Below are 111,579 nucleotides of genomic sequence, written 5' to 3'. Positions count from 1 at the left end.
GCGCGCAGGCGTTGGTTACCGGTCGCTCCTCTCGCGGCACTCGCACCGAGGATACGTTCAGCCTTCTTGGCTTTACTGCGGCCGTGACCGATGCCGAAAGCCGCTGTGGCGGTTGACCCGGCGGGGCATCTGCCCCCGTTTGTGATTTTGTTCGGGCGTCCCTATATGGGGACGCCCGAACCTTTTGGACATCGGCCTCGCCCGTTTCCCCGCTCAGGAGAGCTGCCATGAAAGCGCCCGTTACGCAGGACGTTCATACGATCCCGCGCAAGCTGCCTGAAGGCGGGAAAATCAACCTGATCGGGTTGACCCGAGATGCGCTGCGCGAGGCCCTGATCGCTATCGGCACGCCCGAGAAACAGGCCAAGATGCGGACCAATCAGCTGTGGCAATGGCTGTATCACTGGGGCGTTCGCGACTTTGCGTTGATGACCAACCTGGCCAAGGACTTCCGCGTGACCCTGGCGGAGCACTTCGTGATCGAACTGCCGGAGGTGGTGACACGACAGGTTTCCGAAGATGGGACCCGCAAATATCTCGTCCGCATCGCTGGCGGTCATGAGGTCGAGGTCGTCTATATCCCCGAAGACGGCCGCGGCACGCTGTGTGTATCCAGCCAGGTCGGCTGCACGTTGACCTGTTCTTTCTGTCACACCGGTACGCAGAAACTGGTCCGCAACCTGACCGCCGGAGAAATAATCGGTCAGGTCATGCTGGCCCGCGACGATCTGGGCGAGTGGCCCGAAAAAGGGGCGGCCAACGACCCGACGGGGCGCCTTCTGTCGAACATCGTGCTGATGGGCATGGGTGAGCCGCTCTACAATTTCGAGAACGTCCGGGATGCGATGAAGATCGCCATGGACGGCGAGGGGATTGCCCTTGGTCGCCGCCGGATCACTCTTTCCACCTCGGGTGTCGTTCCCGAAATCGCGCGCACCGCGCAAGAGATCGGCTGCCTGCTTGCCGTGTCGTTCCATGCGACCACCGACGCCGTGCGCGACGTTCTGGTCCCGATCAACAAGCGCTGGAATATAGCGACCCTGATGGACGCGCTGCGCGAGTACCCTAAGGTCTCGAACTCTGAACGGATCACGTTCGAATACGTGATGCTGCACGGCGTAAACGACAGCGACGAAGATGCGCACCGTCTTGTGGCCCTGTTGCAGGGTGTCCCGGCCAAGGTGAACCTGATCCCGTTCAACGAATGGCCCGGCGCGCCGTATACGCGCTCGTCGAACAATCGTATTCGGGCCTTCGCAACGATCCTGATGGAGGCAGGATATGCCTCACCGATCCGTACGCCACGCGGAGAGGATATCATGGCCGCCTGCGGTCAGCTCAAGTCCGCGACGGAGCGGTCCCGCAAATCGCGTGCGCAGATCGCCGCCGAGGCAGGCCTTTAGCGGTTTGCCTGCGCGACATGACAAGCGCGTCCCATGATTGCGCCGGATCACCGCGCCGTGACGTTCAGATCAAGTCCCAGATCAACCGCAAGGCCATCCCGGTTGATACGACCACCAGAAACGGCTTGATCAGTCGCGCGCCCCGGCCCACCGCCAGCCGCGCGCCCAGTTGCGCACCGACAACCTGCGACGCACCCATCGCCAGCCCCACGATCCACCATGGCTCGGCGATGACTGCGAAGGTCAGCAGCCCACCCAGGTTGGATGCCGCGTTTAACAATTTTGAATGCGCTGTCGCCTTGAGCACACCCTGACCGGCCAGCAGTATGAAGCCCAGCATATAGAAGCTGCCCGCGCCCGGTCCCAGCAAGCCATCGTAGAAGCCTACGAAGGGCACCAGCGTCGCCCCGAAAAGCAACGGAGCCATCCGCCGCGCCCGGTCGAGGTCGTCCAGCCCCGGCTTGAATGCGAAGAACAGCGCGATCCCGATTAGCAAGACAGGAAGGCCCAGCCGCAGCGTATCCACCGGCAGAAGCGTGACGCAGAGCGCCCCGCCGATCGACGCCAAGAACGACGCCATCGCCATGGGCCACTGCGTCCGCAGATCCACAAGGCCTTGCCGTGCGTAGGCCGCCGCGGCGGAGATGGGGGCAAAGATGCCCTGAACCTTGTTGGTGGCCAGAGCGGTAACCGGGTCCGCCCCAGCCAGGACGAGCGATGGCACGGTGATCAATCCGCCGCCGCCCGCGATGCTGTCGATGAACCCGGCGAGCAGCGCCGCGATCATCAGCAAGGCGAACAGGTCCCCTGCGATTTCAGGCATTGGCGAAGTCGTCGCGATGATACCCTTGCAGGTAGAGCAGCGCGGTCAGATCCCCGTGGTTCACTCGCAGCCCCGCCTCGGCCTGTACGGCAGGCTTCGCGTGCAGGGCCACGCCCATGCCCGCACGCGTCAACATGCCCAAGTCATTGGCCCCGTCGCCCACCGCGATCACGTCGGAGTCGGAAATGCCCATCACGGCGGCGAAATCCACCAGCGCGTCGACCTTTGCCTGCTTGCCCAGGATCGGAATTCCCGGCTCGCCCGTCAGCTTGCCATCCGCCACCAGCAGGGTGTTCGCCCGGTTCCAGTGGAAGCCCAACCGCCCGGCGATGGCGGCGGTGAAGGCCGTGAAACCGCCCGACACCAGCGCGGCCTTGGCTCCGTGACGCTTCATCGTCGTAAGCAGGACCGGCCCGCCGGGCATCAAGGTTATCCGCTCGGCCAGGACCTGCTCGATCACATCGGCATCCAGACCGGCCAGCAATCCGACCCGCTCGCGTAGCGCCCCCTCGAAGTCGATTTCCCCGTTCATCGCGCGCGCCGTAATGTCCGCGACCCGTTCACCGACGCCCGCTTCGGCGGCCAATTCGTCAATGCATTCCTGCTGGATCATGGTGCTGTCCATGTCGGCCAGCAGCAGGCGCTTGCGCCGACCCGACTGCGGCACAACATTCAGGTCCACGCCCATCGCATCCATTTCCGCGCGGGTCCGGTCCAACGTGTCCGGCAGGCGATCCATGTCGAACTCGGCGGCGACGTTGCGGTGCAGCCAGCGCGCTTCGCCGCCGCCCCAACCGTTGCGCAAGGCCTCGACCAGCGGTAGATCAACCAGAGGTGTCGCGGCGGCGCTGGACAGGACGACTGTGAACATTGCGTTTCCGATCGTGAACTTGGGCTGACGGTGCGCAGCCTTTTCCCGCGCATTAGCCCGATAATCCGTCTTGCGCGACCCCCGCGAGAGGAATAGCTGCGACGGCGGGACACCCTTCCCCAACGAAGGGCATTTATCTGCAAGGATAGTCATGACTGACTCGACTACACCGGCCGCGCGGCCGGAAAATCCGCGTTTTTCGTCCGGCCCCTGCGCCAAGCATCCGGGCTTCTCCCTCGACAAACTGGCCGACGCGCCGCTGGGTCGCTCGCATCGCGCGGCACCGGGCAAGGCCAAGCTGAAAGCGGCAATCGATCGCACGCGCGCCGTTCTAGGCGTGCCCGACGATTACCGTATCGGTATCGTGCCCGCCTCCGACACCGGTGCCTATGAATTGGCGATGTGGACGATGCTGGGGGCCCGCCCGGTGACCATGCTCGCCTGGGAGAGTTTTGGCGCGGGTTGGGTCACCGATGTGGTCAAGCAGCTGAAGCTCGATGCCGATGTGCGCACCGCCGAATATGGCACGCTGCCCGACCTGACCATCGCATCCGATCGCGACATTTGCTTCACTTGGAACGGGACGACCTCGGGCGTGCGTGTTCCGAATGCCGATTGGATTTTCGATGAGCGTACCGGCCTGACGCTGTGCGACGCGACCAGCGCCGCCTTCGCGATGGACCTGCCTTGGGACAAGCTCGATGTGACGACGTTCTCGTGGCAGAAAGTCCTTGGTGGCGAGGGTGCGCATGGCGTTATCATCCTCTCGCCCCGCGCGGTAGAGCGGCTGGAAACCTATACCCCGGCATGGCCCCTGCCCAAGATCTTCCGGCTGACCAAGGGCGGCAAGCTGATTGAAGGCATCTTCAAGGGCGAGACGATCAACACCCCGTCGATGATGGCGGTGGAGGACTACCTCGTCGCGCTCGACTGGGCAGAGGGTCTGGGCCTTGCCGGCTTGGTCGCCCGTGCCGATGCAAGCGCGCGGCATGTCTGGGATTTCTGCGCCACCCGCGATTGGATCGCGAACCTGGCCGAGGAGGAGCCGACGCGTTCGACCACCTCGGTCTGCCTGAAGTTCACCGAAGCGGGGTTGCCGGACGATTTCGCCAAGCGGGTCGCCAAGCGGCTGGATGCCGAGGGCGTGGCGTTCGACATCGCCAGCTATCGTGACGCGCCCGCGGGTCTGCGCATCTGGTGCGGCTCCACCGTCGAGCCTTCGGACGTGGCTGCCCTGATGCCCTGGATCGAATGGGCTTATGAGGCCGAGAAATCCGCCTGACCTTTTCCCTTCCTGATGCCTGAGACCGGGCACCCGACCCTGACAATTCAGCGGATATCCTCCGCCCCACGTGAAAGGACCATTTCAATGGCTCCCAAAGTTCTCATCTCCGACAGCCTGTCTGACGCCGCCGTCCAGATCTTCCGTGACCGCGGCATCGACGTCACTTTCGAACCCACGCTGGGCAAGGACAAGGATGCCCTGCTGGCCCGCATCGGCGAATTCGACGGTTTGGCGATCCGCTCGGCCACCAAGGTCACCGAAAAGCTGCTTGAAGGCGCAACAAATCTAAAGGTCGTGGGGCGCGCCGGTATCGGCACGGACAATGTCGACAAGGATGCGGCATCCAAGAAGGGTGTGATCGTAATGAACACGCCCTACGGCAACATGATCACGACGGCTGAACACGCAATCGCGATGATGTTCGCCGTCGCACGCCAGATCCCCGAGGCGAATGCTTCGACCCACTCGGGAAAATGGGAAAAATCCCGTTTCATGGGCGTGGAGCTTTCGGGCAAGACCCTTGGCGTCATCGGCGCGGGCAATATCGGCGGAATCGTTTGCGACCGTGCGCGCGGCTTGAAGATGAAAGTCGTCGCCTATGACCCTTTCCTGTCGGAGGAGCGGGCGACCAAGATGGGTATCGAAAAAGTCGAGCTGGACGAACTGCTCGCCCGCGCCGATTTCATCACGCTGCACGTCCCGTTGACGGACCAGACGCGCAACATCCTGTCTGCGGAAAACATTACCAAGCTCAAGTCGGGGGTGCGTATCGTCAATTGCGCCCGCGGCGGTTTGGTGGATGAAGCGGCCTTGGCCGAAGCGCTCAAATCCGGCCATGTCGCCGGTGCCGCCTTCGACGTGTTCGCGGTGGAGCCCGCGACCGATAGCCCCCTGTTCAACCTACCCAACGTCGTCGTGACGCCGCACTTGGGTGCTGCCACGACCGAGGCTCAGGAGAATGTCGCCCTTCAGATTGCCGAACAGATGTCGGATTACCTGCTGACGGGTGCCGTCACCAATGCGCTTAACATGCCGTCGGTGACCGCCGAGGAGGCCAAGGTGATGGGGCCCTGGGTCAAGGTTGCTGAGCATCTGGGAGCTTTTGTCGGCCAGATGACGGACGAGCCGATCAAGGCGATCGAGATCATCTACAACGGCTCCGTTGCCGCGATGAATCTCGACGCGCTCAACTGTTCGGCGATTGCGGGCGTGATGAAGGCCACGAACCCCGACGTCAACATGGTCTCGGCCCCCGTGGTCGCACGTGAACGCGGCGTGGAAATCTCCACCACGCGCCAGGACAAGACGGGGGCTTTCGACGGCTACATCAAGCTGGTCGTCAAGACTGAGCGGCGCGAACGCTCCATCGCGGGCACGGCCTTCTCCGATGGCAAGCCGCGTTTCATCCAGATCAAGGGCGTGAACATCGACGCGGAGGTTGGCGCACACATGCTGTATACCACGAACAAGGACGTGCCGGGCATCATCGGCACCTTGGGTCAGACGATGGGAGAGAACGGCGTGAACATCGCCAATTTCACCTTGGGCCGGTCTGATCGCGGACATGACGCCATCGCGTTGCTCTATCTTGACGATCAGCCGCCGCAGTCGGTTCTCGACAAGCTGAAGGCGACGGGCAAGTTCCAGAACGTCTCGCCGTTGCAGTTCAACGTCTGATATCGTGGGGATGCGCGCCGCAACGTCGGGCTTCCCCCTTTCCGTCTACATCTCGTATTAGTGCCGGAGGGGGCCGGGGGCTGACCCCCGGTCCTATCCAGCCCTCGCAAATGGGGGGCACTTATGTCCGACATCGTCATTCTTTCCGGCACACGCACCGCCATCGGTACCTTCGGTGGCAGCTTGGCGGCAACCTCGCCGATCGATCTTGCCGCGACCGTGGTAACGGCGGCGCTCGAACGCGCTGGCGTTGACTCAGCGCAGATTGGTCACACGGTCTTTGGGCATGTGATCAACACCGAGCCGCGCGACATGTACCTGTCGCGCGTCGCTGCGATGCAGGCGGGAGTCTCGGAAACGACGCCGGCCATGAACGTAAACCGGCTCTGCGGTTCCGGCGTGCAGGCCATCGTGTCGGGTGCGCAGGCCCTGATGCTGGGTGACGCGGATTTCGCACTGGTCGGTGGGGCTGAGAACATGTCCCGCGCGCCCTATATTCTGCCGGACGCGCGCTGGGGCGCGAAGATGGGCGACGTGCGGGGTCTAGATATGATGCTGGGCGCGCTCAACTGCCCTTTCGGGACCGGCCATATGGGCGTCACCGCCGAGAATGTCGCCGCCGAACATGGGATCAGCCGCGCGGATCAGGACGCTTTCGCCCTGACCTCGCAGGAACGGGCCGCCGCCGCCATTAAGGCCGGGCATTTCGCGAATGAGATCACCCCCGTCATGGTCAAGCAAAAGCGCGAGATGGTTGTTTTCGAAGTCGACGAGCACCCCAAGGTCACCACCTCCGAGGCGTTGTCCGGGCTGCGCACGGTCTTCCAGAAAGACGGGACCGTGACCGCCGGAAACGCGTCGGGCATCAATGACGGGGCGGCGGCACTCGTCCTGGCGCGCGCCGATGCGGCCGACGCGGCGGGGCTGAGACCCCGCGCACGCATCATCGGATATGCCCATGCAGGCGTGCGTCCCGAGGTGATGGGCATCGGGCCGGTTCCGGCCGTGCGCACCCTGTTGGCAAGGACGGGTCTGACCGTTGCCGACTTCGACGTTGTCGAGTCAAACGAGGCCTTTGCGTCTCAAGCGCTTGCCGTCACGCAGGAGCTGGGCCTCGACCCAGCCCGCGTAAACCCGAACGGCGGGGCCATCGCGCTGGGTCACCCGGTCGGGGCGACGGGCGCGATCATCACCGTGAAAGCCTTGCACGAACTAGAACGGACCGGCGGCATGCGCGCGCTGATCACGATGTGCATCGGCGGCGGACAGGGCATCGCCTTGGCGATTGAGCGGCTTTAGGGCAGGGGCGACCCCGCCCGACGCTCAATACCCCAGGGCGCAACCGTCCTTCCGCGCGTCAGACGCACCTTCCAGGTATCCGCTCTCGTCGATCCGTATCGCTTGCGCCCCGCCGATGGGGCCGTCGGGCACCACGACCGCGTGCCCCATCGCGTAAAGTTCGGCCCGCACGGTGTCGGAATATCCGCGTTCCACTTTCATCACGCCGTTGTCGGAGAACGCGCGGGGCGCGTCGATGGATGTCTGCGCGTCCATCCCGAAATCGACCATGTTCGACAGGAAACGCGCGTGGCCGTTGGGCTGGTAGGCACCGCCCATCACGCCGAAAGGCATCGTGACCCGGCCGTTTTCGCGCAGCATGCCGGGGATGATCGTGTGCATAGGACGCTTACCCGGCCCCATCTCGTTCGGGTGCCAGCGATCAAGTGTGAAGCCCGCGCCGCGGTTCTGCATCAAAATGCCGAACTTGTCCGACGCGATGCCCGAGCCGAAATTATTGAAGATCGAATAGATGAGCGATACGGCCATCCGGTCACGGTCGACGACGGTGATATAGATCGTATCCTTGTGGACCGATTCGGTGAGCGACGCGGCGGCACCCATCGCGCGTTTCGGGTTGATCAGGGCCGCCAGTTTCTCGGCGGTGCCCATGTCGAGCATATGGGCCAGTCGCGCCGTATGGTCCGGGTCGGCCAGCAGACGATTCCGGGCGTCATAGGCAAGCTTCGCGGCCTCGGCCTCGATATGCGCGCGTTTCGCACCGAAGGGATCCAACGCGGCGATGTCGAAATGCGACAGGATATTTGTCATCAGGATCGCAGTCGCGCCCTGACCGTTGGGCGGATGCTCGACCAGTTCGGTCCCTTTGTAGGTCCCGCTGATCGGGTCGGTCCAATCGCAGGCGGTCGCGGCGAAATCCGCCTCGGTGTGGACGCCGCCCGCAGCTTGCAACGTGGCGACCATGTCCGCCGCCACCTCGCCTTCGTAAAATCCAGCGCGTCCTTTGTCGGCGATACGGCGCAGCACCTCCGCCTGTCCGGGTAGCGCGAATTGGTGCCCTATGCCGGGGGGATTCCCGCCGACCAAGTAGGTATCGCGCGCGGAGCCCTGGAGCATGTCGGTTGATTCGGACCAGTCGAAAGCCACGCGAGGGGCAACGGGAACGCCGGTCTCGAAATAACGAATTACGGGCCCGAGCGTGTCGGCCAGTCCCAACTTCCCGTGGGTGTCCGAAAGGGCGCAGAATGCATCGACCGCACCCGGCACGGTAACCGAATGCGGCGACGTAGGTGGAACTGCCTTCAGACCCTGCGCCCTCAGTTTCTGCGCAGATGCCGCCGCCGGAGCCCGACCGGAACCGTTTAGTGCGAGTATGTCATCCGAGCCGGCGGGCTTCATAAGGACGAAGGCATCGCCACCCAGGCCGGTCATCTGTGGTTCGCACAGGCCGAGCAAGACCGCCCCGGCGATCGCGGCATCCACCGCGTTTCCGCCGCGTGCCAGAGTGTCGAGCGCGACTTTCACGCCCAAGGGATGTGATGTGGCGCACATGCCCTCGGTGGCCAGAACCGGTGACCGTCCGGGAAGTTGAAAATCGCGCATTCGGATACCTCGGCAGTTTCTCGCGCGGACCGTAATGTGCTGTTTGCGCGGTGCCAACGGCGATCGACGCGAAAGAGGTTGCTTGCAGGAAACTCAAGGGTCGGAGCGTAAAGGCTTGGTGGCTGTCGATCGGCCCCGAGGACGACCGGGCATCGCAAGGTTAGGAAATTGGCTCTTTCCCGTACCGGGTCGTGAAGACACGCGGCGGAGGCAGTGCAATATCTTGCGACCGCGATGACAGCCCTGGTGTACAATGCCGCTTCGTGACGGACTTATGCCATTGGCCCGCCTCTAGTGGGATCGGCCATTGGTTTCCGTCCTTGCGCCGAAGCGCCGCTTCAACCTGACTTCAGGCCGCCACGAAGGAGAAGCTCAGACGGTTCCTGCCATCGTGACGCTCGTAGACCATATCGTCGACCAGCGCGTGGATGATGAACCATCCGAATCCACTTTCCGGCAGGTCTTCAACCGTGCTGCCCATGTCCGGAAGGCTGACCGCGCCGAGTAGCTTGGACGGCAAGGCCAGACCGGCATCTTCGGTCTGAACGTGCACCCGTCCGGCGACCTGCGTCACTTCCAGCAGGATCGGGCTGTCGTGATTGGAAAGCGCATGTTCTACGATATTGTTGAGTACTTCTCCTAGAACCAGCGTGACCCTGTCGCCGAGCGTGTCGTTGAGCCCCCGCTCTCCAAATGTCCCACGAAGGGCAGTCAATTGCTTGCTGATTTCGGCAGGCTTGGCCGGGAAGGACGTTCGGACGATGCCGCTTGTCTGGGCTTCAATTGCGGTAGGGGCCATCATGCCGCGTCCTGCCCATCAGCGTGAGCGATGGAAAAATCGGCGTTGTCGGTCTGCAGATCGTTCAATGACGCATGCAGGACGAAAACGCTGTCCATGCGTGTGAGTGTCAGGACCTTGCGAACGGCATCGCCGCAACTGGCGAGTTCAAGGCGACGACCGCCATCGAGCATTTTCATGATCGCGACGAGCGTTCCGAGACCGCTGCTATCCAGAAACTCGACTTTTCGCAGGTCCAGAACGACCCGGCCAGTCTCGTTTTGGATAACCTGGCGAGCCTGTTCCTTGAACGCCATCGAGATCGCGGCGTCGATGCGCGGAACCTGAACGTTGAGAACGACAATGCTGCCGTTCGGGCGATGGGTGGTTAACATGAAGCCTCCGGGCCGAAGAATACGAGGGATGTGATTGTCCGTATCGTGCGCCTGTCGTGTTGCATGGTGCGGCTGGTGTCCCGCGTCCTTGGCTGGCAGGTTACCTTCCGACACCTTACCAAAACGTGAATCTGTCCAAGCGGGAGTGGGAACATGCAAAACGTAGTCATCGCCGGGGCGAAGCGGACACCGATGGGAGGGTTCCAGGGCGCTTTGTCGTCGGCCACCGCGTCGGAGCTTGGCGGGGCGGCCATTGCGGCGGCGCTCTTGGAGGCCGGGATTGCACCGGAGCGGGTCGAGGAAGTACTGATGGGCTGCGTCTTGCCGGCAGGACAGGGACAGGCCCCTGCGCGTCAGGCGGGGTTCGCAGCCGGCCTGCCGAAGGAGGTGCCAGCCACGACGCTTAACAAGATGTGCGGCTCGGGAATGAAAGCGGCGATGATGGCGCATGACCAGATCGTGCTGGGTCAGACCGGCGTAATGGTTGCGGGGGGCATGGAGTCGATGACGAACGCGCCCTACCTGATGCCCGCGATGCGCGGCGGAGCGCGTCTGGGGCACAGTCAGGCCTTGGATCATATGTTCCTCGATGGTCTGGAGGATGCCTATGACAAGGGGCGTCTGATGGGCACCTTCGCCGAGGATTGTGCCGAAGCCTACCAGTTTACCCGAGAGGCTCAGGATGAATACGCGCTGCGGTCGCTGAGCCGCGCGCAGGAGGCAATTTCGTCGGGCGGGTTTGACCGAGAGGTAGCTGCCTATCAGGTCGTTACGCGCAAGGGGGAGTCAACCGTCGCCCACGACGAACAGCCGGGCACGGCGCGGCCTGACAAGATCCCGACGCTTAGGCCTGCCTTCCGCAAGGATGGTACGGTGACAGCGGCCAATTCCTCGTCGATATCGGATGGGGCGGCTGCACTTGTGCTGGCGTCGCAGGCGGTTGCCGACGCCGAGGGGATGCCGGTCCGCGCGCGCATCGCGGGTCATGCGTCCCACGCGCAGGAGCCGGGCCTGTTCACGACCGCTCCCGTACCGGCGGCGCGCAAACTGTTGGAACGACTGGGCTGGTCCATCGCGGACGTGGACCTTTGGGAGGTGAACGAAGCCTTCGCTGTCGTGCCCATGGCCTTCATGCACGAGATGGGCTTAAGCCCTGATATTGTTAATGTAAACGGCGGTGCCTGCGCGCTGGGGCATCCCATCGGGGCGTCGGGCGCGCGGATCATGGTGACATTGCTGCACGCGATGGAAGCGCGCGACGTGAAGCGCGGGATCGCCGCCATCTGCATTGGTGGGGGCGAGGGCACGGCCATCGCGATCGAGCGTGACCGAGGGCGTGTGAATGATGGGTGATGAACGGGTGATCCACGTCGGATATGGATCGGACGCGAAATCGGCGAGGAAAACAGGATGATCGACTATCCCGGCCTGCACAAGACAATCGCCAGCCTGACCGAGGGCGAGGACGACGTGATCGCCCTTATGGCTACGGTCACCTGCGAGGTGCATCACGCCGACGACCGCTTTGACTGGACCGGGTTCTATCGCGTGACTGGACCCGAGATGCTTAAGATCGGGCCCTATCAGGGTGGGCACGGGTGCCTGGTGATCCCCTTCCCGCGAGGTGTCTGCGGGGCTTGTGCCACGACCGGTGAGGTGCAGTTGGTGCCGGACGTCGATGCCTTTCCGGGGCATATCGCCTGCGCGTCGTCGACACGTTCGGAATTGGTGCTGCCGGTCTTCGGTCGGGACGGCGCGCTGATCGCCGTCTTCGATATCGACAGCAATCAACCCGGTGCTTTCACGTCAGAGGACGCGGAGGAGCTTTCGGCGATGCTCACCTCCGTATTCTCGCATTGAGCTATCTGCGGGAGTTGATAGCGACGCATGCCCGACCCGGCCGCGTGGGCTGGATCGGGGTACGGGGCGTGCGGCGGGCGCAGATGCAGCCACTGGAGCGTGTCGGCGTATCAGAGGCCGGTCTGGCGGGCGACCATGCGCCCCCCGGCAAGCGCGCTGTCACGCTGATCCAAGCGGAGCATCTGCCGGTAATTGCCGCGCTGTGTGAGGGGGAGGTGACGGCGGGGGCGCTGCGCCGAAACATCCACGTCTCGGGTATCAACCTGGCCGCGCTGCGTGGGCAGGACGTGGCGGTCGGTACTGCGACGCTTCGGATCACCGGGCCCTGTGCCCCGTGCAGCCGTATGGAGGAGACTTTGGGTCGAGGCGGGTATTCCGCCGTGCGCCACCATGGCGGTTGGTGCGCCAGCGTATTGAGCGAAGGAGAGATCGCCTTGGGGGATACCGTGACTTTGACCGGCGGCGCGGCATGATTCGCCTCGCGACCGCCGCCGACCGCGAGGCCATCTGCGCGCTGCATCTTGCGTCTTGGCAGGACAGTTATGGAGGCGAATTGCCCCCGGCGTACCTGCGCGACGTGTTGCCCGATGCTATGGCGAAGAAATGGGCGACGCGGAGCTTTGCCGCACCCGAAATGACCTTCGTCGCGGAGGAAGAGGGCCGCCTTGTCGGCTTCGTCTGCGCATTGACAGACCGTGACCCCCCGCTGATCGACAACCTGCACGTTCGACCGGATCAGCGGGGGCAGGGGACGGGGGGCGCTCTCATGTCCGCGGTGAAGGATGCCTTGGCGGCGGACGGCTTTGATCATGCCTATTTGACCGTGCTGGAGTCGAACTCGCGCGCGCTGGCGTTCTACTTGGCGCGGGGCGGACGGGACGAGGGGACGGTGGACGATTTCCTGGTGGATCAACCGGTGAAAGCACGTCGGATCGGCTTCGATCTTCAAACCCGCGCCGGGATGGGATAGTCGGGCGCAAACACCGATAGGCCCTGACCATGAAATTCACCCTCTCCTGGCTGAAACGCCACCTGGATACCTCGGCCACCGTGGCTGAAATCGCCGAGACGCTGACCGACCTGGGTCTGGAAGTCGAAGGTATCGAAGACCGCGCGGCGCGGTTGCACGAGTTCACGCTGGGCTTCGTGAAATCGGCCGAGAAGCACCCCGACGCCGACCGTCTGCGCGTCTGTCAGGTTGAGACGGACGAAGGTTTGCAGCAGATCATCTGCGGCGCGCCGAACGCGCGCGCGGGCATCACCGTCGTCGTGGCCAAGCCGGGCGTTTATGTCCCCGGCATCGACACGACAATCGGCGTGGGCAAGATCCGCGGGATCGAGAGTTTTGGGATGATGGCCTCGGAGCGGGAACTGGAACTCAGCGAGGAGCATGACGGGATCATCGAACTGCCCTCGGGCGAGGTGGGTCAGCGATTCACCGATTGGCTGGCCGAGCATGACCCGGCTAAGGTCGATCCGGTGATCGAGATCGCCATCACGCCGAACCGTCCCGATGCTCTTGGCGTTCGGGGGATCGCGCGCGATCTGGCGGCGCGGGGGCTGGGTTTTCTGAAGGACCTGCCGGACCCGAAGGTCGAGGGGGCATTCGACAGCCCCGTTTCCGTGACCATCGACGCCGACACTCTGGATGGCTGCCCCGTCTTCGCGATGCGGATGATCCGGGGCGTGAAGAACGGACCGTCGCCCGCGTGGTTGCAGGATCAGCTGCGCGCGATCGGCTTGCGACCCATCAGTTTCCTTGTGGATGTGACCAACTGGTTCACCTACGACCTGAACCGTCCGCTGCATGTGTTCGACGCCGATCTGGTGAAGGGCGACCTGCGGATTCACCGCGCCAAGGGCGGCGAGGAGATCGCGGCGCTGAACGACAAGACCTATGTCTTGCCCGAGGGCGCGATGGTGGTTTCGGATGACACGGGCGTCGAGAGCATTGGCGGCATCATGGGCGGCGTGCAGACCGGTGTGACGGAAGACACCGTCAATGTGCTGATCGAGAGCGCGTTCTGGGATCATGTGCAGATCGCGCTGGCCGGTCGGGCGATGAAGATCAACTCCGACGCGCGGTACCGTTTCGAGCGGGGCGCGGACCCGGCGTTCACGCCCCATGGGCCGGATTATGCCTGCCGGATGATCTTGGATCACGCAGGCGGGGAAGTGTCGAATATGGTGATCGCGGGGGCCGTGCCAGATGTGTCCCGTGCCTACAAGTTGGACACGGCGCGGGTCGAGAGCCTGGTCGGCATGTCGATCCCGGCGGAGGTGCAGCGGGCGACGCTGACGGCGTTGGGCTTCACGCTGGAAGGCGAGATGGCGCATGTCCCGTCGTGGCGGCCCGACGTTCAGGGCGAAGCGGACCTGGTGGAGGAGGTGGCGCGGATCGCATCGCTGACCAAGCTGGAAGGCCGGCCGATGGTGCGTGCACCCGGCATCCTGCGCCCCGTTCTGACGCGAGCGCAGCAGCGCGAACGGATGGCCCGGCGAACGGCGGCATCCCTCGGGTACAACGAATGCGTCACCTATACCTTCATCGATCAGACCTCGGCGGCGCTGTTCGGGGGCGGCACCGATGCCACCCGTTTGGAAAACCCGATCAGCACCGACATGAGCCACATGCGCCCGGCGTTGCTGCCTGGCCTGTTGCAGGCGGCGGCGCGCAATCAGGCCCGGGGACAGGCCGACATGGCCCTGTTCGAACTGGGCGCTGCGTTCCAAGGCGGAGAGCCGGGTGAGCAGCACCAGCAGATATCGGGACTGCTGATCGGGTACACCGGCCCCAAAGGTGTGCACGGCGATCGGCGCGCGGTCGATGTGTTCGACGCCAAGGCCGATGCGGAGGCCGTGCTGGCCGCCCTGGGGGCCCCCGCCAAGGCGCAGATCCTGCGCGGGGTTGCCGATTGGTGGCATCCGGGCCGGTCGGGGAAAATGTGCCTCGGACCGAAAAAGGTGCTGGCCGTCTTCGGGGAAATCCATCCCAAGGTTCTCAAGGCGATGGACGTGAAGGGGCCTGCGGTCGGCTTCACGATTTGGCCTGCTGAAATTCCGGTGCCCAAGGCGCAGGGGACGTCGCGCGGCGCGCTGATCCTGGCGGACCTTCAAGCGGTGGAGCGGGACTTCGCCTTCGTGGTCGATGCTGATACGGAGGTGCAGAATCTGGTTAACGCGGCGCAGGGGGCGGACAAGGCCCTGATCACCGAGGTGCGCGTCTTTGACGAATTCATCGGGGGCAGCCTGGGCGAGGGGCGTAAATCACTGGCCCTGACCGTGCGGATGCAACCGACGGACAAGACCCTGACTGACAAGGATATCGAAGCCGTGTCGGCCAAGATCGTCGAAAAAGTGACCAAGGCGACGGGTGGCGAATTGCGCGGCTGACTGGGCGTCCAAGCCGGGCGAGCGGTGGCAGAATTTCGTGCTTCCGCTCCCCCAGGTTGGCCCGCGCCTGCCGATGCCGCGGAAAACCGGCGTGCGGGTGCCGGATTACATGCTGACTGGACCGTTCTTGACCATCCGCGAGCCTGCCAAGGATCATCACGGCCCGGAAGTGCGTCCGCGCCCTTGGTCACCCGGGGTCAGATCCGAAGATGCCGGGTTGCCCGCTCAGTCGTAGACACGCTGGTCGTCGATCACCTTGCCATCGTTGGGCAGCGCATCGACGCGTTCGACCGCGCCCTTGAGCTTGAGTACTTGCGCGACCGATGCGGCCCATTCGGCTTCGTTCCCGCCGTCAGCCTCGATCTGCACCGCCATGGCATCCATCTCACCCTGCCGCGTCACGGTCACGCGGGCGGCGCGGATTTCGGGGTGGCGGGCGACAAGGTCGGCCACCTGTTCGGGGCGCACGAACATGCCCTTGATCTTGGCGGTCTGGTCAGCGCGGCCCATCCAGCCCTTGATGCGCATGTTGGTCCGCCCGCAGGGCGATGTGCCCTGCATCATCGCCGACAGGTCGCCCGTGGCGAAGCGGATCAGCGGATAGTCGGGGTTGAGCGTGGTGACCACGACCTCTCCGACCTCGCCGGGGGGAACCGGGTCACCCGTGCCGGGGCGAACGATTTCCAGGATTACGCCCTCGTCAACGATCATGCCCTCCATCGCCGCGCTTTCGTAGGCGATGTTGCCCAGGTCGGCGGTGGCGTAGCATTGCAGGCAGGCGATGCCGCGATCGGCGTATTCCTGGCGCAGGCTGGGGAAAAGCGCACCGCCCCCCACGGCCGCGCGGGTGAAGGCGAGCTGTTCGCCCATCTGCTCGGCGCGGTCCAGGATCACCTTGAGGTAATCGGGCGTGCCCGCATAGGCAGTGCAGCCTATGTCCTTGGCGGCGCGCACCTGAAGGTCGGTCTGGCCGGTGCCTGCGGGCAGGACGCGGGCCCCGACGGCGCGGGCCCCACTCTCGAAGATCATGCCGGCGGGGGTGAGGTGATAGCCGAAGCAGTTCTGCACCGTGTCGTCCGCGCCGATGCCGCAGGCATGCAGGAATCGCCCCATGCGCCACCAATCGTGGGTGACGCCACCGGGTTCATAGATTGGTCCGGGCGACTGGAACACATGCGCCACGTTGGCGACGTGCATGCCGCCGAAAGGTGGCGTTTTCGCCTGCCATTCCGACAACTGCGATTTGCGCAGGATCGGCAGGGTCGCGAGGTCGGCCAGATCGGAAAGGTCCGTGGCGGGCAGGCAGTCTCCATCGGTCGCCGCGACGCGGGCCAATTGCGCGCGCAGGGTCGTCAATTGGGCGCTGGCGCGTTCGTCGGCGGACCGGGTTTCAAGGGCATCGTAGTGGCTCATCACGGGGTTCCTTGTCGGCGTCAGGCGGCGCGCAGGGGATAGGTGGACAGCGGTTCATACAGCGGGCCGTCTGGTGTCAGGACAGATGACCAGAGCGTGGCCCCCGTCGCCTGCACCGGGGGCAGGTCGGGGCGGCCCAAACGGGCCAGAAGACCCGGCAGCCGGTCAGTATCGCAGGGCGCGCTGCGCGAATAGCGGGTGAGGGTCATATGCGGGCGGAACCGGTCGCGGGCCAAGGTGATGCCCGCCGTCCGCGCCGCCGACCGTACCCGGTCGCGCAGGGATGTCAGCCCGTCGTCAGCAGCCACGTCCAGCACCACGGCACGCGGCTGCCCTGCCCCGAGCGCCTCGTAGGATACCGCCCGGAGGGTTGCGGCAGGCAGCGGTCGCGCGTCGAGCGTTTCGTCCAAGGTCGCCAGTCGATCTTCGGGTTGGTCGTCCAGAAACGCCAACGTCAGATGTAGATCATCGGCCTCCACGCGCCGCCCTGCGGGCAAGCGGCCCTGCGCGCGCACCAGCGGCCCGATCCAGCCCTCGGGGCAGGGAAGGCCGACAAATGCCCTCATGACAGCCAGCGTTTCCGGCGGCGATAGGACCGCACATCGCGGAAGGATTTGCGGCCTTCGTCGGACATGCCGAGGTAGAATTCCTTCACGTCCGGATTTTCGCGCAGTTCCTTGGCCGGGCCGTCCATCACGATGCGGCCCGACTCCAGGATATATCCGTAGTGTGCAAAGCGCAGCGCGACATTGGTGTTCTGTTCGGCCAAAAGGAACGTCACGCCCTGTTCTTCGTTCAGGCGTTTGACGATACCGAAGATCTGTTCGACCAGTTGCGGGGCCAGGCCCATCGAAGGTTCATCCAGCAGGATCATCTCGGGGCGGGCCATCATGGCGCGACCGATTGCGCACATCTGCTGCTCACCGCCCGAAGTGTAACCGGCTTGCGATTTGCGCCGTTCGCGCAGGCGGGGGAAATACTCGTATACCATTTCCAGGTCGTCAGCGGTGGCCTTGGCACCATCCCGGCGGGTATAGGCACCGGTCAGCAGGTTTTCCTCGATCGTGAGGTGCTCGAAGCAGTGGCGGCCTTCCATCACCTGGATGACGCCGCGCCCGACCAGGTCGGCGGGCGACAGATCCTGGATGCGGTCGCCACGATATATGATGGAGCCCTTGGTCACGTCGCCGCGTTCGGAACGCAGCAGGTTGGAAATGGCCTTGAGCGTCGTCGTCTTGCCCGCGCCGTTGCCCCCTAGAAGGGCGGTGATGCCGCCCTTGGGCACGGACAGGCTGACGCCTTTCAGGACGAGGATCACGTGATTGTAGATCACCTCGATGTTGTTGACCACCAGCAGGTTTTCCTGCGTGTTGGCCTCGCTCGTGTTATCCGGTTTGGCGTCCAGCATGGCACGTCTCCCTCGCGTTGGCATTGCGGTCCGATCGGGCCGCAGGGCAAAGGCGATGGTATCCCGGCCCGCGCGGTGCGCGGACCGGGAAAGGTTGGATCACTCGGCGCAGGCCGGGGTGATGTTGTTTTCGGCGGCGTAGGCCAGGCTGTCTTCCTGGACCAGTGGCTCGATGATCGACGCGTCAGGTGCAATGAAGCCGGTCAGCGGCTCGAACACGCCGGCGGATGCGTTCCAGCGCTGAACCAGGCCTTCGCCCGAGCCACCGTGGTTCTGACACGACACCGAGAAGACTGGCCCGATGTTCGGGTAACCCAGCTCTTCCATGCGGGCTTCGGTCATCTCCAGGGCTTCCATCCCGTCGCGCATCATCGCGGGGGTGATGGCGGTGACACCGTGGATTTCCTGCGCCTTGGCGATCGCCTCGGCGGCCAGCATCGCGGCATACATGCCACGGGTGTAGAGCACTTTGCCGACGTTCGACCCGTCACCCGCGCCCATGCCCGCATCGATCACGGCCGACTGGATCTCGGTAAAGACAGGCGCGTCCGGGTTGATGGTGTTCATGTTCAGCGACAGGTAGCCGTCGGCTGCGTCGCCGGCGGGAGTCACGTCATGCTCGGCACCGGCCCACCAGTTGCCGATGAACTGATCCATCGGGTAGCGGACGTTGGCGGCCTCCTGAACGGCTACCTGGTTCATCACGCCCCAGCCCCACATCACCACATAGTCCGGACGCTCGCGCCGGATTTGAAGCCACTGGGACTTCTGCTCCTGACCGGGGTGATCGACGGCGATCTCGGTCAGGGAAAAGCCGTGCTTTTCACCAAGCGCCTGAAGCGTGCGGATCGGCTCCTTGCCGTAGGCGGAGTTGTGATAGATCAGCGCGATGGTCTTGCCATCGAGCGAGCCGCCGTTCTGATCCAGCAGGTAGTTCACCGCGACCGAGGCCGCGTCCCAGTAGTTGGCCGGGTAGTTGAAGACGTTGTTGAAGACTTCGCCGTTCACTGCAGACGTCCGGCCGTAGCCCATCGTGTGCAACGGAATGCCATCGGCGGCCGTCTTGGGGATCAGCTGATAGGTGATGCCAGTCGACAGGGGCTGATAGACCAGCGCGCCTTCGCCCTTGGTCGACTCGTAGCATTCGACGCCTTTTTCGGTGTTGTAACCCGTCTCGCATTCGATCAGGCGGATCGGTTCACCGCCGATGCCGCCGTCCCGTTCGTTCAGGAGTGTGAAATAGTCCTGATACCCGTCCGAAAAGGGGATGCCGCCGGCGGCATAGGGGCCGGTGCGATAGCTGAGGTCCGGAATGACCAGTTCGGCCATCGCGGGGGCGGCAGCCATGACGGCGGCAACCGTGAGGGTTCCTAGTTTCTTCATGCGTGTATCCTCCCTTGATACGTTGTGCCGGTTGTCCGGCTGTTGTCGTCGCGCCTGCCTCCTCCGGCGGGTGCGTTTCGTAGGGAGGGCATTACGCTGCCCTCCGCAGGCCTGACCCTAGTGGGGGAAAGGCCAAAGTCGCAATTTCTCCTTCGTCAGGCGCCAAAGCTGCGCCAGGCCGTGCGGCTCCACGATGAGGAAGAAAACAATCAGGCCGCCGACGATCACCAGGTTCAGGTGCGCCACGATATCCGTGGGCCAGCCCAGCAGATCCACGCCGACGAGTTTCAGGACCACCGGCAACAAGACAAGGAACGCAGCCCCTGCAAAGCTGCCGAAGATCGATCCCAAGCCCCCGATGATGACCATGAAAAGGACAAGGAACGATTTCTGGATGCCAAATGCCTCGCCCACTTCGACCGCGCCCAGGTAGACCGTAAAAAACAGCCCGCCCGAAATTCCGATGAAGAAGCTGGAGATGGCGAAGGCCGACAGCTTGGCCCGCAGGGGGTTCACGCCGATGATCTCGGCGGCGATGTCCATGTCGCGGATGGCCATCCACTTGCGCCCCACCGTGCCCCGCGTCAGGTTTCGTGCCACCCATGCCAGCGCGACGACGAAGATCAGGCAGAATAGGTACTGCGCCCAGGCCTGCGTGTTGGGGCCGGTGACGATGATGCCGAAGATCGACCGCTCCGGCGCGCTGATCTGGCCGGAGGCGGAGTAGTTGTAGAACCACGACACCTTGTTGAACATCCAGACGAGGAAGAACTGCGCCGCCAGCGTCGCCACGGCCAGGTAGAACCCCTTGATCCGAAGCGATGGCAGGCCAAAGGCCGCGCCCACGGCCGCGGTGATGAAACCGGACAGGATGGTCACGGTGAACATGTCCATCCATGGAAACGATGTCATCAGCTTGTAGGAGGCATAGGCCCCCACCGCCATGAACCCGCCGGTTCCCAGCGACACCTGTCCGCAGTAGCCCACGAGGATGTTCAGGCCCAGGGCCGCGATGGCGTAGATCAGGAACGGCACCAGAAGCGACGAAGCCCAGTAGTCGTTCACCGCGAACGGCACGATCAGAAAGGCCACGGCCAGCACGACCCAGTACCCCCAACGGTCGAACTTGATGGGGAAAGTCTGGTTGTCGGCGGTGTAGGAGGTTTTGAAGTCTCCGGCTTCACGGTAGAGCATCAGATGGCCTCCATCGAGATTTTGGTATTCGCCCCAAGACGCGGGGCATGCGACCGGAACGCGTCGAACGCGTGCGCCGCCAAGGCATCGCATCCACGTGTCCCCCGCCGCGATTTCGCCATGCGGCTGGCATTTTTGTCATCGACCTTGGCGCGCGAACCAGCGAAAGGCCGATCCATGTCCACACAGGCGACTGAACTGAAAAAACTGCTCGAACTGCGCGATGCGGGCGAGGTCAACGATGCGGAGTTCGCCAAGATGCGTGAGCGCATCCTGTCGCCCGAGCGCCAAGCGGTCCTGAACGTGACGCGTGAAAGACGGGGCAGCCTTGTGCCCGGCGTACCAAACTGGATCGTAGCAACCGGCGCGTTGATCGGGGGCACCGCGCTTCTGGCGATGACCGAGGTCGGCACCTTGGCGCTGGGCGCGATCATCGTTGTTGGACTTGCCCTCATCGTGGTGTACGCGCTGAACGACCTATAGGGCCCGCGGTGCGCTTCAAACCCGTTCAATGATCTTCTCCCCAAACAATCCCTGCGGGCGGAACACCAGGAAGATCAGCGCCAGCACATAGGCGAACCAGTTCTCCGTCGCACCGCCCAGGAACGGGGCACCGATGGCGAACTCAAACAGCTTCTCGCCAACGCCGATGATAAGGCCACCCACGATTGCACCGGGGATCGACGTGAAGCCGCCCAGCATCAGGACCGGCAGCGCCTTGAGCGCAATCAGCGACAGCGAGAACTGCACGCCGGACTTGGCCCCCCACATGATGCCCGCGACCAGCGCCACGAAACCTGCGATGGACCACACCAGCACCCAGATGAAGTTGAGCGAAATGCCCACCGACAGGGCGGCCTGATGGTCGTCGGCCACGGCGCGCAGGGCACGACCCTGCTTGGTGTACTGCGAAAACAGGATCAGCCCGATCACCAGAAGCGCCGCAATGATCGTCGCCACGATGTCCAGATTGTCGATGAAGAACCCGTAGCCCAGCGCGTTGAACGTGGTCTGATCGATCCAGTCGTTGATGCCCTGCGGCAGACCCACGTCCAGGGTCTTGATCTCGGACCCCCACATCAGGTCGGCCACACCCTCAAGGAAATATGCCAGCCCGATGGTCGCCATGAACAGGATGATCGGCTCCTGATTGACCAAGTGGCTGAAGACGAACTTGTTTACCAGCCAGGCAAACACCGCCATCACGACCACCGTCAGCAGGATCGCCGCCAGCGCCGGCACGGTCCACCCGAAGTTGTGAATGTCGGTGCCGAAGGTCGCGTTGATCAGATGGCTGAAGGGCACCTGCCCGTTCTGGATGCCCACCAAGGTCATCGCCGCAAACAGCGCCATGACCCCTTGGGCATAATTGAAGATGCCGGAAGCCTTGAAGATCAGCACGAAGCCGAGGGCCACCAGCGAATACATCACGCCGGCCATCAGGCCGTTCAGGGCGACTTCCATTCCGAAGAGGACTTGATCGGGCATGGTCTCAGGACTCCAAATCGGTTTCGCGGGCGACGAAGCGGGGGTGGCCTTCGACCTCCAGAACGGAGACGGCCACCTCCATGCGAGGTTCGCGCCAGAGGGTTGATCGCAGGGTGATCGGGGAATGGGAAACAGTTCCGGTGACGTCTTCCCAACTGTCGGACCGCAACGCCTCGGATGTCCAGGCTTTCGCCTTGTCGCCTGACGTCTGTCGGTCCGGTATGATTCTATCCCACGAGACGGCACAGGATAAAGCCGCGTCTTCCCCAGGTGCCGTCGTGGTGACGGTCATGCCGGAGGGAGCGGTCCAGATATCCAATCCCGGGACGGATCCCAGCAGGGTCATCCCGTTCAGATCTGGCGGGGCCACTTCGGCCATCCGGTCGAGGCATCGGGCTTCGAACACCGACCACGCATCCGCCAACGCCGAGATTGGCATGAGCAGAAACACCGCTGCCAATGCCGTCTTCCTCTTGCCCCAAGTATCCCGGCGGGGAGGCCGAAGGCCGATGGGGGCTGGGCCCCGGCTGCCCAACCACTCAGTCATGCGCGACCCCGAGGTAGGCGTCGATTACGTCCTGGTTGTTGCGCACCTCGTCCGGTGAGCCGTCGCCGATCTTGCGACCGTAGTCCATGACGACCACGCGGTCCGACAGGTCCATCACGACGCCCATGTCATGCTCGATCAGGGCGATGGTGGTGCCGAATTCGTCGTTCACGTCGAGGATGAAGCGGGACATGTCCTCCTTCTCCTCGACGTTCATGCCGGCCATCGGCTCGTCAAGCAGCAGGAGCGAGGGTTGTGCGGCCAATGCGCGGGCCAGCTCGACGCGTTTCTTCAGGCCGTAGGGCAGGCGGCCCACGGGCGTCTTGCGGATGGCCTGGATCTCAAGAAAGTCGATGACGCGTTCGACGGCGGCGCGGTTCTCGGTCTCTTCGCGGGCGGCCTTGCCCCACCAAAGGGCCTGGGAAAGGAGGTTGGTATTCATATGCCCCAGCCGACCGCACATGACGTTGTCCAGAACTGACATGCCTTCGAACAGGGCGATGTTCTGGAACGTGCGGGCGATGCCTTGCTGGGCGACCTCGTAGGGTTTCATCGGCGGGCGCGGTTTGCCGCGGAACCAGACCTCCCCCTCCTGCGGGACATAGAAGCCGGAGATGACGTTCAGCATCGACGACTTGCCCGCGCCGTTCGGTCCGATTATCGCACGGATCTCACCCTCGCGGATGTCGAAGGAGATGTCCTTGATCGCCTCCACCCCGCCGAAGCGCAGCGTGATGTTGCGCAGGTCCATGACGGTGCTGCCGATGGTGCGCCCGTCGGGGGTGGTGAAGGTGTCGGTGTCTAGCATGAGATTACCCGTAGAGCGGGGCTGATCCCGCCTATTTCATTCAACGGTGTGAACCACGCGACATGTTCGCTTGAACTCTCGTGCATGGCTTGAGCGGCGTTTGCGGTATCAATGGGAAGCTTCATGTTTAATGGAGTGTTCCAACTATGCCGACTGCCTATCAAACTGACCTCTTTATCGAGGGTATGTTCGTGGCCCTTCTTCGCGAAGGCGAAAATATTAACAACGCGTTTCGCATAGCGATGGAAAACCCGGCTGCGCCGGATCTCAGTGAGGCAATCCGGCAGGCACGTCTGCAAAGGCATTTGCATTAGGGCCCCAATCACTCCGCCGCCTCCAGCGTCTTGACCTTCACCGGCACGACCTCGGCGTCGCACATCTTCACTGTGGCTTTGATCTTGCCCTTGCGGCCGTCTTCATAGGTCACGTCGGTCTCGGTATAGACGGTGTCCACCTCGCCATAGAGGCCCTCGATCAGGTCGGCGTATTTCTCCTCGATCAGGCGGCGTTTCACCTTTTGGGTGCGCGTCATCTCTTCGTCGTCGGCGTCCAGCTGCTTGTGGAGGACGAGGAAGCGGTGGATCTGGCACCCGGCGAGCATGTCATCCTCGGCAACCAGCTTGTTCACCTTGTTCACGTGATCGGTGATCGTGGCGATCACGCGCGGGTGCTGCGCCAGCTCCTGATACGATGCGTAGGCAATGTTGTTGCGTTCGGCCCAGTTGCCGACAGCGGTCAGGTCTATGTTGATGAAGGCCACGCAGCGGTCGCGCCCGTTGCCGAAGACCACGGCCTCGTAGATGTCAGGGAAAAACTTGAGCTTGTTTTCGACGAACTTGGGCGCGAACAGCGCGCCGGAGGCCATCTTGCCCACGTCCTTGGCCCGGTCGATGATCCGCAGATGCCCGGTCCCCTCCTCGATGAAGCCCGCGTCGCCGGTGGCGACCCAGCCCTCCGCGTCTTTGGTGGAGGCGGTGGATTCCGGGTTGTTGTAATATTCCACGAAGCTGCCGGGGGAGCGGTAGAAGACCTCTCCGTTTTCAGCGATGCGCAACTCCACGCCCGGCGTTGGCGTTCCGACGGTGTCGGAGCGGACCTCGTGGTCCTTCTGCTGGGTGATGAAGACCGAAGCCTCGGTCTGCCCGTACAGTTGTTTGAGGTTGATCCCGATGGAGCGATAGAAATCGAACAATTCCGGCCCGATCGCCTCTCCGGCGGTGTAGCCGACGCGCACACGGCTCAGCCCCAGGGTATTCTTGAGCGGGCCGAATACCAGCAATTCGCCAAGCTTGTACTTTAACCGGTCGAACAGCCCGACCTCTTCGCCGTCTAGCAGGCGCGGGCCGACGGTTTTCGCATGTGCCATGAAGTAATCGAACATCGCCTTCTTCAGGCGGCTCGCATCCTCCATTCGGATCATCACGTTGGTCAGCTGTGTCTCGAAGACGCGGGGCGGGGCGAAGTAATAGGTCGGCCCGATTTCCCGCAGGTCGGACATGATTGTGTCCGCGCTTTCGGGGCAGTTGACGGTGAAGCCCGTGACCATCGCCTGCCCGATGGAGAAGATGAAATCCCCGACCCAGGCCATGGGCAAATAGGCCAGCACCTCGTCGGTCTGGCGCAGATGATCGAACCCGCTGGAGGCCTTGGAGGTCGAGACGATGTTGTCGTGGCTGAGTACAACGCCCTTGGGTTTTCCGGTCGTGCCAGAGGTGTAGAGCATCACGCAGGTGGTCGCGCCCGTCTGCTGCGCACGACGGCGGTCCATCTCGGCGCGGTCGGTGTTGCGGCCCGTCTCGCGCAGAGTCTCCATCGAGGACATGACGCTGTGGTCGTATTTCCGCAGCCCCCCACCATCAAGGTAGACGATGTGGCGCAGACCCTCGATCCGGTCTTTCACTTCCACGACCTTGTCGACCTGTTCCTGGTCGCCCGCGATAACGAACTTGGCCGAGCAATTTCCCAGCACATAGGCGATCTCCTCGCCCACCGCATCCTGGTAAAGCGGCACCGGAATGCCGCCCGCGCATTGCACCGCGACCATGGACATGTAAAGTTGCGGGCGGTTGCGCCCGATAACGGCGACATGCTCCCCGATCTCCAGCCCGAGGGCGATCAGGCCGCGGGCCATCTCCTCAACCTCGGTCCGGGCCTCGGCCCAAGTCCATTGCTGCCATATCCCGAATTCCTTTTCGCGATAGGCTGCGGCGTCTCCGAATTCGGTGGCGTTACGGTTCAGGAAAGCCGGAATCGTGGATAGATCGGTCATGCGTAAGTTCTCCCCCGCATCCCTCCCAGAATGCGGCCCTTGGTGATCATAGCGTTACGATTCCTTCACCCGTGTTTCCCAATTCTAACGAATTGTAACAGCTTGCTGCGCGCCCACCTCATGATACCGTCGGGCTATGACAAGCACGCGCGGCACCCCCGCCAGCCTGACGCAGGCTGGGCTGAACCTGATCGGACAGGCCCTGTCGATCTATGATGCGGACCTGCGACTTACGGTCAGCAACCGGCGATTTGCCACGATGTTCGACCTGCCGGACGCCTTGTCGCGCCCCGGCGCGTCTTTCGCCGACACGATTCGATTTCTGCTTGAGCGGGGCGAATACGGGGCGGTAGACGATATCGATGCGATGCTGACCGAACGCGTGGCGCAGGCCCGCGCGTTCGAGCCGCATTACCTTGAACGTACGCGGCCGTCCGGGCAGATCATCTCGGTCGAAGGCTCGCCGCTGCCGCAAGGGGGGTGGGTGACCGTCTATACCGACATCACCGTGGCGCGTGCGCAGGAGCGTCTGCTGCGGGCCCGCTCTGAGGTGTTGTCCGAGCAACTGCTGGAACGCCACGAGGCACTGGAGCTGGCCAACCGCCAGTTGGCCGCCACCAACGCCGCCCTGCGGCAGGCGCAGAGCGAAGCGACCGAGATGGCGGCGCGGATCCAGATGACGACCGAGATGCTGCCCGCTCACATCGCGCGACTGGACCGGGACCGGCGCTATACATTTTCGAACCGTCGTCTGGGCGCGGTCATGCCGGGTGCCAAGTCTGACATCCTCGGCATGACCATGGCAGAGGCGCTGGGCACGCGGACTTATGCCGATATCAAACCGCGCCTGACGGCGGCGCTGGAGGGCACCCCCTCGGTTTTCGAGATCACCCATGACGCCTCGGCCCGCCGTATCCGTGTGAGCTTCACCCCCGACCGGGACGAGGACGGCGTGACCGGCGTCTATGCCCTGTCGGTCGATATCACCGAGGAGGCGCAGGCCCGTGCCGCGCTGGCGCAATCCGCAGGCCGTCAGGTTGCGGCCCAGCTCACGAGCGGGATGGCGCATGACTTCGCCAATCTTCTCACGATCATCCTCGGGCAAAAGGACCGCCTGACCGGCCTCGACCTACCGCCCGGGGCGGCCAAGGCGATCGAGGCGATAGGTTTGGCGGCGACGCGGGGCGGTGCGTTGATCGACCGGATCGCCGGGCTGTCGGGCCCACGCGACCTGTCGCCCCGTGCGACCAACCTGGCGGCGTTCCTGGCCGAAGTCGTCCTGCTGGCAGAAGCGTCGCTTCCAGGCGGGATCACCCTGAACTGGTTAGTCGACGGGCTGAATGAGCCGGTATTGCTCGACCCCGAGGCGCTGCGCGATGCCGCGCTGAACTTGATCCTGAATGCCCGCGACGCCATCGGAGAGGATAAAGGCGCGATCACCGTGGCGGCCCGAAACGTACGCGACACTTGGGTCGACCTTATCGTGGCCGACAGCGGGCCGGGATTCAGCACCCAAGCGCTGCAAAAGGGGGTGGAGCCGTTCTTCACCGAAAAGGGCGAGGATGGTACGGGCTTGGGCCTGTCGATGGTCTATGACGTGGTGAAACTGGCCGGCGGGCGCACTAGGCTGGAGAATGCGCCTGGCGGTGGTGCACAGGTTACCTTGCGTCTGCCGCTGCGCACGCCGCCGCCGGGTCCGCCGCCAATGCTGATCCTGCTGGTCGAGGATGCGCCCCATATCCGCGAGGCCGTGCGCGACCGCCTGGTGACGGCGGGGCATTCGGTTCTGGAAGCTTCCTCCGTCACGGAAGCGCGGGACCTCATGGACATTGAGGGCATTGCCATGGTCCTGTCGGACATCATGCTGAAATCTTGTGAAACTGGCCTCGACCTGGTGCGGACGGCCGCTGCCCGAAACCTGCGCGTCGCGCTGATGACCTCGCTGCCGCATGACGCACCGCTCTACCGCGAGGCGGTGGCGGAATGGCCGGTTATCCGCAAGCCGTTCACGCTCGAGAAACTTGCGGCGGCCCTGGCATGATGCCCCGCGTTGCCATTCTGGACGATGATCCTCAGATCCGCGACTTGCTGGCCGACGCGTTGCTGGCCTCTGGGATGCAGGTCAGCACCTACGCCCGTGCTGCCGCGTTCGAGTCTGCCCTGCGCCAATCCACCCCCGACGTTTGCCTGGTTGATCTGGGCCTTCCGGACCGGGATGGTCTGGCCGTCGTGTCGCAACTGGCGCTGGAGGGCGGCGCGGCGATCATCATCATCTCCGGGCGCGGGCAGGTGCAGGACCGGATCACCGGACTTGAGCTGGGCGCGGACGACTACGTGGTCAAACCCTTCGAACCCGCCGAGATCGTGGCCCGTGTGCGTGCGCGCCTGCGCAAGACCCCCACGGCCCCCGCGCGCACTATCGCGCGGTTCGGGCCGTTCACGGCAGATTTCGACCGCTTCACTCTCACGGGGCCGCCGGGTCAGGTAAAGGACGGCGAAGTCGGCTTCAGCCAGGCCGAGGCCGAAATCCTGCGCCTGTTCCTTGGCCGCCCCCGCCGCCTATTGTCGCGTGCCGAGATGCAGGAGGCCTTGGGCGGCAGCGCCAGTGAAAGTTTCGACCGCGCCATCGATGTGCGGGTTTCGCGTCTGCGCGCGAAAATGGGGGAAGATCCGAAAAACCCCGCGCTGATCAAGACGATCTATGGCGCAGGATATATCTTTCTGGGCGAAGTCGCCTGGTCATAGGGTTCGCCGAAACCGCTGGCGGGCAGTTCCGCCCTGGCCGCGCAACCTGACGGGGCGAGTCGGTTCAGTGGCGGTTGATGATCTTGGTGTGCAGCGCCTTAATCTTTTCGCTGGCTGTCGTCTCGAACAGCGGCGGGATCAGCGCATGGATCAGGGCTGCACCTCCGGCGGCGAAGAGCGCACCGGCAAAGCCGAGAGCAAAGCGCATGTGCCCAAAATAGCTTTCGTCCACCGAAGCGGGATGGTCCTGAAATCCGCGAATGAACTGAGCGATTTGGGTCATGGTAGCCTCCGGTTTCTGAACTGTGGCCAGTTTGTCAGGTATATGGAGTCAAAATATCCCAAAGACGCTGGATGGCTTTCAATTTGTGGGATATCTTCCTGATCATGACGACTATTATAGACGAAACTGACCGCCGAATCCTACGGCAGCTGCAAATCGACACAACAGCCAGTCTCGACACATTGGCCGAGCGTGTCAGTCTTTCGCGCAACGCCTGTTGGCGGCGGATCAAGCGGCTGGAGGAGGCGGGCGTGATCCGTGAACGCGTTGCCCACTTGGATGCCGCACTGCTGGGCCTCGGGCTGTCTGTCCTGGTGATGATCCGCGTCGGCACGCACGATCAGACCTGGTTGAACAAGTTTCAGGCCGCCGTCGCCTCGATGCCGGAAATCCAGGGCGCGCACCGGATGACGGGTGACCTCGACTATGTGCTGCGGGTTCGGGTGGCTGACGTGGCCGACTATGACCGGTTCTACAAGGCCCTGATCGCACGGGTGCAGATGGCTGACATCTCGGCCAGCTTCGTCATGGAAAACATCAAGGACACGACCGCACTGCCCATCTGAATGTTTTGACGCGCCGCCGGTTTCGAAGGGGTTCCGGTCGGCCTACGTTCAGGCGGCGAATGCGGGTGCCGAACATAGGAACTGCAATCCCGCGACCGGCTCACCCCGGTTTACGCAGGCAAGGCGTCTCTGCTTTCCAAATACTCGATCAGACGTCTTCCACCATCGCGACGCCGGGCAGGGAGCGCAGGGCCCCTTTCACCTTCGGGTTCACCGGGTAGAGATCGGGCAGGCGCAGCTCAACCTCGCCGGGCAGATCATCGCCCAGCAGGCACAGGTGCAGCGGGCCGCGCCCGCGCGCCCCCGACTCACCCGACAGGCGGGCAAGTAGTCCTTGCAATGGTCCGATGGCGTCCGGTTCATCCAGGAAGACGCGCAGGCCGACCTGCGGGGCCTGGTCCACTGCATCATCCATCGGGGTGACGGCGCGGGCCAGCAACTTGAGCTGGTCCGACTCCTGCGTCGCTTCGACTTGCAGGATTACGCGACACCCGGCTTCCAGATGTTCCCGGCTGGCATCCAGCGTGTCGGAGAAGACCATCGCCTCGTAGGCCCCGGTCGGATCACTGGCCTGAAGGAACGCGAAGCGGTTGCCGCGCGCGGACTTGCGTTCCTGCCGGGAGGAGACGATACCGGCGATCTTGGCCACCATCGGCCCATTACGGGTCTGCGCCTGCACGTCGGCCAGCGTTAGAACCTTCTGTCGTTTAAGCGCGATCATGTAGTCATCGAGCGGATGGCCGGACAGATAGAAGCCGATGGCCTTGAACTCCTCACCCAGGCGTTCGGCCGGAAGCCAGTCATCGCGGAAGGGCAGGCGCGGCTCCGGCAGATCGTCGCCCGCTTCGCCGAACAGGCTGACCTGGTTGGAGGCGCGTTGTTCATGGATGGCGGCGGAATAGCCGACCAGCCCGTCCAACGCCTCCAGCAAGCGGGCGCGATTGTCGTCGATCTGATCGAACGCCCCGGCGCGGGCCAGCATCTCCAGCGGGCGCTTGCCCACGCGCTTGAGGTCCACCCGGCGGGCGAAATCGTAGAGCGTCGAGAAGGGCTTCTCGCCGCGGCCGTCGACCACCAGCCCCATGGCCTCCACACCCACGTTCTTGAGCGCGCCCAGCCCATACACCAGCTTGCCGTCTGCCACGGTAAACCGCGCGGCGGAGCGGTTGACGCAGGGTGGTACGATTTCCAGCCCGAGGCCACCGCGATCCGTCGCCTTGCGGACCTCCTCGGCATAGACCGACAGCTTGTCGGTCAGGTGAATGTCGGAATTCATGATTCCGGCCATGAACTCGACCGGGTGGTTCGCCTTGAGCCAGGCCGTCTGGTAGCTGACGACGGCATAGGCGGCTGCGTGGGATTTGTTGAAACCGTAGTTGGCGAACTTGTCGAGGAGCGCCCAGACCTCGTCTGCCTTCTTGGCATCGACACCGTTCTTGGCGGAGCCTTCCAGGAAGATCGGTTTCTGCGCGTCCATCTCCGCCTGGATCTTCTTGCCCATCGCGCGGCGCAGCAGGTCGGCCCCGCCCAGCGAATACCCGGCCATTTCCTGCGCGATCTGCATCACCTGTTCCTGGTAGACGATGATGCCCTGCGTCTCGTCCAGGATATGGTCGATGGAGGGGTGCAGGGTGTCGCGCGTGCTCAGCCCGTTCTTCACCTCGCAATACTTCGGAATGTTCTCCATCGGTCCGGGACGGTACAGCGCGACCAGGGCCACGATGTCCTCAATGCAGGTCGGCTTCATGCGCCGCAACGCATCCATCATACCCGTGGATTCAACCTGGAACACGGCGACTGTGCGCGCGGCGGAGTAAAGCTCGTAACTGGCCGTGTCGTCCAGCGGGATGGCGTTGATGTCGTTCTCGGTGCCCGGTGCCGGCGCGTAGAGTTGCCGCCCATCGGCGGCCATATGGATGTCGCGTCCCTGCGCCCGGATCAATTCGACCGCGTTCTGCACCTGCGTCAGCGTCTTGAGGCCAAGGAAGTCGAATTTGACCAAGCCGGCCTTCTCAACCCATTTCATGTTGAACTGCGTCGCCGGCATGTCCGACCGGGGGTCCTTGTAGAGCGGCACAAGCCGGTCCAGCGGCCGATCCCCGATCACGACGCCGGCGGCGTGGGTCGAGGCGTTGCGCAGCAAGCCCTCCAGCTTCTCGGCATAGTCCAGCAGGCGTTTGACCGGGTTCGATCGCCCCTCCCGCCGATCCTGTTCGCTCTCTCGGGCGGCTTCGCGCAGGCGCGGCTCGTCCGCCAGGGCCTTGGTGATCGAGACGGGTTTGACGCCTTCCACGGGGATCATCTTCGAAAGCTGGTCGCACTGGAAATACGACATGCCCAGCACGCGCCCCACGTCCCGCACGGCGGCCTTGGACAGCAGCGCGCCGAAGGTGATGATCTGCCCCACCTTGTCTCGACCGTACTTGTCCTGAACGTAGTGGATCACCTCTTCCCGGCGATCCATGCAGAAGTCGATGTCGAAGTCCGGCATCGATACACGTTCGGGGTTCAGGAACCGCTCGAACAGGAGCGCATAGCGCAGCGGATCAAGGTCGGTGATCGTCAGCGCATAGGCCACCAGCGATCCCGCGCCAGACCCGCGACCGGGACCCACTGGGATGTCGTGATCCTTGGCCCATTTAATAAAGTCGGCCACGATCAGGAAATAGCCCGGAAAGCCCATCCCCTCGATAATGCCCAACTCGTACTCGAGGCGTTTTTCGTATTCCTCCACCGGGGCGGCATGGGGGATGACGGCCAGGCGCGCGCGCAATCCCTCCTCGGACTGGCGGCGCAATTCCTGCACCTCGTCGTCGGCGAATTTCGGCAGGATCGGATCGCGCCCATAGGTTTTAAAGGCGCAGCGGCGCGCGATCTCGATCGTGTTTTCCAGCGCCTCGGGCAGGTCGGCGAACAGAGCGGCCATCTCGGACTGCGAGGCGAAGTGGTGGCGCGGCGTGACCTGCCGGCGCGGTGCCTGCTGATCAACATAGGAACCTTCGCCAATGCACAGGAACGCGTCATGCGCCTCGTGCATCTGTGGATCGGGGAAATAGACGTCGTTTGTCGCCACCAGCGGGATACCGCGCGCATAGGCCTGCTCGACATGGAACCGCTCGGTCGGTTCTGGTGCGCGCTGGCGTTGCAACTCGATATAGAGCCGGTCGTCAAAGATGCCGTGAAGCCGCTCCAGCAGGGCTTCGGCCTTGGCCTCCTGCCCGTCGGCCACCAGCCGCCCGACGGTGCCGTTGGGTCCGCCAGTCAGGCAGATCAATCCGTCGGAGAACTCGGCCAGCTCCTCCACCGTGACCTGCGGCAGCATGTCGGGCCGCTCCAGGTACAGGCAGGAATTGATCCGCATCAGGTTCTCGTATCCCGCCTCCGTCTGCGCCAGCAGGACAACCGGTGCCGGTTTGCGTGGTTTTTCCCCCGGCGCGGCCGGGTCGTGCATGATATCGATCTGGCAGCCCATGATCGGCTGGATGCCGCGCGCCGAAAGACCGGTCGCCGCCTCCAGCGCGGCAAACATATTGTTCGTGTCGGTCACCGCGACGGCCGGCATCTGGTTCTTCACCACCAGGTCAGGCAGCTTTTTCAGCCGCACCGCCCCTTCGAGCAGAGAGTATTCGGTGTGCACGCGCAGGTGGATGAATCGGGGATCAGGCATGGGTGCATCTAGCCATGCGACGCGGCCCACCGAAAGCCCGATCTGCTGCTGGCGTTGCCGGGCGGACTTGCAAATCATCCATTTGGCGGGTTTCATCGGTACGTTCCTTCTACGCCGCATCGAAGGGACGGGTCCTGGCATCTGGTATCGCGGCGAAAGACGACATGGACATTCCCTTCCGCCTGAACGGTGAGGACACGACAGTCACGTGCTCCGACCCGACGATGACCCTTTTGGACTGGCTGCGCGAAAGTCGCGGTCTGATGGGCACCAAGGAGGGCTGCAACGAAGGGGACTGCGGGGCCTGTTCGGTGATCGTGACCGGGGCCGACGGGCAGGCGAAGGCGCTCAACGCCTGTATCCTGTTCCTGCCGCAGCTGGCGGGCAAGTCCGTGCGCACGGTCGAGGGGGTCGTCGCCCCCGACGGCACCCTGCACCCTGTTCAGCAGGCAATGATCGACCACCACGGCTCCCAATGTGGCTTTTGCACGCCGGGTTTCGTCACCACGATGGCCGCGGCCCATGCGAACGGCGCGACCGATCACGAGGACCAGATCGCTGGCAACCTTTGCCGCTGCACCGGCTACGCGCCCATCCTGAGGGCGGCAAAGACCGCGCAACAGGCACCCGTCCCTGCTCATATGGCGGAACTCCCGGTCTCCGCTTCCCAAATACTCGAATCCGAACATCACCACCCGCGCGGTGCAGATGAACTGGCGGCCTGGTACCTGGAAAACCCGGACGCCACGCTTGTTGCCGGGGCCACCGATGTGGGGCTTTGGGTGACGAAGCAATTCCGTCCGCTTGGCAAACTGGCCTTCCTTGCGGGCTGTGACGATCTGAAAGGCGTCAAGATCACCGAGGACGAGATTTCCCTCGGCGCAATGTGCGATATGGAAACCCTGCGCCACGCCATGGCCCCTCATTTCGCCAGCTTCTCCGAACTGCTGCGCCGGTACGGCAGCGTGCAGGTCCGCAACGCGGCGACCCTTGGTGGCAACATCGCCAACGGCTCCCCCATCGGCGACAGCCCGCCCGCGCTGATTGCCCTTGGCGCGACGTTGCACCTGCGGCGCGGGGAAACGCGCCGGTCGATGCCGTTGGAGGCCTACTTTCTGGAGTACGGAAAACAGGACCGTCAGCCCGGCGAATTCGTGGAGCGCGTGACGATCCCGCGTCAGGCCGACACCCTCGTCTGCCACAAACTGTCCAAGCGTTTCGATCAGGACATCTCCGCCGTCTGCGGCGCGTTCAACCTGACGGTGGAGGATGGCACAATCACCGCCGCCCGCGTGGCCTTTGGTGGCATGGCGGGCACGCCCAAACGCGCCGCCGCGACCGAGGCCGCGCTGACTGGAAAGCCGTTCGGTGCGGCGACGCTGGCCGAGGCGGCAAAATCCTTGGCCCGTGATTTTTCGCCGCTCAGCGATATGCGTGCCTCTGCCAACTATCGCCTGCACGCGGCCGAAGGAATGCTGCGCCGTCTGGCCGACCCGGCCCCGTCGATCCTGAAGGTAAGGGCATGAGCGTCGCCAAACCCCTGCCGCATGAAAGCGCGCGCCTGCACGTGACGGGGGCCGCACGCTACACCGACGATGTCCCCGCGCCCGCCGGATGCCTGCACCTTGCGTTTGGGGTGTCGGACATCGCGCGCGGTACGCTTGAAGCGCTTGACTTGGATGCGGTCCGCGCGGCCCCCGGCGTCGTCGCTGTGCTGAGCGCCGCCGATCTTGATCCGATGCCGGATTGCTCGCCCTCCCTGCATGACGAGCCGTTGCTTTGCACCGGGGAAATTCACTACGCGGGGCAACCGCTCTACGTTGTCGTCGCCGACAGTCACCTGCACGCCCGCCGCGCGGCGCGGTTGCACAAGGCAACGGTGACCGAAGGTGACGCGATCCTGACCGTGGAGGACGCATTGGACGCTGAATCCTGGTTCGACGGCGGTCCCCGCGTCTGGACCGATGGCGATGTGGAGGCGGCGCTGGCCGCGGCACCCCACGTCCTGACCAGCCAGATCGAGATGGGCGGGCAGGAGCATTTCTACCTTGAAGGGCAGGCCGCGCTTGCCGTGCCGTCAGAGGCCGGGGAGATGCATGTCTTCACCTCCACCCAGCATCCGACCGAGATTCAGCACAAGGTCGCCGATGCGTTGGGCGTGCCGATGCATGCCGTGCGCTCGGAGGTGCGGCGCATGGGCGGCGGGTTCGGCGGCAAGGAAAGCCAGGGTAACGCGCTGGCCATCGCCTCTGCACTGGCCGCGCGGCTGACGGGGCGTGCCTGTCGAATGCGTTATGACCGCGATGACGATTTCATCGTGACCGGAAAGCGGCACGATTTCCGCATCGCCTACGAAGTCGGTCACGACGACCGGGGCCGTGTGCTGGCGGTGAAATTCAAACATTGGACGCGCTGCGGCTGGGCGCAGGATCTGTCGTTGCCGGTGGCCGACCGCGCCATGCTGCACGCCGACAACGCGTACGACATCCCCGCGATGTCCATCGAGAGCTGGCGGCTGCGCACGAACACGCAATCGGCCACTGCCTTTCGGGGATTCGGTGGGCCGCAGGGGATGCTGGGGATCGAGCGGGTGATGGACCACGTGGCGCATGTGACGGGTCTGGACCCGTTGCAGGTGAGGTTGCGGAATTTCTACGCCGATACGATCGGTGAGATCGGAGCCTCCGGCGGGGATATTTCTGAAACGAAGAAGACGGGTCGCACCCATTACGGTCAGCAGGTCACCGACTTCTGTCTGGGTGCGTTGACGTCGCGATTGGCCGAGACGTGCAATTATGCCGAACGCAAGGCGCGCGTGGCTGACTGGAACGCTGCCAATGCGGTGCTGAAACGGGGCATTGCACTGACCCCGGTGAAGTTCGGGATTTCCTTCACGCTCACGCATTTGAACCAGGCGGGCGCGCTGGTGCACGTGTATGCGGACGGGTCGATCCACCTGAACCACGGTGGCACCGAGATGGGGCAGGGCCTGCATTCCAAGGTCGTACAAGTGGCCGCCGACCGGTTCGGGTGTGATGTCGCGCGCGTAAAAGTGGCGGCGACGGACACGTCCAAGGTGCCCAATACCTCGGCCACGGCGGCGTCATCGGGGGCGGATCTGAACGGGATGGCGGTCAAGGCCGCCTGCGACACCATCCGGGACCGGATCGCCGACTTCCTGGCCCAGGCGCATCAAGCGGACGCGGCAAAGGTGGTCTTCGCCGATGATTGCGTGACGGTCGGCGGTGAGGTCTACCCTTTCGAGAAAGCAGCCGCGATGGCCTATGCAGGGCGCGTCTCGCTATCGTCCACCGGCTTCTACGCCACGCCCGAGATTAGCTGGGATCGGGAAGCGGGTTGGGGTCGGCCGTTTTACTACTTCGCTTACGGCGCGGCCTGTTCCGAGGTAGTGATTGACACACTGACCGGGGAAAACCGCATCCTGCGGACGGATATCCTGCACGACGCCGGGGCTTCGCTGAACCCGGCGCTGGACTTGGGTCAGATCGAGGGCGGCTTCGTGCAGGGGGCGGGCTGGCTTACGACAGAAGAACTGGTTTGGGATGACAAGGGCCGCCTGCGCACGCACGCGCCATCGACCTACAAGATCCCCTGTGCGTCGGATCTGCCGCCCGTGTTCAACGTGGATCTTTGGCAGGCCGCCAACCGGGAGGAGACGATCTATCGCTCCAAAGCGGTGGGCGAGCCACCGTTCATGCATGGGATAAGCGTTCTGATGGCCCTTTCGAATGCGATCGCGGCCTGTGGCCCTGCCTATCCGGACTTGGACGCGCCCGCCACGGCGGAGCGGGTGCTGGGCGCGGTACGGGCAGTTTCGTGACGTTGGACGCCGCGCGTCTGGGCACCTTGATTGCGGTTCATGGGCCGGTTGCCCGCGTGCTTGTGGTAGGGGTCCGTGGATCCGTGCCGCGCGGGCGGGGAACGTCGATGGTGGTTTGGGCCGATGGCAACGATGGCACCATTGGTGGCGGGGCACTTGAATGGCAGGCCATGCGCGCCGCGCTGGACGTTTTGCGCGACGGGAGGAGCAGGGTGATGCGCCTTCCACTCGGCCCTGCGCTCGGCCAATGCTGTGGGGGTGCGGTCACGCTGGTCATCGAGCGTCTGGACGACACGCCACCCGATCCCTGGATTCGCCGGGTCGAAGGTGCGTTGGCCTGCCCGGATATGACCGGTTTCACGTTTCGGGACGGCTGGCTGCGCGAGGAGACCTTTGTCCCGGCGCGCGTGGTCTGGGTCTGGGGCGCGGGGCACGTGGGTGCGGCCTTGGTCAACATTCTGGCACCCTTGCCGGATTTCGCGGTCCGCTGGGTGGATGACACGCCCGGCCGCTTTCCCGCTGTACCGGAGGGTGTCAGCAGGCTGGTGGCGGCAGACATGCCCCGTGCGATGGCCCACGCGCCGAAGGATGCCGAACATATCATCCTGAGTTACAGCCACGATATCGACCTGGCACTTTGCCATGCGGCACTTTTGCGAGGGTTCGCGTTCTGCGGGCTGATCGGGTCGGCGACGAAATGGGCAAGGTTCAGAAGCAGGCTCGTCGCATTGGGGCACAGCGAAGAGGCAATCGCGCGCATCACCTGCCCGATCGGTGACCTTGCGCTGGGGAAACATCCGCAAGCCATTGCCGTCGGCGTCGCGGCCAGTTTACTCTCTCGGCAGTTGTCCGCCGAGACGACAGGGGAGACGACCGCGTGACCATTCTTCTGGAGCTTGACGGCCTGACCAAGGCCTACCCCGGCGTGGTCGCCAACTCCGATGTATCCTTCAAGATCCGCGCGGGCGGTGTGCATGCCCTGTTGGGCGAGAACGGTGCGGGCAAGTCGACGCTCGTCAAGACGATCTACGGCCTGGTCAAGCCCGACCGCGGTACGATGACCCTGAAGGGCGCGCGCTATGCCCCGGTCGAGCCGCGCGCGGCGCGGGCGTCGGGCGTGGCGATGGTGTTCCAGCATTTCAGCCTTTTTGAAGCGCTTTCCGTGGCCGAAAACGTGGCTCTCGGCATGGAGAACCCACCGAAATTGCGCGATCTGGCGGCCCGTATTCGCGATGTGTCAGAAGAATACGGTCTTCCGCTGGATCCGGATCGCCGTGTCGGCGACCTGTCCGCCGGGGAGCGTCAACGCGTTGAGATCATTCGCTGCTTGTTGCAGGATCCCAGCCTTCTGATCATGGACGAACCGACCTCCGTTCTGACCCCGCAGGAGGTTGAAATCCTGTTCGCGACATTGCGTAAGCTTTCGAGCGAGGGGACATCAATCCTTTATATTTCGCACAAGCTGGAGGAGATCCGCGCCCTGTGCGATGCGGCCACGATCCTGCGCGGCGGCAAGGTCGTCGGAGAGACTGACCCACGTCAGGCGACGGCTGCTGAACTGGCCGAGCAGATGGTCGGAACCAAGCTGACCGCGCCCAAGGCGGCGGGTGGGAAGGCGGGGGAAACCGTGCTGCAAGTCAACGCCTTGTCCATGCCACCCGCGTCCCAGTTCGGCACGCCCTTGCGGGACGTCAACCTAACGGTTCGCGCGGGCGAAGTTCTGGGCATCGGTGGGGTCGCGGGCAATGGTCAGGACGAGCTTCTGGCCGCGCTCTCGGGCGAGCGGCTGACGGCTAGGGGTGCGGTCACGCTGAATGGGGCGGACATGTCGCGACTGGCCCCGACCGCGCGGCGGGCGGCGGGGTTGCTGACCGGGCCGGAGGAGCGTCTGGGCCATGCCGCCGTGCCCGACATGACGCTGATCGAGAACGCTGCGCTGACCGGGGCCGCGCGCAAGGGGATGCTGTCGAACGGGTTCCTGAACTGGAGCAAGGCGCGGATATTTGCCGATGAAATAATTGAGAAATTCGACGTCCGTACTCCATCCGCGCAGGTCGCGGCGCGGTCGCTTTCCGGGGGCAACTTGCAGAAGTTCGTCATCGGGCGCGAGGTGTTGCAGGACCCGCGTGTTCTTGTCGTCAATCAGCCGACCTGGGGCGTGGATGCGTTGGCCGCGTCGGCCATTCGACAGGCCCTTCTGGACCTGGCGGGGCAAGGTGCGGCGATCGTGGTGATCAGCCAGGACCTTGATGAACTGCTGGAGATATCCGACCGGTTCGCGGCCCTGAACGGCGGTCGTCTGGGGGAAATCGTGCCCACCAACACCCTGACGATGGAGAAAATCGGCCTGATGCTGGGCGGGGCGCATGACATGGAGGTGGCGCATGTCTGAGAGCCGGGAAAATCACGTATTCCAAGCGGGTGACGGACGGGTGATCCGCGTCGGACGTTCGGCGGTTCGGGAATGATCCGGCTGGAACGCAGACCGACGCCGTCACGGGGCTGGGGTGCCGCCTCGCCGGTGCTGGCGGTCGCGCTGACGATGGTGGCCGGCGCGCTGATGTTCTCCGCGTTGGGCAAGAACCCGGCAGAGGCGCTGCGGACGATCTTCTGGGATCCGGTTTTCGGGGAGTTCGCGTGGTACTTCCGCGGGCAACTTCTGGTGAAGGCGGGTCCGCTAATCCTGATCGCGGTGGGTCTGTCGATGGGATTTCGCGCGGGCGTCTGGAATATCGGGGCCGAGGGGCAGTACATCGTCGGCGCAATCTGCGGGGCGGCGGCGGGACTGGCGTTCTATCCGTCCGAAAGCTGGCTCATCTTTCCGTTCATGGTGATCTGCGGGGCACTGGGCGGGATCGCCTGGGCCATGATCCCCGCACTGCTCAAGGTGAAGTTTGGAACTAACGAGATCCTGGTGTCGCTGATGCTGGTCTACGTGGCCGAGAACCTGCTGGCGTCGGCCGCCGTCAATTGGCTGCGCAACCCGGATGCCGTCGGGTTTCCCGGCTCGCGCAACCTTTCGCGGTGGGAGGCGTCGGCCAACCCGGAACTTATCACGGGCACGGGAATGCACTGGGGCGTAGTTGCCGCGCTGATCGCGGTGATCTTCGCCTATGTCATGCTGGCGCGGCACCTGATGGGGTTCCAGATCCGGCTGGCGGGGGCTGCGCCACGGGCCGCGCGGTTCGGGGGCGTGAACACGGCGCGGCTGGTCGTGTTTTGCCTCGGGTTGTCGGGGATGCTGGCCGGGCTTGCGGGCCTATTCGAGGTGACGGGTCCGGCGGGACAGATCAGCATCGACTTCGCATCCGGCTATGGCTTCACGGCGATCATCGTGGCGTTCCTCGGCCGGTTGAACCCACTGGGCATCGTAGCCGCGGGGCTGTTGATGGCGCTGACGTATGTGGGCGGAGAATCGGCCTCGGCCAACCTTGGCCTGCCTTCGGCGGCGATCTCGGCGTTTCAGGGGATGTTGCTGTTCTTTCTGCTGGCCGTGGATGTGTTGACGAATTTCCGCATGCGGTTTGGGCGCGGGGTGGCGGTATGACCAAGATGGACCGACCGGACGGGCTGGGCCTGCTTTGGATCGCGGCGGGGGCGGGGCTGGCGCTGCTGTTCGTGGTGGTAACGGTCGTGGCGATCGCCGGGAAATCGGCCTTGCTGGCCATGGCGGTCGGGGCGGGCCAGCCGGGAGGCGGGGCACCCGTGATCGCCGGACTGCTGACGGTCGCCTTATTGATCGCCGGGATCGTCCGCTGGCGAGGGGTGCACACGGTTCGGATGTGGATGCTGACGGTGCTGGCGGGGATGACCTGCGGGGCGTGGATCGTAGTGCTTCTTGCGGGAGGGGGCGGCGGTGTCTGAGAGGCGGTCATACCCGATAATTGCAGGTGGGGCTGTCGCAGGTTTCGTCGCCGCGTCGATACCCGTGGTCGCTGCATTCATGCCTGCGTCTGACCTTTCGGAGGCGCGGTTGCTTCGTTCCTGGATGCTGATCAATGGCAGCATCTTTCTGTGCGGATTGCCTGCGACATTTCTGTGCCTGCGTTGGTTCTTGCGTGGTTGCAACTGCGGAAGGCCGACCGAAGAAAAATCGCAAGATCGTGGTGGACGTCGCGCTTTTTTCTGGCAATCCGCCGTAGTTGCAGCGCGGTATCCGTCGGCAGGTCGTATCCGGCGGGCGATCTTCGGAGATGGATTGGGTTGGATATGATCAGGATGTTGGCACCATGGACCTGAGCGCAATCTCCCCCACCCTTCTGATCGCGTCCTTGATGGTTGCCGCGACTCCCATCCTGCTGGCCGCCTTGGGCGAGATGGTGGTTGAGAAATCGGGCGTCCTGAACCTCGGCGTTGAGGGAATGATGATAATGGGGGCCGTTTGCGGGTTCATTGCATCGGTCGAGACGGGGTCGCCGTGGCTGGGGTTCCTTATGGCCGCTGCCGGTGGCGCGGTGATGGCGCTTCTGTTCGGGTTTCTAACGCAGGTCTTGCTGTCCAACCAGGTGGCGACGGGGTTGGCCTTGACGTTGTTCGGGTTGGGCCTGAGCAGTTTGCTGGGGCAGGGGTACGTGGGGATTAAGGCCAATTCGTTGGGTCGGATCGACCTTGGACCGCTGTCGGACCTGCCATTCTTTGGCCGGGTGTTCTTCGGGCACGATCCAATCGTGTATCTGTCTTTGGTATTGGTCATCGCGGTCTGGGCCTTTCTGAAGTTTACGCGGGCGGGCCTGATCCTGCGCGCAGTGGGCGAGAGCCATGACGCGGCCCACGCGCTGGGGTACGGCGTACGGCGGGTGCGTTTGATGGCGATTGCGTTCGGAGGGGCCTGTGCGGGTCTGGGCGGCGCGTACCTGAGCCTTGTGCGTGTCCCGCAGTGGACCGAGGGCATGACGGCGGGGGCCGGGTGGATCGCGCTGGCCATCGTGGTCTTTGCATCCTGGCGGGCCGGGCGCGTTCTGGCGGGTGCCTATCTTTTTGGCGGGATCACCGTGTTGCAGCTTAACTTGCAAACGGCGGGGGCAAAGGTGCCGGTGGAGTTGCTGTCGGCGGCCCCCTACCTTGTAACCATACTCGTTCTTGTGCTTATTTCGCTTCGCGCCGGACGGGCGGGGACTGCCCCGGCCGACCTCGGCAGACCATTCCACGCCTCGACCTGAACGCGGGGCGGGTTCCAACGGGAGACTGTAATGACACTCAAGACACTTCTGGCCGGCGCGATGGCGTTTGGCCTTGCCGTACCGGCGCTGGCCGACGGGCACGAGCCGGTAAAGGCCGGTTTCATCTATGTCGGTCCGATCGGCGACGGCGGATGGACCTATCAGCATGACCAGGGCCGCCTGGCCGTCGAGGAGCATTTCGGCGACAAGGTCGAGACGGTCTACCAGGAAACCGTGCCCGAGGGGGCCGATGCCGAGCGTGCGATCACGCAGATGGCGCTGGGCGGGGCGGACATCATCTTCACCACGTCCTTCGGCTACATGGATGCCACGAACGCGGTTGCCGCCAAGTTCCCGGACGTGAAGTTCGAGCATGCGACCGGCTTCAAGCGCGAGCATCCGAACGTGTCCACGTATGATGCGCGCTTCTACGAGGGGCGTGCGGTGACGGGCACCATCGCGGGCTACATGACCGAGACCAACAAGATCGGCTATATTGGGTCTTTCCCCATCCCCGAGGTGATTCAGGGCATCAACGCCAGCTTCCTGCACGCCAAGAAGGTGAACCCGGACGTGGAGATGGTCGTGACCTGGGCCTATACGTGGTTCGACCCAGCGAAAGAGGCTGACGCCGCGCGGGCCATGATCGACCAGGGCGTCGACGTGATCCTGCAACATACCGACTCGACCGCCCCGCAGGCCGCCGCCCAGGAGGCCAACGAGAACGGTGGCCGTGTGTTTACCTTCGGTCAGGCCTCCGACATGGCGCAGTTCAAGCCGAACCCACGCATCGCGTCGATCATCGACGAGTGGTCGCCCTACTATATCGAGCGCGTGGGGGCCGTGATCGACGGCACCTGGGAGCAGCAGGCATCCTGGGCCGGCATGCCCGAAGGTGAAGTCGTAATCGGCGAGATCACCGACGCCGTTCCCGCCGAGGCCAAAGCCGCCGCGGAAGAGATGATCGCCGCGATCACCGCGGGCGAGTACCACCCGTTCACCGGCCCGATCAACAAGCAGGACGGTTCGGTGTGGTTGGCTGATGGCGAAGTCGCCGACGACGGTACGCTGGCCGGTATGAACTTCTACGTCGAAGGCATTTCGGGCGATATTCCGAACTGAGGTCCGAACACTGACGAATTTGCGCCCGGCGGAGTGATCCACCGGGCGCTTTTTTGTGCTGACAGAAGGCCATTGCAAGGGGCGGGTCGCTGCGTGTGGCCCCTGGATCAATGCGAGCGTTTCCGCCCCTCCATCGCTAACAGTTCCGTGTCGAAGCGGGCGGCATCCCATCCTTCGGCAAGGGCCTGCCGCATCAGGTCCTGCTGACTTGGCGGGGCCATGCCCGAAAGGGGGCTGTCGATGTCGAGGTTGGCTGGGAAGGGATAGCCCTCGGCGGTGGCGGCGACGACGGTTTCTACCTGGGTCGGCGTCAGGTCCAGATCGGCCAGCACCGGATAGACGGCGCGGGACAGGCGGGCGCGGTCCACGATCTCGATTGAGCGGCCATAGGCGGAGCCGATCTGCATCAGGTTGGCGAAGCGTTGAACATCGCGCGTGTCGTTCTGGCCCGCCGCGTGGAAGGTCGCGGGGTTGAAGAACAAAAGGTCGCCCTTTTCCAACGGGATCTGGATGCAGGTTTCTTCGAAATAAGCGCGAAACTCCGGTCGCAGAACCGCCAGGTATCCGGGCAGCCAGCTTTGGGAATAGGGCAGCAGTTTCGTCGGGCCCGAGGCCAGCGGCATGTCGCTGTGCGCAACGGCCCCCTGAAGCGTAAGCCGGGCCGAAAGCGCGTGCTGCGAGGCGGGGTAGCGGCGCAGATCCTCGGCGGTCTGGAAGCCCATGTGGTAATCGCGGTGCGCCGTTTGCGCCGGCCCGCCGGGGCGGACGACATTGACCTGCGTGGTGATCTGGTACGCGGGGCCAAGCCAGCTTTCGGCGGCCCAGCGGATCAACGGGTTGGCGTTGTAGCGCGCGAACAGGGCCGGGTTTGCAACGCCCAGTTTCTCGTGTGCGTTCCAGACGCGGCTGTTGGCACCTGCGGCGGCGAAGTGGTCGCCGGCACCGGCCCCCGACGCCTCCTCGGTCATGATGATGGTGGAAAGGGCTTCCGTCACGGCGTCGATCAGGTCGAGCTCGGCATAGCCCCCCCGGATCGCGATAATTCCCGGCCCGTCGGAAAAGGCGTGGTTCCATTCGGCCATCACGGCGCGGGGGGCCGACCCGACCGGCAGCGTGGCCCCGTCGTAGATCGGCACGTTCGACACGATCTCGGCGGCGTGAGGATAGAATGCGGGGTCGGTCGTTCGTTCGACATGCGTGCGAAACGCCGCCAGATCGCAATCTGTATCGCCCAGCCAGACGGGCGCGCCCGGGGATGTTTTGTTCAGCATCGTGCTTCCTCCGCGAAAATGCTCCTCCGGGGCAATTCTGCCGCTAGGGTGGGGTCGTCGTCCCGCGAGAAACCATCAAAAAGACATCAAGAATGCCGCATCGTTTTCTGATCAAGGACATCGCACTTCAGGCGGGGCTTGGACCTGCGACGGTGGATCGCGTGTTGAACGGACGGGGCGGCGTGCGCCGGCAGACGGCAGACCGCGTGCGCCGGGCCATTGCCGAGCTGGAGGCACAGGCGGCGCAACTGGCCCTTTCGGGCCGCAAGATGATGATCGATTTGGTGGTGGAGGCCCCGCAGAGTTTTCTGGATGCGCTGGACGGGGCGCTTGCATTGGAGTTGCCCCTGTTGGGGCCGCCGGTTGTGCGCGCGCGCGCCGACCTGCGCGCGCGGTTTAATGTGGAGGGGATCGCGGCGCAGCTGGACCGTATCGGGCGGCGGGGCAGTCACGGGGTCATCCTGATGGCCCCCGATGCGGAGCCGGTCGCGGCGGCGGTGGCGCGGCTGACGGGGCGGGGCATCCCGGTGGTAACGCTGGCATCGGATATGCCGGACAGCGGGCGCATCGCCTACGTCGGGCTGGACAACGCGCGCGCGGGCCGAACGGCGGCATGGTTCATGGGGCGATGGCTGCGTGGGGGGGCGGCGCGCGTCCTCGTGACCCTGCGCAACCCACGGTTCCGCGGCGAGGGGGAGCGTTTGGAGGCCTTCCGCGCCGCTTTGCCCGCATACCTGCCTAGAGCCACCGTGGACGTCCTGCGCGAGGATGGCGACGGGCCCGCCTTCGACGCGGCCGTCGCCCGAGCAGCCGCGCGGCCCATCGACGCGCTGTACTCCATCGGGGGTGGCAATCGGCGGCTGCTGGCCCAAGTGGAGGCGCGGCAGGCGCGGCCCCTGCTGATCGCGCACGACCTGGACCCCGAGAACCACGCACTGACGGCGGAGGGGCGGATCGATTTGCTGATCTATCACGACTTTCGCGCGGATCTGCGTGCGGCCTGTCAGTTGTTTGTCGCGGTGATGGAAAAACGCCCGCTGCCACCGCTGGCCGGGGCGGCACTTCATCTGCTGGCACCGCCCCTTGCGTGACGGCTTCCCCCCGTGGCTACCTTCGGTCTAGGCTTTGGGCATGACTCATATCACCAGCCTGAACGGCACCGCCCTTTCATCCCTGTGCTTTGGCACCATGCAATTCGGTGGGCGCGCTGACGCAGCCGAAAGCCGCGCGATGTTCGACGCCTGCCGCGCACGGGGCGTCACCTTTTTCGACACGGCCTACGTCTATACGGACGGGGCATCCGAGACCCTGCTGGGGGAGTTCGCCGCCGCCGAGCGCGAGGACCTGATCATTGCGACCAAGGCCGCCTATGGCGGTGGGGCTGGGCGCAAGAACATCCTCGACAGCCTTGAGGTCAGCCGCAAGCGGTTGCAGATGGACGTGATCGACATCCTCTACCTGCATCGCTGGGACGGGGATACGCCACTTGAGGAAAGCTTCCAGACGCTGGCCGAATTGAAAGAGGCCGGGACGATCCGGCACGTCGCAGTCAGCAACTTCGCTGCCTGGCAGGTGATGAAGGCACAGGCGGTCGCCGCGACATTCGGCATTCGCATCGACATGGTCCAGCCCATGTATTCGTTGGTCAAGCGACAGGTAGAGGTGGAAATCCTGCCGATGGCCATCGATCAGGACATCGCGGTGGTGCCCTATTCACCACTGGGTGGGGGGCTTTTGTCGGGGAAATACGCCGCCGGGGAATCGGGGCGCCTGACCGAAGATGACCGCTATGCCGCGCGCTATGGGCAAGAGTGGATGCATGTAACGGCGCGGGAGTTGTCCAGACTGGCCGCCGAGGTCGGGCATCATCCGGCGACGCTGGCCGTGGCCTGGACCATGGCGAACCCTGCGGTGACCGCCCCGATCATCAGCGCCCGCAGCGTCGCGCAACTGAAGCCGTCGCTGGCGGCGGCTGACCTGACGCTGGACGCGGACCTGATGGCACGGCTGACCGCGCTGTCGCAAAGCCCCGCGCCCGCCACGGATCGCCTTGAGGAGGTCTGACATGAGAGTGTTGCACGGGTATCCCAGTTCGCGTGCCCAGGCGAGGAAGAGTGTGAAGAGGTAAGGTCTTGGATTGCGATTTTCTGATTATCGGGGGCGGTATCGCCGGGGCTTCGGCGGGCGCGGCGCTGGCACCTGAAGGTCGCGTCGTTTTGTGGGAAGCGGAGGACGCCTTCGGCTACCACGCGTCGGGCCGGTCCGCAGCCCTGTTCGAGGAGAGCTATGGCCTGGCCCCGGTGATCGCGCTCAACAAGGCATCGAAAGCAGCCCATGCCGCGCAGGGATGGGTCAGCCCGCGGGGCCTTATGGTGGTTGGACTGGAGGGCGAAGAGGCGGGCTTCGACGCTGATCTCAGCCATATGGCGATAGACGTGATCCCGGTGCGCGAGGCGCGCGAGCGTGTACCGATCCTGTCGTCGGCAGTGACGCGCACCGCCTATGATTCAGAGGCGTTCGACCTGGATACCGATGCGATGTTACAGCACGGTCTGCGTGCCATTGCGGCGGCGCAGACGGGGCAGCGGGTCACGTCGGTCATGCCCATTCCGGGTGGATGGCAGGTAAGGGCGAGCGACGCGGAGATCACGGCCCGACAGATCGTGAACGCAGCGGGGCCTTGGGCGGATCAGGTGGCCGTTCTTGCGGGGGTGATGCCGCTGGGCCTGATGCCGCTGCGTCGGTCGATGGCACGGCTGCGCGCGCCGGGCGGCCGGGATGTGAAGGCATGGCCTATGATGCTGGGGGTGGGCGAAAGCTGGTATGCCAAGCCGGATGCAGGTGCCTTGATCGTGTCGCCGGCAGAGGAGGCCCCTTGTGACCCGATGGACGCCTATGCAGATGATATGACGCTGGCCGAGGGGCTGGCCCGCTATCAGGACGCGGTGACCGAGACCGTCACGCGACCGCTGTCGACCTGGGCGGGGCTGCGGACGTTCACTCCCGACCGATGTCTGGCGCTGGGCGCGTCCGAGGTTTCCGGTTTTTGGTGGTGCGCGGGGCAGGGCGGCTATGGTGTCCAGACGGCCCCGGCGGCATCGCGGATGCTGGCCGACCTTATTGCGGGGCGTGCGCCCGAGTTGGACGCGCAGACGGTCGCCGCGCTCGACCCCGGTCGATTCCGATGATCCGGCGTGTTCAGACGTCGAGCGTTGCCCCCGTCGCGGATGTGGACGGGCGGATGACCGCCCCCGCGGCCGAGCGGAACCGCGACGCGATCCTGAAGGTGTTGTTGCCCAAGCTGCCGCGGGTCGGTGGCGTTCTGGAGGTCGCATCGGGTACCGGGCAGCATATCGCGGCGCTGGCTGCGCATCGCCCCGACCTGGTGTTCCATCCCAGCGATCCGGACCCGGAGCGCCGCGCCTCGATCGACGCGCACTGCAGGGGCCTGCCGAACGTGGCCGAGGCGGGTGACATCCATGCGGGTCAGCCCGGTTGGGCCATTCAGGACGCAGCCGACATGGTGCTGGTGGTGAACCTGTTGCACCTCATTTCAGACGCGGAGATGGCAGTCTTTCTGGACGAGGCAGCGAAGGCGCTGGCCCCCGGTGGCCTGCTGGCGATCTATGGTCCGTTCCTGCGTGACGATCGAGCGACGAGCGAGGGGGACCGCGCCTTCGACACATCGCTGCGGGCGCAGGATCCGGCCATCGGATACAAGGATATCGCGGTTTTGCGCCAGGTTCTGGGCGTGCTCGACCTGTCAGTCGAGGTCGTCGAGATGCCCGCCAACAATCTAATGGTGCTGGCGCGCCTCAAGCCGCAGGCGGGTCTTTAGGCGGCCTGCTCCAGACGGGCGCGCAGATTGTTCAGCGTCGCCTGCTGCGCGTCGTTCATGGCAGCGTTGCGGGACCTGAAGAGCGTGGCCTGACTGTCGTGGATCATCCCGTCCGACAGTACCTTGAGGTGATTGGCGCGCAGTGTCTCACCGGTGGAGGTGATGTCGGCGATCATCTCGGCGGTGTGGTTCAGGACGGTGCCTTCGGTGGCACCCTGACTATCAACCAGTTGATAGTCAGCGACGCCATTGGCCTGCAGGAACTCGCGCACCAGCCGGTGATATTTCGTCGCGATGCGCAGGCGGTGCCCGTGGTGGGCGCGGAACTGGGCGGCGGCGGCGTCCAGGTCATCCAGCGTATCGACGTCAATCCACACTTTCGGAACCGCCAGGATCAGGTCCGCGTGACCGAAGCCCATCCGGGATATCACTTCGACCCTGTCGGCCCAACGCGTCAGCTTTTCACGCACCAGATCGCTGCCGGTGACGCCGAGGTGAATGCGCCCGGTGGCCAGTTCGCGCGGGACCTCCCCTGCCGACAGCAGGACCAATGCGATGTCCGCGCCGTCGACCTTGCCAGCGTATTCTCGGTCGTTGCCGGTGCGCGAAAGGGTCAGGCCGCGTTCGCCGAACCATTGGAACGTCTTTTCCATAAGCCGCCCCTTGGACGGCACCCCGAGGCGGATCATGTCAGATCTCCCAGCAGGCCGGGCCGGATCACGCCACCGACAGCCGGAATGGAGCGCCCCTGGCCCAGCACGGCCGTCAGCGCGTCATAGCGCCCGCCGGTCGCCAGCGGGGGCAGGTCGGGATGGGCCGGCGCGCTGAAGGTGAAGGTGAAGCCGTCGTAGTATTCCATCGCGGAGCGCCCCCGCGCGGGCGCGAAGGACAGATGCGCGGGATCGTGTCCGCGCTTGGCCAGTGCTTCGGCCCGGGCTTCGAGGCGATCGACGGCATCCGACAGACCGGGCAGATCCGCCGCCATGTCGCGCAAAGGCGAAAGGGCTGCGGCCATCGGCCTGTCCATTTCCAATAGCATGGAGATGACTTCCGCCTCGCTCGGGGCGATGGGCGGTGTGGCGGCGTCTTCGACCAAGGCGCGGGCGCGCTCCGCGATCTCGTCCGCGCCGCGCAGACCCACGGCGGTGCCCGCCGCGTCGATCAGAACTTCGGGCGCGGTCGTCTTCAGTTGCGAGAGTAACGCGCTGCGCGCCTGCGTCGGTGAGACGGTGCCGGTGAAGCGTTCCATCAGGCGGCGAAAACGTACCGGCCGCCAAAGATGGCGGCGCAGGGCCGCGCGGCGCCGGTCGGACGTGGTCAGGCTTTCGATTGCCGCGATCAGAAGCCCCAGGTCGCCCGTCGCGGGCAGGGCATTCCACGGGGCGAGGGCGCGCGCGATCAGGTCGAACACTTCCGCATCGGCACCTGCCGGGTCGGTGCCGTCGAACACCTCGTACCCGACTTGCAGGTATTCGCGGGGGCGGCCTTCGTCGACTTCCTGACGGCGGAAGACTTCGCCCGCGTAGGCATAGCGCGCCGGGTCCGCGCCGTTCGCCATATGCGCCTGCACCACGGGCACGGTGAAGTCCGGGCGCAGCATCGTCTCACCAGTCAGGGGGTCGTAGGTGGTGAAGGCGCGGCCCCGGATGTCCTCGCCGTACAGGTCCAGCAGGGTGCCGGCCGGCTGCAGGATCTCCGTCTCGACCGGGATGGCCCCGGCGTCGGTGAAGCCTTGCAGCAGGGCGGCGGCGCGGGTGCGGTCGTCGGCGGAGATCATGCCAGCAGCTTTTGCAGGAAGGGGACGAGATCGGCCAGCGGCACTTCGGTCTGGGAAGGGTTTTCCTTCCATTCCTCAAGGCTCGCCTCCTGCGCCAGCTTGGCCCCCAGGATCAGGTCCTTGACCTGCACGACACCGCGCGCGGCTTCGTCGGTGCCCTGAATGATCGCCGCCGGAGAGCCGCGCTTGTCGGCATATTTCAACTGGTTGCCGAAGTTCTTGGGGTTGCCGAGATAGACTTCGGCCCGGATGCCCGCCTGTCGCAAAGTCGCGCAGATGGTCTGGTAATCGGCCATCCGGTCGCGGTCCATGACGGTGACGACGACGGGGCCTGCCGGCGTCTTGTCGATGCGGCCTTTGGCGATTAGCGCGGCCAGCAGGCGGTCGACGCCTATGGAAACGCCGGTCGCGGGTACGGGCTGACCCGTGAAGCGCGTCACCAGATCGTCATAGCGTCCACCACCCGCGACGGAGCCGAACTGAACGGTCTGACCTTTTTCGTTCTGAACATCGAAGGTGAGTTCGGCCTCGTAGACCGGGCCGGTGTAGTAGCCGAGGCCACGCACGACCGACGGGTCGATGACGATGCGACCGTCAGCGTATCCAGAACTTTTGTTCAACGCTGCAATTGAGCGTAGTTCATTAACGCCCTCCAGACCGACGGCGGAGTGCCCAGTGATCTCCTGCAGGACATTCAATACGCGATCCGTCCAGATCGAATGTGCTTCGATATCACCAAGGTACAGGTCGCGAGTCTCATCCATGACGCAGTTTCGTGCACGATCAAGTTGTTTGCCGCGGTCTTCGTTGCCTTCATCAAATGCTGCGGTCGCTTCGAGCGCCAACCGTTGTTGTGCTTTGTCGAACGCTTGGACAAACGACATGATAATAGAAATTTCTGCGTCGTTCAGTCCCGCACCCTCGGTGACATCGCCGCTCTTATCCTCACGCCCTTCTCCCAACAGCGCCCGCACGCCCCCAATGCCCAACCGGTCCAACTTGTCGATCGCGCGCAGCACGATCCCGCGCTCACGCGCTTTATCGTCGCCAGCCAGCCCTGCAACTTCCAGCACCCCGTTCAGCACCTTCCGGTTGTTCACCCGGATGATGTAGTCGCCGCGCTCAATGCCGACAGCTTCCAGCGTATCCGCTAGCATCGCGCAGATCTCCGCGTCCGCCGCGACGCTCGCCGTGCCCACGGTATCCGCATCGCATTGGTAGAACTGGCGGAAGCGGCCCGGGCCCGGTTTCTCGTTGCGCCAGACGGGGCCCATCGCGTAGCGGCGGTAGGGCGTGGGCAATTCGTTGCGGTGCTGGGCGTAGACGCGGGCGAGCGGCGCGGTCAGGTCGTAGCGCAGCGCCAGCCAGTCTGCGTCCTCGTCCTCCTGCCAGGCAAAGACGCCCTCGTTCGGGCGGTCCACGTCGGGGAGGAATTTGCCCAGCGATTCCACCGTTTCCACAGCCGAGGATTCCAGCGCCTCGAAGCCATAGAGGTGGTAGACTTCGGCGATGGCATCCAGCATGGCCTTGCGCTGCGTGACCTCAGCGCCGAAATAGTCGCGGAAGCCCTTGGGCGTCTCGGCCTTGGGGCGGCGTATCTTGTCTTTCTTGGCCATGTCGGCCCCCGATCTGAAACGGCTTTGTCGCCGGTGTCATTACGTCCCGCGCCGCCCGCGCGCAACCGAAGGAGCGCCCCATGCAGGACCTTGAAGAACGCATCGCCCACCTGACCCGCGCGGTCGAAGACCTGTCGGACGTGGTCGCGCGGCAGGATGGGCAGATTGCGGTGCTGGAACGCCGTGTTCTGCGCCTGATGGAACGCGCCGCCGAGCAGGAGAGCCAAGGCGGCAACACCGTCCCGCTGGCGGATCAGCGACCGCCCCATTGGTAGGCTGACCCGGCGCTGTTGACCGGGGCCGGGGCGGACCCCATCGTCGGGGCATGATCCTGACCGACCTGCCCGCGGGTTTCCACGATGATCCGTTTCCGCATTACGCGGCCCTGCGCGATGCGGGGGCCGTGTGGCAGCCGGACGGGTCGGTGGTGCTGGGGCGGCACAGTGATCTGACGGCAATCTACAAGGATGCGGTGACCTTCCGCAGTGACAAGACCAAGGTGTTTGGCCCCAAGTTCGGGGAAAGCCCGCTCTATGATCACCATACGACGTCGCTCGTGTTCAACGATCCGCCTTTGCACACTCGGGTAAGACGTGTGTTGACGGGAGCGTTGACGCCTCGGGCGCTGGAGCGGTTGCAGCCCGAGTTGGTGGCGCTGGTGGATCGGCTGATGGAGGAGTTGGGGGATGCGCCGGACCTGATCGAAGGGTTCGCGGCGACCATCCCGGTGGAGGTGATCGGCAACCTGCTGGCCGTGCCGGTGTCCGAACGCGGCCCGCTGCGCGATTGGTCGCTGGCCATTCTGGGGGCGTTGGAGCCCGCGCTGACAGCGGCGCAGATGGACCACGGCAACGCGGCCGTGACCGATTTCCTTGCCTACCTGCGCGACCTGGTGGCCCGGCGGCGGGCCCGGCCGGGCGATCCGGAGACGGATGTTCTGACGCGTCTGGTCGAAGGCGGCGATCTGTCCGAGGCGGAACTCTTGCACAATTGTATCTTCATCCTGAACGCCGGACACGAAACGACGACCAACCTGATCGGCAATGCGCTGTGGCTGCTGGACCGTCAGCGGGCGTGTCGGGCCGGGAACGTCGCGCAGATCGTGGAGGAAACGCTGCGGCTGGAGTCGCCCAACCAGTTCGGCAATCGGCAGACGACGCGGCCCGTCACCCTGCACGGGTTGGATATTCCGGCGGGCACCGATCTGCATCTGTGCATCGGCGCGGCCAACCGCGACCCCGCGGTGTTTGATTCGCCCGACACGATGCGGCTGGATCGCGGCGCGTCGCGCCACCTGGCCTTTGCTGCGGGGGCTCATGTCTGCATTGGTCTGACGTTGGCGCGAATGGAGGGGCATATCGCGCTGGAGGGGGTGCTGCGGCGCTTTCCGGACTACCGCGTCACCGGATGGCGGCGGGGCAATCGCGTGCGGTTCCGGGGGTTCGAGCGATTGGATGCCGCGCTGGCGTGATCATGCAATCCGGCCGGTCAGTCCGCGCCGCGTTCCTTGATCGTTATATGCCCGCCCAGCTCGTCCTCGATGTGCGCGCGGATGATCGTATCCATGTCCGGTTCGGCCTTGAACCCCAAGGCGCGGGCGCGCGCCGGGTCGAAGGCCTCGGGCCAGCCTGCGACGATTCCGGCGATGGTCTCGTCTGGTTCACGGCGGATCAGGGCGGTGGCCGCCGGCCCGGCTATCCGTTCCAACGCGGCGATCTCGTCGGCGACTGTCGCGTTCACGCCGGGCAGGGACAGCGCGCGGTCCTGGCCCAGCTGTGCAAGGTCGAGTTCGGCAGCATGCAGCAGGAAACCGACGGCGGCGCGCGGGGAGGCGAACCAGTGGCGGGTCGTGTCGGGGACGGGAAGCACGGCCTCCTGCCCCGCCAGCGGCTCACGCAGGATCGACGAATAGAAACCGGATGCGGCTGCGTTGGGCTTGCCCGGTCGAATGCAGATCGTCGGCAGCCGCAGGGAGATGCCGTCCATGAAACCCCGGCGCGACAGGTCGGAGATCATCAGCTCCCCCATGGCCTTCTGCGTGCCATAGCTGGTGAGGGGCAGAGTCGGCTGATCGTCTGGGATGACCTCGGGGAGGGGCGCGCCGAAGACCGCGATCGAGGAGGTGAAGACCAAGCGGGGACAGTAGTCTTCTTCCCGCGTGATGGCATCGCACAGGGAAATCGTGCCGTGCAGATTGACGGCATAGCCCTTGTGCAGGTCGGCCTCCGCCTCGCCCGAGACGATGGCGGCCAAGTGGAAGATGACATCCGGGCGCGCCTCGATCAGGGCGTTGGCGGCGGCGGGGTCCGAGAGGTCGGCGGCGATGGCGGCACCGGGCACGCCGTCCGGAAGGACGGGTGCCACGATGTCCACCAGCGTCAAGCCGGTGATCGGCTGACCCTGCAACGTGCCACGCGCCACAAGCGCGTCAGTCAGCTTGCGACCGATCATGCCGGCAGCGCCGGTGATGAGGATGTGCATGGCGTCTCTCCCTTTGCGCCCGAGGGTGGCCGCGTCGGGCGCGAAGGGCAAGAGGGTGCGGGTCAAATCAGGCCGTCATCCTCGAACAAGGCGGCGATATTCCGGGTCGGGCGGGGGCCCATGTGGCCGATGACTTCGCGCGCGCAGATGACGCCCATGCGGGCCGCCGTTTCCAGATCGCGTCCGGAGGAAAGGCCATAGAGAAACCCGGCGGCGAATTGGTCGCCCGCCCCGGTCGCATCGACCACTGGCATCGGGGTGACAGGCGACGTGACGCTCTGCCCGCCGGAGCGGACCCAGACATCCTGACCCGACCGGGTGCAGACGACGATTTCGCAGACCTCCGACGCCATCCCGACCGCGCGCTCCAGGTCATCAGTCTGATAGAGCGTCGTCCATTCGGCGGCGTTGCCGATGGCGATATCCATGTCCTTGGCGATCAGGCGCTGGAAGTCGGCGCGGTGCCGGTCGGCGCAGAACGGGTCCGAAATGGTGATGCAGGACTTGCCGCCCGCGGCCTTCATCTTGGCCGCAGCTTCGCCAAAAGCGGTCTTCCCCTCGTCTTTGTCGAACAGATAGCCTTCAAGGAACAGCATCCCGCCGCCCGCGAAGACGTCCGGTACGTCAACGGACGCGATGTCGGCCCCCGCGCCCAGGTAGGTGTTCATCGACCGCTCCCCGTCGGGCGACACGAATATCATGGAGCGCGAGGTCGGAAGATCGACCGCCTTGGGCGGATTCGGGAAGGCGGTGCCCGACGCCTCCATCGTTTGGGCGTAGAAGCGGCCGAGGGCATCGTTCTTTACCTTGCCGATAAAGGCCGTGGAGAGGCCGAGCGCGCCGATGCCCGCTAGTGTGTTCGCGACCGAGCCGCCCGGAGCTTCGACCCGTTCGGACATCGACGCATAAAGCAGTTCGGCGCGGTCCCGCTCGATCAGTTGCATGATGCCCTTCTCGATGCCCATCTGGTCGAGAAAGGTGTCGGTGGAGGGCGTGATGACGTCGACGATGGCGTTGCCGATGCCGATCACGTCGTAGGTCTGGGTCATTTGGTTGTCCTTGGGCTTGCGACAGGACCGGGGGCGCTGCCCCCGGACCCCCGGGATATTTATGGAAAGGGGAAGCGGATGCGGGTGGCCGTGTCAGGCCGGTTCGGTCTTGTCCTCGAACTGGCAGAGATCGCGGATCAGGCAAGCCCCGCACTTGGGCTTGCGGGCCACGCAGATGTAGCGGCCGTGCAGGATCAGCCAGTGGTGGGCGTGTTGCTGAAATTCGACGGGGACGTTGTCTTCGATGGCGCGCTCCACGGCATCGACGTCCTTGCCCGGCGCTATGCCGGCGCGGTTGCCGATGCGGAAGATATGGGTGTCGACGGCCTGTGCGGGGTAGTGGAACCACATGTTGAGGACGACATTGGCCGTCTTGCGCCCGACGCCGGGCAGACGCATTAGCGCGGCGCGGCTGCTGGGCACTTCGCCGCCATAATCGTCGACGATCATCTGGCTCAGCTTGATGACGTTCTTGGCCTTCTGCCGGAACAGGCCGATCGTCTTTATGTGTTCGGTCACGCCCTCAAGCCCGAGGTCGAGCATCTTTTGCGGCGTGTCGGCCACCGCGAAGAGACCGCGCGTGGCCTTGTTGACGCCCGCGTCGGTCGCCTGCGCAGATAGGGCCACGGCCACCACGAGCGTGAAAGCGTTCACATGCTCCAGTTCGCCCTTGGGCTCGGGCTCGGCCTGCTGAAATCGGGTGAAGATCTCGCGCATGACGGGAAAGGGGAGTTGCTTGGCCATGGGGGCGTTTTGGACGGGACGCGCCGCGCAGTCCAGCCCGCGTTCCACGGCAGGCGACGGGTTTCAATAACGGCGGGGTAAATCATCGGCCTCGGATACCTGATCTTCGCGAGTGCGGCCCCGGGCGGGCTGCTCTGTCTTTTGGCTCCGGGTCGGGTGTTTCCCGCAAGAAGCGGGTCGCCGGGGGCAGACCCGAGGTCTAGGATCGGGACGACAGACAAGGTGATATGATGCCCGCAACCGACCTCCATCCCGCGAACGACGGGGCAGACCAGACCTATCACTACGCCCTGATGCGGCGCGCCATCGACCTGATCGATGCGCGCGCCGACGCGCCCCCGTCGCTTGAGGAGCTGGCCGGGGAGATGCGCATGAGCCCTGCGCATTTCCAACGTGTATTCAGCGCCTGGGCCGGGGTCAGTCCCAAGCGGTTCCAGCAATACCTGACGCTGGGCCATGCCAAGGTGCTTTTGTCGGAACGGTTCACCCTTCTCGATACGGCCCACGAGGCGGGCCTGTCAGGCACCGGACGGCTGCACGACCTGTTCCTGCGATGGGAGGCGATGTCGCCTGGCGACTATGCGCGCGGCGGGGCGGGGCTGACGATTCGGCACGGCTGGCTTGATGGGCCGTTCGGCGAGATGCTGGTGATGGTGACCGATCGGGGAATCTGCGGATTGGCTTTCGTCTCCGAGACGGGGCGCGACGCGGCGCTGGCGGACATGGTCGCGCGCTGGCCCAGGGCGACGTTCGTCGAAGACGCGGCGGCGGTGGCCCCCCATGCAGCGGCGTTGGGGGCGCTCAAGGGTGAAGCGCGGCTACACCTGATCGGGGCACCCTTCCAGATCAAGGTCTGGGAGGCGTTGATGCGCATCCCGTCGGGCCATGTGACCACCTATGGCGAGATCGCGGGGGCCATCGGCAATCCCAAGGCCGTGCGTGCGGTGGGCACTGCGGTCGGTCGAAACCCCGTCAGCTGGTTGATCCCGTGTCACCGGGCGTTGCGCAAGTCCGGGGGCTTGGGCGGCTATCACTGGGGTCTGCCGGTCAAGCGCGCGATGCTGGCATGGGAAGGCGCGCGGGCCGATGCGCGTCGGCCTGAAGACGCCTGATTGACGCATGTTATTGCCTATCGGGCGGCGTCGGAGCATTTGCACCGGCGAAGCCCCGCCCATCTCGCCGTGTGCTACGCGATTCGGTGGAACGGGCGTCGCACCCATGCGTTGTGAACTGATACGACTGAAAACGAACGGAATGAACACATGACCTTCTTCAAAGCTCCCCTTGCTCTGGCCCTTGGCGGCACGATGATCGTGGCCGGCTGCGTCGACGCCACCACCGGGGAGCCGAACCGGACCCGCAATGGTGCCCTGATCGGGGCTGGTATCGGTGCCGCCGCCGGCGCGATCGCGGGTGACGGAAGCCGCGCCGACGAAATCGCTGCCGGTGCCGTCGTCGGCGGTCTGATCGGCGGGGCCATCGGTTCCCGGCTTGATCGCCAGGCTGCGGATCTGCGGGCGCAACTGGGCGACGACCGTATCCTGATCCGTAACACGGGCGAGCAGCTGATCGTGACACTGCCGCAGGATATCCTGTTCGACACCGACAGCGCCTCGCTGCGCGCCGATCTGCAATCGGACATCCGGGCGTTGGGACGCAACCTGCAGCAGTATCCGAACACGACCGTTCAGGTCATCGGCCACACGGACAGCGAAGGCTCCGCTGCGTACAACCAGGATCTGTCGGAGCGCCGGGCCCGCTCGGTCGCCGGTGTTCTGCTGGAACAGGGCGTCTCGGGCAGCCGCATCGTGCCGATCGGTCGGGGCGAGGCACAGCCGATCGCGTCGAACAACTCGGCCGAAGGGCGTCGTCAGAACCGCCGCGTGGAAATCATCATAACGCCGATCAACTGATCGACGTCCGTCCGAAGATTGGCCCCCGGTTTTGTGATCGGGGGCCTTTTTTGTTGCATCCCACCCCGGTGGTCATATCTTCTGACCAATCCGAGGGGGAGCCCATGCCGTTCCAGAAAATCACGTCCGAAAAGTTGGCGACGGCGGTCACGCGTCAGATCGAGCATCTTATCCTGCGGGGCATCTTGCGTCCCGGTGACCGGCTTCCGGCCGAGCGTGAACTGTCGGAGCGTCTGGGCGTGTCGCGCCCGTCACTACGCGAGGCGGTGGGTGCATTGCAGGACCGGGGGTTGCTGACGACCAAGGCCGGGGCCGGGGTCTATGTCGCCGACGTTCTTGGGAACGCGTTTTCGCCTGCCTTGACCCGGTTGTTCGCCAGTCACGAGGACGCGCTGTTCGATTACATCGCCTTTCGCCGTGACATGGAGGGGCTGGCCGCCGCCCGCGCCGCGACCCATGGGTCGGACACCGATCTTGCGTTGGTCGACACGATCTTTCGCAAGATGGAAACCTCCCATTCCAAGCGCGACCCCTCGGAGGAAGCGGAGCTGGATGCGGATTTCCACATGGCGATCGTCGAAGCCTCGCATAACGTCATCATGCTGCACATGATGCGTTCGATGATGGATCTGTTGCGTGAAGGTGTGTTCTACAACCGCTCCATGATGTTCAAGCAGCGCACGACGCGCGACGTTCTGCTGGACCAGCACCGGGCGATCAACGACGGTCTGCAGGCGCGTGATCCGGAGGCGGCAAAGGCGGCGGTTGAGGCGCATCTGAACTACGTTCGCGGCTGCCTGAGCGACCAGAGAGAGGCGGATCGGCACGAGGATGTCGCCCGCCTTCGTTTGCAGCAGGAAGTCGGCAGGTGACGGTCAGAGCCCCTCGACGCTGACCAGCCGCGCGCTGCTGCATCCATCGCGCACCTCCCGGAGGTTGCGATAGGTGTCCCCGTTGTAAAATTCGTTCCAGGCGTCCATCGTCGGAAACTCGAGCAAGACGATCCGGCGCGGCATCCATGCCCCTTCGTGGACCGTATGCGCCCCGCCCCGCACGAGGTAGCGCGCGCCTGCCGCTTCCAATTCTGGTTTCACCGCATCCATGAAGATTTGGTAGCGGTCCTTGTCGCGGATATCGACGTCGAAAATAACGAAGGCTGGCATCGGCGGTCCTCCCGTCCCTGCACCCTGCCCGTTCCGGAGGCGTTCGGCAATCGCGGCCTCCACCTATCGCCGCCTCAGATACTCCATGACCGCGGGTCGGACCGATTGCTCTCCGGCGTCACGGGCTTCGTCGATGACGCTACGGACCTGGCCCAGATCGGCTTTCAGCAGGATGTTCTTCACCGGCCCGATTGACGCCGGGCGCATCGAAAGGCTGCGCAGGCCCATCGCGGCAAAACACAGCGCCTCGACCGGACGGCCTGCGTCCTCGCCGCAGAAGCTGACGGGCGTATCCGTTTCGGTGCATCGGGCCACGATCTTCTCGATCAGGGACAGAAAGCTGACGTTGAGTGTGTCATAGCGCCGGCGGACGCGTTCGTTCTCGCGGTCGGCTGCGAAGAAGAACTGCTTGAGGTCGTTGCCCCCGATCGAGATGAAATCCGCCTCCTGAAAGAAACGGCGGGGCGCGAAGGCCAGTGACGGTGTCTCCAGCATCGCACCGACTTTCAGCGTCTCGGGCAGGGCATGGCCCAGCGACGTTTCGCGGTGAAGTTCCCGCGTAAGATGGGCGCGGGCCTCGAGGAACTCCTCCATCTGGGCGATGAACGGGAACATCAGGTTCATCGAGCGCCCGTTCGCCGCGCGCAGGAGGGCCTGCAACTGCATCCGCATCACGCCCGGCTTGTCGAGACCCACACGGATTGCCCGCCACCCAAGCGCCGGGTTCGGCTCGTCCTGGGCCTTCATGTATGGCAGGACCTTGTCGGACCCGATATCCAGTGTGCGGAATGTGACCGGCAGGCCCTGCGCCGCGTCCAGCACGCGGGCGTAGAGCCCCGCCAACTCACCCCGACGGGGCACGCTGTTGCGGGTCAGGAACTGAAGCTCGGTGCGGAACAGGCCTACGCCCTCCGCGCCCGAGGTGGGCAGGGATGGCAGGTCGGCCATCAGCCCCGCGTTCATCATCAGCTCAATCCGCTGGCCGTCTTCGGTCACACATTTCGTGTCGCGGATGGAGGCGTAGCGCTGCTGCGCCTGCTCGGCCATTGCCAGCTTCTCGCCGAAGGCGCTGCGCACGATGTCGTCGGGGCGCAGGTGGGCAATCCCCTGATCGCCGTCGACCAGGATCGTGTCGCCGGACAAGGCCTCGGTCGTGATGCCGGTGGCCTGCAGGACGAGTGGCATGGCCCAGGCCCGCGCGACGATGGCGGCGTGGCTGCCGACCGATCCCTCCTCCAGAACGACCGCCTTCAGCGTGCGCCCGTATTCCAGAAGCTCGCCCGGCCCGATGTTGCGCGCGACCAGCACGGCATTCTCGGGTAGCGTGCCCCGGTCGTTGCCCTGACCGGTCAGCATCCGAAGCAGCCGGTTCGACAGATCGTCGAGGTCGGCCAGGCGTTCGCGCAGGTACGGATCGGCATCACGCATCCGGGCGCGGGCGGCGGTCTGTTCCTTCTCTACAGCGGCCTCGGCGGTCAGGCCAGCGTTGATGTCTTCCTCCATCCGCCGCACCCAGCTACGGGAATAGGCGAACATGCGGAAGGCTTCGATCACCTCTTTCTGCTCGCGGTCGCCGGAGGCTTGCGACAGCATCTTGTCAACCGACAGGCGCATTTTGTCGACGGCCTCCATCAGGCGTGCGCACTCCTTTTCAGGATCGTCGCTGACCGGGTTCGTGATGACCACGCGCGGATCGTGAAGGTAGACTACGCCCTCGGCCGCGCCTTCCTGACCCATCACGCCCTTGAACAGAACCTGTTGCGCGTGGCGCGGCTTGAGGGCCTCGCCTTCGCCAGTAAAGGCCCCCAGTTCGGTCATTTCCGCCAAGACCATGGCCACAACTTCCAGCGCGTAGACTTCGTCTTCGCTGAACTCCCGAGCGGCCTTGGACTGCACCACCAGCACGCCCAGGCGCTCCCCCAGACGCTGTACCGGTACGCCGAGGAAGCTGGAAAAGACTTCCTCCCCGGTCTCGGGCATGTAGCGGAATCCCTTGGTGCTGGGCGCATCCGCGGTGTTGATCGGCGCGCGATTGCGGGCAACGCGCCCCACCAGGCCTTCGCCCACGCGCATCCGGGTGACGTGGACGGAAGCGGCCTTCAGGCCGCGCGTCGCGCAAAGCTCCAGCGTCTGCTCATCGCGGTGCAGGTAGATCGAGCAGACTTCGGTTTCCATCGAAGTGGCAACCAGTTCCACGATTCGATCAAGCCGCTCCTGCCCTGCCGCGGCCTCCGCCATAACGGCCTGAAGTCGCCGCAAGAGCTTGCGACTGTCGCTGTCTTTTGGCGCTGACATATCGTGCCCCGGCTCCCTAATCGGTAGGACCTTATCGGAGCAGATCGGGGAAGTGGAGGGGTGTCTGTACGACCGGGCTCGCCAGTTCGTACCTTTCCGACTCGCAGACGGCACGATGCCCGGTCTGGCGGCAGTGCTGCCTTAGTTGTGCGCGATCATGGGCGTCGGATCGGTGCCAAGGGCAGGCAGAAGCAGGGCGATACCGGCGAAGGCCAGTATCCAGAAGGCGGGGGAGCGGATGAAATATGTCATGGCCCGCATCCTGCCGGACACCGGGTAAACAAGGCCATAACGGACAAATGTTATCGAATACGGCCCCGGATCGGACGGGGGCGCAGATGTCGGATCAGGCTTTTTCCAGCTCGAACACGTCGTGCAGGGCCTGAACGGCGAGCTCCATGTACTTGCGGTCGATCAGGACGGAGATCTTGATCTCGGAGGTGGTGATGACCTTGATGTTGATGCCCTCCGCCGAAAGCGCGGCGAACATCCTGGCGGCGACGCCAGCATGGGACCGCATTCCGATGCCGACGACCGACACCTTGGAGACATCCCGGTCGGCAATCAGGTCGTGAAAGTTGATTTCCTCGCGGGCCATGGCGTCGCGAACGGCGCTCTCGGCGCGCTCCACCTGATCGACCGGGAGGGAAAAAGTCATGTCCGTGCGCCCATCTTCCGCGATGTTCTGCACGATCATGTCGACGTTCACGCCCGCTTCCGCCAGCGGTCCGAAGATGGCGGCGGACACGCCGGGTCGGTCCGCGACTGAGATCAGCGTCATCTTCGCCTCGTCGCGCACGAAGGCGACACCTGCGACCACATTGCTTTCCATGATGTCCTCCTCGTCGCAGACCAGCGTGCCCGCATTGTCCGACTGTTCCTCGAAACTGCTGAGCACTCTCAGCTTCACCTTGTAGCGCATCGCCAGCTCGACCGAGCGCGTTTGCAGCACCTTCGCGCCCAGCGATGCCAGTTCCAGCATCTCCTCGAAGGCGATGCGGTCCAGCTTGCGTGCCTTGGAGCTCACGCGCGGGTCGGTCGTATAGACCCCGTCGACGTCCGTATAGATGTCGCAACGCTCGGCCTCGAAGGCGGCGGCAAAGGCCACGGCCGTCGTATCGGACCCGCCGCGCCCCAGCGTGGTGATCCGCCCCTCGGGCGAGATGCCCTGGAAGCCCGCGACGACGGCCACCTTCATGCCGCCCGCGAACTTGGTGTCGAAGTTGGCGGTCGGGATATCTTCGATACGGGCGCTGGAATGGGCAGAGGTCGTCATCACGGGCACCTGCCACCCCTGCCAGCTGCGCGCATCGATTCCATTGGATTGAAGCACGAGCGAAAGAAGCCCGGCCGTCACGTTCTCGCCGGAGGATACGACGGCGTCGTATTCGCGCGCATCGTGCAGTGCGCCGCCCGCTTCGCCGACCCAGCCCACCAATTCATTCGTCTTGCCCGACATGGCCGACACAACGACGATCACGTCGTACCCCTTGGCCACCTCGACGCCCACGCGTTTGGCGACACGACGGATGCGGTCGAGGTTTGCGACGGAGGTGCCGCCGAATTTCATCACCAGTCTTTTGTTCGCCGGGGCCATGCGCCAGTCCCTCCGCTCGGGGTCCGCGCCTGTTAGGGCAGGGGGCAGCCGGGGGCAAGGTCGGGTCATCCGACTGCCACACCATGATGCAGGTCAAGGACGGCGGTGCCCGTCCCGCGCAGGGTTGCGCGGTGCCAGCAAAGCAAGAGAACCTCCGATGCCCCCTACGATCGCCGCAACCGACCTGCCCGCTCCGCGACGGCTGGCCCTTTCCGACTTGCGCGCGGCACTTGCCGCCGGGTGGAACGACTTTCGCGCGGCCCCGCTCTTTGGGTTGTTCTTTGCGGCTGTCTATGTGGCCGCGGGCATGGCGCTGATCCAGCTCGGCGCGGGTCTGTTCACCTGGACACTGACGCTGTCGTTGGGCTTTCCGCTGCTGGCTCCGTTCCTGGCGGTCGGGCTTTATGAAGTGAGCCGACGGTTGCAGGCAGGCACGCCGCTCGACTTTGGCGCGGTGCTGGGTGTGGTTTGGCATGAACGCACGCGACAGATCCCCTGGGCGGGTGCGGTCATGCTGATCTATTTCCTGTTCTGGAGCTTCGTCGCCCACATGCTTTTTGCGCTGATCATGGGGCCGCAGGCCCTGCTTGGCCCACCCGAGACGCTGGCCAGTTATTTGAATGGGCCGGGCGTGGCCCTGGTCGTGATTGAAGTGGTGTTCGGGGCGGCCTGTGCGTTCCTGCTTTTCGCGCTGACGGCGCTCAGCCTGCCGATGCTGCTGGAGCGGGAAGTGGATTTCGTCACCGCGATGCGGTTCAGCCTGTCGACGACGCTGGCCAATTTGCCGGTCATGGTGGTGTGGGCGGCCCTGATCGCGGTCCTGACCCTGATGGCGATGGTGCCTTGGTTCCTTGGCCTGTTCGTGGTGCTGCCGGTGCTGGGCCACGCCAGTTGGCATCTTTATGCGCGGGCCGTGGCCTGACGGGTCAGCCCGCGCGGAAGGCCGCGACGCGGTCGGGGTCGTGCTTGGACAGGTCGCGCAGCCATGCGTCGATCGCCTGACGGATCACCGGGCGCTTGTCGTCCCGCATGGTTTCGGCCCAGCCCAGCACACGCTCCCGCACGGCCATCTGGGCGTCCGAGGGGTGAACCAGCTTTGCGAACCCCGCCGTCGCGGCGAAGACGCTGCGCCTTGTCCAGACGTTGGAGGCCCCGGCCCATTCGTCCAGAACTTCGCTCCGCTCCGGATCGGCCATCAAACGGCGTTGCAGCGCGCCAGCCCCGGCATCGGCGATCGCGCGGCAGTCGAAATGGAACACCCACGCCGACAATAGCGTCCAGGCCCCGCCGTCCGGGCGGATGCGCGCCTGCGTCAGCAGTTTGCAAGCCAGCAGCCGCCCGTCAAATACGCCGTCCCGCCAGATCGCATCGGCGATCAGCACACGCTGATCCACCGACAATGCTCCGCGCAGGTCCTTGGCCAGTTCGTTCAGCGCCTCCCCCGGAACGCCCCAGGTTTCCCTGTCTGTCCGGTTCGCGGCGCGGTCCTTCGCGGCGCGGTCGGTCTCTCCGAGATTGCGCAGTGCCTCGACGATTTCGGCCTTTTTCGCTTGCAAGGCATGCCGGGCGGCCGGACCTTCGACGGCGTCCTCGCCGCTCATTCGACGGTTACCGACTTGGCCAGATTGCGTGGCTGGTCCACGTCGGTCCCTTTGTGCACCGCTGTATGATACGCTAGAAGCTGCGCGGGTACGGCATAGACGAGCGGTGCGAAGACCGGATCGACCGTCGGCATCACCAGAACCTCCCACACGCCATCAGAGGCTTGCGCGGCCCCGTCGCTGTCGGTCACCAGCAGGACCCGGCCTTCGCGGGCCATGACTTCCTGCATGTTGCTGACGGTCTTGTTGAAGAGTGGGTCCATCGGCGCGAAGACCACGACCGGCAAGGTACGGTCTACCAGGGCGATGGGGCCGTGCTTCAGCTCGCCGGAGGCGTAGGCTTCGGCATGGATATAACTGATCTCCTTGAGCTTCAGCGCGCCTTCGTGGGCCATCGGGTACATCGGGCCACGGCCCAGGAACAGGATGTCCGTCGCCTCGGCCAGCTTGGAGGCCAAGGCTTCGCAGCGGTCCTCGATGGTCAGGGCCTGAGCCATGATGCCGGGCAGCAGTTTCAGGCCCGCAACCAGTTCCGCTTCGCGCGCGGCGTCGATCTTGCCGCGCTGCACGCCCGCCGCCACGGCCAGAGCCAACAGCATCGCAAGCTGGTTCACGAAAGCCTTGGTCGAGGCGACACCCACTTCCACGCCGGCGTGGATTGGGAACGCGATGTCCGACTCCCGCGCGATGCTGCTTTCGGGCACGTTGACGACCGACAGGATCGCCCGCGCCTGCCCCTTGGCATAGCGCAGCGCGGCCAGCGTATCGGCGGTTTCGCCTGACTGGCTGACGAACAGCGCGGTCGTGTCGGGCCCCACCGGGCCTTCGCGGTAGCGGTATTCGGACGCGATATCGACGTCCACGGGCAATCGGGCCAGCGCCTCGAACCAGTATTTCGCGACCGTGCAGGCGATATGCGCGGTGCCGCAGGCAACCATCTGGATACGGTCTGTCGCCGCGAAGTCGTAGTCGGTCGGCAGCTTAACCCGCGCGCCGTCGATGTACGTGTTCAGTACGTCCGAAAGCGTCTGCGGCTGCTCGTGGATTTCCTTGGCCATGAAGTGCCGGTGCCCGGCTTTCTCGATCCGGGTGGCTTCCATACGGACCCGGCGCATCTCACGGTGGGTCTGATGCACCTTGGCATCGAAGATCTGAACGCCTGCCCGTGTCACGACGGCGCGGTCGCCCTCCTCGAGGTACGTCAGCCTGTCGGTCAGCGGCCCAAGTGCGATCGCGTCGGAACCGACGAACATCTCACCGTCCCCGTGCCCGATGGCCAGCGGCGGTCCGGCGCGGGCGGCGATCAACAGGTCCGGCTCGCCTTCGAACAGGAAGCACAGGGCATAGGCCCCCTTCAGTTTGTCGATGGTGGCGAAGGCGGCCTCGCGGGGGGACATCCCGCGGGTCATGAAACCCTCGCATGTGCGCGCAATGGCTTCGCTGTCGGTTTCGCTCTCGCCCGTACCGGTCAGTTCGGCACGCAACTCGCGAAAATTCTCGATGATGCCGTTGTGTACGACGGCGACGCGGCCGGCGCGGTGTGGGTGCGCGTTGGCGATCGAGGGCACGCCATGCGTCGCCCATCGCGTGTGCCCGATGCCCGCAAAGCCGGCCAGCGGGTCGGTGACCAGAAGGTCGGCCAGGTTCACAAGTTTGCCCATCGCGCGCCGCCGGTCCAACACGCCGTCCGCGACGGTGGCGATGCCCGCGCTGTCATAGCCGCGGTATTCGAGACGTTTGAGCGCATCGACCATGATGGGTGCGGCCTGGTGATCGCCGAGAATGCCGATAATTCCACACATCAGTTTGTTTTCCTTGCCTTGGTCGCGCGCAACTTGGCCATCAGCCGGTGCGCGAACCCATCCTTGTTGACCTGTTTCGACCGCCCGAGCGCCAGTGCGCCGTCGGGCACGTCCTGGGTGATAACGCTGCCCGAGCCAGTCATCGCGCCGTTGCCCACGGTGACCGGGGCCACCAATGCGGTGTTCGACCCGATGAAGGCCTCTTCGCCGATGATGGTCTGGTGTTTGAATACGCCGTCGTAATTGCAGGTGATGGTGCCCGCGCCGACGTTGGCTCGCGCGCCGACCTCCGCGTCGCCGACATAGCTGAGGTGGTTGAGCTTGGCACCTTCATGGATCGTCGCGGCCTTCACCTCGACGAAGTTCCCCACGCGCACGTTGCGGTCCAATTCGGCCCCGGGTCGCAGGCGTGCATAAGGCCCGATGATGCAACCGTCGGAAACGTGGCACCCCTCCAGATGGCTGAACGCGCGCAGGGTGGCCCCGCTTTCGACGGTGACGCCGGGGCCGAAGATCACGTGCGGTTCGATGACAACATCGCGCCCGATATGAGTGTCGTGCGCGAAGTACACGGTTTCCGGTGCCGTCAATGTCGCGCCGTTCTCCATCGCCTCCAACCGCTTGCGCGTCTGGAAGGCGGCCTCGGCGGCGGCGAGGTCCATACGGGTGTTCACTCCCATGGTTTCGGCTTCGTCGCAGACGACGACGCGCGCCGACATGCGGGCCGCGCGGGCCAATCCAACAATGTCGGTCAGGTAGTATTCGCCCGAGGCATTGTCGTTGCCCACTTGGTCGATTAACCCGAACAGGGTTTGCACGTCAGCGGCCACGACGCCTGAATTGCATAGCGTGATGGAGAGCTCATCGGCCGAGGCGTCCTTGGCTTCCACGATCCGCTCCAACCGGTCGCCATCGGCGACAAGCCGACCGTAGCGGCCCGGATCGGCGGCCTCGAACCCCAGGACGACGACGTCGGCACCGTCACGACGGGCGGTCTGCATCGCGGCCAGTGTATCGGGCTGAATGAAGGGCGTGTCGCCATAAAGCACGATTGCGTCACCCTTGAACCCGGCCAGCGCTTCGCGTGCCTGCGCCACGGCATGGGCCGTGCCCAACTGTTCGGTCTGGCGAACCACGGCGACGTCCGAATCGTGATCCCGCGCCGCCGCCGCGACCGCCTCGCCACCATGGCCCGCGACGATCACGGTGCGTTCAGGATCGACGCTGTCCCCCGACTTCCACGCGTGCACGAGCAGCGGCGCATGAGCCACTTGATGAAGGACTTTCGGCAAGCCGGACTGCATGCGGCTACCCTGTCCGGCGGCCAGAATGATCAACGCGGTCGGCATCAAATGTCTTTCCCTTGGTTGTTCGCCGTTCTACCGCAGGGGGAGCGCGCCGCAACCCGGGCGCAGGAAACGACGGCGGAAAGGTGCCTTGGATGAAACGTTGCGTGATCTTCGACCTGGACGGCACGCTTGCGGACACGTCCGGCGACCTTTTGGCGGCGGCCAATGCGGCTTTTGTCGATCTGGGTGTGGCGGCCCGGCTCGATCCTTCAGTTCCCCACGATCAGGCGACGGCGCTGAAGGGGGGGCGCGCGATGCTGCGGCTGGGCCTGTCGCGGCTTGGCCCGGTCGACGAGGATGTTGTGGATGCGGGTTATCAGCCGTTGCTGACGGCCTATGGCCGGAACATCGCGCGGCACACCACCTTCTATCCGGGCGCTTTGGATGCCGTGCGCCGGTTGCGCGCCCGTGGCGACGCAGTTGGCATTTGCACCAACAAGCCCGAGGGGTTGGCGGCACAGCTTCTGTCAGCCTTGGGTGCGACGGACCTGTTCGATGCGCTGGTCGGCGCGGACACATTGCCGGTACGCAAGCCCGACCCGGAGCACTTCTGGGAAACCCTGCGCCGCTGCGACGGGCACCGCGACCGGACCGTGCTGATCGGGGACACCGTGACCGACCGCAAGACGGCGGCGGCGGCGGGCATTCCTTGTGTTTTGGTAACTTTCGCGCCTGCTGGTGCGTCGGTCGCCGATCTTTCCCCCGAGGCCTTGTTGCACGACTATGCCGATCTCGAAAGCGTACTGGAGGCCCTGATCCCATGACGGAAAATTTCACCAAACCGTTTACGCGGCAGGAGCCGATCCCCGAACCCGCGATCGAAGCCGCCGTCCGCGTCATGCGCTCGGGCGCGCTGCATCGCTACGGGGCCGACCCGTCGGAAGTCGCGGCGCTGGAAAACGAATTTGCCGCGCAGACTGGCGCGAAACATGCGCTGGCCGTGGCTTCGGGCGGCTATGCCATGGGGTGTGCGATGCGGGCTTTGGGTGTGGGGCCGGGCGATCCGGTGCTGACCAACGGTTGGACACTGGCCCCGGTACCGGGTGCCATTGCCGCCGTGGGGGCAAAGCCCGTGCTGGTCGAAGTCGGTGAAGACCTATGCATCGACCTTGACGACCTGGAGGCCAAGGCCGGTCAGGCGCGCGTTCTGATGCTGAGTCACATGCGCGGCCATATCGCGGATATGCGCCGGCTGATGGCGATCTGCGATGCCGCCGGTGTCGCCGTGATCGAGGATTGCGCGCATACCATGGGGGCGGCGTGGGACGGGGTGCCGTCGGGGCGCTGGGGCGCGGTCGGGTGCTATTCCTGCCAGACATACAAGCACGTCAATTCGGGCGAGGGCGGGTTGATCGTGACGGATGATCCGGACCTTGCCGCGAAGATGATCCTGCTGTCGGGCAGCTACATGCTTTACGCCCGTAATGGCACCGCCCCAGATGAAGAGGTGTTTGCCCGCCACAAGGGCGAGATGCCGAATGTCTCGGGCCGGATGGACGAATTGCGCGCCGCGATCCTCCGTCCGCAGGTGGCGGACCTTCCCGAACAGGCACGCCGCTGGAACGCGCGGTACGACGCGCTGGAGTCGGGGCTGCGCAACTTGCCGGGCCTGCGCGTGATCGAGCGGGCAAAGGATGAAAGCTACGTCGGTTCCTCCATCCAGGTTCTGGCGGACGATCCGGCGCGCGTCCCCGACTTCATCGCCGGTTGCGTTGCGCGGGGCGTAGAGTGGAAGTGGTTTGGTCATGCGACGGCGCAGGGCTTCACCTCGGCCCACCACCACTGGGCCTATGTCGAGGCACAGTCCCTGCCACAGACCGACGCGATCCTGGCCCGGTTGCTGGACATGCGCGTACCGCTGACCTTCGATTTGGACGATTGTGCGACGATCACCGGCATCGTTGCGGACGAGGCGAAGAAGCACCTTTGACAAGAATTGTGCCGCTGAGTTTACCAGCCGCAGACGGATGAACGACATTCCCGACGGCTCAGGGATGGCCCGCCGACCCGATGCAGTGACGTTTGAAGTGCCGCCCCGCTGAACTCCTCGCCGTTTAAATGCGGGCGGATCGCGTCCTTTTTGCATCGGTGCGTGTCGAGTCTGGTAGACAGGGGGCGGGACCCGCGCTATTAACTGAACAAGCGTTCAATTCCTTGGGAGGACTCGATGTTCAACGCCACCATGCAGTTCGATCTGGGCGAAGACGTCAACGCCCTCCGCGAGATGGTCCACCGTTGGGCGCAGGACCGTGTTGCGCCGCTTGCTGGCGAAATCGACGCCTCCAATGAATTCCCGGCCAACCTCTGGACCGAAATGGGGGAGTTGGGGCTGTTGGGCATCACCGTGCCCGAGGCCGATGGCGGGGCCGGTATGGGCTACCTTGCCCATGTCATCGCGGTCGAGGAAATCGCGCGTGCCTCCGCCTCGGTCAGCCTGTCCTATGGCGCGCATTCAAATCTTTGCGTGAATCAGATCGCGCTGAACGGTACGGCGGAGCAGAAGGCAAAATATCTGCCGGGACTGATTTCCGGCGAACATGTCGGCGCGCTTGCCATGTCCGAGGCGGGCAGCGGGTCGGACGTGGTGTCCATGAAACTGCGGGCCGAGAAGCGCAACGACCGCTTCATTCTCAACGGTACGAAGTACTGGATCACGAACGGCCCCGACGCCTCCACGCTGGTGGTCTATGCCAAGACCGACCCGGAAGCCGGGTCCAAGGGCATCACCGCCTTTCTGATCGAAAAGTCGATGACGGGGTTCAGCACCTCCAAGCATTTCGACAAGATGGGGATGCGCGGCTCGAATACGGCCGAGCTGGTGTTCGAGGACGTCGAAGTCCCCTTCGACAACATTCTTGGCGAGGAGGGGCGCGGCGTGAACGTACTGATGTCAGGTCTGGATTACGAGCGTGTCGTGCTGGCGGGCATCGGCACCGGCATCATGGCCGCCTGTCTGGACGCGATCATGCCCTACATGGTCGAGCGCAAGCAGTTTGGAAAACCGATTGGAAGCTTTCAGCTGATGCAGGGCAAGATCGCGGACATGTACACCGCAATGAACTCGGCCCGCGCCTATGTCTACGAAGTGGCCAAGGCCTGCGACCGGGGGCAGGTGACGCGGCAGGATGCGGCGGCCTGCGTGCTCTACGCCTCCGAAGAGGCGATGAAGCAGGCGCATCAGGCCGTGCAGGCCATGGGCGGAGCGGGCTTCATGGCCGACAGCCCCGTTGCGCGCCTGTTCCGCGATGCCAAGTTGATGGAAATCGGGGCGGGCACATCCGAGATCCGCCGGATGCTGGTGGGTCGGGAACTGATGGGAGCAATGGGGTGAATGGATCTTTCCACATTGTTTCTGCCCTGACTTGCCTTGGGCATCCCGCGATGTTCCAGTTCGCCGATTTCCGTTTGGGTGACGCTGCGCAGGTGGCGCTGTGAACAGGCTGGGGACCGTCCGTTGCGATGTTCGGCGCGAAGGCGTCAACCTCAAACCCTGTGGCGACGTGGCTCAGAGGTCGACATGACCCGTTGGCTTGTTCTCGCCCTCCTTGTCGCCGTACCCGCTGCTGCGCAGGATGTGCCCTTCGATCAGACGCAGGTGCAGGCCTGCCTTGACAGTGCGTCCCCCTCCACCTGCGTTGGTGATGAAGCGGCGGCCTGCTCCGCTCAGACCGGGAGCAACGTTGGATACGGGTTTTGTCTGCGCGCTGAACTGACGTTCTGGGACGCCGAGTTGAACCGTGTGTATGGCGTGCTGATTGATCTGACTGAAGCGCAAGACGCGGAACTGAAGAGCTATGGGTCCGCCGCACCGGCCATGACGCCCGCGCTCCGCGCGGCGCAGCGGGCCTGGATTGCATGGCGCGATGCACAGTGCGACTTCATCCGCACGACCTTCGGTGGCGGTACAGGCGGCAACCCTGCGGCAACCGATTGCCTGATGCGCCTGACGGCGGAGCAGGCGCTGCGTCTGGATGCCGAACTGGCGGGGCAGGGCAGATGATCCGCGCTGCGACCTTGCTGCTGCTGGCGACGCCTGGCTGGGCGCAGTCTGCCGATCCGGAACCCTATCGGATGGCGTTCGACGCCTGCCTCGGCCGCCCCGACGCGGAACCGGGGGAATTGCGTGACTGCATCGGCAAGATCGCGACGGCCTGCATGAAGGCCGACGAGGGAGGGCAGACAACCCTCGGAATGTCGGGCTGCACGATGATGGAAAACGGCCTTTGGGACGAGGTGCTGAACTCTGACTGGCCCCGCCACCGTGCGGCGGCCAAGGCACTGGACGAGGCCGAGCGCCCGTATTTCGACGGGGTGTTCAGCCACGCTGACGAGACACTCGTGGCGGCGCAGCGCGCTTGGGTTGCTTTCCGCGACGCCGACTGCACCGCCGCGGCGGCAAGCTGGGGCTCCGGGTCCATGCGCCATATCGAATACGCGTCCTGCATGCTGGACCACACCGCGACGCGGGTACTGGACCTGCGCAGCCGCTGGGAGCAGTTTTGATGCGCCTGATGATGGTTCTAACCCTGCTGACGGGCACAGCGTTTGCGCGCCAGGCCGCGATGATCCACCGCGGGTTCCAAATTACAGACATCGCAGGTCGCCTGCGAAAGCTTTCCCATCTTGAAGGGATGACCCCATGAAACTCACTTCATCGCTCATCGCCAGTTCCGATCAAGCGAAGACGAACCGGGCCGCCCACCTCGATGCGCTGGCCGAGGTCCGCACCGCCGCAGAGGCTGCGGCGGCGGGCGGAGGGCAAAAATCCCGCGACCGGCACCTGTCGCGCGGCAAGATGCTGCCGCGCGACCGGGTTGCGGGCCTGCTCGACCCCGGATCACCCTTCCTCGAAGTCGGTGCTTTCGCCGGGTACGACATGTACGATAACGTCGCGCCGGGCGGCGGGGCGATCGCGGGGATCGGCCGGGTGCACGGCCGCGATGTCATGGTGGTGTGCAACGACGCCACGGTAAAAGGCGGCACCTATTACCCGATCACCGTCAAAAAGCACCTGCGCGCGCAGGAGATCGCCGAGGAATGCCGCCTTCCCTGTGTCTATCTGGTGGACAGCGGCGGGGCGAACCTGCCCAATCAGGACGAAGTTTTCCCCGACCGCGATCACTTCGGGCGCATCTTCTACAATCAGGCGCGGATGAGCGCGAAGGGCATCGCACAGATCGCCGTCGTCATGGGGTCGTGCACGGCGGGCGGTGCCTATGTGCCCGCAATGTCGGACGTCAGCATCATCGTGCGCGAACAGGGAACGATCTTTCTTGCGGGTCCCCCGCTGGTGAAGGCCGCGACCGGGGAGGTCGTCACGGTCGAGGAACTGGGCGGTGGCGACGTGCACACGCGCCTGTCCGGCGTGGCCGATTACCTGGCCGAGAACGACGCCCATGCGCTGGCCCTTGCGCGGCAGGCCGTCGGGAACCTGAACCGCGACCCGCTGAGCAACGTAGCCGAGGTCACCTTCGACGATCCGGCGTACGATCCGGAGGAATTGCTGGACGTGGTGCCCGGCGATCTGCGCACGCCCTACGACATCCGCGAGGTCATCATGCGCCTCGTCGATGGGTCGCGCTTTGATGAGTTCAAGGCACGGTTCGGCGAGACCCTGGTGACCGGGTTCGCCCATGTCGAGGGGATGCCAGTCGGCCTGGTTGCCAACAATGGCGTGCTGTTTTCCGAGGCCGCCGCGAAGGGTGCGCATTTCGTTGAACTGTGTTCGCAGCGGAATATCCCGCTGGTTTTCTTGCAAAACATCACCGGTTTCATGGTTGGCAAGAAGTACGAAAACGAGGGCATCGCGCGCCATGGTGCCAAGATGGTCACCGCCGTGGCCACGACGAATGTGCCCAAGATCACCATGCTGGTGGGCGGGTCCTTCGGGGCCGGGAACTATGGCATGAGCGGGCGGGCCTATCAGCCGCGGTTCCTGTGGACCTGGCCCAATTCGCGAATCTCCGTCATGGGCGGGCCGCAGGCCGCGGGGGTGCTGGCCACGGTCAAGCGCGATGCCATGGAGCGGGCCGGGCAGGAGTGGTCAGCCGAGGATGAGGCCGCATTCAAACGCCCGACCGAGGAGATGTTCGCACGCCAGTCGCACCCGCTCTATGCCTCCGCGCGGCTCTGGGACGACGGGATCATCGACCCGCGCCAGTCGCGGAAGGTGTTGGCGCTGTCCCTGCGGGCGGCGTTGAATGCCCCCCTTCAGGAAACCCGTTTCGGCGTGTTCCGCATGTGATTGGCGGCGGTGACCGCCTCCGGCGGGAGTATTTGGAAAGCGAAGAATGACCAGAAGTCTGCAACAGATCATCGACGCGAACCCCGAGGCGGAGACGTTCCGTTTCGGGGACTCGGAAGCGTTATCCGCCGAGATTCTTGCGCTGGTGCGCGCAGGCCGGAAGACCGCGACCTGCGAAGCGGCGCACCACTACGGCGACAAGGGCGACGCCTGGCCCGAAGTGGGGCGGCGTGATGTGGCGCTCGAGTGGGACGGCCGGCCCGCTGTCATGGTCGAGACGGTTGAGGTCGAGACACGGCGCTGGTCGGAGATGGACGAGGATTTCGTCGCGGCGCAGGGCGAGTTCCGGGACCTTGCGCACTGGCGGGAAGCCTACCGGGCGTATTTTGAGCGGACGGGCGGCTGGTCGGCGGACATGAAGATCATGTGCGAGCGGTTTCGGATCGTCGAGGATTTTGCAGGGGGCGGAGAGTGACCGGTCCGCCCCCGGTGCGTGCCGACCGTCGCACCTGCGGTCGATTCCCGCAGCCCGATGTCCGAGGTGCCGTCCTTGCCGCAGACGATCACGGCGCGCGTAACGAATTGGAGGAGACGTGATGTTCACGAAAATCCTGATTGCGAACCGGGGTGAGATCGCCTGTCGGGTCATAGACACCTGCCGTCGCCTGGGCGTGCAGACGGTGGCCGTGCACTCCGACGTGGACGCCCGCGCAAGGCACGTCGAGATGGCGGATGCGGCGGTGTCACTGGGCGGGGCGGCCCCGGCGGACAGCTATCTGCGGGGCGATGCGATCATCGAGGCGGCGCGGGCGACGGGCGCGCAGGCGATCCATCCGGGGTACGGCTTTCTGTCGGAAAACCCCGAGTTCGTGGAGGCGGTGGAGGCGGCGGGGCTTGTCTTCATCGGGCCGTCGGCCAAGGCGATCCGGGCGATGGGGCTGAAGGACGCGGCCAAAGTGCTTATGGAGGAGGCGGGCGTACCCGTCGTGCCGGGATATCAGGGTGCGGGACAGGATCCGGGTGACCTTGCCCGCGAGGCTGAGAAGATCGGCTATCCGGTGCTGATCAAGGCGGTCGCGGGCGGTGGCGGCAAGGGGATGCGGAAGGTCGAGGCACCCGATGGGTTCACCGATGCGCTGGAGGCCGCGCAGTCGGAGGCCAAGAAGGCCTTCGGCAACGCCCATGTGCTGATCGAGAAATGGGTGACCACGCCGCGCCACATCGAGGTGCAGGTGTTCGGCGACGGCAAGGACGCCGTGCACCTGTTCGAGCGGGATTGCTCGCTGCAGCGCCGCCACCAGAAGGTGATCGAGGAAGCCCCCGCCCCAGGCATGACCGCCGAGATGCGCGACGCCATGGGGCAGGCCGCCGTCCGCGCCGCCGAGGCCATCGGCTATGCCGGTGCGGGGACGGTGGAGTTCATCGTGGATGCGAGTGAGGGGCTTCGCGCAGACCGGTTCTATTTCATGGAGATGAACACGCGCCTGCAAGTGGAGCATCCGGTGACGGAGGCGATCACCGGCGTCGACCTGGTGGAATGGCAACTGAGGGTTGCGGCGGGCGAAGGCCTGCCCGCCCGGCAGGAAGATTTGTCGATCACGGGCCACTCCTTCGAGGCGCGGCTTTATGCAGAGGACGCCAGCAACGGGTTCCTGCCGCAGACCGGCACGCTGACGCATCTGCGGTTCCCTGAGGGCACCCGGGCGGAAACGGGGGTGCGCCCGGGGGACGTGATCTCGCCGTGGTACGATCCGATGATCGCCAAGGTGGTTGTGTCGGGGCCAACGCGGGCGACGGCGTTGCTTTCATTGGAGCGCGCACTGGCGACAACGCAGGTTGCGGGGACCGTGACGAACCTGTCGTTCCTGCGCAGGCTGGCACAACACGAAGGCTTTCGCGCAGGGCAGGTCGATACCGGGTTGATCGACCGGGATGTCGAAGCCCTGTCGGCGCGGCCCGTGCCGTGCAGCCGCGCGCGGTCGATCGCGGCGCTGGCGGCGCTAGGCCTGGACCGGGGGCAGGGGGCCGAGGGCCTGCACCTCTGGGTGCCGATGGCCTGGACGGCCAATATGCTTTGGCAGAACGAGGAGATCAGTGCGCGCGTCGAGGGGCTGGGCGGGGACCGTTATCGCGTCACGGTCGGGGAGGCCGCACACGAGGTGACCCGCGACGGCGGCTGGCGTGTGGACGGCACCCCGGTATCCGCCGAGATCGGGCATGCACCCGGCCTGGTCCACGTGTTCTGGGGCAACGTCTATTCCTTCTCCGTGCCCGATCCGCTGGACGTGGCCGCGGCGGGCGGCGCGGCTTCGGGCGTGGTGGAGGCACCGATGCCCGGACTGGTGAAGGCCGTTTTCGTGAAGGCTGGGGCCGAGGTCGCGGCGGGCGCGCGGCTGGCCATTCTGGAGGCGATGAAGATGGAACACACGCTGGTGGCCCCGCATGACGGGGTCGTGGGCGAGTTGCTGGTTGCCGCCGGAGATCAGGTAGAAGCGGGCTCCGCGCTGGTGCGGATGGAAGAGACATGAGCCGTATCGTCCTGCACCACGTGCCGCAAAGCCGGTCGCAGCGGGTGCTGTGGCTGCTGTACGAGTTGGGTATCGACTTTGACGTGCGGGTCTGGCCCTTCGACAAGACGCTTCGTTCGGACGACTTTCTTGCGCTGAACCCCGCTGGCCGTGTGCCGGCGCTTGAGATGGACGGCCGGTCGTATTGGGAAGCGGGGGCCATCATCGAAATCCTGTGCGAGCGGTTTGGGCGGCTGGGCCGCACGCCGGGCGACGCGGAGCGGGCGGATTGGCTGATCTGGCTCCATTTTGCCGAAACGATTTCCCAACACTCCGCCGCCTTGACCCAGAGCCACATCATGCTGCGCGACCCGTCGATGCGTTCCCCCGTGGTGATGAAACTGGAGGCGGCGCGAGTCGGCAAATGCTTTGACGCGATCGACGCGCGGTTGACGGGTGACTGGCTATTGTCAGAATTTTCTGCGGCGGATGTGGCCGTCGGGCAGGCGGTGATGATGGCGCGACGGTTCCACCGGATCGGTGACCGGCCCCGGATGGCGGCTTGGTTCGCGCGGATCGAGGCGCGCGATGCATGGCAAAGGGCCAACGATGAAACCGGCCTCTATTCGCAGGAGTTTTACGAGGTGCCCGATGTCTGACTTCGTTGAAATCTTCGAAGTCGGCCCGCGCGACGGATTGCAGAACGAAAAGCGGATGATTCCGGTGGCCGAGAAGATCGCGCTGATCGATTGTCTCTCGAAAGGTGGGTTCCGGAGGATCGAGGTGGCGAGCTTCGTCAGCCCGAAATGGGTGCCGCAGATGGCTGACGGGGCGCAGGTTCTGGCGGGTATCGACCGGGCCGAGGGCGTGTCCTATGCGGCGCTGACGCCGAACCTGCGGGGCTACGAGGGCGCGCGAGCGGCGCGGGTGGACGAAGTTGCAATCTTCGCCAGCGCATCGGAAGGGTTCTCCAAGGCAAATCTGAACGCCACGATCGCCGAAAGTCTGGAGCGGTTCACTCCGGTGGTCGAAGCCGCGCGGCGGGACGGGATGCCTGTGCGGGGCTATGTCTCCTGCGTAACGGATTGCCCATTTGACGGCCCCGTTGCCCCCGGAAGTGTGGCGACCGTGGTGGCCGCGATGCAGGCGCTCGGCTGTTATGAGGTCAGCTTGGGCGACACCATCGGGCGGGGAACGCCCGAGGGGGTGGACGCGATGCTCGCGACCGTGCTGGAGGAGATGGAGGCTGCCAAACTGGCTGGTCATTTCCACGATACTGCGGGGCGCGCGCTCGACAATGTGGATGTGGCGCTTGGACGGGGCCTGCGGGTATTCGACGCGGCCGTGGGTGGGCTGGGCGGTTGCCCCTATGCGCCGGGTGCTGCGGGCAACGTGGCAACGGAGGCCGTCATGGGCCATCTGGAGGCTGCGGGGTTCGTCACTGGACTGGATGCGGCGGTGATTGCCAAGGCGGCACAAATGGCGCGGGAGATGCGTGGATGACCTATCAAACACTTGATGTGACGCGCGACGATCGCGGCGTGGTGACGGTGCGGCTGAACCTGCCGGACACGCACAACGCGCTCTCGGCGGCGATGATGGACGAGCTGACCGAGCTGGCGCGGACGCTGGGCGCGGATGACAGCCGGGTCATGGTGCTGACGGGGACGGGGCGGTCGTTCTGCGCGGGCGGCGATCTGCGCTGGATGCGGGCGCAATTCGATGCGGAGCCTGCGGCACGGGCGGTCGAGGGCAAGCGGCTGGCCGGGATGTTGCAGGCGCTGAACACGATGCCAAAACCGCTGATCGCGCGGGTTCAGGGGGCGGCCTTCGGCGGGGGCGTGGGCCTTTGCTGCGTCTCGGACGTGGCAATCGGGGCCGAAGGAGCCCTGTTCGGCCTGACCGAGACACGGCTGGGGCTGATTCCTGCGACCATCGGGCCTTACGTGGTCGCGCGGATGGGCGAGGGGCCCGCGCGGCGGGTCTTTATGAACTCCCGCCGGTTCGACGCAGCCGAGGCGGTGGAGTTGGGCGTCCTGTCGAAGGTTGTCGCGGCTGAAGACCTGGATGCGGCGGTCGAGGCGGAGGTCACCCCGTACCTGTCCTGCGCCCCGGGTGCGGTGGCGGATGCCAAGCGGTTGGCGCGATCTTTGGGGCCTGTGATCGACGAGGACGCGATTGCCGCGACCGTCGATGCGCTGGCCGCCCGATGGGACGGGGATGAGGCGTCGGAGGGCGTGGGAGCGTTCTTCGACAAGCGAAAGCCGCGCTGGTCCGCGTGATGCGCGGACCTGTGCCGGTGGTGATCTGACTCTTTGCCAGCGACTCGCTGTCGGGTAGGATGCGGCAAACCCTCGTTAGAAGGATATGCAGGCATGTTCACCCGTCGTACGTTCACCCTGATGCTGGCCGCCGCGCCCCTGTCGGCCTGCGCGGATGCGCCCCCAACCTCATCGCGGCCCAGCCTTCGCGCAGCCGACCCAGATCTTGTGCCGCGCGCGACTGCGGGCTGGTCGGCCTGGGTCGATGGGTTCAAGGGACGCGCGCGGGCGCAGGGGCTTTCGGCAAATGTAATAGAGGCCGCGTTTCGGGGGCAAGGATTTGTGCCGGGCGTCGTCGCGCGCGACCGCAACCAGACAGAGTTCAAACGCAGCTTTGAGGATTACATCGCAATTGTCGCCCCCGAGTCGAAAGTGCAGGAGGGCCGTGCCGCCTTTGCCCGGCACCGTAACACCTTACAGTCGATCGAGGGCCGGTACGGCGTCCCCGCCGAAATCGTCTGCGCGATCTGGGGCGTGGAGAGCAATTTCGGCCAACGGCGCGGCGACATTCCCACGATCAGCGCGGTGTCGACGCTGGCCTATGACGGGCGGCGTGGCGCTTTCTTTGAAAAGCAGCTGGTCGCGGCATTGCAGATCCTTCAGGCGGGCGACGTTTCTACGCGGAACATGCTCGGAAGCTGGGCGGGTGCAATGGGGCACACGCAGTTCATCCCCACGTCCTACCTGCAATCCGCTGTAGACTTCACCGGTGACGGGCGCCGCGATATCTGGAGCGAGGACCCTTCTGATGCCTTGGCCTCGGCGGCGTCCTACCTGCGCGGCGCGGGCTGGACCTCCGGGCAGAACTGGGCGGTGGAGAATGCAAACGGTGACCTGACTCCCGATGCGGGCGGCCCATCGTTCCGGACCGGTCCGAACTTCCGCGTGATCAAGCGGTACAACAACTCGGACTCCTATGCGCTCGGCGTGGGGCACCTGGCCGACCGGATCGCCGGAGGCGGTCCCCTGCGACAGCCTTTCGGGCCTGATCGCTTCGGCCTAACCATAGACCAGCGGCAAGAATTGCAACGCCGCCTGACCGCCGCTGGTTTCGACACGCAGGGGGACGACGGCGTGATCGGCCCCAACAGCCGCGCGGCGATTTCTGCGTTTCAGCGGTCACGCGGTCTGCCTGCGACGGGCGACCCATCCGTATCGCTTTTGAACATGCTTTGACGTTTCGCGGCTGCGGCAGGGCTTTCCGAAGAAGATGCAGTGCTGTTTTCGGGACCTGCCGACTTAATTTGAGGGGACCGGCACCTTGCGACGCGTCAGCCGCGCTATCGCCTATCGCTGCGGAAGATGTCACGGAAAGAGCTACGCGCAGGGCGGTTGATCCCGGCGTAACCTGCCGCACCCTGAGGATCGCGATGAAACGGATGACCTTCCTTCTCTTTCTACTGTGCGCCGCCGTGGCCGGTGGCGCGCAGGCCGATCCGTTGCGCAACACGAGCCGTTTCGGTGTTGATATGCGAGCTGGTCCGGGACTTCAGTTTCCAATGATCCATGTGCTTGATCCGGGTGAGGTCGCCGACCGGGGGCGGTGCGATCTTGGTGGCGTCTGGTGCCTGTTAACGGCAGGCGGCAAGGTGGGCTGGGTCGACACCAGGGGTTTGGTGCCGCCGCGATCAGGCCTGGCCAACTCGGACCCGATTGCCCCGTTGCGGACCGCTCCGATCGAAAGCTCCCGGTTGGACGATGATGGCGTGCGTCCCCTGCCCGACTCCATTCGGGAAGCCGTGAACAGCGCCAGCGACTCCGCAGAGACGCGCCGGGATGATCCGCTTGTCGCCACGGCTCCGCCGGGCGCACGGGTGCCCGTGATCTTCGCCACCGACGCACCTTTCTATAACGTGGCCGAAGGCGTGGTGAACCTGCGGGCGGGGCCGGGCACGGACACGGACATCGTGGGTGAGCTACGTCCTTGGCAAGGTGGTACGATCGACATTTGTGACGCTGCCCAAAGCTGGTGCCGCATGACGGTCGACGGCGGTCCGGTCGCCTGGGTCAAGATGACGTTCATGGGCCTGAGGCGGATAGAAGTGCCACCCTTGGCCCCCGACGACACGGCCGCGCGTTGACCTCGGCCCGACTGCGGCCTAAAGCGGAGATGTTCTTCAGTCGGAGGCCTCCATGGACGACATGCTGCGCGAATACCTGCCCATCCTGATCTTTCTCGGCGTGGCCGTGGGACTTGGACTGGTGCTGATCCTTGCTGCCGCCGTGATCGCCGTGCGCGCACCTGACCCCGAGAAGGTCTCGGCCTACGAGTGCGGCTTCAACGCGTTCGACGACGCGCGAATGAAGTTCGACGTTCGATTCTACCTCGTGGCGATCCTGTTCATCATCTTCGACTTGGAAATCGCCTTCCTGTTCCCCTGGGCCGTGAGCTTCGCAGGCCTGTCAGAGGCGGCGTTCTGGTCCATGATGGTCTTCCTGACCGTGCTGACTGTCGGGTTTGCTTACGAATGGAAGAAGGGCGCGCTCGACTGGGAGTGATGTGCGGGCCCATCGAAGGGCCTCCACCGCATCACGTTTCCTCAGGCAATAGCTTGCCAGATCATGCCAGCCGTGAATGCGCCTGCCAGAGACAGCAAAATATAAAGTGCGAAGACGCGCGGCCGGACGAGTGCCCAGACGGCGATGGCCGCAGGCAGGGACGTGACGCCGCCCGCGATCAGGAAGGCAAGACCTGCACCTGGTTGCATGCCCTGTTCGATCAAACCGCCCACGAGCGGGAGCGCCGCATAGCCGTTCAGATAGGCGGGGACCCCGACGACTGTCGCAAGTGCGATGGGGCCTGCTCCGGTCCCGCCCAGCAGGGTGGTGATGGTTTCCGCCGGGACAAAGGCCAGCATCAGGCTTTCCAGCAGGAAGGCGAGGGTCAGCCATTGCAACAGGAACAGCGTCGTCTTGCGCGCCTCAGCCGCGAAGTTGCCTTTGCGGATAGGATCGGACCAAAACCGCCAGACGATCGGTTTGATCGTTCGCGCCGCAGACCCGCCGCATCCGCCGTTGCCGACTTCGGGGCGCAACGGGTTTTCGAATGCGCCCGCCGCCCGCAACGCATGGGTCAGATAACCGCCGGCAAGGCCCAGCCCGATCGCCGTCGCCGTCTTGGCCAGCGCGAATGGCAGGCCCAGGACGCCGACGGTCAGGACAAACATCGACGGGTCCATGATGGGCGAAGCCAGCCAGAACGCCATCACCGCTGATAACGGGACGCCCATCGTCAAAAGGGCTGCAATCAGCGGGATCACCCCACAGGAGCAGAACGGTGACAAGGCCCCTGCCAGTGCCGCCAAGGCAATGGCCAGCACCGGGGCCCCGTAGAATGCCCGCGCGATCTGTCCATCGGCCCCGGTCGCCTTGGCCCAGGCTGCGATCAGGATCGACAGGGCCAGGAACGGGGCTGTTCCGGCCAGCGCCGTCAGCGTGAAAACGGCCGACACGCGCGCCTGACCGGGGTCAATCGCCGCAATCAATAGCAGCAGGACAACGACAGCAGCCCACACCTTCTGACCTCGGATCATGACGATCGCGGAAGGGGGCCGCGGCAGGTTCAGATCTGTCATAATTATATCCTTAGGTTTATAGTTATATTGGGCCCGAAAATGTCAGGCAACATCTTGTGTTGTGCCGATCCCCGTGCAGCATTCTTCGGTCAGATAGCTCAGAAGGGCGTTCATCTGTGCGAACGCCACGCGGCTGATAATCTCGCGTCCCTGCCGTTCCTGCGTCACCAGACCGGCGGACACCAGGCTGCGCAGGTGATGCGCCAGGGTCGACGCTGCCAGGTTTGTCTCTGCAGCGATCTGCCCGACCGTTGCCCCGGCTTCGCCCGCCCGGACGAGAAAGCGAAAGATATCCAACCGCGCCTCGTGTCCGAGGGCAGAAAGGGCGCGGGCAGCATGAGAAATCTCGATCATGCCACAGTTATAACTATAAAACTAGTTTTGTAAATAAAAAGTTCAGAGTGTAGTAAATGCCCTCGCGGCTACATTCCGTCGCGGGGCGGGACCTGTCATCCGGTCCGCAAGGACCCTAATTATCGTGCAGGTCGCGTTGACCCTTTTGGGGTCGCGGGCTACACCGCAGGTCAATCGTGGGCATTGCCCCCGACAGGATTCCCGAAGGAGCAGCTGATATGGGCGTGCAGACCGGACTGAACACCGCGGGCGGCGACAAGGAACACGCCACCCAGCTTCTCAATCGCGAGCTTCAGGACAAGGGTTTCCTGCTGACTTCGACCGAGGATATTATAAACTGGGCACGCACCGGCTCGCTCCACTGGATGACATTCGGCCTTGCCTGCTGCGCGGTCGAGATGATGCACACCGCCATGCCGCGTTATGACATGGAACGCTTCGGCACCGCGCCCCGCGCGTCGCCGCGCCAGTCGGACCTGATGATCGTGGCGGGCACGCTGACTAACAAGATGGCCCCCGCGCTGCGCAAGGTTTACGACCAGATGCCCGAGCCGCGCTACGTTCTGTCGATGGGCAGTTGCGCCAACGGCGGCGGATATTACCATTACAGCTATAGCGTCGTGCGCGGCTGCGACCGGATTGTGCCGGTGGACCTGTATGTGCCCGGATGTCCGCCCACGGCCGAAGCGCTGCTCTACGGCCTGCTGCAGCTCCAGCGGAAGATTCGCCGGACCGGAACATTGGTGCGCTGAGGGGATGGGTATGACCGAACAACTTCAGGAATTGGCCGCCCATATCGAGATGCGCAACGGCGAGTTGGTCTCCTCTCACACGATCGTGCGGGACGAATTGACGCTGGAGGCCACGTCGTCCGATATCACCGCGCTGGTGGAATTTCTTAAGCAAGACGAGCAGTGCCGCTTTGCATCGCTGGTCGACATCACGGCCATCGACTATCCGGGCGACGACCGGCGCTTCTGCGTCGTCTACCACTTCCTGTCGATGTATCGGAATCAGCGCATTCGCGTGAAAGCTCATGTGCGCGAGGATGATATTGTTCCCTCGATCGTCGAGATTCACCCATCGGCCAACTGGTTCGAGCGGGAAGTCTTCGACATGTTTGGTATCCTCTTCTCCGGTCACCCGGACCTGCGCCGGATCCTGACGGACTACGGCTTTCGCGGCTACCCGCTGCGCAAGGACTTCCCGACGACGGGCTATACCGAAGTTCGTTATGATGAAGTGCAGAAGCGCGTTGTCTATGAGCCCGTGTCACTGACGCAAGAGTATCGCCAGTTTGACTTCATGTCGCCTTGGGAAGGGGCTGAATATGTCCTGCCCGGTGACGAGAAGGGGGAGGCGAAATGATGGATGCTGCCGTATCCTCCGAAGACGCGATCCGCGCGCTGGCCGAAGCCTATTGCGAAGGCGTGTACTTCGCCCGTCCCGAAGTGTTCGAAACCATTTGCCATGATCGGTTCTTCATGACCGAAATTACGGAAGATGGTGGCGCGAACCATTGGAGCAAGGCATCTTATCTTGAACGGGTCCATGGCCGCAGCGCATTTCCCGGCGACGTATCCCGCGAGATACTGAGCGTCGACGTGGCAGGCGACGAGATGGCGCGCGTGCACCTTTGGGTCGATGTACCGCCCCGACGCTACGAGGACCACCTGGGCTTTGTCCGGGTAGGCGGCGAATGGAAACTGCTGACCAAGGTGTTCCGCACGATGGGCCCTTCGGCGCTGACAGGTTGAGGGAGCGACGGGATGATGAATAATGTTGGCCTGCCTGGTCTCCTCCTGATCATCGTCTGGGTCGTGAACGTCGTTGCGTTCTGGAAGTTGCTCCCGCGTGCAGGGATGAGTTCTTACTGGGCGATTACGACGATCTTCCCGTTGTTTGCAGCCATCCTTTTCTGGGTTATCGCTTTCAAGCGCTGGCCGAATGACCCTGTTTGAAAGGCAATTCGATGGATGGTGACCTGAACCCGCGTGGATACGAAGACGCCCTGACCGGCGAGCAGAAGATCCGCAATTTCAACATCAACTTCGGCCCGCAGCACCCGGCGGCGCACGGGGTGCTGCGCCTTGTGCTGGAGTTGGATGGCGAGATTGTTGACCGCTGCGATCCACATATCGGCCTGCTACACCGGGGCACCGAAAAACTGATGGAGAGCCGGACCTACCTCCAGAACCTGCCCTATCTGGACCGTCTGGATTACGTGGCCCCGATGAACCAGGAGCACGCCTGGTGCCTTGCGATCGAGCGTCTGTGCGACATCGAAGTGCCGCGCCGTGCCTCGCTTATCCGGGTGCTCTTTTGCGAGATCGGGCGCATTCTGTCGCACATCCTCAACGTCACGACGCAGGCCATGGACGTTGGCGCGCTGACACCGCCGCTCTGGGGTTTCGAGGAACGTGAGAAGTTGATGGTCTTCTACGAGCGGGCCTGCGGCGCGCGCCTGCACGCTGCGTACTTCCGCCCCGGCGGTGTGCATCAGGATCTGACGCCGGACCTGATCGACGACATCGATACATGGTGCGACGAATTCCCGAGTGTGCTGGCCGACATCGACGGGCTGCTGACCGAGAACCGCATCTTCAAACAGCGCAACGTCGATATTGCGGTGGTGTCGGAGCAGGAGGTCATGGACTGGGGCTTCTCGGGCGTGATGGCACGCGGGTCGGGCCTCGCGTGGGACCTGCGCCGGGCGCAGCCCTATGAGTGCTATGACGAGTTCGACTTCCTGATTCCGACAGGCAACAACGGTGATTGCTACGACCGTTACCTGTGCCGCATGGAAGAGATGCGTCAGAGCCTGCGCATCATGAAGCAGGCCATTGCCAAGCTGCGCGAACCCGAAGGACAGGGCGATATCCTGGCCCGCGGCAAGGTCACGCCGCCCAAGCGGTCGGACATGAAGACCTCGATGGAAGCGCTGATCCACCACTTCAAGCTCTATACCGAAGGGTTCCACGTTCCCGCCGGCGAGGTCTATGCCGCCGTCGAAGCCCCCAAGGGTGAATTCGGCGTCTACATGGTGTCGGATGGGTCAAACAAACCGTACCGCGCGAAATTGCGGGCACCGGGCTTCCTGCACTTGCAGGCGATGGACCACATCGCGCGCGGGCACCAGCTGGCTGACGTTGCCGCGATCATTGGAACGCTGGACGTGGTGTTCGGTGAGATCGACCGCTAAGGCCGCAAGAAAGACAGACGCAACGGTCCGGGTCCTTCGGGAGCCGGTCACCGACCGAAGGACGAGACGATATGCTCCGCCGACTGCACAAAGACCAACCTGAGACTTTCGCGTTCACCGAGGCCAATCAGGCCTGGGCCGAAGCGCAGATCACGAAGTATCCCGAAGGGCGTCAGGCCAGCGCGATCATTCCGCTGCTGTGGCGCGCGCAGGAGCAGGAGGGGTGGCTGACCCGCCCCGCCATCGAGCATGTCGCGGAAATGCTGGGCCTCGCCTACATCCGCGCGCTGGAGGTGGCGACGTTCTACTTCATGTTCCAGCTGCAGCCCGTGGGCAAGACCGCGCATATCCAGATCTGCGGCACCACGTCCTGCATGATCTGCGGGGCCGAGGATCTGGTTGCCGTCTGCCGCGACAAGATCGCCAAGCGTCCGCATGAGATTTCCGAGGACGGCCAGCTATCCTGGGAAGAAGTCGAGTGTCTGGGGGCCTGCTCCAACGCACCGATGGCGCAGATTGGCAAGGATTATTACGAAGACCTGACGGTTGAGCGGTTCAGCGAAATGCTGGACGAATTCCGCGCGGGCAAGGTGCCGACGCCAGGGCCGCAGAATGGTCGCTTCACGTCCGAGCCGCTGGGCGGCGCAACTGCGCTGACCGACGCTGCGGCGAACAAGAACCACAAGCAGAACGCATCCGTGACGCTCGCCACTGATATCGGCGATACGATCAAGCGGATCGATGGAACCGAGGTTCCGCTTGTCGCTCCTTGGGGCAAGGCCAATCAGTCGGACGAAGACCCGGAGGTAGCTGGGCGCGACCCGCTGATGCCGCCCGAAGGCCCGGATGGTAAACAGGGCGGCAAGGTGGCCGGGCAGGCCCCCGCGAACCGCACACGCGGCGACGCGAGCGATGGCAAGGCAAATGTGCGCGGCTCTGATGCGGTGGCTGTCGCTACGCCCGAAGAAGGGACAATCGCGCCGAAATCCAAGCCCAAGCCCGCGACCGAATCGGCCCTGGGCCCATCGGACGACGCAAAACCCGCCGGTCTGGACGCACCGAGGGGTGGTTCGGCCGATGATCTGAAGCGCATCAAGGGTGTAGGCCCGAAGTTGGAAAAGCTCTGTAACTCCATGGGGTTCTGGCACTTTGACCAGATTGCGAACTGGTCTGCCGATGAAATTTCCTGGGTCGATCAGAACCTGGAAGGCTTCAAAGGTCGCGTGACACGTGACGAATGGGTCAAACAGGCTAAACTATTGGCTGATGGGGGCGAAACCGAGTTTTCGTCTCGCGTGAAAAAGGGGGATGTCTACTGAGATCGACCCCCAGACAGGGAGTTGATTGATGGACAACCGCAATTCGAACATGACATTCGGAAATACCCTGATCAGCTGGGGCATTGCCGGGCTTGCAGGCCTGATCGCATTTCTGCTGCTGCGGATCATGGGAGACTGGAGCCTGTCTGCGGCAGGCTTCGGGGGCGGAGCGATCGCTCTCGTCCTCATCATCGTATTCACGGTCATTTTCGGCCGCGACCTGCCGCCGCTGGGCACGGTGACGGCCCCGACCGTCAAGAGCGGAAGTGCGGTGCCGACGTCTTCCCCAACCGCGGGCACATCTTCCGCTCCGTCCCAGGCCGCATCGGCAGCCGTCGCTGCTGGAAGCGCGAGCGCAGGGGGCGGTGGTGCCGCCGCGACGTCCCCGGCGGCGACTGGCACACCCAGCGGTCAGGGGGCCGCCAAACCGTCCGAACGCTCCGAGGCCTCATTGGCAGAGGCGGCAGCCACCCCTGCCGGGGCTACATCGGCGTCTGGCGGGAAGCCGGAAATGCTGGACAGCCCACGGGGGGGGGCAGCGGATGACCTTAAGCGGATCAAGGGTATCGGCCCCAAGCTGGAAAAGTTGTGCAACAGCATGGGCGTCTATCACTTCGAGCAGATCGCCGGCTGGTCCGCCGGGGAGGTCGCCTGGATGGATGACAACATTGAAGGATTCAGGGGCCGGGTAACCCGTGACGATTGGGTTGCGCAGGCCAAGGCGCTGGCCGCTGGCGAAGAGACGGAGTTTTCCAAGAAAGTCGACAAGGGCGGCGTATACTGATGCGCGACGTTCGGACCGCTTGACGGCACCCCCCCGGACCTATTGAAGAGGGGCCGAAATGACTGGCCCCTCTGACCATGACGTGGCGATCGCCAAACGCTCCGCCCGCGTTGCACTGGTGATCATCGGTATCTTTGTTTGTTGGGGCATCCTGCAGGCCTTGGGGGCGGAATACGATCTTTCCCGCCGGATTATGGGCTTGGGGGATTCCGTCGCATTGGTGGCGATGGGCTGGGCGATATATGAGACCGTGATGATCTGGCGGCTGCGCCGCGAGAAGGAGTGACGATATGCTGCAAGACCAGGACCGGATTTTCACGAACATCTACGGGATGGCCGATCGTTCCCTTAGGGGGGCGCAGTCGCGCGGTCAGTGGGATGGGACCAAGGACCTGATCGGTCTCGGTCGTGACAAGATCGTGGAGATCATGAAGGCATCCGGCCTGCGTGGTCGTGGGGGGGCAGGCTTCCCGACGGGTCTCAAGTGGTCGTTCATGCCCAAGGAAAGTGACGGTCGCCCGGCCTACCTTGTGATCAACGCCGACGAATCCGAGCCGGGGACCTGCAAGGACCGGGAGATCATGCGCCACGATCCCCACACGTTGATCGAAGGTGCATTGATCGCCTCTTTCGCGATGGGTGCACATGCCTGCTACATCTACATTCGCGGCGAATACATCCGCGAGAAGGAAGCCCTGCAAAACGCCATGGACGAGGCTTATGATGCGGGCCTGATCGGCAAGAACGCCTGCGGGTCTGGCTGGGACTTCGATCTCTATCTGCACCACGGGGCCGGTGCCTATATCTGCGGCGAAGAAACGGCCCTGATCGAGTCGCTGGAAGGCAAGAAGGGCATGCCGCGCATGAAGCCGCCTTTCCCCGCGGGTGCTGGCCTCTACGGCTGCCCCACGACCGTGAACAACGTCGAAAGCATCGCGGTCGTGCCGACCATCCTGCGGCGCGGGGCCGAATGGTTTGCGGGCTTCGGACGGGCGAACAACGCGGGGACCAAGTTGTTTGCGATCTCGGGTCACGTAAACCGTCCCTGCGTGGTCGAAGAGGCCATGTCGATCAGCTTCGAGGAATTGATTGAGACGCATTGCGGCGGCATTCGCGGCGGCTGGGACAATTTGAAGGCCGTGATCCCCGGCGGGTCGTCGGTGCCGATGATCCCGGGCAAGGAAATGCGCGGGGCGATCATGGATTTCGATTACCTGCGGGAGCAGAAATCGGGCCTTGGCACGGCGGCGGTGATCGTGATGGACAACTCCACCGACGTCATCAAGGCGATTTGGCGTCTGTCCAAGTTCTACAAGCACGAGAGCTGTGGTCAGTGCACGCCCTGCCGCGAAGGCACCGGCTGGATGATGCGCGTGATGGACCGACTGGTGAAGGGCGAGGCCGAGGTCGAGGAGATCGATATGCTGCTCGACGTTACCAAGCAGGTCGAAGGCCATACCATCTGCGCGCTCGGCGACGCGGCGGCTTGGCCGATCCAAGGTCTGATCCGGCATTTCCGCGACGAGATCGAGGACCGGATCAAGCATAAGCGCGTGAGTCCCGCCGCGGCGGTTCCGGCAGAGTGATCGGAATCGCAACTATGACGCGCAAGGCGATCGTGGTTCAGTTTGCCCTGCTGCTGAGCTTGGCCGCCTGCCAGACCACGCCTGCGCCCGAGGCGAACACCGACGTTGCGGCACTGCAAGCCAACACCGGGGCGTTCGCGCTGAACACGGCGATAGCCGCATTCTATGAGCAGCGTTGCCGGGCCAAGGGGATCGCGCTTGCCGGGGGCAGCACCAACGCCGCGTCCGAAGCGTTTTTTGATCGAATGATTGCGGCTGGATATACGCGCGCTCAGATCGAGTCTGCAACGGCGCTGGTCGATCCGGCTTCTGCCGGACAGGCGGCAATCGAATATCTGGAAGGGCGTGGGCTGGAGCCCGGCTCGGGTGCGGACAGGCTGTGCAGGTCTGCTCGCGAAGAGATAGCGCAGGGCACGGCTGTCGGCCGGTTGCTGGCATCCTGATGGACGCGTTTTTCGCCCCCTACGCGCACACGCTGGCATCGCTTGGCGGTTGGGCGATCCTGATGCTGGTCCTGCTCTTTCTGTCGGCCAAGGGCAAACCCCGCCGTCGAACCGAGAGCGGTCATCCGGTTCGCGACTATTCCGATCCATACTACCGCCGAAGCCGGGCGTTCCTGAATGCAATCGAGATCACCGGTCCGTTCGTCGCCGCTTCGGTGGCGGCCGTTCTGGTTGGGGCAGCCCCGTTCTTGGTGAACTTGTTCGCTTCAGTATTTGTAATTTCGCGCGTGGCGACGGCCACGGCACATATCGCAACCGAGAATCAGCCGCTTCGCTCCATCTTCTGGGTGATCGGCTTGATCTGCTGCCTTGCCCTTTCGGGATTGGCCATCGCTGGGGCTTTCGCGCTGTGATCCGCGTGCTCGCCCTGATGTTGGCAGCGACGCCAGCGCACGCGCAGGAGAAAGTCCCGGCCCCGGAGGTCTTTGTCGTCTCGGCGATGGCGACGTCGACGGCACAGATACTCGCGGTCAATTGTCCGCGCCTGTCGATCAATCCAGGTGCTATGACACGCGAAACAGCCCGCGTTTTGGACGAACTGGGCGCGTTGGGCTTCACGCCGGAAAACCTGGTCGACCGGATCGAAGATCCCGCCGACCGGATCGAGGTCTTGCAGACGGCCTTCCTGACGAAGCATGATCTGCTGGAGGGGGCAACGACGGACACGGTTTGTGCCGCGGGCCTTCGCGAAATTTCTGAGGGGTCCGACATCGGTGCCCTGTTGTTGGAGGTCGAGGAATGAAGGTCACGGTTCTGGTTGTCGGGGCGGCGCTGTCCCTGTCCGGGTGCGGGGCCTTTGGCAGCCTGTCGTCCGGTGCATCGTCGCCGTTCAGCGGAATGGGCGGCATGCGCGGATCTCAGAGCGAGATCGAAGGAATTCGCTTCCGCACCCGCGTATCGGCAGTGAGCGAGGACAAGCGCGGCTTCACGACCATGACGCGCGGTGCGGCGCGCAATCTGACGGCCGCCGCAGAGGCCGGCCGGGTCGAGGCCGTCGAATATTGTATCCGTCGATTCGGTGGTTCTGAAATCATTTGGACAGCCGGCCCCGATCGGGAGCCCGAGCAGATGCCGCTCGATACATCAGGGGCGCTGGTGCTGGCGGGAGCCTGCGTAACGCGCTGAGGGGGGCGGTGCAACGGCGCGTCGCCGCCCATCACCGCCCTCTGATATTGAATAGCCGACGGTCGGGCGCACATCTGGCGTGAATGCAAACACCCGAGGTTCGTCCATGCTGATCCGATCCATTCTCCTTCTGGTACTGTCGCTGGCAACGCCTGCGACGGCTGATCGCTATGACGCCTTGCGGGCTGACCCCGAGATCGCCAGCGGCGTTTTGGTCGCTGCCATCGGCGACATGATTGCCGACAATTGTCCTGACATCGGCGAGCGTCGGACCCGCTCGCTTCTGATGCTCAATGCGCTGGTGGGTCGCGCGCGAGCCTTGGGCTATTCGGTCGGGGAAATCCGCGCTTATGTCGATGACGACACCGAAAAGGACCGCGTGAAGGGCCAGGCCCGCCAGTGGATGTCCGCGAACGGGGCGTCCGCGGCCGATCGCGGCAGCATTTGTCGCGTTGCGCGCAAAGAAATCGCAGACGGCACGACCATCGGGCGGTTGATGTACGAGAAGTGATCGATCTTGGATCGGGGTGCGACAAACCCTTTCAAGGGGCCGTTCCCCCACTGGCTTCCGCCGCCTGACCGGGCTAGGTACCGCTTTGAACGTGTTGAAGCAGACCGGAGCGACCGTGATGTCCGACCTTAAGAAAATCATGATCGACGGGACCGAAGTCGAAGTCCCCGGTGAAATGACATTGATCCAGGCCTGTGAGCAGGCTGGCGTCGAAATCCCGCGCTTTTGCTATCACGAGCGTCTGTCGATCGCCGGCAACTGTCGCATGTGCTTGGTCGAGGTCGTTGGCGGCCCGCCCAAGCCAGCCGCCTCCTGCGCGATGCAGGTCAAGGACCTGCGCCCCGGAAAAGACGGTGAACCGCCGGTCGTGAAGACCAATTCGCCCATGGTGAAAAAAGCCCGCGAGGGCGTGATGGAGTTCCTGCTGATCAACCACCCGCTGGACTGCCCGATCTGCGATCAGGGTGGCGAGTGCGATCTGCAAGATCAGGCGATGGCCTATGGTGTCGATTTTTCGCGATTCCGCGAACCGAAGCGCGCCGCAGTCGATCTGGACCTCGGCCCGCTGGTCGAGACACACATGACGCGCTGCATCTCCTGCACGCGGTGCGTACGCTTCACGACCGAAGTGGCGGGTATCACCCAGATGGGTCAGACTGGCCGGGGCGAGGATTCGGAGATCACGTCCTATCTGGGCGAAACGTTGAAATCGAACATGCAGGGCAACATCATCGACCTGTGCCCGGTGGGCGCGCTGGTCTCCAAGCCGTATGCTTTCACCGCGCGTCCGTGGGAACTGACCAAGACCGAAACCGTCGACGTCATGGACGCGCTCGGCGCGTCGATCCGGGTCGATACCAAGGGCCGCGACGTGATGCGCATCCTGCCGCGCAACCACGACGGCACCAACGAGGAATGGATCAGCGACAAGACGCGCTTTGTCTGGGACGGGCTGCGCCGACAGCGCCTGGACATGCCCTATGTTCGTGTTGACGGCAAGCTTAAGCCCGCGACGTGGCCCGAGGCGCTTGCAGCCGCAGCCAATGGCCTGAAAGGCAAGAAGGTAGCCGGCATTGTCGGTGATCTGGTGTCGACGGAAGCCGCTTTCGCGCTCCGTCAGCTCATGGAGAAGATGGGCGGCGTCACTGAATGCCGCACCGATGGGGCAAAGCTGGGCAGCGAGCGGGCCGAATACGCGGGGACGGCGGCGATTGAGGATATCGACGCGGCCCAGAACATCATGTTGATCGGTACCGACCCGGCGCGCGAATCACCGGTTCTGAACGCGCGTCTGCGCAAAGCGTGGCTGCGCGGCGCGAATGTCGGTCTGGTGGGCGAAAAAGTCGACCTGACCTTCGATTACAAGCACGTAGGCACTGGACGGACTTCGCTGGCGAAGGTTTCCGGGCAGGCGGTCAGCGATGAGACGAGGGAGGCCCCGTCGATCGTGATCGTCGGGATGGCTGCCCTGACCGGCGATGATGGCGCGGAGGTCTTCGCCCACGCTCGCAAGATCGCCGAGAATTCGGACTCCGGCCTGCTGATTCTGCACACGGCTGCGGCGCGGGTCGGTGCGATGGACGCCGGATGTCATGGCGAAGGCGGGATCGCCGCCGCACTTGACGCCGAGGTGATCTACAACCTCGGGGCTGATGAGATCGACGTGCCCGCGTCTGCCGATGGTGGCCCCTTCGTCATCTATCAGGGCAGCCATGGTGATCGTGGTGCGCATCGCGCTGATGTCATTCTACCCGGTGCTGCCTGGACCGAGGAACAGGGCCTTTTCGTCAACACCGAAGGCCGACCCCAGCTTGCGCTGCGCGCCGGGTTCGCGCCGGGTGAGGCGAAGGAAAACTGGGCCATCCTGCGGGCGCTTTCAGCCGAAGTCGGGTTCCAACTGCCTTATGATAGTCTTGTACAACTGCGCCGCGCTCTGATCGAGATCGCGCCCCAGCTGGCAGAGATAGACGAGGTGGCTGTCAATGATTTCTCCCCAATGGGCAAATTGCCCAAGCTGGGCGAGGGCGATTTTGGTACGGCCTTCGACGACTTCTACCTGACGAATCCGGTCGCGCGGGCCAGCCAACTGATGGCGGAACTCTCGCAATTGGCCAAGGCGCGAGACGACCAGCCAATCGCGGCGGAGTAGATCATGCGCGCCTTCGGGCTTGGCTTTATGTGCGCGTTGGCTGCCTGCCAAAGCGCCGAGCAGCCCGTGGTTGAGGTGTTCCGACCGGAGTACCAAGGTGTGCAGACGCGCCTGCTGGAAGGGGACCTGGTAAATTTTCTGGTCACCATGCAGCGAGCGCGCGATCGGCAGGACGTTATCGACTACGCGGAGTGTGCTGCGGCACAATACGCGTTGATCCGAGGGTTCGGATTTGCCCGGCAAGTGCGGACAAACGTTGTGGAAGAGGGTGGCCTTTGGCGCGGAGATGCGGTTTACACCGTGTCGCCAGCGCTCCCCAGGGGGCTGAGAACGATTGATGCCGAAGTGGTCGTGCAAAACTGCTTCGAGAAAGGCATCCCGACCGTATAAGGACGTGACATGGCAGATTTCTTTGCATCCGGGCCGGGGATTGCCCTGATCATTCTAGCGCAGACCCTTGCGGTTGTGGCCTTCGTGATGATCTCGCTTCTGTTCCTTGTTTATGGCGACCGGAAAATCTGGGCCGCTGTTCAGATGCGTCGCGGGCCAAACGTGGTGGGCCCTTGGGGCGCGCTTCAGACGGTGGCCGACGCGCTCAAATACATCGTTAAGGAGATCGTGATTCCCGCAGGGGCAGACCGCACCGTCTTCATGCTGGCCCCGCTGATCTCTTTCGTGCTGGCGATGATCGCCTGGGCGGTTATCCCGTTCAACGACACCTGGGTACTGGCCGACATCAACGTGGCCATTCTGTACGTCTTCGCGATTTCGTCGCTTGAGGTTTACGGCGTGATCATGGGCGGCTGGGCATCGAATTCCAAGTATCCGTTCCTGGGCTCTCTGCGGTCCGCGGCGCAGATGATTTCCTACGAGGTCTCCATCGGCCTGATCATCATCGGCGTGATCCTGTCGACCGGATCCTTGAACTTCGGCGATATTGTTGCGGCGCAGGACACGGGCTGGGGCTTCTTCGGCTGGTACTGGCTGCCCCATTTCCCGATGGTGTTCCTGTTCTTCATCTCGGCCCTGGCCGAGACGAACCGCCCTCCCTTTGACTTGCCCGAGGCGGAGTCGGAGCTCGTCGCGGGATACCAGGTCGAATATTCCTCCACGCCGTTCCTGCTGTTCATGGCAGGCGAGTACATCGCGATCTTCCTGATGTGCGCGCTGATCACGCTGCTGTTCTTCGGCGGCTGGCTGTCGCCGATCCCGTTCCTGCCCGATGGTCCGCCGTGGATGGTCGCCAAGATGGCGTTCTTCTTCTTCCTGTTCGCGATGGTGAAGGCGATTGTACCTCGGTACCGTTACGACCAGTTGATGCGCCTGGGCTGGAAGGTGTTCCTGCCGTTCTCGCTCGCCTGGGTGGTAATCGTGGCCTTCCTGGCGCGCTATGAAGTGCTCGGCGGGTTCTGGGCGCGTTGGGTGACGGGGGCGTGATGCGTATGGTCTCTGTTACTTTTGCGTCAACCGCGTCTGCCATGCTCGCCCCCGCTGAATGGCGGATCACCTCTCAGGGTGAGATTGCGTCCGATGGCTCGGATGTGTCTTCATCAAACGCGAGCGCTATTTCGAAAACCGCCTTTTGCCAGTGTGTGGAGAATATCTGACATGACACAGCAGATCGACTGGAACCGTTCCGTAAAATACTTCCTGTTGGCGGATATGTGGACCGGGATGCGGCTCGGCCTGAAGTATTTCTTCGCGCCCAAGGCTACGCTGAATTACCCGCATGAAAAGGGGCCGCAGAGTCCGCGTTTCCGCGGGGAACACGCTCTGCGCCGCTATCCCAACGGCGAAGAACGCTGCATCGCCTGTAAATTGTGTGAAGCCGTTTGCCCGGCGCAGGCAATCACCATCGACGCGGAGCCGCGCGAGGACGGGTCGCGCCGGACCACGCGCTACGATATCGACATGACGAAATGCATCTATTGCGGGTTCTGCCAAGAGGCATGTCCGGTCGATGCGATCGTGGAAGGCCCGAACTTCGAATATGCGACCGAGACGCGCGAGGAGCTGTTTTACGATAAGGAGAAGCTTCTCGATAATGGCGAGCGGTGGGAAGCCGTGATCGCCCGCAACCTCGAAATGGATGCGCCGTACCGATGACTGATCCGAATAATCCCTTCGCGGCCTGGATGGGCCAGATGCAGGACATGGCCAAGACCATGAATCCCGCGCTTGAGCATTTCACGCCTTCGGGGTTTGAGAAACTTTGGCCGACCATGCCCGCCGAACTGGTTGAGCAGTTCATGGGCAAGGGCTTGAACCCTGAGGGGCTGGACGCGAAGACCAAGATGCTGTTGACGCTGGCCGGACTGACCGTACTGGGGGCCCAGGCCGAGGCGCAGATTCGCATGACGGTGCGTCAGGCCGCCGAGCAGGGGGCCACCAAGCAGGAGATCGCCGAGACGATCGGCATGATGGGCCTTTTTGGTGGGCTGCCAGCCATGAACAAGGCGATGGAACTCGCGACAGATGTTCTGGAGGATGATAAATGACGGTGCTCGACTTCGCCTTCTACCTGTTTGCGATCATCACGGTGACGGCCGGACTGTTCGTCGTCGTGGCGCGCAACCCGGTGCATTCGGTGCTCTGGCTGATCCTGTGCTTTCTGTCGACGGCGGGTCTGTTCGTTCTGCTGGGGGCTGAATTCGTCGCGATGCTTCTGATCATCGTCTACGTCGGCGCGGTGGCGGTGCTGTTCCTCTTCGTGGTCATGATGCTGGATATCGACTTCGCCGAATTGAAAGCCGAGATGGCGAAGTACGTGCCGCTCGCGGGCCTGATCGGGGTGGTCCTGCTGATGCAGCTGGCCATTGCCTACGGCGTCTGGGAGACGGCCGAGGGTGTGGTGATGGCCGATGGGCTGGCCAATATACCGGAGCCAGTCACGCTGAATACCTCGGCGTTGGGGCTGGTACTCTATGACGAATACTTCGTCATGTTTCAGCTTTCGGGCCTGATCCTGTTGGTTGCGATGATCGGGGCCATCGCCCTGACACTCCGTCACCGCAAGGACGTCAAGCGACAGAACGTACTCCATCAGATGTGGCGCGATCCCGAACAGGCGATGAGTGTGACGGACGTGAAGCCGGGGCAGGGGCTCTGACAATCCCGCGCTTCGGCGCGATCAAGACGACAAGGGGCCAAAGCGCTCCGGAGGGACGATATGATCGGACTTGAACATTATCTGACGGTGGCTGCGGCGCTGTTCGTCATCGGGATTTTCGGGATCTTCCTGAATCGAAAGAACGTGATCGTCATTCTGATGTCGATAGAACTGATGCTGCTGGCCGTGAACATCAACTTCGTCGCCTTCTCGGGCTTCCTGGGCGATCTATCGGGGCAGGTGTTCACGCTCTTCGTCTTGACGGTCGCCGCTGCCGAGGCCGCGATCGGCCTCGCGATCCTGGTCTGCTTCTTCCGTAACCGGGGCACCATCGATGTCGAAGACGTCAACGTGATGAAGGGCTGAGAGACATGACAACGATCATCCTCCTCGCCCCGCTGGTCGGTGCGCTGATCTGCGGCTTCGGCTGGAAATTCATCGGCCAGAAGGCAGCCATGGTCGTCGCGACCGGCTTGCTGTTCCTGGCCGCGATCCTGTCGTGGATTGTCTTTTTGGGTCACGACGGCACGACGCAGCAGATCCCGCTGATGACTTGGGTGGAATCGGGCACGCTCGCTACCGACTGGGGTATCCGGCTGGATCGTCTGACGGCGATCATGCTGATCGTGGTGACGACGGTTTCGTCGCTCGTCCACCTCTATTCCTTTGGCTACATGGATCACGATCCGCAGTGGCAGGAGGGGGAGGTCTACAAGCCGCGTTTCTTCGCGTACCTGTCGTTCTTCACCTTCTCCATGCTGGCGTTGGTGACTTCCGACAACCTGCTGCAGATGTTCTTCGGATGGGAAGGCGTGGGCGTTGCGTCGTATCTCCTGATCGGGTTCTACTGGCGCAAACCTTCGGCATCGGCCGCGGCGATGAAGGCGTTCATCGTCAACCGCGTTGGCGATTTCGGCTTCGCGCTCGGCATCTTCGGTCTGTTCTACATGACCGACTCGATCAATCTGGACGACGTCTTCGCGGCAACGCCGCAGTTGGCTGAAACCACGATCCACTTCCTGTGGACCGACTGGAATGCGGCGAACCTGCTGGCTTTCCTCTTGTTCATCGGCGCGATGGGTAAATCGGCACAGCTGGGTCTGCACACCTGGCTGCCGGACGCGATGGAAGGCCCGACCCCGGTGTCCGCCCTGATCCACGCGGCGACGATGGTCACGGCGGGTGTCTTTCTGGTCTGCCGCATGTCACCGCTGATGGAATATGCCGACGGGGCGATGGTCATCGTCGTCGCCGTGGGCGCGGCAACTGCCTTCATGGCCGCGACGGTCGGACTGGTTCAGAACGACATCAAGCGTGTCATCGCGTATTCAACGATGTCGCAGTTGGGCTACATGTTCGTGGCGGCTGGTCTTGGGGCCTATTCGGTTGCCATGTTCCACCTGCTGACACATGCTTTCTTCAAGGCGATGCTGTTCCTCGGGGCCGGTTCGGTCATTCATGCGATGCACCACGAACAGGATATGCGGAACTACGGCGGACTGCGCAAAAAGATCCCGCTGACGTTCTGGGCAATGATGATCGGCACGCTGGCCATTACGGGTGTCGGGATTCCGCTGACGCATATCGGGTTCGCGGGCTTCTTGTCCAAGGACGCCGTGATCGAGGTGGCCTTCGTCGGGAGCACGGGCGCGTTCTGGCTCCTGGTGGTCGCCGCAGCCTTCACCAGCTTCTACAGCTGGCGCCTGATGTTTCTGACGTTCTACGGCAAGCCGCGTGGTGACAAGCACACGCACGACCATGCCCACGAAAGCCCGCTGACTATGACGGCCCCCTTGGGTGTTCTGGCCGTCGGGTCGGTTCTGGCCGGGATGGTCTTCTATGGCCCGTTTTTCGGCAGCCAGGAACAGGTTGATCGGTTCTTCGGCATTTCCGATGTCGAGGCACATGCCTCGGTCGAGGGCGGCCTGATCGGTGCGGCCAACGCCGCCACTGAGGGCGAGGAGGCGCACGAGCGCGCGCCCCAGACGCCGGGCGAGGGGGCGATCTACGTAGGTGCGAACAATGACGTGATCCACGAAGCGCACCTCGTGCCTAAATGGGTCAAGGTTTCGCCCTTCATAGCGATGCTGCTGGGTCTTGGGACGGCCTGGCTATTCTATATTCGCCAGCCATCCCTGCCACGCCAATGGGCGGAGACTGTCGCGCCGTTGTACCGCTTCCTGCTCAACAAGTGGTACTTCGACGAGATCTACGACTTCCTGTTCGTCCGCCCGGCCAAGCGGCTTGGAACATTCCTGTGGAAGAAGGGCGACGGGACCGTTATCGACGGGTCGATCAATGGACTTGCCATGGGGATCGTTCCTTTCGCCACGAAATGGCTGAACAAGGCGCAGTCCGGCTACATCTTTACCTACGCCTTCGCGATGGTGATCGGGATCGTTGTCCTGATCTCGTGGACGACGATCGGATCGGGGAACTGAGACCATGGATAACCTTCTTTCCATCGTCACCTTCACGCCACTGGTGGCCGCAGCAATCCTGGCGGTATTCCTGCGGGGCGATGACGCGGCCGCGCAGCGCAATGCCAAGTGGCTGGCGCTTGGCGCGACGACGTTCACGTTTCTGGTCTCGATCTTCATACTGACTGGGTTTGACCCATCCAACACGGGCTTCCAGTTCGTGGAAGAGCGGTCCTGGGTCTTCGGATTGCAGTACAAGATGGGCGTTGACGGGATTTCGGTTCTGTTCGTGATGCTGACGACTTTCCTTATGCCGTTGGTCATCGCGTCGTGCTGGGATGTCACACACCGGGTGAAGGATTACATGGTCGCGCTGCTCGCGCTTGAGGCGCTGATGATCGGTGTGTTCTGCGCGCTCGACCTGATCCTGTTCTATCTCTTCTTCGAGGCCGGCCTGATCCCGATGTTCCTGATCATCGGCATCTGGGGCGGGGCGAACCGCATCTATGCGTCGTTCAAGTTCTTCCTCTACACGCTTCTGGGCTCGGTCCTGATGCTGGTTGCGATGATCGCGATGTATGTGGACGCGGGCACGACCGATATCCCGACGCTGCTCACGCATCAGTTCAGCTACGCACCGCTGAACGTGCTGGGTATCAACGTCGTGGGTGGGATGCAGACCCTGATGTGGCTGGCCTTCTTTGCCAGCTTCGCCGTCAAGATGCCGATGTGGCCGGTGCACACCTGGCTTCCCGATGCGCACGTGCAGGCCCCGACTGCAGGGTCCGTGGTACTGGCGGCGATCCTATTGAAGATGGGGGGCTATGGTTTCCTACGCTTCTCCCTGCCGATGTTCCCGGTAGGCTCCGAAGTTCTCGGGCCAATGGTGCTCTGGCTCTCGGCGATCGCCATCGTCTACGCCTCGCTCGTGGCGATGATGCAGGACGACATGAAGAAGCTCATCGCGTATTCCTCGGTTGCGCACATGGGCTTCGTGACGATGGGCATCTTCGCGGCCAATCAGCAGGGTGTTGACGGCGCAATCTTCCAGATGATCAGCCACGGCTTCATCTCGGGGGCGCTGTTCCTGTGTGTGGGCGTTGTCTACGACCGGATGCACACCCGCGACATCGACGCCTACGGCGGTCTTGTGAACCGGATGCCCGCCTATGCGCTGGTGTTCATGCTGTTCACGATGGCCAATGTCGGCCTGCCGGGGACGTCCGGTTTCGTTGGGGAATTCCTGACGCTCATGGGCGTGTTCCAGGTCAATACCTGGGTTGCGCTGGTCGCCACGTCGGGCGTCATTCTGTCGGCCTGCTATGCGCTCTGGCTTTATCGCCGGGTTGTTTTCGGCGATCTGATCAAGGAAAGCCTGCGCTCGATCACAGACATGTCCGGTCGGGAGCGGGCGATCTTTGCCCCGTTAATCTTCTTCACCATCCTGCTGGGCGTCTATCCCAGCCTGATCACCGACATCATCAGCCCCTCCGTGGCCGATCTTGTCGAGAATTATGACGTTGCCACCGCCGAGATCGTGCTGACGCACGATGTCGCCGCGGCCGATCACTGAGGTTCCCGCCATGAGTGCCGATCTGACCCTCATCCTGCCCGAAATCGTCTTGGCGGTCTTCGCCATGGTCGCGCTGCTGGCGGCGGTCTACACAGGCAAGGACGCGCTGGCGCGGCCGCTGATCTGGCTGACTGCCGGTGTTCTGACGCTGGTGGGGCTCTGGGTCGCGCTCTCCGCCGGATCGGGCACGGCCTTCGACGGGATGATCGTTAAGGACAGCTTTGCCCGCTTCGCGCAGGTCACGATCCTGCTGTCGGCTGCCGCGGTTCTGGTCATCGGTCAGGACTACATGTCCCGCAGTGACATGCTGAAGTTCGAGTATCCGCTTCTGATCACCCTGTCGGTGATCGGTATGATGGTCATGGTGGCGTCGGGCAATCTTTTGACGATCTACATGGGATTGGAGTTGCAGTCGCTGGCGCTTTACGTGGTCGCCTCGATGCGCCGAGATAACACCAAGTCGACCGAAGCGGGCCTGAAGTATTTTGTTTTGGGTGCCTTGTCTTCGGGCCTGCTGCTTTACGGCATATCGCTGACCTATGGTTATGCTGGTACGCTGTCTTTCTCGGGGGTGATCCAGGTGGCGTCCGGGGAGGCCCCGCTGGGTCTGCTGTTCGGTCTGGTCTTCATGATATCGGGACTGGCCTTCAAGGTATCCGCCGCGCCGTTTCACATGTGGACGCCCGACGTATACGAAGGGTCCCCCACGCCGGTAACATCTTTCTTCGCCACGGCACCCAAGATGGCGGCGATGGCGATGTTCGCGCGCGTCGTGCACGATGCGTTCGGTGGAATCGTCAGCGATTGGCAACAGATCGTTGCACTGCTGTCGGTGCTGTCGATGTTCCTAGGGGCCTTTGCCGCTATCGGCCAGAAGGACATCAAGCGTCTGATGGCGTATTCGTCGATCGCACACATGGGCTACGCCCTGATGGGACTTGCCGCGGGCACGGCGGGCGGGGTTCAGGCCATGCTGCTCTACATGGCGATCTATGTTGTGATGAACATCGGTACTTTCGCGTTCATCCTGTCGATGAGCCGGGACGGACGCGATGTCACGGATATCGCCTCGCTCAAGCTACTTTCCAAGACGCGCCCCGGTGCGGCCCTTGCCCTGCTAGTGCTGATGTTCAGTCTGGCTGGCATCCCGCCGACCTTGGGGTTCTTCGCCAAGTACGGTGTGCTGCAGGCGGCGGTTGATGCCGATCTGATCTGGCTTGCGGTACTGGGGGTCGTCGCTTCGGTCATCGGGGCATTCTACTACCTTCGCATCGTCTTCTACATGTACTTCGGTGAGTCGGATGAACCTTTCGCCCCGGAGATACCGTTGATCCAGATGGTCGCGCTGGCGGGTTCCGCCATTCTGATGCTGGCGCTTCTGCCCGAACTTCTGGGGCTTGAGCCTCTGGCCGCACTGGCCGCCGACTCCCTGGTGAACTGATGGGGCAAACCGCCCCGCCGTCCAATTGGCCGGCGGGTGTCGACCGAGTGATCCTGGAAGAGGTAGACAGCACCTCTCTCGAGGCGGCGCGCCGGGCACCCACCACGCCGACGTGGATCCTCGCTCGCCGTCAAAGTGCGGCCAAGGGGCGACGCGGGCGCGCGTGGTCGATGCCCGAGGGGAATTTCGCCGCATCCCTCGTCTGGCGACCGGCGGGCGACCCCGCGAGCCTGCCTTTGCGGAGCTTCACCGCCTCGCTTGCCCTGTACGACGCCCTACGGGCGCTCGGCGTAGAGGGGCTGTCGCTGAAATGGCCGAACGATGTGCTGCTCGACGACCGGAAGCTGGCTGGCATTCTGCTTGAAGCCCCCGTGCCGGGCCTCTTGGTGCTTGGCATCGGGCTCAACCTAATTGCGGCCCCTGACGTCGCCCAGTTGGAGCCGGGCGCGGTCGCTCCCATATCCCTGCTGTCCGCAAGCGGGCTGCGGGTTGAGGCGACCGCCTTGTTGGATGTGCTTGCCCCGGCCTTTGCCGAACGGGAGGCGCAGCTGACGACATGGGGCTTTGCCCCTATCCGCACTGAATGGATGAAGCATGCTGCCCGCGTGGGCCAACCAATCACGGCCCGTCTGGTAAACGAGGTCGTGGAGGGCCTCTTTGTCGACGTGGACGACGACGGTCGTCTTGTATTGGAAACTGAGCAGGGCGTGCGCCGAATAACGGCGGGCGACGTTTTCTTCGGGAGGGGCTGACATGCTCTTGACGATCGACTGCGGCAATACCAACACCGTTTTCGCGATTTGGGACGGGACAGAACTCGTGAATTCCTGGCGGCGTGCGACAAACCCTCAGAGCACGGCGGATGAATACTACACTTGGCTGCGCACATCGATGAACTTGCAGAACATCGACGTGGCAATCACGGATTGCATCATCTCCTCCACGGTTCCGCGGGTCGTGTTCAACCTGCGTGTTCTGTGCGATCGGTACTTCGATACCCGCCCCTTGGTCGTGGGCAAGCCCGAGACCAAGCTGCCGGTCGGTGTGCGTGTCGATGCGGGTACGGCCGTTGGGCCGGACCGGCTGGTCAACACCGTCGCCGGGTTTGACCGGCATGGCGGCGATATCATCGTGGTCGACTTCGGCACAGCAACAACCTTTGATGTGGCCGACACGGATGGTGCCTATATCGGTGGAGTGATCGCACCGGGCGTGAACCTTTCGCTTGAGGCGCTGCACATGGCCGCTGCGGCACTTCCGCATGTGGACATTACCCAGCCGCAGAAGGTAGTGGGCACCAACACCGTTGCTTGCATGCAATCGGGCATCTTCTGGGGCTATGTCGGCCTCATCAAGGAAATCACTGCAAGAATACGGGCTGAGCGCGATCGCCCGATGAAAGTCATCGCGACCGGGGGGCTTGCGCCCTTGTTTCAGCAAGCCGAAGAGCTTTTCGACGCCTTCGAGGACGATTTGACGATGCACGGTCTGACCGTCATCCATCAGTACAACAAGGATAATCCATGAGCGGACAAGACCGCCTTATCTACCTTCCCCTTGGCGGGGCAGGTGAAATTGGCATGAATGCCTACGTTTACGGCTACGGAAAACCCGGCAAGGAGCGCCTGATCCTTGTGGATCTGGGCATTGCTTTCCCGGATATGGACACGACACCCGGCGTCGACATCATCGTACCCGACATTACCTGGCTGACCGAAAATATTGATCGGCTGGAAGCGGTGTTCATCACCCATGGTCACGAAGACCACGTCGGCGGCGTCGGCCATCTGTACCCGCAGATCAAGAAGCCGATCCACGCGCGGGGCTTTACCGCGAACCTGGCGCGGCGCAAGTTGCAGGAGAAGGGGCTGGACCCCAAGGTCGTGACGACCGCCGCACCCTTCCCGGCCATGATCAACGCGGGTCCTTTCACGGTGGGATTCCTGCCGGTGTCGCATTCAATTCCGGAATCCAACGCGCTTGTCATCGACTCACCTGCAGGTCGGATCATCCACACGGGTGACTTCAAGATCGACCGCAGTCCTGTCGTGGGTGAACCGTTCGACGATGCCCTCTGGGCCGAAGCCTCCAAACCCGGTGTGCGGGCGCTTGTTTGCGATTCGACCAACGTCTTTTCCAAGCACGAGGGTCGTTCGGAATCCGAAGTCGCGCCCAACCTGAAGCCGCTGGTGAAGGCGGCCAAGGGTATGTTCGTGGCTACGACATTCGCGTCGAACGTCGCGCGTCTGCAATCGCTGGCCATCGCGGGCGAAGCAGCCGGACGATCAATCTGCCTGATGGGCCGCGCGATGCGCCGCATGACCGAAGCCGCGCGCGAAGAGGGGATCCTGACGGATTTCCCGAAGACGATTTCCCCGGAGGAAGCCGCCGACATCCCGCGCGAGAACCTGATGCTGATCGTCACCGGCAGCCAAGGGGAGCGCCGCGCCGCCTCGGCGCAACTGTCGCGGGGCAAGTACTTCGGCATGGAACTGAAGAATGGCGACACATTCCTGTTCTCCTCCAAGACGATCCCGGGCAACGAGAAAGACGTCGCGCGCATCATGAACAACCTGTCCGAACAGGGCGTGGATGTCGTCACGGACGATGACGGTCTCTACCACGTGTCGGGCCATGCGAATCGGCCCGATCTGGAAGCGGTGCACAAAATTACCAATCCGCAGATAGTCATCCCGATGCACGGCGAACACCGGCACCTGCGCGAGCACGCCAAGGTCGCGGATGCGGCGGGTCGAGTTGGTGTCGTGGCCCCCAATGGCACGATGATCGAGCTTACGGGCAATCAGCCCAAGGTCGTCGATCATATCGAGACGGGGCGCACGTACCTTGATGGCTCGGCTCTTGTCGGGCAATTCGACGGCGTAGTGCGCGATCGGATCCGCATGGCGTTGAACGGTCATGTCGTGGTTGCCGTGATGGTGGACGACGACAACGAGGTTCTGGAAGATACCTGGGTCGACATTCGGGGTCTGCCCGAAGTCGTTCGCGGTTCGGCCTCCCTGTCGGAAATCATGGAAGAGCATCTGGCCGGTCAACTGGCCCGTGTCGATACGCGTACCGCAAACGATGATGAAAAGCTGGAAGCCCTTATTGTAAAAGGCATCCGAAAGGTTGCGCAGGACGAGATCGGGAAACGTCCCGAAGTGACCGTGCTGATCACGCGTCTGACTGCGGAGTAAATATGTGCTTTGCCACGAAATTTAGTTATGGATTTTCGGGCAGCCACAATATAAAGCTTCTAGTCATAGGGTGACGAGGCATCAACCCAAGCATTGACGGCAGGCAGATTTTTACGGGCGGAGGGGATGCAATGCGTCCCCTCCTTTCGTTTTGGTGGTTCGACTCAGCGGCTATTCTGCCGCAACCGCCTCGGCGGATTCCACCTTTACCGCGCTGAACTTGAATTCGGGTATCTTACCCACCGGGTCCAGCGCCGGATTGGTCAGCAGGTTCGCTGCGGCTTCGACAAAGGCGAACGGCAGGAACACCATGTCTGTCGCAACGGACCGGTCGGCACGCGCCATCAGGGTTACGCTTCCACGTCGAGTGGAAAGACGAACCCATCCGCCGGGGGGCACGCCCAGCTTGCGAAGGGTGGCGGGGTGGAGTGAGCAATTCGCCTCGGGCTCAACCGCATCCAGAACCTTGGACCGCCGCGTCATCGACCCGGTGTGCCAATGCTCTAACTGCCGCCCGGTAATCAGGATCATGGGGAAGCGGTCATCCGGCATTTCGGCGGGCGGCGTAAAGCGGGCCGGCGTGAACTTGGCACGGCCGGCGCGGCGCGGGAAGCCGTCGCCGAAAACCACGGACTGACCCGGATCTTCGTTGGACAGACTGGGATAAGTGACGGCGGATTCCGTCTCCAGCCGGTTCCACGTGATGTGATGCAGGCTGCGCATCGACATCTTCATTTCGTTGAAAACCTCACGCGGGTGGTCGTAATCCCAGTCCAGCCCGATCCGGTTCGCCAGTTCGATAAGTATGCGCCAATCCTCGCGCGCCTCACCGGGCGTCGGTACGGCTTGACGGGCCATCTGCACCTGGCGGTTGGTATTGGTCACTGTGCCGGATTTCTCGGGGAAGGCCCCGGCGGGCAGGATGACGTCGGCGAAATTCGCGGTTTCGGTCACGAAGATGTCCTGCACCACCAGATGATCCAGATGGGCCAGGGCCTTGCGCGCATGGTCCACGTCCGGGTCTGACATGGCGGGATTTTCGCCCAGGATATACATCCCCTTGATCTCGCCCCGATAGACCCGGTCCATGATCTCTACGACCGTCAGCCCCGGAGTCGGATCGATCTCGGTGCCGTCCCAGATGTGGCGGAACAGTTCGCGCACCGCTTCATCGGTGACTGACTGGTAGTTGGGCATGACATGCGGGATCAGCCCCGCGTCGGACGCACCCTGGACGTTGTTCTGTCCGCGCAGTGGATGCAGGCCGGTGCCGGGCCGCCCGATCTGACCGCAAAGCAGGGCAAGGCTGATCAGGCAGCGCGCGTTGTCGGTGCCGTGGATGTGCTGGCTCACGCCCATGCCCCAGAAGATCATCGCCTTCTGCGCCCCCGCGAAATCGCGCGCGACCGCCCGGATCGTTTCTGCATCGATACCGCAAAGTTCAGCCATGCGATCGGGCGTGAACGCGCGGATATGGTCGCGGAACTCGAAGAAGCCCTCCGTGAAACCCTCGATGTACTGCCGGTCGTAGAGTTTCTCTTCGACAATCACGTTCATAATCGCGTTCAGAAGCGCCACGTCCGTGCCGGGCCGGAATTGCAGCATATGCTTGGCGTGCCGCTTCATCGCGGTGCCGCGCGGGTCCATGATGATCAGCTCGCCCCCGCGCTTGGCGAATTGCTTGAGAAACGTGGCCGCGACGGGGTGGTTCTCGGTCGGGTTGGCCCCGATAACGATGGCCAGATCGGCGGCCTCGATCTCGTTGAAGCTGGCGGTGACTGCGCCTGAACCCACGTTCTCCATCAGGGCGGCGACCGAGGAGGCATGGCACAGGCGGGTGCAGTGATCGACATTGTTGTGCCCGAAGCCCTGCCGGATCAATTTCTGAAACAGGTAGGCTTCCTCGTTCGTGCATTTCGCGCTGCCGAAGCCTGCGACGGCCTTGCCCCCGTAAAGCGAGCGCAGATCGACAAGCCCGTTCGACGCCAAATCCAATGCCTCGTCCCAGGTCGCCTCGCGGAAGTGGGTCCACGGATTTGCAGGGTCGACGTTGAGGCCTTTTTCCGGTGCGTCGTTGCGCCGGATCATCGGCTTGGTGATGCGGTGCGGATGGTTGATGTAGTCGAAGCCAAAACGTCCCTTGACGCACAGCCGCCCTTCGTTGGCTGGCCCGTTGATGCCGTCTACCTTGACGATCTTGTTGTCCTTCACCTTCAGTGAAACCTGGCATCCGACGCCGCAGAACGGGCAGATGGACTTCACCTCGCGGTCGAAATCCTTACTGTCGCCGATCTGGTCCGCGCCGACCATCGTGGCGGGCATCAGCGCGCCGGTCGGGCAGGCCTGCACGCATTCGCCGCAGGCCACGCAGGAGGATGCGCCCATCGGGTCGTCAAAGTCGAACACCGGGTAGGCGTCTTGCCCGCGCCCGGCCATGCCGATCACGTCGTTGACCTGCACTTCGCGGCAGGCCCGAACGCACAGCCCGCACTGGATGCAGGCATCCAGATTGACCTGCATGGCTACGTGGCTGTCGTCGAGCAGGGGAATCCGTTCCGCCTCCAGCGTGGGCAGGCGGCTCTCCGATACGCCGATCGCCTCGGCCATATCCCACAGGTGCGACGATTTGTCGTGGGCCGCGTCACGCTCGGGCTGGTCGGCGACCAGCATTTCGATCACCATTTTGCGGGCACCCTTGGCCCGCGCGCTGTCGGTGGTCACGACCATGCCGTCCTCGGGTTCGCGAATGCAGGATGCGGCAAGGGTACGCTCGCCCTTGATCTCGACCATGCAGGCGCGACAGTTGCCGTCGGGGCGGTATCCGGGGGCGGGCTTGTGGCACAGGTGCGGAATTACCAGGCCACGGCCGTTCGCCACCTCCCAGATGGTTTCGCCGGGCTGCGCCGTGACCTGTTTGCCGTCGAGCGTGAAGATGATGGTTTCGGACATGACCGTGCCTTCCCTTTGACGCGATGCTAGGTGGGCCGGCAGCTGTCTGAAAGCCCATGCCCGACAAGACACCTTCCTGAAACGACCGCCAAGGTTTCCGATGATGGCCTTTGGGGCTTTCTCGCGTCGGAATGGCCAAGGGCCGGCTCTGGTTTCGGCCGTGTCAGCCCTTGCGCGCAAACAGCCCGTACCAGAGCCAATCGGGCAGGAATTGACCGCCCCGGAAGAGCCAGGAAAAAACCGTCGGGAAGCTGCTCTTGAACCCGTCGCCGTTCATCAGGTCGAACATGTGTGAAGCGGCATCTTCCGGTGTCATCAGGAACGGCATGTCGAAATCGTTCTTGTCGGTCAGCCGCGTCTTGATGAAGCCGGGATTGGCGATCTGCACCTTCACGCCAGTGTGGCGCAGGTCGGCGTACATCCCTTCGGCTAGCCACATGACACCGGCCTTGGATGCGCCGTAGCCGGTCGCGCCCGGCAAACCACGAAACCCCGAGAGAGAGCCGGTCAGGACGATGTGGCCCGCATCGCGCTCCACCATCCCGCCGATCACCGCACCGACCGCGCGGGCGGCCCCGGTGAAATTGACGTCGCACATGGCCTCGACCTCTTCGGCGTTCCACTGCTGCGCTTTCTGCGGCCAGTATACGCCGGCGAGATAGACCATCCCGTCGATCTCACCGATCTCGGCTGCGGCGGCTTCGACCGATGCGCGGTCTGCGGCGTCGCACGTGACCACTGAGCTTTTGCCCGGCAAGTCCGCCGAAAGGGCCTCCAGCTTATCTTTGGAGCGGGCTGACAGGATGACCTCGGCCCCCGCCTTCGACAGTTTTCGCGCCAGCGCTGCTCCCAGTCCTTCGGAGGCTCCGATCAGCCAGTAGCGTTTACGGGTCCAGTTACGCATCGGGTCTCTCCTTGGGTCGGATGATACAGAAAAGCTCTGCTACCTTGATGCCGAACTTGCGAAACTGGCTGCGATTGAGGATCACGCCGTCCTGTTGCAGGTACATCCAGTCGACAGCATCCAGAACATGACCTCCGTTCTCGACCGGCAGGCGAATTTTATAGCGCAGATTGACGGCATTGCCCTCGACCCGGCCTGTCCCGGCCCCGACGACGTCGCTCGCCTCGGCCCGAACGCTGCCGTCAGTTGCGACGTGCAGGTGCCATGCGCGGTCTTGCGTTGTGCCATCGTCGTAGAGAAAATGTTCTTTCATCACCCCCTCCGGCCCATCCCATGTGACCACAATGTCGGCCTGGAACCGCGACGTCACCCGCCCGGTCGGCCCGAAGATCATTCCTTCGCAGCTCATGTCCCCGCGCAGGTGCTGCGGCAGGACCAGGGAGGGTACGTTGTCGGCATATTCTGACGCCTTCTGTGACACGAAGCCCGTGAAATGGCGGATCGCAGCAAAAATCGCGAGGGCGAGGCCCGTGCTGGCGAGAAAAAGTAAAACGTTTGTCATGTGTCCATTTCCGGTCCGGTGCGGGCAATCAGGATCAGGGCCAAGGCTTTCAAAGCGAGCGGCACCCCGGCGTAGAGGATCGTAATAGACCAAAGCGCGGCGGGAGCATTTTGTTCCCCCGGTCGGAAGCCTGCGATATCAAGGATGGGAAATAGTGCGATCGCAGCGACAGCCAATGTTGCCTTGTTCACAAAGGACCACAGGCCGAATCCGTCGGCGGCGGTTGGGGCGATCATCTGCATCCGGCGGGCGAAGAGCGCGGGCAGCAGCGACAGATCCGCGCCGACGGCGGCCCCCGAGCCGATGCAGATCCCAGCGAAAAGCCAGACATCCCCCGTGCCCAGCGGCAGCGCGAATGCAAAGGTCACGATCGCCAGAACCATTGCAACCATCAGCGTGCGCCGCGCACCTAATCGAGTTGCAAGTCGGCCCCAAACGGGGACTGCGACCGCCGCTGATAAAAAGAACAGCAAAAGCAAAGGGCCTTCCTGTCCCGGCGCGCCCAGCCGGTCGGCCACGAAAAACAGAAACAGGGTCGAGGTGACGGCCACGGGTGTGGCATTGACCAGTGCAATCAGCAGGAGCCGTCGCGCCGTTGCATCGGACAGAACTACACGCAACCCGTTCGACGTGGGGGCTGCGCCGCGAGGCGACCACTCAGGCTCCATCGACAGCAGGGCCACCGCGGCCGCGGCAGCGAACAAAATAGCATACCACAGGAATGGTGCGCCGGTATTGGCCAGAATGCTGGGCAGGGCGGCGGCGATGCAGACGCCGATGAGCGAGCCGGTCTCGCGCCAACTGGCCAGCCGGACATGCCCGTTTGGAGCCGCACCGGCCTTGGCGACGCCCTGGGCGTAGAAACAGATCGTCAGGAAGGAAAACGCGGAGAAGAGCGCGGCCAGGGACAGCGCAAACCACCAGACCGGCGGCAGCATCGGGGGCACGGCAAAAAGCATCAGCATCGCACCGGCCATGATGACCCCCGCGCCCAGAACCATCGGGCCGCGTTGCTGACGCGTGATTTCCGCGAGTCGACCCAGCAGCGGATCCTGCACGAGATCGATCAGTCGCAGCAGAAACAGCGCGACCGACAACTGCGCCAGCGTCACGCCGTAGCTGTCCACATAGAACTTGGGCGCATGAATATAGATTGGCAGGCCTGCCGCCGCCAGCACGGCCGCAAACGTGGCGTAGCGCGGCAAGCCCGTGACGGTGGTCATGCCGGATTGTCCGGGCCGGATATCTCGGTTGCGGGGGGTGTCGGGCGACTGCGGAAACGCGCGCCCTTCCACCATAGCTTCAGGGCCTGCCAGTGAATCAGCGTCAGAACCCTCCGGGTTCCGAAGGGCCGCCGCAGCGCCGCGCGAAGCAGCGCGGTATTGGTCAACGGCACGCGGTGTCCGGTCAGCGTGGCAACCAGAGTGCCGTTGCCCTGCCTGTAGTCGATGCGGATCGAGATGCGG

The 111,579-nt window shown here is 64.0% G+C and carries 112 protein-coding genes (2 of these 112 running past the window's edge); 75 read left to right on the top strand and 37 right to left on the bottom strand.

All coding sequences use genetic code 11. The features are described from left to right. Together BLV27_RS08305 and rlmN are read left to right on the top strand one after the other, a co-directional pair. Window positions 1-116, top strand: the 3' end of a protein-coding gene (locus BLV27_RS08305; RefSeq protein ID WP_092644800.1) for an invasion associated locus B family protein. Its footprint begins 418 nt before the window's first position; the window shows 116 of its 534 coding nt (coding positions 419-534); its start codon lies off the left edge, out of view; its stop codon occupies window positions 114-116. 111 nt (window positions 117-227) lie between these two features. Then, window positions 228-1,403, top strand: a complete 1,176-nt coding sequence (gene rlmN / locus BLV27_RS08300) for a dual-specificity RNA methyltransferase RlmN (RefSeq protein ID WP_092644798.1) — start codon at window positions 228-230, stop codon at window positions 1,401-1,403. 64 nt (window positions 1,404-1,467) lie between these two features. Here rlmN and BLV27_RS08295 read toward each other — a convergent pair whose 3' ends face one another. Further along, window positions 1,468-2,226 carry a TSUP family transporter gene (locus tag BLV27_RS08295; RefSeq protein WP_092644796.1) on the bottom strand — a complete coding sequence of 253 codons (759 nt, stop codon included), beginning with the start codon at window positions 2,224-2,226 and terminating at the stop codon, window positions 1,468-1,470. Continuing rightward, window positions 2,219-3,097, bottom strand: coding sequence for a phosphoserine phosphatase SerB (serB, locus tag BLV27_RS08290; protein ID WP_092644794.1), 879 nt, complete (start codon window positions 3,095-3,097; stop codon window positions 2,219-2,221). The genes BLV27_RS08295 and serB overlap by 8 nt, the downstream gene beginning before the upstream one ends. A gap of 151 nt (window positions 3,098-3,248) precedes the next feature. On the opposite strand from serB, the gene BLV27_RS08285 reads away from it, so the two are divergent. The 3 genes from BLV27_RS08285 (at window position 3,249) to BLV27_RS08275 (ending at window position 7,358) form a co-directional block, all read left to right on the top strand. After that, complete coding sequence (locus tag BLV27_RS08285) at window positions 3,249-4,379, top strand: phosphoserine transaminase (RefSeq protein WP_092644792.1); 1,131 nt, start codon at window positions 3,249-3,251, stop codon at window positions 4,377-4,379. Window positions 4,380-4,466: 87 nt separating this feature from the next. Next, the gene (gene serA, locus BLV27_RS08280) at window positions 4,467-6,059 is read left to right on the top strand and encodes a phosphoglycerate dehydrogenase (protein WP_092644790.1); all 1,593 of its coding nucleotides are present in this window, start codon (window positions 4,467-4,469) and stop codon (window positions 6,057-6,059) included. Between the two features lie 123 nt (window positions 6,060-6,182). Beyond that, window positions 6,183-7,358 carry an acetyl-CoA C-acyltransferase family protein gene (locus tag BLV27_RS08275; protein ID WP_092644788.1) on the top strand — a complete coding sequence of 392 codons (1,176 nt, stop codon included), beginning with the start codon at window positions 6,183-6,185 and terminating at the stop codon, window positions 7,356-7,358. Between the two features lie 24 nt (window positions 7,359-7,382). Here BLV27_RS08275 and BLV27_RS08270 read toward each other — a convergent pair whose 3' ends face one another. The 3 genes from BLV27_RS08270 to BLV27_RS08260 form a co-directional block, all read right to left on the bottom strand. After that, entirely contained in the window at window positions 7,383-8,960 is a 1,578-nt protein-coding gene (locus BLV27_RS08270; RefSeq protein WP_092644786.1) for a gamma-glutamyltransferase family protein, read from the bottom strand. Between the two features lie 349 nt (window positions 8,961-9,309). Then, the gene (locus tag BLV27_RS08265; protein ID WP_170831391.1) at window positions 9,310-9,759 is read right to left on the bottom strand and encodes an ATP-binding protein; all 450 of its coding nucleotides are present in this window, start codon (window positions 9,757-9,759) and stop codon (window positions 9,310-9,312) included. Further along, the gene (locus BLV27_RS08260) at window positions 9,759-10,133 is read right to left on the bottom strand and encodes an STAS domain-containing protein (RefSeq protein WP_092644782.1); all 375 of its coding nucleotides are present in this window, start codon (window positions 10,131-10,133) and stop codon (window positions 9,759-9,761) included. Before BLV27_RS08260 ends, BLV27_RS08265 begins: the two co-directional genes overlap by 1 nt. A gap of 153 nt (window positions 10,134-10,286) precedes the next feature. Between BLV27_RS08260 and BLV27_RS08255 the strand changes: the two genes are divergently transcribed. From BLV27_RS08255 to pheT, 5 genes are read left to right on the top strand one after another with little or no spacing between them, the layout of a single operon-like run. Further along, window positions 10,287-11,486, top strand: a complete 1,200-nt coding sequence (locus BLV27_RS08255) for a thiolase family protein (RefSeq protein WP_092644780.1) — start codon at window positions 10,287-10,289, stop codon at window positions 11,484-11,486. A 57-nt stretch (window positions 11,487-11,543) separates the two neighbouring features. After that, window positions 11,544-11,993, top strand: coding sequence for a GAF domain-containing protein (locus tag BLV27_RS08250; protein ID WP_092644778.1), 450 nt, complete (start codon window positions 11,544-11,546; stop codon window positions 11,991-11,993). After that, window positions 11,990-12,466 (top strand): MOSC domain-containing protein, encoded by a 477-nt coding sequence (locus BLV27_RS08245; protein ID WP_244504585.1) that lies wholly within the window; start codon window positions 11,990-11,992, stop codon window positions 12,464-12,466. Before BLV27_RS08250 ends, BLV27_RS08245 begins: the two co-directional genes overlap by 4 nt. Further along, window positions 12,463-12,963 (top strand): GNAT family N-acetyltransferase, encoded by a 501-nt coding sequence (locus BLV27_RS08240; protein WP_092644776.1) that lies wholly within the window; start codon window positions 12,463-12,465, stop codon window positions 12,961-12,963. The genes BLV27_RS08245 and BLV27_RS08240 overlap by 4 nt, the downstream gene beginning before the upstream one ends. 29 nt (window positions 12,964-12,992) lie before the next feature. Continuing rightward, entirely contained in the window at window positions 12,993-15,386 is a 2,394-nt protein-coding gene (pheT, locus tag BLV27_RS08235) for a phenylalanine--tRNA ligase subunit beta (protein ID WP_092644774.1), read from the top strand. Between the two features lie 225 nt (window positions 15,387-15,611). Here pheT and BLV27_RS08225 read toward each other — a convergent pair whose 3' ends face one another. The 6 genes from BLV27_RS08225 to BLV27_RS08200 all read right to left on the bottom strand — a co-directional run bounded on the left by BLV27_RS08225 (window position 15,612) and on the right by BLV27_RS08200 (window position 20,963). Next, window positions 15,612-16,799 (bottom strand): phenylacetate--CoA ligase family protein, encoded by a 1,188-nt coding sequence (locus tag BLV27_RS08225; protein ID WP_092644769.1) that lies wholly within the window; start codon window positions 16,797-16,799, stop codon window positions 15,612-15,614. A gap of 20 nt (window positions 16,800-16,819) precedes the next feature. Further along, window positions 16,820-17,365, bottom strand: a complete 546-nt coding sequence (gene thpR / locus BLV27_RS08220; RefSeq protein WP_092644767.1) for an RNA 2',3'-cyclic phosphodiesterase — start codon at window positions 17,363-17,365, stop codon at window positions 16,820-16,822. Beyond that, window positions 17,362-18,207 (bottom strand): ABC transporter ATP-binding protein, encoded by an 846-nt coding sequence (locus BLV27_RS08215; protein ID WP_092644764.1) that lies wholly within the window; start codon window positions 18,205-18,207, stop codon window positions 17,362-17,364. The genes thpR and BLV27_RS08215 overlap by 4 nt, the downstream gene beginning before the upstream one ends. Window positions 18,208-18,306: 99 nt before the next feature. Then, window positions 18,307-19,590: an ABC transporter substrate-binding protein gene (locus BLV27_RS08210; protein WP_092644762.1), complete on the bottom strand. Its 1,284-nt coding sequence runs from the start codon at window positions 19,588-19,590 to the stop codon at window positions 18,307-18,309. A gap of 117 nt (window positions 19,591-19,707) precedes the next feature. Then, window positions 19,708-20,784 (bottom strand): branched-chain amino acid ABC transporter permease, encoded by a 1,077-nt coding sequence (locus tag BLV27_RS08205; protein WP_092644760.1) that lies wholly within the window; start codon window positions 20,782-20,784, stop codon window positions 19,708-19,710. Further along, window positions 20,784-20,963 (bottom strand): hypothetical protein, encoded by a 180-nt coding sequence (locus BLV27_RS08200; protein WP_092644758.1) that lies wholly within the window; start codon window positions 20,961-20,963, stop codon window positions 20,784-20,786. The genes BLV27_RS08205 and BLV27_RS08200 overlap by 1 nt, the downstream gene beginning before the upstream one ends. Between BLV27_RS08200 and BLV27_RS08195 the strand changes: the two genes are divergently transcribed. Further along, window positions 20,962-21,267 carry an SHOCT domain-containing protein gene (locus BLV27_RS08195; protein WP_092644756.1) on the top strand — a complete coding sequence of 102 codons (306 nt, stop codon included), beginning with the start codon at window positions 20,962-20,964 and terminating at the stop codon, window positions 21,265-21,267. The genes BLV27_RS08200 and BLV27_RS08195 overlap by 2 nt on opposite strands. Window positions 21,268-21,282: 15 nt before the next feature. Here the strand turns inward: BLV27_RS08195 and BLV27_RS08190 are convergent, their stop codons facing one another. The 4 genes from BLV27_RS08190 to BLV27_RS08175 all read right to left on the bottom strand — a co-directional run bounded on the left by BLV27_RS08190 (window position 21,283) and on the right by BLV27_RS08175 (window position 25,896). Next, on the bottom strand, window positions 21,283-22,272 hold the full coding sequence (locus BLV27_RS08190) for a branched-chain amino acid ABC transporter permease (RefSeq protein ID WP_092644754.1): 990 nt from the start codon (window positions 22,270-22,272) through the stop codon (window positions 21,283-21,285). Between the two features lie 4 nt (window positions 22,273-22,276). Next, window positions 22,277-22,732, bottom strand: coding sequence for a hypothetical protein (locus BLV27_RS08185; protein WP_092644751.1), 456 nt, complete (start codon window positions 22,730-22,732; stop codon window positions 22,277-22,279). 79 nt (window positions 22,733-22,811) lie between these two features. Beyond that, the gene (locus tag BLV27_RS08180) at window positions 22,812-23,627 is read right to left on the bottom strand and encodes an ABC transporter ATP-binding protein (RefSeq protein ID WP_092644749.1); all 816 of its coding nucleotides are present in this window, start codon (window positions 23,625-23,627) and stop codon (window positions 22,812-22,814) included. 322 nt (window positions 23,628-23,949) lie between these two features. Continuing rightward, entirely contained in the window at window positions 23,950-25,896 is a 1,947-nt protein-coding gene (locus BLV27_RS08175; protein WP_092644746.1) for an AMP-binding protein, read from the bottom strand. Window positions 25,897-26,032: 136 nt separating this feature from the next. On the opposite strand from BLV27_RS08175, the gene BLV27_RS08170 reads away from it, so the two are divergent. Together BLV27_RS08170 and BLV27_RS08165 are read left to right on the top strand one after the other, a co-directional pair. Then, entirely contained in the window at window positions 26,033-27,937 is a 1,905-nt protein-coding gene (locus BLV27_RS08170) for a hybrid sensor histidine kinase/response regulator (protein ID WP_092644744.1), read from the top strand. Beyond that, window positions 27,937-28,641 (top strand): response regulator transcription factor, encoded by a 705-nt coding sequence (locus BLV27_RS08165; protein ID WP_244504584.1) that lies wholly within the window; start codon window positions 27,937-27,939, stop codon window positions 28,639-28,641. The genes BLV27_RS08170 and BLV27_RS08165 overlap by 1 nt, the downstream gene beginning before the upstream one ends. A gap of 64 nt (window positions 28,642-28,705) precedes the next feature. Here the strand turns inward: BLV27_RS08165 and BLV27_RS08160 are convergent, their stop codons facing one another. Continuing rightward, entirely contained in the window at window positions 28,706-28,924 is a 219-nt protein-coding gene (locus BLV27_RS08160; protein WP_092644740.1) for a DUF6356 family protein, read from the bottom strand. A 104-nt stretch (window positions 28,925-29,028) separates the two neighbouring features. Here BLV27_RS08160 and BLV27_RS08155 point away from each other — a divergent pair, with 104 nt between their 5' ends. Then, window positions 29,029-29,490, top strand: a complete 462-nt coding sequence (locus BLV27_RS08155) for an Lrp/AsnC family transcriptional regulator (protein ID WP_092644899.1) — start codon at window positions 29,029-29,031, stop codon at window positions 29,488-29,490. A 148-nt stretch (window positions 29,491-29,638) separates the two neighbouring features. On the opposite strand, the gene dnaE is transcribed toward BLV27_RS08155, so the two are convergent. Continuing rightward, window positions 29,639-33,157 carry a DNA polymerase III subunit alpha gene (gene dnaE / locus BLV27_RS08150; protein WP_092644897.1) on the bottom strand — a complete coding sequence of 1,173 codons (3,519 nt, stop codon included), beginning with the start codon at window positions 33,155-33,157 and terminating at the stop codon, window positions 29,639-29,641. 164 nt (window positions 33,158-33,321) lie between these two features. On the opposite strand from dnaE, the gene xdhA reads away from it, so the two are divergent. The 8 genes from xdhA to BLV27_RS08110 all read left to right on the top strand — a co-directional run bounded on the left by xdhA (window position 33,322) and on the right by BLV27_RS08110 (window position 43,279). Next, the gene (gene xdhA / locus BLV27_RS08145) at window positions 33,322-34,683 is read left to right on the top strand and encodes a xanthine dehydrogenase small subunit (protein WP_092644738.1); all 1,362 of its coding nucleotides are present in this window, start codon (window positions 33,322-33,324) and stop codon (window positions 34,681-34,683) included. Continuing rightward, the gene (xdhB, locus tag BLV27_RS08140) at window positions 34,680-36,998 is read left to right on the top strand and encodes a xanthine dehydrogenase molybdopterin binding subunit (RefSeq protein WP_092644736.1); all 2,319 of its coding nucleotides are present in this window, start codon (window positions 34,680-34,682) and stop codon (window positions 36,996-36,998) included. Before xdhA ends, xdhB begins: the two co-directional genes overlap by 4 nt. Continuing rightward, the gene (gene xdhC, locus BLV27_RS08135) at window positions 36,995-37,879 is read left to right on the top strand and encodes a xanthine dehydrogenase accessory protein XdhC (protein ID WP_092644734.1); all 885 of its coding nucleotides are present in this window, start codon (window positions 36,995-36,997) and stop codon (window positions 37,877-37,879) included. Before xdhB ends, xdhC begins: the two co-directional genes overlap by 4 nt. After that, entirely contained in the window at window positions 37,876-39,390 is a 1,515-nt protein-coding gene (locus BLV27_RS08130) for an ABC transporter ATP-binding protein (RefSeq protein ID WP_092644732.1), read from the top strand. The genes xdhC and BLV27_RS08130 overlap by 4 nt, the downstream gene beginning before the upstream one ends. A gap of 72 nt (window positions 39,391-39,462) precedes the next feature. Continuing rightward, entirely contained in the window at window positions 39,463-40,545 is a 1,083-nt protein-coding gene (locus BLV27_RS08125; RefSeq protein ID WP_092644730.1) for an ABC transporter permease, read from the top strand. Continuing rightward, window positions 40,542-40,862, top strand: a complete 321-nt coding sequence (locus BLV27_RS08120; RefSeq protein WP_092644728.1) for a hypothetical protein — start codon at window positions 40,542-40,544, stop codon at window positions 40,860-40,862. Before BLV27_RS08125 ends, BLV27_RS08120 begins: the two co-directional genes overlap by 4 nt. Window positions 40,863-41,227: 365 nt before the next feature. Further along, window positions 41,228-42,157: an ABC transporter permease gene (locus tag BLV27_RS08115; RefSeq protein ID WP_092644895.1), complete on the top strand. Its 930-nt coding sequence runs from the start codon at window positions 41,228-41,230 to the stop codon at window positions 42,155-42,157. 30 nt (window positions 42,158-42,187) lie between these two features. Beyond that, the gene (locus BLV27_RS08110) at window positions 42,188-43,279 is read left to right on the top strand and encodes a BMP family ABC transporter substrate-binding protein (RefSeq protein WP_092644726.1); all 1,092 of its coding nucleotides are present in this window, start codon (window positions 42,188-42,190) and stop codon (window positions 43,277-43,279) included. A 107-nt stretch (window positions 43,280-43,386) separates the two neighbouring features. Here the strand turns inward: BLV27_RS08110 and BLV27_RS08105 are convergent, their stop codons facing one another. Continuing rightward, the gene (locus BLV27_RS08105) at window positions 43,387-44,550 is read right to left on the bottom strand and encodes a phytanoyl-CoA dioxygenase family protein (RefSeq protein ID WP_092644724.1); all 1,164 of its coding nucleotides are present in this window, start codon (window positions 44,548-44,550) and stop codon (window positions 43,387-43,389) included. 92 nt (window positions 44,551-44,642) lie between these two features. Between BLV27_RS08105 and BLV27_RS08100 the strand changes: the two genes are divergently transcribed. The 4 genes from BLV27_RS08100 (at window position 44,643) to BLV27_RS08085 (ending at window position 48,388) form a co-directional block, all read left to right on the top strand. Next, entirely contained in the window at window positions 44,643-45,641 is a 999-nt protein-coding gene (locus BLV27_RS08100) for a LacI family DNA-binding transcriptional regulator (protein ID WP_092644722.1), read from the top strand. Window positions 45,642-45,681: 40 nt separating this feature from the next. After that, window positions 45,682-46,614 (top strand): aldo/keto reductase, encoded by a 933-nt coding sequence (locus BLV27_RS08095; protein ID WP_092644720.1) that lies wholly within the window; start codon window positions 45,682-45,684, stop codon window positions 46,612-46,614. Between the two features lie 68 nt (window positions 46,615-46,682). Next, window positions 46,683-47,738, top strand: coding sequence for an NAD(P)/FAD-dependent oxidoreductase (locus tag BLV27_RS08090; RefSeq protein ID WP_092644717.1), 1,056 nt, complete (start codon window positions 46,683-46,685; stop codon window positions 47,736-47,738). Beyond that, window positions 47,735-48,388, top strand: a complete 654-nt coding sequence (locus BLV27_RS08085) for a DUF938 domain-containing protein (RefSeq protein WP_092644714.1) — start codon at window positions 47,735-47,737, stop codon at window positions 48,386-48,388. The genes BLV27_RS08090 and BLV27_RS08085 overlap by 4 nt, the downstream gene beginning before the upstream one ends. On the opposite strand, the gene hisG is transcribed toward BLV27_RS08085, so the two are convergent. The 3 genes from hisG to hisS are packed head-to-tail and all read right to left on the bottom strand — an operon-like array spanning window position 48,385 to window position 51,781. Beyond that, complete coding sequence (gene hisG, locus BLV27_RS08080) at window positions 48,385-49,077, bottom strand: ATP phosphoribosyltransferase (RefSeq protein WP_092644712.1); 693 nt, start codon at window positions 49,075-49,077, stop codon at window positions 48,385-48,387. The two genes, BLV27_RS08085 and hisG, sit on opposite strands and share 4 nt — an antisense overlap. Next, the gene (locus BLV27_RS08075) at window positions 49,074-50,165 is read right to left on the bottom strand and encodes an ATP phosphoribosyltransferase regulatory subunit (protein WP_092644710.1); all 1,092 of its coding nucleotides are present in this window, start codon (window positions 50,163-50,165) and stop codon (window positions 49,074-49,076) included. Before BLV27_RS08075 ends, hisG begins: the two co-directional genes overlap by 4 nt. Beyond that, a complete protein-coding gene (hisS, locus tag BLV27_RS08070; RefSeq protein WP_092644708.1) occupies window positions 50,162-51,781 on the bottom strand; it encodes a histidine--tRNA ligase in 1,620 nt (539 codons plus the stop codon). Before hisS ends, BLV27_RS08075 begins: the two co-directional genes overlap by 4 nt. Before the next feature lie 80 nt (window positions 51,782-51,861). Here hisS and BLV27_RS08065 point away from each other — a divergent pair, with 80 nt between their 5' ends. Both BLV27_RS08065 and BLV27_RS08060 read left to right on the top strand, forming a co-directional pair. Continuing rightward, the gene (locus BLV27_RS08065; RefSeq protein WP_092644706.1) at window positions 51,862-52,056 is read left to right on the top strand and encodes a SlyX family protein; all 195 of its coding nucleotides are present in this window, start codon (window positions 51,862-51,864) and stop codon (window positions 52,054-52,056) included. Window positions 52,057-52,106: 50 nt separating this feature from the next. Further along, window positions 52,107-53,252, top strand: coding sequence for a cytochrome P450 (locus tag BLV27_RS08060; protein ID WP_092644704.1), 1,146 nt, complete (start codon window positions 52,107-52,109; stop codon window positions 53,250-53,252). Window positions 53,253-53,269: 17 nt separating this feature from the next. On the opposite strand, the gene denD is transcribed toward BLV27_RS08060, so the two are convergent. From denD to nth, 3 genes are all read right to left on the bottom strand, one after another. Further along, window positions 53,270-54,328: a D-erythronate dehydrogenase gene (gene denD, locus BLV27_RS08055; RefSeq protein WP_342024233.1), complete on the bottom strand. Its 1,059-nt coding sequence runs from the start codon at window positions 54,326-54,328 to the stop codon at window positions 53,270-53,272. After that, window positions 54,325-55,311, bottom strand: a complete 987-nt coding sequence (locus BLV27_RS08050; protein WP_092644700.1) for an adenosine kinase — start codon at window positions 55,309-55,311, stop codon at window positions 54,325-54,327. The genes denD and BLV27_RS08050 overlap by 4 nt, the downstream gene beginning before the upstream one ends. Before the next feature lie 93 nt (window positions 55,312-55,404). After that, on the bottom strand, window positions 55,405-56,055 hold the full coding sequence (gene nth / locus BLV27_RS08045) for an endonuclease III (RefSeq protein ID WP_092644893.1): 651 nt from the start codon (window positions 56,053-56,055) through the stop codon (window positions 55,405-55,407). Window positions 56,056-56,285: 230 nt separating this feature from the next. On the opposite strand from nth, the gene BLV27_RS08040 reads away from it, so the two are divergent. From BLV27_RS08040 to BLV27_RS08030, 3 genes are all read left to right on the top strand, one after another. Then, a complete protein-coding gene (locus BLV27_RS08040) occupies window positions 56,286-57,167 on the top strand; it encodes a methylated-DNA--[protein]-cysteine S-methyltransferase (protein WP_092644891.1) in 882 nt (293 codons plus the stop codon). 150 nt (window positions 57,168-57,317) lie between these two features. Further along, on the top strand, window positions 57,318-57,968 hold the full coding sequence (locus BLV27_RS08035) for a YiaD family glycine zipper/OmpA-like lipoprotein (protein WP_092644698.1): 651 nt from the start codon (window positions 57,318-57,320) through the stop codon (window positions 57,966-57,968). 104 nt (window positions 57,969-58,072) lie between these two features. Beyond that, window positions 58,073-58,840: a FadR/GntR family transcriptional regulator gene (locus BLV27_RS08030; RefSeq protein ID WP_092644696.1), complete on the top strand. Its 768-nt coding sequence runs from the start codon at window positions 58,073-58,075 to the stop codon at window positions 58,838-58,840. Between the two features lie 3 nt (window positions 58,841-58,843). On the opposite strand, the gene BLV27_RS08025 is transcribed toward BLV27_RS08030, so the two are convergent. The 3 genes from BLV27_RS08025 to BLV27_RS08015 form a co-directional block, all read right to left on the bottom strand. Continuing rightward, the gene (locus tag BLV27_RS08025; RefSeq protein WP_092644889.1) at window positions 58,844-59,131 is read right to left on the bottom strand and encodes a DUF1330 domain-containing protein; all 288 of its coding nucleotides are present in this window, start codon (window positions 59,129-59,131) and stop codon (window positions 58,844-58,846) included. 63 nt (window positions 59,132-59,194) lie between these two features. Continuing rightward, window positions 59,195-61,426 (bottom strand): phosphoenolpyruvate--protein phosphotransferase, encoded by a 2,232-nt coding sequence (gene ptsP, locus BLV27_RS08020; protein WP_092644694.1) that lies wholly within the window; start codon window positions 61,424-61,426, stop codon window positions 59,195-59,197. 346 nt (window positions 61,427-61,772) lie between these two features. Beyond that, window positions 61,773-63,023, bottom strand: a complete 1,251-nt coding sequence (locus BLV27_RS08015) for an aspartate kinase (protein WP_092644692.1) — start codon at window positions 63,021-63,023, stop codon at window positions 61,773-61,775. Between the two features lie 157 nt (window positions 63,024-63,180). Between BLV27_RS08015 and BLV27_RS08010 the strand changes: the two genes are divergently transcribed. Then, window positions 63,181-63,945 carry a DUF2189 domain-containing protein gene (locus BLV27_RS08010; RefSeq protein WP_092644690.1) on the top strand — a complete coding sequence of 255 codons (765 nt, stop codon included), beginning with the start codon at window positions 63,181-63,183 and terminating at the stop codon, window positions 63,943-63,945. Between the two features lie 4 nt (window positions 63,946-63,949). On the opposite strand, the gene BLV27_RS08005 is transcribed toward BLV27_RS08010, so the two are convergent. From BLV27_RS08005 to glmU, 3 genes are read right to left on the bottom strand one after another with little or no spacing between them, the layout of a single operon-like run. Further along, complete coding sequence (locus BLV27_RS08005) at window positions 63,950-64,624, bottom strand: DNA alkylation repair protein (protein WP_092644688.1); 675 nt, start codon at window positions 64,622-64,624, stop codon at window positions 63,950-63,952. After that, on the bottom strand, window positions 64,621-66,426 hold the full coding sequence (gene glmS, locus BLV27_RS08000; RefSeq protein ID WP_092644686.1) for a glutamine--fructose-6-phosphate transaminase (isomerizing): 1,806 nt from the start codon (window positions 66,424-66,426) through the stop codon (window positions 64,621-64,623). Before glmS ends, BLV27_RS08005 begins: the two co-directional genes overlap by 4 nt. Further along, window positions 66,426-67,775 (bottom strand): bifunctional UDP-N-acetylglucosamine diphosphorylase/glucosamine-1-phosphate N-acetyltransferase GlmU, encoded by a 1,350-nt coding sequence (gene glmU, locus BLV27_RS07995; protein WP_092644684.1) that lies wholly within the window; start codon window positions 67,773-67,775, stop codon window positions 66,426-66,428. Before glmU ends, glmS begins: the two co-directional genes overlap by 1 nt. Before the next feature lie 92 nt (window positions 67,776-67,867). Here glmU and BLV27_RS07990 point away from each other — a divergent pair, with 92 nt between their 5' ends. The 16 genes from BLV27_RS07990 to BLV27_RS07925 all read left to right on the top strand — a co-directional run bounded on the left by BLV27_RS07990 (window position 67,868) and on the right by BLV27_RS07925 (window position 81,346). Beyond that, on the top strand, window positions 67,868-68,539 hold the full coding sequence (locus BLV27_RS07990; protein WP_092644682.1) for an HAD-IA family hydrolase: 672 nt from the start codon (window positions 67,868-67,870) through the stop codon (window positions 68,537-68,539). Beyond that, complete coding sequence (locus tag BLV27_RS07985; protein WP_092644680.1) at window positions 68,536-69,705, top strand: DegT/DnrJ/EryC1/StrS family aminotransferase; 1,170 nt, start codon at window positions 68,536-68,538, stop codon at window positions 69,703-69,705. Before BLV27_RS07990 ends, BLV27_RS07985 begins: the two co-directional genes overlap by 4 nt. A gap of 237 nt (window positions 69,706-69,942) precedes the next feature. Next, a complete protein-coding gene (locus tag BLV27_RS07980) occupies window positions 69,943-71,106 on the top strand; it encodes an isovaleryl-CoA dehydrogenase (protein ID WP_092644678.1) in 1,164 nt (387 codons plus the stop codon). A 186-nt stretch (window positions 71,107-71,292) separates the two neighbouring features. Further along, window positions 71,293-71,775, top strand: a complete 483-nt coding sequence (locus BLV27_RS07975) for a lysozyme inhibitor LprI family protein (RefSeq protein WP_092644676.1) — start codon at window positions 71,293-71,295, stop codon at window positions 71,773-71,775. Continuing rightward, entirely contained in the window at window positions 71,772-72,278 is a 507-nt protein-coding gene (locus BLV27_RS07970; RefSeq protein WP_170831390.1) for a lysozyme inhibitor LprI family protein, read from the top strand. Before BLV27_RS07975 ends, BLV27_RS07970 begins: the two co-directional genes overlap by 4 nt. Beyond that, window positions 72,278-72,418: a hypothetical protein gene (locus BLV27_RS19315; RefSeq protein WP_170831389.1), complete on the top strand. Its 141-nt coding sequence runs from the start codon at window positions 72,278-72,280 to the stop codon at window positions 72,416-72,418. The genes BLV27_RS07970 and BLV27_RS19315 overlap by 1 nt, the downstream gene beginning before the upstream one ends. Further along, window positions 72,415-74,019, top strand: coding sequence for a carboxyl transferase domain-containing protein (locus BLV27_RS07965; protein WP_092644672.1), 1,605 nt, complete (start codon window positions 72,415-72,417; stop codon window positions 74,017-74,019). Before BLV27_RS19315 ends, BLV27_RS07965 begins: the two co-directional genes overlap by 4 nt. A 46-nt stretch (window positions 74,020-74,065) precedes the next feature. Next, window positions 74,066-74,494 (top strand): ASCH domain-containing protein, encoded by a 429-nt coding sequence (locus BLV27_RS07960; RefSeq protein ID WP_092644670.1) that lies wholly within the window; start codon window positions 74,066-74,068, stop codon window positions 74,492-74,494. Further along, window positions 74,491-74,616 carry a hypothetical protein gene (locus tag BLV27_RS20015; RefSeq protein ID WP_280140297.1) on the top strand — a complete coding sequence of 42 codons (126 nt, stop codon included), beginning with the start codon at window positions 74,491-74,493 and terminating at the stop codon, window positions 74,614-74,616. The genes BLV27_RS07960 and BLV27_RS20015 overlap by 4 nt, the downstream gene beginning before the upstream one ends. Next, the gene (locus tag BLV27_RS07955; protein ID WP_092644668.1) at window positions 74,616-76,547 is read left to right on the top strand and encodes an acetyl/propionyl/methylcrotonyl-CoA carboxylase subunit alpha; all 1,932 of its coding nucleotides are present in this window, start codon (window positions 74,616-74,618) and stop codon (window positions 76,545-76,547) included. Before BLV27_RS20015 ends, BLV27_RS07955 begins: the two co-directional genes overlap by 1 nt. Further along, window positions 76,544-77,185 carry a glutathione S-transferase family protein gene (locus BLV27_RS07950; RefSeq protein ID WP_092644666.1) on the top strand — a complete coding sequence of 214 codons (642 nt, stop codon included), beginning with the start codon at window positions 76,544-76,546 and terminating at the stop codon, window positions 77,183-77,185. Before BLV27_RS07955 ends, BLV27_RS07950 begins: the two co-directional genes overlap by 4 nt. Then, window positions 77,178-78,029, top strand: a complete 852-nt coding sequence (locus BLV27_RS07945) for a hydroxymethylglutaryl-CoA lyase (protein WP_092644664.1) — start codon at window positions 77,178-77,180, stop codon at window positions 78,027-78,029. Before BLV27_RS07950 ends, BLV27_RS07945 begins: the two co-directional genes overlap by 8 nt. Then, window positions 78,026-78,808 carry a crotonase/enoyl-CoA hydratase family protein gene (locus BLV27_RS07940; RefSeq protein WP_092644662.1) on the top strand — a complete coding sequence of 261 codons (783 nt, stop codon included), beginning with the start codon at window positions 78,026-78,028 and terminating at the stop codon, window positions 78,806-78,808. The genes BLV27_RS07945 and BLV27_RS07940 overlap by 4 nt, the downstream gene beginning before the upstream one ends. A 93-nt stretch (window positions 78,809-78,901) precedes the next feature. Continuing rightward, the gene (locus BLV27_RS07935) at window positions 78,902-80,023 is read left to right on the top strand and encodes a lytic murein transglycosylase (RefSeq protein WP_092644660.1); all 1,122 of its coding nucleotides are present in this window, start codon (window positions 78,902-78,904) and stop codon (window positions 80,021-80,023) included. 194 nt (window positions 80,024-80,217) lie between these two features. Beyond that, entirely contained in the window at window positions 80,218-80,928 is a 711-nt protein-coding gene (locus tag BLV27_RS07930) for an SH3 domain-containing protein (RefSeq protein WP_092644658.1), read from the top strand. Between the two features lie 52 nt (window positions 80,929-80,980). Then, a complete protein-coding gene (locus tag BLV27_RS07925; RefSeq protein ID WP_092644656.1) occupies window positions 80,981-81,346 on the top strand; it encodes an NADH-quinone oxidoreductase subunit A in 366 nt (121 codons plus the stop codon). Window positions 81,347-81,387: 41 nt separating this feature from the next. Here the strand turns inward: BLV27_RS07925 and BLV27_RS07920 are convergent, their stop codons facing one another. Together BLV27_RS07920 and BLV27_RS07915 are read right to left on the bottom strand one after the other, a co-directional pair. After that, the gene (locus tag BLV27_RS07920; protein WP_170831388.1) at window positions 81,388-82,422 is read right to left on the bottom strand and encodes a permease; all 1,035 of its coding nucleotides are present in this window, start codon (window positions 82,420-82,422) and stop codon (window positions 81,388-81,390) included. Between the two features lie 42 nt (window positions 82,423-82,464). Next, window positions 82,465-82,776 (bottom strand): ArsR/SmtB family transcription factor, encoded by a 312-nt coding sequence (locus BLV27_RS07915; RefSeq protein WP_092644651.1) that lies wholly within the window; start codon window positions 82,774-82,776, stop codon window positions 82,465-82,467. A gap of 218 nt (window positions 82,777-82,994) precedes the next feature. Between BLV27_RS07915 and BLV27_RS07910 the strand changes: the two genes are divergently transcribed. The 27 genes from BLV27_RS07910 (at window position 82,995) to BLV27_RS07780 (ending at window position 105,698) form a co-directional block, all read left to right on the top strand. Beyond that, window positions 82,995-83,528, top strand: a complete 534-nt coding sequence (locus tag BLV27_RS07910) for a NuoB/complex I 20 kDa subunit family protein (protein WP_055084349.1) — start codon at window positions 82,995-82,997, stop codon at window positions 83,526-83,528. Window positions 83,529-83,538: 10 nt separating this feature from the next. Then, a complete protein-coding gene (locus tag BLV27_RS07905) occupies window positions 83,539-84,144 on the top strand; it encodes an NADH-quinone oxidoreductase subunit C (protein ID WP_092644649.1) in 606 nt (201 codons plus the stop codon). Next, window positions 84,141-84,533, top strand: a complete 393-nt coding sequence (locus tag BLV27_RS07900; RefSeq protein ID WP_092644647.1) for a nuclear transport factor 2 family protein — start codon at window positions 84,141-84,143, stop codon at window positions 84,531-84,533. The genes BLV27_RS07905 and BLV27_RS07900 overlap by 4 nt, the downstream gene beginning before the upstream one ends. A gap of 12 nt (window positions 84,534-84,545) precedes the next feature. Continuing rightward, window positions 84,546-84,737: a hypothetical protein gene (locus tag BLV27_RS07895; RefSeq protein WP_092644645.1), complete on the top strand. Its 192-nt coding sequence runs from the start codon at window positions 84,546-84,548 to the stop codon at window positions 84,735-84,737. An 11-nt stretch (window positions 84,738-84,748) separates the two neighbouring features. Continuing rightward, window positions 84,749-85,978, top strand: coding sequence for an NADH-quinone oxidoreductase subunit D (locus BLV27_RS07890; protein ID WP_092644643.1), 1,230 nt, complete (start codon window positions 84,749-84,751; stop codon window positions 85,976-85,978). A gap of 71 nt (window positions 85,979-86,049) precedes the next feature. After that, window positions 86,050-87,297, top strand: a complete 1,248-nt coding sequence (locus BLV27_RS07885) for an NADH-quinone oxidoreductase subunit E (protein WP_092644641.1) — start codon at window positions 86,050-86,052, stop codon at window positions 87,295-87,297. A 28-nt stretch (window positions 87,298-87,325) separates the two neighbouring features. Beyond that, window positions 87,326-88,081, top strand: coding sequence for an NADH:ubiquinone oxidoreductase (locus tag BLV27_RS19540; RefSeq protein WP_211605494.1), 756 nt, complete (start codon window positions 87,326-87,328; stop codon window positions 88,079-88,081). A gap of 58 nt (window positions 88,082-88,139) precedes the next feature. Next, complete coding sequence (locus BLV27_RS07875; RefSeq protein ID WP_092644639.1) at window positions 88,140-88,367, top strand: DUF5337 family protein; 228 nt, start codon at window positions 88,140-88,142, stop codon at window positions 88,365-88,367. A gap of 4 nt (window positions 88,368-88,371) precedes the next feature. After that, entirely contained in the window at window positions 88,372-89,667 is a 1,296-nt protein-coding gene (gene nuoF / locus BLV27_RS07870; protein WP_092644637.1) for an NADH-quinone oxidoreductase subunit NuoF, read from the top strand. Window positions 89,668-89,681: 14 nt separating this feature from the next. After that, window positions 89,682-90,110, top strand: coding sequence for a DUF5333 family protein (locus BLV27_RS07865; protein WP_092644635.1), 429 nt, complete (start codon window positions 89,682-89,684; stop codon window positions 90,108-90,110). Next, complete coding sequence (locus BLV27_RS07860) at window positions 90,110-90,523, top strand: MAPEG family protein (protein WP_092644633.1); 414 nt, start codon at window positions 90,110-90,112, stop codon at window positions 90,521-90,523. Before BLV27_RS07865 ends, BLV27_RS07860 begins: the two co-directional genes overlap by 1 nt. After that, window positions 90,520-90,912, top strand: coding sequence for a DUF5333 family protein (locus tag BLV27_RS07855; RefSeq protein WP_092644631.1), 393 nt, complete (start codon window positions 90,520-90,522; stop codon window positions 90,910-90,912). The genes BLV27_RS07860 and BLV27_RS07855 overlap by 4 nt, the downstream gene beginning before the upstream one ends. After that, entirely contained in the window at window positions 90,909-91,295 is a 387-nt protein-coding gene (locus BLV27_RS07850; protein WP_092644629.1) for a hypothetical protein, read from the top strand. Before BLV27_RS07855 ends, BLV27_RS07850 begins: the two co-directional genes overlap by 4 nt. 106 nt (window positions 91,296-91,401) lie before the next feature. Beyond that, on the top strand, window positions 91,402-91,806 hold the full coding sequence (locus BLV27_RS07845; protein WP_092644627.1) for a DUF5333 domain-containing protein: 405 nt from the start codon (window positions 91,402-91,404) through the stop codon (window positions 91,804-91,806). Window positions 91,807-91,924: 118 nt separating this feature from the next. Then, entirely contained in the window at window positions 91,925-93,955 is a 2,031-nt protein-coding gene (gene nuoG, locus BLV27_RS07840) for an NADH-quinone oxidoreductase subunit NuoG (protein ID WP_092644625.1), read from the top strand. Window positions 93,956-93,982: 27 nt separating this feature from the next. Continuing rightward, window positions 93,983-94,345: a hypothetical protein gene (locus BLV27_RS07835; RefSeq protein ID WP_092644887.1), complete on the top strand. Its 363-nt coding sequence runs from the start codon at window positions 93,983-93,985 to the stop codon at window positions 94,343-94,345. 9 nt (window positions 94,346-94,354) lie between these two features. Then, entirely contained in the window at window positions 94,355-95,392 is a 1,038-nt protein-coding gene (nuoH, locus tag BLV27_RS07830; protein ID WP_092644623.1) for an NADH-quinone oxidoreductase subunit NuoH, read from the top strand. Window positions 95,393-95,563: 171 nt separating this feature from the next. Further along, window positions 95,564-96,061: an NADH-quinone oxidoreductase subunit NuoI gene (nuoI, locus tag BLV27_RS07825; RefSeq protein ID WP_092644621.1), complete on the top strand. Its 498-nt coding sequence runs from the start codon at window positions 95,564-95,566 to the stop codon at window positions 96,059-96,061. Continuing rightward, on the top strand, window positions 96,058-96,453 hold the full coding sequence (locus BLV27_RS07820; protein WP_092644619.1) for a carboxymuconolactone decarboxylase family protein: 396 nt from the start codon (window positions 96,058-96,060) through the stop codon (window positions 96,451-96,453). The genes nuoI and BLV27_RS07820 overlap by 4 nt, the downstream gene beginning before the upstream one ends. Next, window positions 96,450-97,064 carry an NADH-quinone oxidoreductase subunit J gene (locus BLV27_RS07815; RefSeq protein WP_092644617.1) on the top strand — a complete coding sequence of 205 codons (615 nt, stop codon included), beginning with the start codon at window positions 96,450-96,452 and terminating at the stop codon, window positions 97,062-97,064. The genes BLV27_RS07820 and BLV27_RS07815 overlap by 4 nt, the downstream gene beginning before the upstream one ends. Before the next feature lie 60 nt (window positions 97,065-97,124). Continuing rightward, complete coding sequence (gene nuoK, locus BLV27_RS07810) at window positions 97,125-97,430, top strand: NADH-quinone oxidoreductase subunit NuoK (protein ID WP_092644615.1); 306 nt, start codon at window positions 97,125-97,127, stop codon at window positions 97,428-97,430. Between the two features lie 5 nt (window positions 97,431-97,435). Beyond that, window positions 97,436-99,505 (top strand): NADH-quinone oxidoreductase subunit L, encoded by a 2,070-nt coding sequence (gene nuoL, locus BLV27_RS07805; protein WP_092644613.1) that lies wholly within the window; start codon window positions 97,436-97,438, stop codon window positions 99,503-99,505. 4 nt (window positions 99,506-99,509) lie between these two features. Beyond that, a complete protein-coding gene (locus tag BLV27_RS07800; RefSeq protein ID WP_092644611.1) occupies window positions 99,510-101,057 on the top strand; it encodes an NADH-quinone oxidoreductase subunit M in 1,548 nt (515 codons plus the stop codon). 10 nt (window positions 101,058-101,067) lie between these two features. Then, window positions 101,068-102,498 (top strand): NADH-quinone oxidoreductase subunit NuoN, encoded by a 1,431-nt coding sequence (gene nuoN, locus BLV27_RS07795; protein WP_092644885.1) that lies wholly within the window; start codon window positions 101,068-101,070, stop codon window positions 102,496-102,498. Continuing rightward, window positions 102,498-103,250 (top strand): biotin--[acetyl-CoA-carboxylase] ligase, encoded by a 753-nt coding sequence (locus BLV27_RS07790; protein WP_092644609.1) that lies wholly within the window; start codon window positions 102,498-102,500, stop codon window positions 103,248-103,250. Before nuoN ends, BLV27_RS07790 begins: the two co-directional genes overlap by 1 nt. A 1-nt stretch (window position 103,251) precedes the next feature. Continuing rightward, window positions 103,252-104,025 (top strand): type III pantothenate kinase, encoded by a 774-nt coding sequence (locus BLV27_RS07785; RefSeq protein WP_092644606.1) that lies wholly within the window; start codon window positions 103,252-103,254, stop codon window positions 104,023-104,025. Next, the gene (locus tag BLV27_RS07780) at window positions 104,022-105,698 is read left to right on the top strand and encodes a ribonuclease J (RefSeq protein ID WP_092644604.1); all 1,677 of its coding nucleotides are present in this window, start codon (window positions 104,022-104,024) and stop codon (window positions 105,696-105,698) included. The genes BLV27_RS07785 and BLV27_RS07780 overlap by 4 nt, the downstream gene beginning before the upstream one ends. A 171-nt stretch (window positions 105,699-105,869) precedes the next feature. Here BLV27_RS07780 and fdhF read toward each other — a convergent pair whose 3' ends face one another. The 5 genes from fdhF to BLV27_RS07755 form a co-directional block, all read right to left on the bottom strand. Then, entirely contained in the window at window positions 105,870-108,647 is a 2,778-nt protein-coding gene (fdhF, locus tag BLV27_RS07775; RefSeq protein ID WP_092644602.1) for a formate dehydrogenase subunit alpha, read from the bottom strand. Window positions 108,648-108,810: 163 nt separating this feature from the next. Further along, window positions 108,811-109,551, bottom strand: coding sequence for an SDR family NAD(P)-dependent oxidoreductase (locus BLV27_RS07770; RefSeq protein WP_092644600.1), 741 nt, complete (start codon window positions 109,549-109,551; stop codon window positions 108,811-108,813). Further along, window positions 109,544-110,113 (bottom strand): DUF3833 family protein, encoded by a 570-nt coding sequence (locus tag BLV27_RS07765; protein WP_092644598.1) that lies wholly within the window; start codon window positions 110,111-110,113, stop codon window positions 109,544-109,546. Before BLV27_RS07765 ends, BLV27_RS07770 begins: the two co-directional genes overlap by 8 nt. After that, window positions 110,110-111,336 carry an MFS transporter gene (locus BLV27_RS07760; protein WP_092644596.1) on the bottom strand — a complete coding sequence of 409 codons (1,227 nt, stop codon included), beginning with the start codon at window positions 111,334-111,336 and terminating at the stop codon, window positions 110,110-110,112. The genes BLV27_RS07765 and BLV27_RS07760 overlap by 4 nt, the downstream gene beginning before the upstream one ends. After that, window positions 111,333-111,579: the final stretch of a DUF1365 domain-containing protein gene (locus BLV27_RS07755; RefSeq protein WP_092644594.1), read on the bottom strand. 533 nt of this gene lie beyond the right edge of the window; only the last 247 of its 780 coding nucleotides appear in the window; its start codon lies beyond the right edge, outside the window; the stop codon is at window positions 111,333-111,335. Before BLV27_RS07755 ends, BLV27_RS07760 begins: the two co-directional genes overlap by 4 nt.

The sequence above is a fragment of the Jannaschia faecimaris genome (genome assembly GCF_900107415.1).
Lineage (GTDB): Bacteria > Pseudomonadota > Alphaproteobacteria > Rhodobacterales > Rhodobacteraceae > Jannaschia > Jannaschia faecimaris.
The sequence above is the reverse complement of the archived record's forward strand: the minus strand, read 5'-3'. Positions and strand labels throughout refer to the sequence as shown.

Coding starts and splice junctions, on each gene's coding strand:
- BLV27_RS08250 (WP_092644778.1), top strand. CDS start 11,544: ATGATCGACTATCCCGGCCTGCACAAGACAATCGCCAGCCTGACCGAG.
- xdhB (WP_092644736.1), top strand. CDS start 34,680: ATGAGCGTCGCCAAACCCCTGCCGCATGAAAGCGCGCGCCTGCACGTG.
- BLV27_RS08255 (WP_092644780.1), top strand. CDS start 10,287: ATGCAAAACGTAGTCATCGCCGGGGCGAAGCGGACACCGATGGGAGGG.
- BLV27_RS07920 (WP_170831388.1), bottom strand. CDS start 82,422: ATGACAGATCTGAACCTGCCGCGGCCCCCTTCCGCGATCGTCATGATC.
- BLV27_RS08265 (WP_170831391.1), bottom strand. CDS start 9,759: ATGGCCCCTACCGCAATTGAAGCCCAGACAAGCGGCATCGTCCGAACG.
- BLV27_RS07975 (WP_092644676.1), top strand. CDS start 71,293: ATGACCCGTTGGCTTGTTCTCGCCCTCCTTGTCGCCGTACCCGCTGCT.
- BLV27_RS08030 (WP_092644696.1), top strand. CDS start 58,073: ATGCCGTTCCAGAAAATCACGTCCGAAAAGTTGGCGACGGCGGTCACG.
- BLV27_RS08240 (WP_092644776.1), top strand. CDS start 12,463: ATGATTCGCCTCGCGACCGCCGCCGACCGCGAGGCCATCTGCGCGCTG.
- BLV27_RS08060 (WP_092644704.1), top strand. CDS start 52,107: ATGATCCTGACCGACCTGCCCGCGGGTTTCCACGATGATCCGTTTCCG.
- BLV27_RS08010 (WP_092644690.1), top strand. CDS start 63,181: ATGCCCCCTACGATCGCCGCAACCGACCTGCCCGCTCCGCGACGGCTG.
- BLV27_RS08115 (WP_092644895.1), top strand. CDS start 41,228: ATGGACCTGAGCGCAATCTCCCCCACCCTTCTGATCGCGTCCTTGATG.
- BLV27_RS07815 (WP_092644617.1), top strand. CDS start 96,450: ATGACGGTGCTCGACTTCGCCTTCTACCTGTTTGCGATCATCACGGTG.
- BLV27_RS08190 (WP_092644754.1), bottom strand. CDS start 22,272: ATGCCCGATCAAGTCCTCTTCGGAATGGAAGTCGCCCTGAACGGCCTG.
- BLV27_RS07790 (WP_092644609.1), top strand. CDS start 102,498: ATGGGGCAAACCGCCCCGCCGTCCAATTGGCCGGCGGGTGTCGACCGA.
- BLV27_RS08195 (WP_092644756.1), top strand. CDS start 20,962: ATGTCCACACAGGCGACTGAACTGAAAAAACTGCTCGAACTGCGCGAT.
- nuoF (WP_092644637.1), top strand. CDS start 88,372: ATGCTGCAAGACCAGGACCGGATTTTCACGAACATCTACGGGATGGCC.
- BLV27_RS08295 (WP_092644796.1), bottom strand. CDS start 2,226: ATGCCTGAAATCGCAGGGGACCTGTTCGCCTTGCTGATGATCGCGGCG.
- thpR (WP_092644767.1), bottom strand. CDS start 17,365: ATGAGGGCATTTGTCGGCCTTCCCTGCCCCGAGGGCTGGATCGGGCCG.
- BLV27_RS08105 (WP_092644724.1), bottom strand. CDS start 44,550: ATGCTGAACAAAACATCCCCGGGCGCGCCCGTCTGGCTGGGCGATACA.
- BLV27_RS07990 (WP_092644682.1), top strand. CDS start 67,868: ATGAAACGTTGCGTGATCTTCGACCTGGACGGCACGCTTGCGGACACG.
- BLV27_RS08260 (WP_092644782.1), bottom strand. CDS start 10,133: ATGTTAACCACCCATCGCCCGAACGGCAGCATTGTCGTTCTCAACGTT.
- BLV27_RS08040 (WP_092644891.1), top strand. CDS start 56,286: ATGCCCGCAACCGACCTCCATCCCGCGAACGACGGGGCAGACCAGACC.
- BLV27_RS07935 (WP_092644660.1), top strand. CDS start 78,902: ATGTTCACCCGTCGTACGTTCACCCTGATGCTGGCCGCCGCGCCCCTG.
- BLV27_RS08180 (WP_092644749.1), bottom strand. CDS start 23,627: ATGCTAGACACCGACACCTTCACCACCCCCGACGGGCGCACCATCGGC.
- BLV27_RS07845 (WP_092644627.1), top strand. CDS start 91,402: ATGCTGATCCGATCCATTCTCCTTCTGGTACTGTCGCTGGCAACGCCT.
- BLV27_RS08205 (WP_092644760.1), bottom strand. CDS start 20,784: ATGCTCTACCGTGAAGCCGGAGACTTCAAAACCTCCTACACCGCCGAC.
- BLV27_RS07930 (WP_092644658.1), top strand. CDS start 80,218: ATGAAACGGATGACCTTCCTTCTCTTTCTACTGTGCGCCGCCGTGGCC.
- BLV27_RS07895 (WP_092644645.1), top strand. CDS start 84,546: ATGATGAATAATGTTGGCCTGCCTGGTCTCCTCCTGATCATCGTCTGG.
- BLV27_RS08175 (WP_092644746.1), bottom strand. CDS start 25,896: ATGACCGATCTATCCACGATTCCGGCTTTCCTGAACCGTAACGCCACC.
- BLV27_RS08110 (WP_092644726.1), top strand. CDS start 42,188: ATGACACTCAAGACACTTCTGGCCGGCGCGATGGCGTTTGGCCTTGCC.
- nuoG (WP_092644625.1), top strand. CDS start 91,925: ATGTCCGACCTTAAGAAAATCATGATCGACGGGACCGAAGTCGAAGTC.
- BLV27_RS07765 (WP_092644598.1), bottom strand. CDS start 110,113: ATGACAAACGTTTTACTTTTTCTCGCCAGCACGGGCCTCGCCCTCGCG.
- hisS (WP_092644708.1), bottom strand. CDS start 51,781: ATGGCCAAGAAAGACAAGATACGCCGCCCCAAGGCCGAGACGCCCAAG.
- BLV27_RS07950 (WP_092644666.1), top strand. CDS start 76,544: ATGAGCCGTATCGTCCTGCACCACGTGCCGCAAAGCCGGTCGCAGCGG.
- BLV27_RS07875 (WP_092644639.1), top strand. CDS start 88,140: ATGACTGGCCCCTCTGACCATGACGTGGCGATCGCCAAACGCTCCGCC.
- BLV27_RS07785 (WP_092644606.1), top strand. CDS start 103,252: ATGCTCTTGACGATCGACTGCGGCAATACCAACACCGTTTTCGCGATT.
- nuoK (WP_092644615.1), top strand. CDS start 97,125: ATGATCGGACTTGAACATTATCTGACGGTGGCTGCGGCGCTGTTCGTC.
- BLV27_RS08035 (WP_092644698.1), top strand. CDS start 57,318: ATGACCTTCTTCAAAGCTCCCCTTGCTCTGGCCCTTGGCGGCACGATG.
- BLV27_RS08025 (WP_092644889.1), bottom strand. CDS start 59,131: ATGCCAGCCTTCGTTATTTTCGACGTCGATATCCGCGACAAGGACCGC.
- BLV27_RS07980 (WP_092644678.1), top strand. CDS start 69,943: ATGTTCAACGCCACCATGCAGTTCGATCTGGGCGAAGACGTCAACGCC.
- BLV27_RS19315 (WP_170831389.1), top strand. CDS start 72,278: ATGCGCCTGATGATGGTTCTAACCCTGCTGACGGGCACAGCGTTTGCG.
- BLV27_RS07890 (WP_092644643.1), top strand. CDS start 84,749: ATGGATGGTGACCTGAACCCGCGTGGATACGAAGACGCCCTGACCGGC.
- BLV27_RS08275 (WP_092644788.1), top strand. CDS start 6,183: ATGTCCGACATCGTCATTCTTTCCGGCACACGCACCGCCATCGGTACC.
- BLV27_RS08065 (WP_092644706.1), top strand. CDS start 51,862: ATGCAGGACCTTGAAGAACGCATCGCCCACCTGACCCGCGCGGTCGAA.
- BLV27_RS07900 (WP_092644647.1), top strand. CDS start 84,141: ATGATGGATGCTGCCGTATCCTCCGAAGACGCGATCCGCGCGCTGGCC.
- glmU (WP_092644684.1), bottom strand. CDS start 67,775: ATGCCGACCGCGTTGATCATTCTGGCCGCCGGACAGGGTAGCCGCATG.
- BLV27_RS07780 (WP_092644604.1), top strand. CDS start 104,022: ATGAGCGGACAAGACCGCCTTATCTACCTTCCCCTTGGCGGGGCAGGT.
- BLV27_RS07915 (WP_092644651.1), bottom strand. CDS start 82,776: ATGATCGAGATTTCTCATGCTGCCCGCGCCCTTTCTGCCCTCGGACAC.
- BLV27_RS07905 (WP_092644649.1), top strand. CDS start 83,539: ATGACCGAACAACTTCAGGAATTGGCCGCCCATATCGAGATGCGCAAC.
- nuoH (WP_092644623.1), top strand. CDS start 94,355: ATGGCAGATTTCTTTGCATCCGGGCCGGGGATTGCCCTGATCATTCTA.
- BLV27_RS07770 (WP_092644600.1), bottom strand. CDS start 109,551: ATGCGTAACTGGACCCGTAAACGCTACTGGCTGATCGGAGCCTCCGAA.
- BLV27_RS07860 (WP_092644633.1), top strand. CDS start 90,110: ATGGACGCGTTTTTCGCCCCCTACGCGCACACGCTGGCATCGCTTGGC.
- hisG (WP_092644712.1), bottom strand. CDS start 49,077: ATGATCCGCCTCGGGGTGCCGTCCAAGGGGCGGCTTATGGAAAAGACG.
- BLV27_RS07945 (WP_092644664.1), top strand. CDS start 77,178: ATGTCTGACTTCGTTGAAATCTTCGAAGTCGGCCCGCGCGACGGATTG.
- BLV27_RS07910 (WP_055084349.1), top strand. CDS start 82,995: ATGGGCGTGCAGACCGGACTGAACACCGCGGGCGGCGACAAGGAACAC.
- BLV27_RS08200 (WP_092644758.1), bottom strand. CDS start 20,963: ATGGATCGGCCTTTCGCTGGTTCGCGCGCCAAGGTCGATGACAAAAAT.
- BLV27_RS07820 (WP_092644619.1), top strand. CDS start 96,058: ATGACTGATCCGAATAATCCCTTCGCGGCCTGGATGGGCCAGATGCAG.
- BLV27_RS07850 (WP_092644629.1), top strand. CDS start 90,909: ATGAAGGTCACGGTTCTGGTTGTCGGGGCGGCGCTGTCCCTGTCCGGG.
- serA (WP_092644790.1), top strand. CDS start 4,467: ATGGCTCCCAAAGTTCTCATCTCCGACAGCCTGTCTGACGCCGCCGTC.
- rlmN (WP_092644798.1), top strand. CDS start 228: ATGAAAGCGCCCGTTACGCAGGACGTTCATACGATCCCGCGCAAGCTG.
- BLV27_RS08210 (WP_092644762.1), bottom strand. CDS start 19,590: ATGAAGAAACTAGGAACCCTCACGGTTGCCGCCGTCATGGCTGCCGCC.
- BLV27_RS08225 (WP_092644769.1), bottom strand. CDS start 16,799: ATGAGCCACTACGATGCCCTTGAAACCCGGTCCGCCGACGAACGCGCC.
- nuoN (WP_092644885.1), top strand. CDS start 101,068: ATGAGTGCCGATCTGACCCTCATCCTGCCCGAAATCGTCTTGGCGGTC.
- pheT (WP_092644774.1), top strand. CDS start 12,993: ATGAAATTCACCCTCTCCTGGCTGAAACGCCACCTGGATACCTCGGCC.
- BLV27_RS08005 (WP_092644688.1), bottom strand. CDS start 64,624: ATGAGCGGCGAGGACGCCGTCGAAGGTCCGGCCGCCCGGCATGCCTTG.
- BLV27_RS07965 (WP_092644672.1), top strand. CDS start 72,415: ATGAAACTCACTTCATCGCTCATCGCCAGTTCCGATCAAGCGAAGACG.
- BLV27_RS08095 (WP_092644720.1), top strand. CDS start 45,682: ATGACTCATATCACCAGCCTGAACGGCACCGCCCTTTCATCCCTGTGC.
- BLV27_RS08085 (WP_092644714.1), top strand. CDS start 47,735: ATGATCCGGCGTGTTCAGACGTCGAGCGTTGCCCCCGTCGCGGATGTG.
- ptsP (WP_092644694.1), bottom strand. CDS start 61,426: ATGTCAGCGCCAAAAGACAGCGACAGTCGCAAGCTCTTGCGGCGACTT.
- serB (WP_092644794.1), bottom strand. CDS start 3,097: ATGTTCACAGTCGTCCTGTCCAGCGCCGCCGCGACACCTCTGGTTGAT.
- BLV27_RS08155 (WP_092644899.1), top strand. CDS start 29,029: ATGACGACTATTATAGACGAAACTGACCGCCGAATCCTACGGCAGCTG.
- xdhA (WP_092644738.1), top strand. CDS start 33,322: ATGGACATTCCCTTCCGCCTGAACGGTGAGGACACGACAGTCACGTGC.
- fdhF (WP_092644602.1), bottom strand. CDS start 108,647: ATGTCCGAAACCATCATCTTCACGCTCGACGGCAAACAGGTCACGGCG.
- BLV27_RS07885 (WP_092644641.1), top strand. CDS start 86,050: ATGCTCCGCCGACTGCACAAAGACCAACCTGAGACTTTCGCGTTCACC.
- BLV27_RS07800 (WP_092644611.1), top strand. CDS start 99,510: ATGGATAACCTTCTTTCCATCGTCACCTTCACGCCACTGGTGGCCGCA.
- BLV27_RS07970 (WP_170831390.1), top strand. CDS start 71,772: ATGATCCGCGCTGCGACCTTGCTGCTGCTGGCGACGCCTGGCTGGGCG.
- BLV27_RS08215 (WP_092644764.1), bottom strand. CDS start 18,207: ATGCTGGACGCCAAACCGGATAACACGAGCGAGGCCAACACGCAGGAA.
- BLV27_RS07940 (WP_092644662.1), top strand. CDS start 78,026: ATGACCTATCAAACACTTGATGTGACGCGCGACGATCGCGGCGTGGTG.
- BLV27_RS07985 (WP_092644680.1), top strand. CDS start 68,536: ATGACGGAAAATTTCACCAAACCGTTTACGCGGCAGGAGCCGATCCCC.
- glmS (WP_092644686.1), bottom strand. CDS start 66,426: ATGTGTGGAATTATCGGCATTCTCGGCGATCACCAGGCCGCACCCATC.
- BLV27_RS07925 (WP_092644656.1), top strand. CDS start 80,981: ATGGACGACATGCTGCGCGAATACCTGCCCATCCTGATCTTTCTCGGC.
- BLV27_RS08285 (WP_092644792.1), top strand. CDS start 3,249: ATGACTGACTCGACTACACCGGCCGCGCGGCCGGAAAATCCGCGTTTT.
- nuoI (WP_092644621.1), top strand. CDS start 95,564: ATGACACAGCAGATCGACTGGAACCGTTCCGTAAAATACTTCCTGTTG.
- BLV27_RS08170 (WP_092644744.1), top strand. CDS start 26,033: ATGACAAGCACGCGCGGCACCCCCGCCAGCCTGACGCAGGCTGGGCTG.
- BLV27_RS08125 (WP_092644730.1), top strand. CDS start 39,463: ATGATCCGGCTGGAACGCAGACCGACGCCGTCACGGGGCTGGGGTGCC.
- BLV27_RS07760 (WP_092644596.1), bottom strand. CDS start 111,336: ATGACCACCGTCACGGGCTTGCCGCGCTACGCCACGTTTGCGGCCGTG.
- BLV27_RS19540 (WP_211605494.1), top strand. CDS start 87,326: ATGGACAACCGCAATTCGAACATGACATTCGGAAATACCCTGATCAGC.
- BLV27_RS08015 (WP_092644692.1), bottom strand. CDS start 63,023: ATGGCCCCGGCGAACAAAAGACTGGTGATGAAATTCGGCGGCACCTCC.
- BLV27_RS08270 (WP_092644786.1), bottom strand. CDS start 8,960: ATGCGCGATTTTCAACTTCCCGGACGGTCACCGGTTCTGGCCACCGAG.
- BLV27_RS08075 (WP_092644710.1), bottom strand. CDS start 50,165: ATGATCTCCGCCGACGACCGCACCCGCGCCGCCGCCCTGCTGCAAGGC.
- BLV27_RS07955 (WP_092644668.1), top strand. CDS start 74,616: ATGTTCACGAAAATCCTGATTGCGAACCGGGGTGAGATCGCCTGTCGG.
- BLV27_RS08100 (WP_092644722.1), top strand. CDS start 44,643: ATGCCGCATCGTTTTCTGATCAAGGACATCGCACTTCAGGCGGGGCTT.
- BLV27_RS07865 (WP_092644635.1), top strand. CDS start 89,682: ATGACGCGCAAGGCGATCGTGGTTCAGTTTGCCCTGCTGCTGAGCTTG.
- dnaE (WP_092644897.1), bottom strand. CDS start 33,157: ATGCCTGATCCCCGATTCATCCACCTGCGCGTGCACACCGAATACTCT.
- nuoL (WP_092644613.1), top strand. CDS start 97,436: ATGACAACGATCATCCTCCTCGCCCCGCTGGTCGGTGCGCTGATCTGC.
- BLV27_RS07835 (WP_092644887.1), top strand. CDS start 93,983: ATGTGCGCGTTGGCTGCCTGCCAAAGCGCCGAGCAGCCCGTGGTTGAG.
- BLV27_RS08120 (WP_092644728.1), top strand. CDS start 40,542: ATGACCAAGATGGACCGACCGGACGGGCTGGGCCTGCTTTGGATCGCG.
- BLV27_RS08165 (WP_244504584.1), top strand. CDS start 27,937: ATGCCCCGCGTTGCCATTCTGGACGATGATCCTCAGATCCGCGACTTG.
- nth (WP_092644893.1), bottom strand. CDS start 56,055: ATGGCCAAGCAACTCCCCTTTCCCGTCATGCGCGAGATCTTCACCCGA.
- BLV27_RS08050 (WP_092644700.1), bottom strand. CDS start 55,311: ATGACCCAGACCTACGACGTGATCGGCATCGGCAACGCCATCGTCGAC.
- BLV27_RS07960 (WP_092644670.1), top strand. CDS start 74,066: ATGACCAGAAGTCTGCAACAGATCATCGACGCGAACCCCGAGGCGGAG.
- BLV27_RS08160 (WP_092644740.1), bottom strand. CDS start 28,924: ATGACCCAAATCGCTCAGTTCATTCGCGGATTTCAGGACCATCCCGCT.